Source organism: Arthrobacter sp. 05L421 (assembly GCF_056397785.1).
This window is the reverse complement of the sequence record NZ_JBFTOC010000004.1, coordinates 1-112,574: the sequence shown is the minus strand read 5'-3', so window position 1 is coordinate 112,574 and position 112,574 is coordinate 1. Positions and strand designations below refer to the sequence as shown.

Below are 112,574 nucleotides of genomic sequence, written 5' to 3'. Positions count from 1 at the left end.
ACGACGGCGCCCCGATCGGCGAATTCGAAGACACCCCCGCGGGCTTCGGACGCATCGCGGCCAGCACCGCACGCCAGATCATCCTGCAGCGCCTTCGCGACGCTGAGGACGACAACGTGCTGGGCCAGTTCAAGGGCCGTGAAGGTGAGCTTGTGGCTGGCACCATCCAGCAGGGCAACAACCCGCACATGATCCAAGTGAACCTGGGCGCGGTGGAGGCACTGCTGCCGCCGCCCGAGCAGGTTCCCGGCGAGAAGTACATTCACGGCAACCGGCTGCGCGCCTTCGTGATCGACGTCCACCGCGGCACCAAGGGCCCGTCCATCACGCTGTCCCGCTCCCACCCCGGTCTCGTCCGGAAACTCTTCGAACTCGAAGTTCCCGAGATCGCGGACCGTTCTGTCGAGATCGTCGCGCTGGCCCGCGAGGCCGGCCACCGCACCAAGATCGCCGTCAAGGCCAACACCCCCGGCGTCAATGCCAAGGGTGCCTGCATCGGTGAAATGGGTTCGCGTGTCCGGGCGGTCATGACGGAACTGAACGACGAAAAGATCGACATCGTTGACTACAACGACGATCCTGCGACCTTCATCGCCAGCGCCCTCTCGCCGTCGCGCGTGAATTCGGTCACGATCACTGACGAGGCGACGCGTTCGGCACGGGTGGTGGTTCCCGACTACCAGCTCTCCCTGGCTATCGGTAAGGAGGGCCAGAACGCCCGTCTCGCCGCCAAGCTCACGGGATGGCGAATCGACATCGTCTCCGACGCCGCCGTCAACAGCGGCAAATAGCTCGCAAGCGGGCACGCGCGCAGGCGCACGCACCTCACGCGCACCGGGCCGCCGTCGCGGCTCGGTTCGCGTGCCCGCTCTCACGGGTCAACCGTGATTTCTCAGCTGACCGGCACGTCTGGGTTCGGGACCCGGGCGCCGGAGGGGCTAGAATAGACATGACCGCGCCTAAGGGCCGGTATCCGTGTGTCTTTGGCGCGTCTGGGGTTTTCCCAGATTCGCGGGATGCGATGATTCACCAAGCAGTTGTACTGGCAGGAAGATACTCGAACGTGGCACATGTGCAACACCTCGGGAATCAGCCGCAGCGCACCTGCATCGGATGCCGACAAAAAGGGTCGCGGTCGGAGTTACTCCGGCTCGTCGCCGGCGCCGGTGGTTCGTCCGCCGTCGTGGTGGATGAACGACGCCGGATGGCTGGCCGGGGAGCATGGCTGCACCCCAGCGAAAAGTGCCTGGCACTGGCGGTCAAACGTCGAGCGTTCGGCCGCGCCCTCAACGGCGCAGCCGGTACAGCTGATGTTGAACGCCGGATCACTGCCGGCACGGAAGCCGTGGGCACCCCGGTGGCCGCAGCAACAACCGTCCAACCTGAAAGCGGGTCAGAAAACTGATGGAAACCCGATGAGTTCCCAGCGATGAGTGCGCAACGATGACAACTTTGTTGCGCTCTGCAATGGGCCTTTCAGCTGCACTCGCGGCGGAGGCCCGCAGTAAGAAGTAGACGGTTCGTGCCTGGCTCGGTGCGGACCGAGACAGGAGAAATGTGGCCAAGGTCCGCGTACACGAGCTTGCTAAAGAGCTCGGTATTACTTCCAAAGATGCAGTAACCAAACTGCAGGAATTGGGCGAATTCGTTCGCTCCGCCTCGTCAACAATCGAGGCTCCCGTTGTGCGGAAACTGCGCAACGCTTTCCCCGACGCCCCCGCAGCTTCGAAGTCCGAAGCTCCGGCGTCCGCCCCCCAGGCATCTGCCAGCCCGGCAGCGACCCGTCCGGCGCCTGCGCCTGGCCCCGCTGCGCCCAAGGCTGCGGAACCCAAGGCTGAAGCTCCGGCTCCGGCCGCTGCGGCACCTGCCGCCGCGCCCGCCGCTCCGGCAGCCCCCGCCGCCCAGGCCCCGGCAGCCCCTGCTGCCCAGGCCCCGGCTGCTCCCTCGACGGGCGTCAAGCCCGGCGCGCGTCCGGCCCCCAAGGCTGAAACCCCGGCTGCTCCGGCACGCCAGGGCGGATCGGCACCGCGTCCGGGCGGTCCCCGTCCCGGCAACAACCCGTTCGCCACGTCCCAGGGCATGCCCCGCGGCCGCGGCGGCGACAACGATCGTCCCTCGCGTCCGGGCAATAACCCGTTCGCTCCTTCCCAGGGCATGCCCCGTCCGGGACGCACCGAGGGCGAACGCCCCGGTGGTCCGCGCCCCGCAGCAGGCGCAGGCGGCCCCCGTCCGGGTGGTCCCCGTCCGGCAGCAGGCGCAGGCGGACCCCGCCCCGGTGCCCCGCGTCCGGCCGGCGCTCCCGGTGCTGGTCGTCCGGCAGGAGCCGGCGGCAACCGCCCGACTCCCGGCATGATGCCGAACCGCACCGAACGTCCCGCACCCGCTGGTGCCGGCCGTCCCGGCGGCGGAGGCCGTGGTCCGGGCCGTCCGGGCGGCGCTCCAGGTACCGGTGCTCCCGGTGCCGGTGGCGGCGCTCCGGCCGGTGGTGGCTTTGGTAAGGGCGGCCGCGGTCGCGGCGGCACCCAGGGTGCCTTCGGTAAGGGCGGCGCAGGCCGCGGCAAGCAGCGCAAGTCGAAGCGTGCCAAGCGTCAGGAACTGGAGCAGATGAGTGCTCCGTCGCTGGGTGGCGTGAGCGTACCCCGTGGCGACGGCAACACTGTAGTCCGGCTTCGCCGTGGCTCGTCCATCACGGACTTTGCCGACAAGATCGAGGCGAACCCCGCCGCACTGGTGACGGTCCTCTTCCACCTCGGCGAAATGGCCACGGCCACTCAGTCGCTGGATGAAGAGACCTTCGCCCTGCTGGGCGAGGAGCTTGGTTACAAGCTCCAGGTCGTGTCCCCGGAGGACGAGGAGCGCGAGCTTCTCTCCGGCTTCGACATCGACTTCGAAGCCGAACTGGAAGCCGAAGGCGATGAGGAACTCGAGGCGCGTCCTCCGGTTGTCACCGTCATGGGTCACGTTGACCACGGTAAGACCCGCTTGCTCGATGCCATCCGCAAGTCCGACGTTATGGCGGGCGAGCACGGCGGCATCACGCAGCACATCGGTGCTTACCAGGTCACGCATCAGCACGAAGGTACCGACCGCAAGATCACCTTCATCGATACTCCGGGCCACGAGGCGTTCACCGCCATGCGTGCCCGTGGTGCGAAGGTCACCGACATCGCCATCCTGGTGGTGGCAGCGGACGACGGCGTTATGCCGCAGACGATTGAGGCGCTCAACCACGCGCAGGCGGCCAACGTGCCGATCGTCGTGGCCGTGAACAAGATCGACAAGGAAGGCGCCAACCCGGAAAAGGTCCGCGGCCAGCTGACCGAGTACGGCCTGGTTCCGGAAGAGTACGGTGGCGACACCATGTTCGTGGAGGTCTCTGCCCGCCAGAACCTGCACATCGACGAGCTGCTCGAGGCTGTTCTGCTCACCGCGGACGCTGCCCTGGACATGCGCGCCAACCCGAACAAGGACGCCCGCGGTATCGCGATTGAAGCCAACCTGGACAAGGGCCGCGGCGCGGTTGCTACCGTCCTGGTTCAGTCCGGCACCCTGCACGTCGGCGACACCATCGTGGCAGGCACGGCCCACGGCCGCGTCCGTGCGATGTTCGACGACGACGGCAGCGCGCTGACCGAGGCCGGCCCGTCCCGCCCCGTGCAGGTGCTGGGTCTGTCCAACGTCCCGCGCGCCGGTGACACCTTCTTCGTGACCGCTGACGAGCGCACCGCCCGCCAGATCGCCGAGAAGCGTGAAGCCGCCGACCGCAACGCCGCACTGGCCAAGCGCCGCAAGCGCATCAGCCTGGAAGACTTCGACCAGGCCGTCGCCGATGGCAAGATCGACACCCTCAACCTCATCCTCAAGGGTGACGTGTCCGGTGCCGTGGAAGCCCTCGAAGACGCGCTGCTCAAGATCGACGTCGGCGAGGGTGTCCAGCTCCGCGTCATCCACCGCGGTGTCGGTGCGATCACGCAGAACGACGTCAACCTGGCAACGGTCGACAGCGCCGTCATCATCGGCTTCAACGTCAAGCCCGCCGAGCGTGTTGCCGAACTGGCAGACCGCGAAGGCGTGGACATGCGCTTCTACTCCGTCATCTACGCAGCAATCGATGACATTGAGGCAGCCCTCAAGGGCATGCTCAAGCCGGAGTACGAAGAGGTCCAGCTTGGCACCGCCGAGGTCCGCGAAGTGTTCCGTTCCTCCAAGTTCGGCAACATTGCAGGCTCGATCGTCCGCTCGGGTGTTATCCGACGCAACGCCAAGGCCCGCGTCACCCGCGACGGCAAGATCATCGGTGACAACCTCACCGTTGAGACGCTCAAGCGCTTCAAGGACGACGTCACCGAGGTCCGCACGGACTTCGAGTGTGGTATCGGTCTTGGTTCGTTCAACGACATCACCGAAGGCGACTTCATCGAGACCTTCGAGATGCGCGAAAAGCCGCGCGTCTAAGGTGTTGCTTCGCGGCGGGGCCGTCGGAATTTTTCCGGCGGCCCCGCCCCTACGCTGGGCGGTAATGGATCTGCGATCCATTACCGCCCAGCTTCGGCAGGCCCGATGCCACTCCCAGGCCGCCGGAAAAATTCCAACGGGAGTCCGTCGTTGACTCACCGTAGTGCGTGGCAGAAAACTGAAACGAGCGACCCCGTCTAACAGGCGCCGTCGTACATCCAAATTTTTAGGAGTGGAAATGGCTGATCCCGCACGGGCTGCCAAGTTGGCGCAGCGGATTAAGGTTGTCGTTGCCGAGGCGCTGGGCCGGAGGGTGAAGGATCCCCGTCTGGAGGGCGTCACCGTGACCGACTCGCGGGTGACCAACGACCTGCAGCACGCGACTGTTTACTACACCGTCTTCGGTGATGAAGTGGCACAGGCCGATGCCGCCAAGGGGCTCGAGAAGGCCAAGGGCGTGCTGCGGCAGGAAGTAGGCCGGAACATCACCGTGCGGCTGACCCCGACGCTCGAGTTCGTGGCCGACCAGATCCCCGTCAACGCCTCGAACCTCGAGGAACTGCTCCGCGCCGCCAAGAAGCGCGACGCCGAGGTGGCGGCGCTGGCCGAAAGCGCCACGCACGCCGGGGAAGCCGATCCTTACAAGAGTGACACGCCCCAGGACGTGGAGCTCGACGAGGACGACTTCGACGAAGAGGACATCGACCTCATCGACACCGACGCGATCGACGAGGACCGCAACAAGTAAGTGTGCCTTCCACAGCAGGGGCCGGAACCGGAAACGGATCCGGCCCCTGCTGTTTCCGCATCCGGGGACCTTCGACCCTTGGCCCGTTCATGGGCAGGGGAGTCCCATGGAACCATGACTGCGGGTATGCGCAAGGGCGCCGGAGTGTCGTGGCATCCAGCCTGATCAAATGCCAGAACTGCGGGAAGACCAACCGGATTCCTGCGGCCGCTGCCGGGCACCCGCGTTGCGGCAATTGAGGGAAGGTCCTCCCCTGGATCGTGTCGGCGTCAGACGCCGACTTCCCGGTTGTTGCGGAGCAGTCTTCGGTCCCGGTTCTGGTCGATTTCTGGCCGGCTTGGTGCGGGCCATGCCGCATGGTCAGCCCGGTGCGGACAAGCTGGCGCAGGAACGGGCCGGGAAGTTCAAGCTCGTGAAGGTCGACGTCGACATCTCACCGGGCTTGTCCCGGCGGTTCGATATCCAGGCCATCCCAACGTTGCTTGTCATCAAGAAGGGGACGGTCGCGGCCCGTCAGGCTGGCGCGCCGCCGGCCGCAGCCCTCCGCAGCTGGCTCGACGAGGCATTGGCGGCAAGTCCGGGGTGACCACCGGGCAGATGCCGCCGAGAGGGCAGATCATGGCAGTGTGCGGGAGAAACATTGCCGCGAAATGCCTTCTCGAAATGCCTTCTCGAAATGCGCTAGCGGCGCCGAGAGCGCCCGACGCCCAAGCCGCCCAGCACGGGCGATCCTGCGCCGAGGAGGAAACCGAAGTCGTACCAGTTCCCGGCGCGGGCGGAGTTGTAGAACGGGAACTCGCTCCAGGCCCCGAAGACATGGGCGATCAGGACGATCCACGCCGTCAGCCCATTCCAGAAACCCCACAGCAGGTCTTGCCACCACACGATGTACCCCCTTGGCTGGAATTCCAGGGCGCCCGGACGAGCCAGGACAGCCCGAAGTCAGGATAACCAGGTCGGCTGGGAGCACCGTGTGATTAGGCTATGGGTCCAGAGGTGCCGGCAACAGGGCCGGTCGTCCCGGCGCGGTCAGCTGCCGGCTACGCGGGCCGGGAGACGCAGGAGGCCCTCCACGAGGTCCGCCTGGTTACCGCAGAGCGCAATGCGGATCCAGCCCTCGCCGATGGAGCCAAACGCCGTGCCGGGGGCGAAGGCCACGCCGGAGTCCGCCAGGAAGCGGCGGGTCCAGGCCCGGACATCCCCGCCGCTGGCGTGGGAGACGTCCGCCCAAAGGTAGAAGGCACCTTGGGCCGCGAGGTAGGGGATGCCGTGGGAGCGCAGTACCGCCGAGGCCGCGTCGCGGTTGGCCCGGTAGTGGGCGTGGGCGTTGCTGACATAGTCCTGCGGACCGGTCAACGCCGCCAGCGCGGCATACTGCGACGGCGAGGCCACGCAGGACACGATCGACTCCATCACGTTGTTCATTTTCTGCTCCAGCCCGGGCGGGCAGATCAGCGCGCCGATGCGCAGACCCGTCAGCCCGTACGTCTTGGAGAGCGTGAGTGAGGTGAACACGCGCGCTTCGCCCGAAACGTCGCTGTCGAAGCTGGCCGGGCTGACGTGGGGGACATCGTAGGTGAACGCCTCGTAGCATTCGTCGGAGATAATCCACAGATCGCGCCGCCGCGCCAGCTCCACGAGGCGGCGGGTCAGGTCCTCGCCCAGGACCGCGCCAAGCGGGTTGGATGGAGAATTCAGGATCAACACCTTGGTTCGCGGCGTGATGAGCGCCTCGATGTCCTCAATCCGCGGCTGGAAATCGTGCTCCGGGTACAGCGGATAGCGGACGGGAACGGCATGCAGCAGGCTGCTGGTCATCGCGAAAGTGGGGTAGCCGGGGTTGGGAATGAGGATCTCGTCGCCGGGGGAGAGTAACAGGCTCATGGCGAAGTGCAGGCCCTGCTGGGCGCCGTCGACCACGTAGACGCGCTCGGCGCCGACCGGCGTCGCGTTGTGTTCACTGAAACGGGCTGCGAAGGCCTCCCGCAGTGCCGGGATTCCGGCGTTCGGTGTGTAGTTGGTCTCGTCCCGGTCAAGGCAGGCCATCCCGGCCTCGAGGACGTGGCGGGGTACCGCAAAGCCCGGCTCCCCGATACTGAGCACGATCGCACCCGGCGTTCCCCACGCGGCTTCGGTGATCTCGCGGATCTGGTTGATCGGGACGTCGCGGACATGTGCGGCAAGCTCGGGCATGTGTGCCATCCTAACGCCCGGCGTCCACGCTGGGCTGTGAGGGCCGTGGGCGGTGGGGCAGGGCTGGCCCGCATATACTGGGAGGCGTGCTTTCTGGACTGGTGATAGTGGACAAACCGCAAGGCTGGACCAGCCACGATGTGGTTGGACGGATGCGGCGGATCGCCGGTACCCGAAAGGTCGGCCACGCCGGGACACTAGATCCGATGGCCACCGGCGTTCTTGTGGTGGGCATCAACAAAGCCACCCGGCTGCTGACCTACATCGTCGGCACCTCCAAGACCTACACCGCCACCATCAGGCTCGGCGAATCCACCGTGACGGACGACGCCGAAGGCGAGGTCACCGCCACCCGCAGCGCCGCTGGGGTCACCGAAGACGCCGTCCGCGCCGGCGTCGCCGCACTGACCGGGGAAATCGAACAGGTTCCCAGCAGTGTCAGCGCCATCAAGGTCAACGGCGAACGCGCCTACGCCCGGGTCCGGTCCGGTGAAGAGGTCAAGCTCGCGGCCCGGCCCGTGACGATCCACCGCTTTGAAGTCCACCAGGTCCGCTTCGTGCGCGAGGCCGAGGCAGACAGGGAAGCCCTGGACGTAGATGTCACGGTGGAGTGCTCTTCCGGCACCTATATCCGTGCCCTCGCCCGCGACCTCGGTGACGCTCTCGGCGTCGGCGGGCACCTGACTGCACTGCGCAGGACGCAGGTGGGCCCGTACACCCTGGACCAAGCACACACCCTTGAGCAATTGGCGGAAAAGCTGGACGTCCTGGAGATCTCGGACGCGGCCCGGGCGCTGATGCCGAACCGTGAACTCAGCGAGGCGGAGACCACCGAGATTTCTTTCGGCCGGAGGGTCGCCGCAGGAGCCGCGGCCGGCACGCCGGAGGCAGCGACCGCGGACAAGCCGGCAGCGGCGTTCGCGCCGGACGGGACGCTCGTGGCGCTCCTGGCCGACGCGGGAAGCTACGCCAAGCCTGTCCTGGTGTTCGCGCCCGACAACGAAAAGCGCTCCAGTGAAAAGCAGGCCGACCAGTAGTGGACGCGTATTTCTACATCATTCTTGTGGTGGGCCTGCTCTCCAGCATTATCTGCGCCGCCGCGGGCCTCCTGAAGAAGGCACCCAACGACACGACGATCCTGTCGGTGGCCGCCGTCGAACTTGCCCTCCTGGTGTATCTGGTGGGATCGATTGTCCGGGTGGCCAGCGGGGAGCGCATCGCGGGGGAGTCCTGGGAGTTCTGGGGCTATCTGGCCACGGCGCTGATCCTCCCGATCGGCGCCGTGTACTGGTCCATCCTGGAGCGGACCCGCTGGAGCAACTTCGTCCTGGCCGCCGTCGGCGTCACCGCCCTGGTGATGGCAGCCCGCATGAACCAGATCTGGTATTGAGATGGAAGAGGCAGAAAACGTGAACGCAAAATCCTCGCAGGATGGCACGAACACCCCGGCGGGGCCGGCCTCCGGCATCACCGGGGCAGCGGATGCCCGACAGGCAGCCGCGGGCTCCACGGAAACTGCTCCGGCGGAAACTGGGGCGTCGGCGACTGGAGCCCCGGCTGGAGCGGCTGCGACCGGGGCTGCCCAAACTGCGCCGCCGGCGACCGACACCCGCAATACTGGGCCGGGACGGCTGCTTATTGCTGTCTATGCCGTGTTCGCGATTTCGGCGACGGCCCGGGCCGGCTACCAGATCCTCACCAAGTTTTCCGAAGCGCCGCTGGCGTACCTGCTGTCAGCCTTCGCCGCAGCCGTCTATGTCGTGGCCACCGTTTCCCTCGCGAAACCGGGCCGCACCGCGTTCAAGGTATCCGTGGCAGCAGTCCTGGTGGAGCTTGTGGGCGTCCTCGTGGTGGGGGCACTGAGCGTCTTCGACTCTGTGAACTTCCCGCACGAGACGGTGTGGTCCTTGTTCGGCCGCGGCTACGGATTCATCCCGCTCCTGCTGCCTATTCTCGGGCTCATCTGGCTGTATCGCCGGCGGCCCGCGCCCCGGCAACACTAGGCGGGCTGCGCGTCCGGGGCTCGCACCGAGGCTTCTCCGTCCTGGGGCCCGACCCGGACACGCGGCTGGGTGGACCGTGCCCGTTACGCCGGGCTGGTTACGCCTGGCCGGCGTTACGCCGGGCCTCCGTGAGCCTGCTTCGCAGTCCGGGCCAGGCGGCCGCGAAGCCCGGGTGCAGTTCCTTGCTGCCGACGGCGTCAATCCCCACCCATTGCAGGTCGAGGCTTTCCGGATCACTGATGGCGGCCTCGAAGGGCTCCAGTGCTTCGGCAACCACCGTGGTGTAGGACCAGTAGCCGACGTCGAACACCGACGTGAACAGGACGCGGACGTTTTCCGGGGGGACGGCGGCTTCTTCGCGTGCTTCCCGCAGCGCCCCGTGGATGGCCTCTTCCCCTTGGTGCAGGGCGCCTCCGGGGAGGCCCCAGGTGCCACCTTGATGGCTCCACAAGGCGCGGTGTTGGAGGAGGATCCCCTTTGCGGCGTCGTGGACCAGCAGCCCGGCGGAACCAAACCGACCCCAGAAGCGTCCGCGGTCGCCCTCGACCCAGGCGTCACCGGGATCGCGTGGACCCAAATGGTGGTGCGGATTGCCCGGCAGCGGTGGTGCAAAGGATGGTTCCCCGGCTTGGGGCGCGGCTGTGCTGTCCATCCCTACAGCTTGCCACGCGCCGGTCCGTAGGAGGGCGGGCAGCGTACGCAGTGTTACGCGCGGTGGGTGGCGGCCGGCGCCGTCTACCAAATTCTTGGAGCCCCGCGGCCAAATTCCTCGACCGAACCTCGCGACCCGAAATCCTCGGTACACGGAGTCACTCCGCGACCCAACCCACGTCAAAGCCGCCGTGGCAGCCTGGGCCGGCGTCACGGCCAGGCGTCATGGCCCGGCGGAACCGGGTCCATTATTTCTGTCGTACCCCTCTGGCAGAGTTTAGCTATGGAAGCCATTGGTGAGTTCATACCGGATCAGGCCGTGTGGGCCGATCCGGTGGTTTGCTCCCGGCCGCACCGGCTGGCTGCCGTTGCCGGCGCAGTCGGTGCAGCGGGCGATGCCGTGAATGGCGCGGCGAATGTTGGATCGGTCGGCGCTGTGCCTGGCACGGCGCGTGGCCCAGGAATGGGCAATAACACAGGCACAGCGGACCTCGCTGTCGGCGACGCCGTGGACTCAGCGCTGGCCATGCTGCAATCTGCCAGCCGGACGGTATGCGCTGAAGCGGAGCGGTTTGGCCTGTTGGAGGCCGCGGACTTCGCCGGCAGCGTGGAGGACATGTCCCGCACGCTGGAGTACCTGCAGCTCGTAGCCGCCGGCGCGGTGGACCGAACCCGTAAGCAATCCGCCGGGACCTGGCCGGCCGCCGCGGGCCAGAGTCCGGACGCGGTGGCGCCCGCGGGCTGGCTCACCGGCTGGACACATGAACCAGACACCGGATCCGGTACCAGAACTGGAGACGAAACTGGAGCGGGGACTGCTGCCGGGACTGACGCCGGGACTGACGGCGGTTCCGACGCCTGGGCAGACTCCCGCAGTGGCTTGGCCGGGCCGGGTGCCCTGTCGGCCGCAGACGACGGCTGCCGGAACGCCACCGAGTTCCTGCGGGACCGGCTGCGGATCAGCGCCGCCGAAGCCCGGCGCCGGCTCACGCTGGCCGCCGAGCTGCTGCCCCGCGCAGGTGCTGGCGGCCACATCGAACCGCCGGTGCGGGAGGAGCTCGCCGCTGCCGTCGCGTCGGGTAGCATCGCGTCCCGCGCCGCGACCGTCATCACGCTCGCCCTGGACCGGGTCCGGCACACCTGCCGCCCCGAGGCCGCGGCCACGATGGAACACGCCCTGATCCTGACGGCGATCGATAACGACGCCGACTTCCTGGCGCGGATGGCCCGGCGATGGACCGACGCCCTGGACCAGGACGGCGCCGAACCCTCCGAGGAACTGCTGCGCCGGATCCAGGGCGCGTTCATCCGCAAACCCCGGCACGGATTGCACCACCTGGAAATCTTCGCCACCCCCGACCAGTTCGAACACCTGATCACGGTCATGAACACCGCCACCAACCCCCGCAGCGGACCAGCCACCGGAGAGGGAACCGGTGCGCGGGCGGACACCCGAGACGGCACAGAGCAGGCTGCCAACGCCACCACGGACTCGGACGCCGGCGGGAGCGCGGCGGGGGACACAGGTATGGGAGCGCCCGAGGTCTCGGCTGCGGCCGCCATGAGCGCCGGCGTGGGCGCCGACGCGGGCGCCGCCTTCGGCGACGCCGGTGCAGCTGCCCTGCTCGACCAGCGCTCCCGGCCGCAACTGCTGCTCGACGGCCTGGTCGGCGCCTGCAAGGCCGCACTCGCCACCGGCGGGCTGCCCGCGGCCGGCGGACTCCGGCCCCAGGTCATGGCCACCATCGACTACCGCGACCTCCTCAGCCGGCTCGAGGGCACGGGACCCCGCCACGAGGGCACCGGATCGCTGACGTTCACCGGTCCCATCACCGCCTCCACCGTGCGCAAACTCGCCTGCGACGCCGACATCATCCCGGTCCTCCTCGGCGGCGAGGGGCGGGTCCTCGACATCGGCCGCGCCTCCCGGGTGTTCCCGCCGCATGTCCGCAAGGCCATCACAGCCCGGGACCAAGGCTGCGCCTTCCCGCAATGCACCATCCCCGCGCCGTGGTGCGAGGCCCACCACATCACGTACTGGTCCCGCGGCGGGACCACCGGCACGGACAACGGCACCCTGCTCTGTTCCCATCACCACCACGTGATCCACAAGGAACACTGGACCGTCCGGCTCAAATCCGGCGTCCCCTGGTTCATCCCGCCGCCACACATCGATCCCGCCCGGACGCCCCGCAGGAATATCTACTTCCGCCTCGAGTGACCCTGCGCCGCGTCCGACCGTTCCGCCTCGTCTGCCTGAGCGTCTCGACTAACGCATGCGCTGGCGTCGGGCCCTCCGCCTCGTGGCCCCTACCGGGCAGGAGCCACGGACCTGAGGCGGGCCCGGACCGAATTCCTCTGAACCAAGGGCCCGCTGTGCACGCATGGCCCAATGACTAGGCTGGAGACATGGACCATCGCCGTCTGCTGCTTCGAGTAGTGAAGTCGATTCACACCATTGCCTGGTTCACGATCGAGGCCTGCATGGCCTACGTCCTGTACACCGGAGTCAGGGGCCGCGCCGACCGGAAGACGGGCGTTGCCGCCGTCGTGGTTGCGGGCGAAACCCTGATCTTTGCCGCCAACGGATTCCACTGCCCGCTGACCGCTGTCGCCCAGGACCTCGGCGACAGAAACGGCTCCGTCACGGACATCTACCTGCCGCGATGGTTCGCAAGAAGGCTGCCCGCCATCCACGTCCCGCTTATCCTTGCCGCTGCGCTGCTGAACTGGCGGAATTGGCGCAGTCGCGCTGTCCGGGACAGCCAGCGGAGGCTACTGCTCGGGAGATAGCAGGCTGTTCCCATCATCCGCTACGAACCCAGGGGCGAATCGCCTACTTCTTCCCGAACAGGCCGCCGAGGATATCGCCAAGGCTGCCCAAGCCGCCTTGTGCGTCTTGTCCCCCCGGTCCGCCCTGACCCGCGGCGCCGCCCTGGCCGCCGACCATTCCACCGAGGATCCCGCCTAGTACGCCGCCGAGGTCCATTCCGCCGCCCTGACCGGAATCGGCCGGAGCGCCGGCTTCGGTCTGGGAACCAGCCCCTGCCTGGTTTCCGCCGAGAAATTTCTTCGCCAGATAGGACATGACGATTGGCGCCAGGATGGGCAGCAGTTTGCGGACCAGGTCGCTTCCGGCGCCGCCCAGTTGTCCAGTCCCGGCGAGTTGGCTGGCCACCTGATCCTGCTGGCCGCCAAAGACGTGATTGACGATCTTCTCGCCGTCGGCCGTGTCCACCTGACCGACGTCGACGCCCCCGTCGATCAGTCCATCCTGGTGCTGGCCCAGGGCCGACTCGAGTGACGCAGCACCGTCAGGGGCCTGCGCATTATTATGCATACCGGCGAGGAGCGTGGGCACGGCGGCCTCTACTGCGGCGCGGGCTGTGGGTTCGTCAGTGCCCAGCATGCCGGCAATCTGGTCCATCGGGATCTGGCCGATGATGTCTTGGGGCTCTGTCATGGTCGTACTCCTTCAGCCCTGCGCAGCCGCGGGCATAGCGGGAAACGGCGTCTGCATGGACGCCGCCGAACTAGTGCCATTGAATCGTAGTCCTGCGGATCAGGCCGTGGAAGGCTCGCTCCGGGACCCGAGAACCGTCCGGGGGCGGGCCGGAATGCGGGTAATCTTAGAGAGTTCCGGGGCCGGCACGGTCGCTCCGGGGGAGTTCATGGCAGGCAGCAAAAGGCGAGGTTGATGGTCCACATTTGGAACGATCTGTCCGAAGTCCCGGCGGACTTTGGTCCTTCGGTTGTCACTTTCGGCAATTTCGACGGCGTGCACCGCGGCCACCAGCAGGTGCTGTCGCAACTGATCCGCACGGCCCGATTGAACCACGCCCGCGCCGTCGCGATCACCTTCGATCCGCACCCCGCGCAAGTGCACCGTCCCGAGTCGGCCCCCGAGCTGATCATGGGCCTGGAGGACAAGCTCGTGGCCTTGGGCGAGCTCGGCCTCGATGCCGTGCTGGTGATGAAGTACTCGATGGAACTCGCCAGCCTGACCCCTGAAGAGTTTGTCGCCACGGTTCTGGTGGACGGCCTGAAAGCGAGCCATGTGGTGATCGGCCACGACGCCCGGTTCGGCCGCGGCAATTCCGGGGACCTCTCCACCATGCAGGAACTGGGGCGGAAGCTCGGTTTCGAGGTGCTGGTCATCAGCGAGTTCGGCTCTGAAGGCTTCCCCATCCACGACGACGACGGAATGGACCGCCGCTGCTCGTCCACCTGGGTGCGCGAGGCCCTGCGCGCTGGCGACGTCGCCACCGCCGCTGCGGTGCTCGGCCGGCCGCACCGGATGCGCGGCGAAGTGGTGCACGGCGCCGCACGCGGCCGCGACCTCGGCTTCCCCACTGCAAACCTCGCCTCTACCGCCAGCGGCTACATTCCCGCGGACGGGATCTATGCCGGCTGGCTTGTGGACCAGGAGGGCACCCGCTGGCCCGCCGCCATCTCCGTTGGATCCAACCCCACGTTCGACGGCGTGAGCCGTCAGGTCGAGGCCCATGTGATCGACCGCCCGGAAGAGTCCGCCGACGACTTCGATCTGTACGACCAGACAGTTGTGGTCGAATTTGTCTCCAGGCTCCGCGGCATGGTGGCGTACCGTGGGGCGGAGGCTTTGGTGGACCAGATGCGCCTGGACGTCGTCCAGGCCCACGACATCCTGTTCGCCCGCTGAGAACCCGGCCGGACCGGCGTCGGCCCCCGCGCTGACGGCGTTCTGACTCACTGAACCCGCGCGCTGATTTGCAGCCATGCGGCAAGGAAGGCAAGAGACGTGACCATCGAGAAAAACACGAGGGAACTGGACCAGGACATTGTCCGGGATTTCAGTGCGCGGATGAGCTACGCGTCGTACCTGCAGTTGCCCACGCTGCTCAGCGCCCAGCAGCCGGTCAGCGCTCCGGAACACCACGACGAGATGCTGTTCATCATCCAGCACCAGACCACGGAGCTGTGGTTGAAGCTGGTACTGCATGAACTCCGCAGCGCCGCCGCGTGGCTGCGCTCGGACGATCTGGGGTCCGCCCTGAAGGCGATCGCCCGGGTCAAGCACATCCAGAAGACGCTCACCGAGCAGTGGTCCGTGCTGGCCACCCTGACGCCTACCGAGTACTCCCAGTTCCGCGGCTTCCTGGGCAACTCGTCCGGATTCCAGTCCAGCCAGTACCGTGCGGTCGAGTTCATCCTCGGCAACAAGAACGCCAAGATGCTTCCGGTCTTCGAATCGGACCCCGAGGCCCATGAGATGCTGCGCGAACTGCTCAACGCTCCCAGCATCTATGACGATTTCCTCGCCTATCTCAAGCGCCAGGGCTTTGATGTCCCGGCCTCCCTGCTGGAGCGCGACGTCACCAAGGCGCACGAGTTCTGCCCGGAACTGGTTCCGGTGTTCAAGTACATCTACGAGAACGCCGCCGACAACTGGGGCGCGTATGAAGCATGCGAGGAACTCGTGGACCTCGAGGACAATTTCCAGCTGTGGCGTTTCCGCCACCTTCGCACCGTCCAGCGCACCATCGGGATGAAATCCGGCACTGGCGGATCCAGCGGTGCCGCGTTCCTGCAGAAGGCCCTCGAACTGACCTTCTTCCCCGAGCTCTTCGCCGTGCGGACGGAGATCGGCCAGTGAACATCCCCGCCGCCAACGACGCAACGGACACCCTGCGGCAGCGCGCCCGGGATCTCGACGCCGCCGATCCGCTGGCCGGCTACCGTGACCACTTCGTCGGCACGGACACGGACCTGTCCTACCTGGACGGCAACTCCCTGGGCCGGCCCCTCAAGCGGACCGTCACCGACATCAGCAGCTTTATCCAGGACAGCTGGGGCGGCCGCCTGATCCGGGGCTGGGATGAGGAATGGCTCGAACTGCCCCAGGCCATCGGCGACCAGCTCGGCCGCTCGGTGCTCGGCGCGGCGCCGGGACAGACCATCATTGCCGATTCCACCACCGTGGTGCTCTACAAGCTCATCCGCGCCGCCCTGGCAGCCGTGACGGATCCGGCACGGACGGAAATCGTCCTGGACACGGACAATTTCCCCACCGACCGCTACCTGGTGGAGGGCATCGCCCGCGAAGAAGGCCTGACCCTGCGTTGGATCGACGCCGATCCCGCCTCCGGTGTCACCGTCGAGCAGGTGCGGGCCGCCACGGGCCCGGCCACCGCCGTCGTGGTCCTGAGTCAGATCGCCTACCGCTCCGGCTTCCTCGCGGACCTGCCGGCCATCACCGCGGCAGTCCACGACGCCGGTGCCCTGGTGGTGTGGGACCTGTGCCACTCGGCCGGGTCGGTGGAGATCGCCTTGGACGACGCCGACGTCGACTTCGCGGCCGGCTGCACGTACAAGTACCTGAACGGGGGACCGGGCTCGCCCGCGTTCGCCTACGTCAACAAGAGGCACCTGGCCGAACTGCAGCAGCCGATCTGGGGCTGGATGGGACGCAAGGACGCGTTCGAAATGGGTCCCGGCTACGAGGCCGCTCCCGGCATCCGGGGCTTCCTCAGCGGCACCCCGGCCATCTTCGGGATGCTTGCCATGCGCGGCACCCTGGACCTGATCGAGGAAGCCGGGATGGCCGCCCTCCGGGAGAAGTCACAGCAGCTCACGGCCTTTGCCCTCGAACTCTTCGACGCCTGGCTCGCACCGGCCGGGGTGCAGCTGTCCACCCCGCGTGACCCGGCCCTGCGCGGCAGCCACGTGACGGTGGACCACCCTGCGTTCCGTGCAATGACGGCCACCTTGTGGGATCAGGACGTGATTCCCGATTTCCGCGCCCCGCAGGGCATCAGGATCGGGCTGTCGCCGCTGAGCACCTCCTTTGCGGAGGTGTACCGGGGCGTCGCCGCCATCCGCGAGCTGCTTTCGGGCCGGGAAAGCGGAACACCGGGTCCGCCGCAGATAGACGGTGCAGTAGACGGCGAGGCAGGCGGCGCGGCAACCCGCGCGGCAACCGACGCGGCCGGCGGTTTCGACAAGACCGCGGACGTGCCACTAAACTGAACGTTGGATCCGGCTGCAGTCCGTGGCGGCTGGCTCCTGTTGTGTACGGGAAACCAGGCTTCGGCGAGGGATCCCGGGGCAACACCCCCGGCAGTGCATTACTGATTCGGGCCTCACGGCACATCTCTAGGAGTTATTGTGGCACTTGAAGCCGCTGTAAAGCAGTCCATCATCAAGGATTTCGCAACGTCCGAGGGCGACACCGGTTCGCCGGAGGTCCAGGTTGCAGTCCTGACTCAGCGGATCAAGGATCTCACTGAGCACATGAAGGAGCACAAGCACGATTACCACACCCAGCGCGGTCTGCTGGCCATGGTTGGTCGTCGCAAGCGCATGCTCACCTACCTCAAGAACACTGACATCACCCGCTACCGTAAGCTCATCGAGCGCCTCGGCCTGCGTCGCTAGTCAGCTTTAAGGGGCGGCCCCTTCCGGACCGGAAAGGGCCGCCCTCTTCAGGAAAAAACTAAACAGGAGGATCAACCGCATCACGCATTCGCGGTCCTCGGTAGTGATCCCCGGGAACGGCCTCAAGGAATGAGGCCCGGCCCGTGGGTCTCGATCGATGACCGGGTGCAGTGCAGGCCAGTAGACAGATGCTGGACTGGGTTGATGCGGCTGGGCTCCGTGAACCATGAAACGGAGGTGACTCTCTATGGAGGGTCCCGAAATCCAGTTCTCAGAAGCAGTCATTGACAATGGCCGCTTCGGCAAGCGTGTAATCCGCTTTGAAACCGGCCGCCTCGCCAAGCAGGCAGCCGGCGCAGCGATGGTCTACATCGACGAAGAGACCGCGCTGCTGTCCGCAACCACCGCCGGCAAGCACCCGCGTGAAGGTTTCGACTTCTTCCCGCTGACCGTCGACGTCGAAGAGCGTATGTACGCCGCCGGCCGCATCCCGGGCTCGTTCTTCCGCCGCGAAGGCCGTCCCTCCACGGAAGCCATCCTGGCCTGCCGCCTCATGGACCGCCCGCTGCGCCCCGCGTTCGTCAAGGGCCTGCGCAACGAGGTCCAGATCGTCGTTACCGTGCTGTCCATCAACCCGGACGAGCTCTACGACGTCGTCGCGATCAACGCGTCCTCGATGTCCACCCAGCTTTCCGGCCTGCCCTTCTCCGGCCCGATCGGCGGCGTCCGCGTTGCCCTCGTCGCTGACGAGAACGGCTCGCAGTGGGTTGCGTTCCCGAAGCACTCCCAGCTGGAGAACGCTGTCTTCAACATGGTCGTCGCCGGCCGCATCGCCGGTGACGACGTCGCCATCATGATGGTTGAAGCCGAAGCCACCGACAACTCCTGGAACCTCATCAAGGAACAGGGCGCCACCGCCCCGACCGAAGAGGTTGTCTCCGAAGGCCTCGAGGCTGCCAAGCCGTTCATCAAGGCCCTTTGCGAAGCTCAGTCCGACCTGGCAGCCCGCGCCGCCAAGCCGACCGTCGAGTTCCCTGTCTTCCTGGACTACCAGGACGACGTCTACGCCGCTGTGGAGTCCGCTGCCGCCGAGAAGCTGGCTGCTGTCTTCCAGATCGCCGACAAGCAGGAACGCGACACCGCATCGGACGAGCTCAAGGAAGAGGTCACCTCTTCCCTGGCCGGCCAGTTCGAAGGCCGCGAGAAGGAGCTGTCCGCAGCGTTCCGCTCCGTCACCAAGCAGGTTGTGCGCCAGCGCATCCTCAAGGACCAGATCCGCATCGACGGCCGTGGCTTGACGGACATCCGCCAGCTCACCGCCGAGGTTGAGGTTCTGCCCCGCGTCCATGGCTCGGCCATCTTCGAACGCGGCGAGACCCAGATCATGGGTGTCACCACGCTGAACATGCTCAAGATGGAACAGCAGATCGACTCGCTGTCTCCCGTGACGCGCAAGCGCTACATGCACAACTACAACTTCCCGCCGTACTCCACCGGCGAGACCGGCCGCGTCGGTTCCCCGAAGCGCCGCGAAATCGGCCACGGTGCCCTCGCAGAGCGCGCCATCATGCCGGTGCTGCCGTCACGCGAGGAATTCCCCTACGCCATCCGCCAGGTGTCTGAGGCCCTCAGCTCCAACGGTTCGACGTCGATGGGTTCCGTCTGCGCCTCCACGCTGTCCCTGCTCAACGCTGGCGTGCCGTTGAAGGCTGCCGTTGCCGGTATCGCCATGGGCCTGGTCTCTGACCAGGTCGACGGCCAGACCCGCTACGCCGCCCTGACCGATATCCTCGGCGCCGAAGATGCCTTCGGCGACATGGACTTCAAGGTTGCCGGTACCGCCGAGTTCGTCACGGCCATCCAGCTGGACACGAAGCTCGACGGCATTCCGGCCTCGGTCCTGGCCGCCGCCCTGAAGCAGGCCCGCGAAGCGCGCCTGCACATCCTGGACGTCCTGAACTCCGCGATCGACACCCCGGACGAGCTCTCCGAGTTCGCGCCGCGCGTCATCGCGGTCAAGATCCCGGTAGACAAGATCGGCGAGGTCATCGGCCCGAAGGGCAAGATGATCAACCAGATCCAGGAAGACACCGGAGCCGACATCTCGATCGAGGACGACGGAACTGTCTACATCGGCGCCACCAACGGCCCGTCTGCCGACGCAGCACGGTCCGCGATCAACGCCATCGCCAACCCGCAGATCCCGGAAATCGGTGAGCGCTACCTGGGCACGGTCGTCAAGACCACCACCTTCGGCGCCTTCGTTTCCCTGACCCCGGGCAAGGACGGCCTCCTGCACATCTCCGAGCTGCGCAAGATCGCCGGCGGCAAGCGCGTTGACAACGTCGAGGACGTCGTCGCCGTGGGCCAGAAGATCCAGGTGGAAATCACCAAGATCGATGACCGCGGAAAGCTTTCCCTGTCGCCCGTTGTGGCTGACGAGGCAGGCTCCGAGAACGTAGACAACGCTGAGGTCTCCGCGGACGCCGCAGAGTAGTCTCTCCTGAGTGAAACAGCGGGGCCGGTGGATCATCCACCGGCCCCGCTGCTGTTAAAGGTAGGATTGCAGGCAGATTTGGCACGTGTTCAATGAAAGGCCTCGATGACTGTCGTCCCCCTGCCGCTAGAGCAGAACCAGCACGCTGACACCCTGATCCACGGAGCCGACGGCGGCTCGGAAGTGCGTCGCTCGGTCCTGCCCGGCGGTGTCCGCGTGCTGACCGAAGCGATGCCCGGCCAGCGCTCCGCAACGATCGGTTTCTGGGTCGGGGTCGGCTCCCGCGACGAAGCCCCCGGCCAGCACGGCTCCACGCACTTTTTGGAGCATCTGCTCTTCAAGGGCACCAAGCGCCGCACCGCACTGGAGATCGCCTCGGCCTTCGACGAGGTCGGCGGGGAATCGAACGCAGCCACCGCGAAGGAGAGCACCTGCTACTTCGCCCGCGTGCTGGACTCGGACCTTCCCATGGCGATCGACGTCATCGCGGACATGATCACCGGCGCCGTCCTGGACCCTCAGGAGATGGAGCAGGAGCGGGACGTCATCCTCGAGGAAATCGCCATGGACAGCGACGACCCCACTGACGTCGCGCACGAGAACTTCGTTGCCGCCGTGCTGGGAACGCACCCGCTGGGCCGCCCCATCGGCGGTACCCCCGCAGCGATCCGGGCCGTGGCGCGCGACTCGGTGTGGGACCACTACCGCCGCTACTACCGTCCCGACGAGCTCGTGATCACCGCGGCCGGCGGGCTCGACCACGACGTCGTCTGCCGGCTCGTGGTGGATGCCCTGCACTCCGCGGGCTGGAACCTTGAGGCCGCTGCCGCCCCCGTGCAGCGCCGCTCCACTGAACGTGCGGCCATCACCGGCACGGCCGGCCTGCATGTGGTCAAGCGGCCGGTGGAACAGGCCAACATCATCATGGGTTGCCCCTCGCTGGTCGCCACGGACGACCGCCGGTTTGTCATGAGCGTGCTCAACGCAGTCCTCGGCGGCGGCATGTCCTCCCGGCTCTTCCAGGAAGTCAGGGAAAAGCGCGGCCTCGTGTACTCGACCTACTCCTTCGCCTCCTCCTACGCCGACGCCGGCTATTTCGGCATGTACGCCGGCTGCACACCGTCGAAGGTCCGGCAGGTCATCGACCTGCTCGGCGCCGAACTGGACAAGCTGGCAGCAGACGGCATCTCAGACGAGGAGCTCCGCAAGGCAGTGGGCCAGCTGTGCGGCGGAATCGTGCTGGCGCTTGAGGACACCGGTTCCCGGATGTCCCGGCTGGGCCGGGCGGAACTGGTCTCCGGCGAGTACCAGGACATCGATGAAACCCTCCGCCAGATCAAGGCCGTCACAGCGTCGGAGGTCCAGGAGCTCGCCCGTGAGCTCGCGGCAGCCCCGCGGACCGTCACGGTGGTGGGCCCGTTCGAGGAAACCGAGACGTTTGGGCTGTAGGTAGTTCGCCGGGGCAATTTCTGCACTGGCCAATTTCTTAGCAGGGGCCGTGCTCACGCCGGGCTGGGCACGGCCGGCTGGCGTGCGGCCGGTATTTACACCACAGTAGGCGCGGCGTCATGATGGTGGCGGGGCCACTCGGGAGGAACTCCACATGGGAGAAACTGTGCACCGGCCACTGCCAGGGAATGCATGCGAGGCGCTTGAGGCCTTCCTGGGCCATTGGACGGGGACCACGCATTGGGAGTCAACCGCGTGGGGTCCGGCGCGCAGCGCGGATACCGAGGTCATCTTTTCCCCGGCGGCTGCAGGGCGTGCCGTCACCCAGAGCTACCGGCATACGGATGCGGACGGGACCCGCTCCGAAGGCCATGGTGTTTTCACGACGGACCCCGACCACCCGGAGACCCTCTGGTACCACGTCAACAGCCTGGGACTGCCGCCCGAGGCACCGGCGCGCGCCAGCATGGAAGGGGACACCTTGACCGTGGAGCGGCGCAGCGACCGCGGCACCGCACGGCACACCTTCCGGGTGGACGACGGCGAACTGACGCACACCGCCGGTCTCCGCCTGGGCACGGCGAGTGACTTCACCACCCTCATGACCACCGTGTGCCGGCGGGTCGCCGAGGGCGCTGCCGTACCGGCGTGAGGTTTTAGGGGGCGGCCTGAAGGATCCGGGTCTTCGGAGTTCCCTCAAGGGTGGGGGCGGCCTCGGCGGAGTTCCAGAGCTTCGCCTGAAGATTGGCTAACAAGGCCTCCGCCTGCTCACGCTGCTCGAAATCCAACTCAACAACCACAGAGTGGGGGTCGTCCACGGGTTGGTTGATGCGGTACGCGGTGAGGCCCGACGCCGCGCGGTTCGCCGGATCACGGTCGAACGCCTTCCACGTGGCGAAATCCTTGATCCTATGTTCGATCTGCAAGGTGAACATGCTGCCCTCCTCAGTGGTGTTCGTTGCCCGCTGCGGCGGATACTCCACACTCTAGGACCGGCCAGGTAACTGCGATACGCCAGAACTTCTGGACCCGACACACCGGCTTCACGCCGCCGGCCATGCTGCGGCTAACCGCCGGCGAACGGCGGCAGGACGTCCACGACGTCGGCCGGCTTGAGCGCCGCGGCGTGGTCACGCACGGCAACTTCGTTGAGCAGGAAGCTGGAGCGGGACAGGATGCGGGCCAGCGGCGGCGTCCCGGCCGGCGGTTCGGGGCGCTCGACGGCGAGGACCGCCTCGAGCAGGGAGGCGAGGGTGTCGCCGTCGGCGAGCTCGTAATGTTCCTCATCCACGCCGGCGGCAGCGCGCGCTGCAGCGAAGTAGCGTACGTTCACGAAAAAATCAGCCTCCGATGGCGCTCATGCTGCGGTCCGGCTGGACGAAGTCGGGGGCGTCGAGCCCCACATGGTCCATGCCGTGGGCCTTGGGCTTGATCCACATCGCATCCTGCCAGCGTTCGGCGAGCTGTTCATCGCTGGCGCCCTCGCGCAGCAGCCCCAAAAGGTCCACTTCCTCGCGCGAGAACAGGCAGCTCATGATCTTGCCCTCGGCCGTGATGCGCGTCCGGCGGCAGTCTGAGCAGAACGGCTCCGTGACGGAGGCGATGATGCCCACCGTGCCGAGCACGGGGCCGGTGGCCCGGTCGGTGCCGGGAACCCGGGCACGGACCTCGAACCGTTCGGCAGGGGCGCCGTCGCGGTCCCGCGGGTCGGAACTGAGCACGTAATCGGTGGAGAGCAGTTCGCGGATCTCCGCGGCGGTGACCATGTTCCGTCGGGTCCAGCCGTGGTCAGCGTCCAGCGGCATCTGCTCGATGAAGCGCAGTTCATAGCCGCGGCCCAGTGCCCAGGCCAGCAGGGCCGGCGATTCGGTGTCGTTGATCCCGCGCATGAGAACGGCGTTGAGCTTGACGGGGCCCAGGCCTGCAGCCCAGGCGGCGTCGACGCCGGCGAGGACCTTGTTCAGGAAGGGGCGGCGGGTCAGCTGGGTGAAGGTCTCCTCGTGCAGGGAATCCAGCGAGACGTTGATCCTGGTGAGTCCAGCGGCCTTGAGTCGGGCGGCCTTCTTGTCCAGGCCCACGCCGTTGGTGGTCATCGAGATCGGCAGCCCGGGGTGGGCCTGGCGGAGCGCGGCGATGATCTCCAGCAGGTCCGCGCGCACCAGCGGCTCGCCGCCGGTCAGCCGCAATTCACGCACACCGAGCGTGTCGACGCCGATCCGCACGATCCGGACGATTTCCTCCGCGGACATCACCGCCTGCTTGGACAACCACTCCAGGCCCTCGGCGGGCATGCAATAGGTGCAGCGCAGGTTGCACTTGTCCGTCAGCGAGAGCCGCATGTCCGTGGCACGCCGGCCGTAGCGGTCCACGAGCCCGGCAGGCACGCCGTCCGGGCGCCCGGACAGTGCGGGCGCAGGAGGCATCCCCGTTCGGGGACTGCCTGCCACGCGGGGCTGGGGCATCCCCAGTTGAACTGTCATAGAGTCAGGCTACGCCACCTCGCGGCCCACGTCACAGCCGCATGCCGGCACGGATATTACGTGTTCGGGAAGGATGTCCCGCCGGGATCCGGAGCCCTGCCCGCGGCGCGGCCGCGAACCTATGCTGGAAGCGTGAACAACACCCAGCCGGCCGCGGACGCAACGGAACACCGGCGCATCCTCCTTGTCGAAGACGAGCCGACCATTGCCGGTGTGGTCCGCGACTACCTCGTCCAGGCGGGATTCCAGGTGGTCCTCGCCGCCGATGGCTTCACCGCCCTGCGCCTCGCGGACGAACGCCGCCCGGACCTGGTGCTGCTGGACCGGATGCTGCCGGGCCTGGACGGCGTGGAAGTCTGCCGCCGGCTCCGTGCCGCACACAGTGTCCCGGTCATCATGCTCACAGCCCTCGGGACGGAGGACGACCGCATCCTTGGCCTGGAAGCCGGCGCGGACGACTACGTCACCAAACCCTTCTCGCCGCGTGAGCTGGTACTGCGGGTCCGGTCGGTCCTGCGCCGGAGCGTTCCTGAATTCAGCCCGGAGCCCTCCGTCGAAGTGGGCGGATTCGACCTCAGCCCGGCCGCGCGCACCGTCTCCCGCCATGGCAGGCCCTTGGCACTGACTGCCCGGGAATTTGACCTGCTGGCCTTCATGCTCCGCCGCCCCCGGCAGGTCTTTAGCCGCGAGGAACTCATGAAGGCCGTCTGGGGCTGGGACTACGGGGATCTGTCTACGGTGACGGTGCACGTGCGCAGGCTGCGGGAGAAGATCGAGGACGACCCCACCCGCCCCTCCGTGCTGAAAACGGTTTGGGGCGTGGGCTACCGGCTGGACCCCAGCGACGAGGAAGAGTCCGCCGGTGCAGACCTCTGAGCTCCTGACCATCATCGGCTGGGCCCTGGCGTGGGGAGCCGTGATTGGGGCTGCGTCGCTGCTCATCCTGAAATCGCTGCGCAGGGCATCGTTCGCGGTCCAGATCTGCGTAGTGGTGCTCTCCGCCGTGGCGGTCCTGACGGCCGGAATGGTCAGCGCCTTCAACGCCATGTTCATCTCGGCACGGGATCTCGAGGTCATGTGGTACGTCCTGGCCGTGGCCTCGGCGGTGGCTGTTTCGATCGCCCTCGTGCTCGGATCAAGGGTTTCTCGGAACGCGAAGGCGCTGGCCGACGCCGCCCGGAGCATCGGCCGCGGCGAGAGTCCTGGGATCCAGTCCCCGGTGATGAGCCACGAACTTGCCACCCTCGCCGCCGAGCTCGAATCCAGCAGCCGCATGCTGGAGGCATCCCGGCAGCGTGAGGCCGCCGTCGAGAACGCCCGCCGCGAACTTGTCAGCTGGATCTCGCACGATCTCCGGACGCCGCTGGCCAGCATGCGGGCCATGACCGAAGCCCTGGAGGACGGCATGGCGGCGGACGTCCCCGGCTATTACCGCAAGATCATCGCCCAGACGGACCTCATGGCCGGCATGGTCAACGACCTCCTGGAGCTGTCGAAGATCCACGCCGGAACCATGCGGCTCAAGGCCGAACCGCTGGACCTGTACGACCTCGCCAGCGACGCCATTGCCGATCTCGCCGCGCTGGCGCAGCAGCACGGCGTCACGCTCGACGGCGGCGGACGGCGGGAAAGCCTGGCTCTCGCCGACGGCCCTTCGATGGGACGCGCCATCCGGAACGTTGTGCTCAACGCGATCGTCCATAGCGCGCCCGGTTCCCGCGTCACGGTGGAAGTCGGCAGGGAAGGGGACAGGGCCGTCGTCGCGGTCACCGACGGCTGCGGCGGGATCCCAGAGGCAGATCTCCCACACGTGTTCGAGACCGGCTGGCAAAAGGACCCGGCCCGGAGACGGCCCGGCCGTTGGGCCGCCGGGGACGGCGGGGACGGCGGGACCGGGGTGGACGGCGGCGGCCCGGACGACGGCAACCTGGTGCCCGGGATGGCTGAGACGGCAGGCGCCATGCGCTACAGCGGCGCCGGGCTTGGCCTGAGCATTGTCGCCGGAATAGTCAGCGCCCATCAGGGCACCGTCACCGTGGAAAACGTCGACGGCGGATGCCGGTTCTCGCTACTGCTTCCTGGCCAGGGACCTGGCGGTGAGGCATCACCTGCGGACGCGCTAGGCGCCGAGGTGGCGGCTGCAGAGCGAGCAACTGCAGCAGGATCGGCTGCAGAGCGAGCAACCGCGGAGCGAGCGCAGGACCGGATTGCGCGCGATGCCGCGGACGAACAACTCCGGGCGGGACGGGCACAGTGAGCAGCGGCGTTGGCTTTGACGGGCAGGGGAAGGACATGGACGAGACAATCGCGGGCAAGGACCACGAACAAGGGGGCGCGCAGGGGCAGCGAGGCTGGACCCGGCAACAGCCCACCCAGGAACCGCGCACCCGACAACCGCGCACCCAACAACCGCGCAGTCAACAATCACCCACGCGGCAACGACGTGAGCGGGACTTGTGGGCCGCCGTGGCCGGTCTGGTGGCCGTCGGCACGGCCGTGGTGCTCGGTGAGCTCGCGGCCAGCCTGGTGAGCCCCACGGTTTCTCCAGTGACAGCCGTGGGCGGGGCCGTGATCGACGCCGTCCCGCCGGGGGTCAAAGAGTGGGTTATCTCCGTGTTCGGCACGGCAGACAAGGTGGCCCTCCTGGTCGGCATGGCGCTGGTCATCGCCGCACTCGCGGCCTTGGCCGGTGTCCTCGAGGTGCGGCGCCGCTTCGCCGGCGTGATTCTCATTGCGGTGTTCGGCGCGGTAGGCCTCGTGGCCGTCCTGAGCCGGGCCGACCTGACCGCCAACGCCATCCCCGTCCCGGTGCTCGTGGCACTCGTGGGAATCGCGCTGCTGCGGTGGCTCATCCGGAAACTGTTGGAATGGCAGCCGGTGGCGGCCGACGTGCCCGCGCCGGACACCGACCAGTCAAATGCCCAAGACGCCGTGCAGCCTGTCGTGCAGGAGGCACCCTCCGCCGCACCGCAGCCAGCCGTGCAGCCTGTCGTGCAGGAGGCCCCCTCCGCCGCACCGCAGCCAGCCGTGCCGCAGTCTGTCGTGCAGGAGGCACCCTCCGCCGCGCAGCCTGCTCAACCGACAGCCAATGAAACCGGGCCCGCCCGCCGCCGGTTCCTGCTGGCCCTGGGCGGGACCGCAGCAGTCGCCGCCGTCGCCGGTGTGCTCGCCTCCACGCTCAGGGGAGCAGCCGCCGTCGTCAGTGACGTGCGCAGCAAGCTGGTCCTCCCGAGGCCGGCCGCTCCCGCGCCGCCCATACCGGCGGGAGCTGAAATACAGTTGGCTGGGCTGAGTCCGCTCGTGACGCCGAACAGGCAGTTCTACCGGATCGACACTGCCCTGCGGGTCCCACTGGTGGATCCGGCGGAATGGACCCTGAAGGTCACGGGCCTGGTGGAGCGCGAGATCGAGCTCGACTTCGCCACCCTCCTGGCCAAGCCCCTGACGGAACGGCACGTGACCATCGCCTGCGTCTCCAACGAGGTGGGCGGGGACCTGATCGGCAACGCCCGCTGGCTTGGGTGGCCGGTGCGCGAACTGCTCGCCATGGCCGGCCCCAAGGCCGGGGCGGACATGGTGCTCTCCCGCAGCACGGACGGCTGGACGGCCGGGACGCCGCTCGAGGCCCTCACGGACAGCCGCGACGCCCTGCTGGTGGTGGGAATGAACGGTGAACCGCTCCCGCTGGAACACGGATTTCCTGTCCGGCTGATCGTGCCTGGGCTGTACGGCTACGTCTCGGCCACAAAATGGGTCACCGAGCTGAAAGTGACCCGTTACGCGGACGACGTCGCCTATTGGACGCCGCGCGGCTGGAGCGAGCGCGGGCCCATCAAGACCTCGTCCCGCATCGACGTGCCGCGCGACGGCAGCAGCGTGACGGCCGGGACCGTGGTGTTCGGCGGCGTCGCGTGGGACCAGCACACCGGCATCGGCAAAGTGGAGCTGCGCGTCAACCGCGGCGATTGGCACCAGGCCGAGCTGGCGCCGGGCATCTCCAAGGACACGTGGTACCAGTGGAAGCTGGCGCTGCCCCTGACGCCAGGACAGTACGAGGTCCAGGTCCGGGCCACGGCCCTTGATGCTGTGCCGCAGGTCGAAGAGTCCACACCCGTCGCGCCCAACGGAGCCACCGGTTTCCACACGGTTAGAGTTGACGTGAAATCCTAGCGAGCCGAGCAAAGGTCAGGAAACGCATGCACCGCACCGAGACAAGGCACGTCAGCGTTCAAGCGCACCGGGACAAGGTGCGCGCCCTGCTGGCCCCGCTCCGCACCGAGGAGCGGGTGGAACAGCTTCCATTGTTCGAAGCCTTGAACCGGGGGCTCGCCGCCGACATCCTGGCGCCGCTGGACCTTCCCCCCTTTGCCAACTCGCAGATGGACGGCTTCGCGATCCGCAGCGGCGACGTCCCCGACGGCGGCACCGAACTGCGCGTCGTCGCGCCCGTCCCGGCCGGTGCCGCACCGGCCGCACTGGCCGCCGGCACGGCCGCCCCGATCATGACCGGCGCGATGATGCCGGCCGGCGCCGACGCCGTCGTGCCCATTGAACAGGCCGTGCCCGATTCCTTCCCCCCGCCCGGGGAGCCCGCCACGGTCCACCTGCCGGCCGCGGCTGCGGGAACGTTTGTGCGCGACGCCGGCAGCGACATCCGCTCCGGCGAGCTCGCCCTCGCTGCGGGGACCTTCCTGGGCCCCGGCCAGCTGGGACTGCTGGCGGCCATGGGCTACACGGATGCGCCCGTCCGTTTCCGCCTCCGGGTGCTCCTGGTCACCACCGGCGACGAAGTGGTCGAACCGGGCAACCCGCTGGGACCGGGCAAGATCTTCGACTCCAACGGCACGCTGCTCGAGTCCGCCATGCGCCAGGCCGGGCTCCGGGTCACCCGGACCGGCGTCTCCACGGACCAGCCGGAGGAGCTCGCCGCGTTGCTGCGCCGGCATGGCCCCGGCGTGGACCTGATCGTCACCACCGGCGGGGTCAGCAAGGGTGCCTATGAGGTGGTGCGGCAGGCGATGGCGGGGCACGACGTCGAGTTCGGCGCCGTGGCGATGCAGCCGGGCGGACCGCAGGGGATCGGCAGCTTCGACGGTGTTCCTGTGCTGGGATTCCCCGGCAATCCGGTGAGCTGCCTCGTGTCCTTTGAGATGTTCCTGCGCCCGGTCCTCACGGAGCTGTTCGGCGCTCCGGCGGTCCGGCCGGCCGTGCGCGCGCGCCTCGCCGAGCCGCTGACCTCCCCGCCGGGCAAGCACCAGGTCCGGCGCGGCACGCTGGCTCCGGACGGTACGGTCCGGCTGGAGGGCGGTGCGGGCTCGCACTTGGTCCATGCCCTGGCCCGCTCCAATGCCCTGGTCCACGTTCCCGAGGGGACTGGGGCACTCGCAGCGGGCGACGAAGTGGAAGTATGGATCTTGTGAATGAAGCAGAAACCCCTGAAGCGGATGCCGCACCAGCGGCCAACACCGCGGCGGACCACCCCCGCCTGACCCACCTCCGCCACGACGGCACGGCCCAGATGGTGGATGTGTCCAACAAGGCGCAGTCCACGCGGGAGGCCACAGCCACCGCGACCGTCCGCAGCACGGCCGAGGTCCTTGCCCTCCTCGGCGGCGGCGAGCTCCCGAAGGGCGACGCCCTGGCCGTTGCCCGCATCGCCGGGATCATGGCGGCCAAGAAGACGCCAGACCTCATCCCGCTGTGCCACCCGTTGCCCATCGCCAAGGTCACGATCGATTTTGAGCTCGACGCCGACTCCGTGACGGTCTTTGCCACGGTCAAGACCCGCGGCGTCACCGGGGTCGAAATGGAGGCGCTGACCGCTGCGTCGGTCGCGGCACTGAGCGTGTACGACATGATCAAGGCCGTGGACAAGCACGCAGTCCTGACCGACATCAAAGTGCTCGCCAAAAGCGGCGGCAAGAGCGGGGACTGGATCCTATGAACATGCCCGAACCGCACCGCCACGGCGACGCCACGGGCCGAAAGGCCGGCGTCGTGATCGCCTCCACCCGAGCGGCCGCCGGAATTTATGAAGACCTCACCGGTCCTGTCATCATCGATTGGCTCACCGAACACGGCTTTGAGCCGTTTCCCGCCATGGTGGTGCCGGACGGGGCGCCTGTCGGGGCCGCGCTGAGGGCCCTGCTGAGCCAGCAGCCCGCCGTCATCATCACCAGCGGGGGCACAGGACTGAGCCCCACCGACGCGACGCCTGAGCAGACCCTGCCCCTGCTGGACCGGGAAATCCCGGGCATCATGGAGGGCATCCGGAGCGCTGGGGCAACCAAGACGCCGATGGCCATGCTCAGCCGGGGCCACGCGGGCGCGGCCGGCCAGACCTTCATCGTAAACCTCCCCGGATCCCCGAAAGGCGTGATGGACGGCCTGGGCGTGCTGGACCCCATTCTTGGACATCTTTGCGACCAGCTGGAAGGCAGCCATGGGCACTGAAACCGGATTTGAAATCGTGCACGCCGTGCTGAGCGCCGAACCGATTTCCGTGGAGCAGGCCATCGCGGCGGTCGAGTCGGACACCGCAGGAGCGGTTGTCAGCTTCAGCGGCGTCGTCCGCAACCACGACGGCGGCAAGCAGGTTTCCCGGCTCAGCTACAGCGCCCACCCGACGGCGCACCAGGTGATGGCCGACGTCGTCGCCGGGCTCGTGGCGGAGCACTCGGTCCCGGCCGGCGGCCACGCTTCCGGCGGATCCCCGGATGGCGGCGGCGCCGGTGCCGAGGGCGCCGGGGAACAGCAGCAGCCCGTGCGGATCTGGGCGGCCCACCGGATCGGCATGCTGGAGATCGGCGACCCTGCCCTGGTCTGCGCCGTCTCCGCGGCCCACCGCGGCCAGGCCTTCGAGGTCTGTGCCGAACTCGTGGACCGGATCAAGGCCCAGGTGCCGATCTGGAAGGAACAGTTTTTCGCCGACGGCAGTGTGGAGTGGGTCGGGGCGGGGGAGTAGGCAGCGAGCCGGCGCGCGATCAGGAGTAGCCGGCTCGCGATCAGAAGGAAACGACCCTGCGCCGGACCTCGGCCCGGTCCACCCCCAGTTCGTTGAGGAGCGCGGCCGCCGGATCATGTTCTTCGCGGTCCAGCAGCGACAACAGAAGATTCGCGGTGGTGATCTGTCGTGACTTCTGGTCCATGGCGTACCGGAGCATGCCTTCCATTACCGACCGGGCACCTGAACTGAAGGGCGGCTTTTTCCCCCGCCCGGGCATGGTGACGCGTTCAAAGCCTTGGGTATCTATGCCGATTGACGCGAGTGCTCTGCGGTCTAGCGCCGCTGCCGCTGCCCTTGCCTGATCGAGCGTGACACCAAGAATGCCGGCCGGACCGGGATCGTGAAGCGTCCCTAGCAGCAGATGGTCCGTACCCAGCCGCTTGTCGCCGCTGTAGCGGGCCTCTTCCATCGCAAAGCCAAGGATCTTACGGGTGTCGTCTGAAAATCGTTCGAACATCGCGATCTCACTCTCGGTATTTTGCGTGAACGGACTGCCGCGAGACGCCCAAGGCGTCACCGATCTGCTCCCAGGTCCATCCCTGGTGTCGGGCAGCTCGCACCTGCGCGGCCTCGACCTGTTCTGCCAGGCGATGCAGGGCGCCGACCGCCCGCAGGCCGATAGCGGGGTCAAGTGAATGAATCTGCGCGGACAGGTCGTCGGTCTCCATGCCTGTCAGTCTAGATTGACACGCCCTCTCCGTCAATCCAGCCTGACAGGTGCGGGGCTGCTGTGGTGTCGGGTGGTTCCGTGGCGTCCGTGGCGTCGCGGGACGGTGCGGAGGCTTCCTAGCGATCAGGCTGTCCGGGCGGCGGGCCTGTAACCCAAGGCCGCCGGTTCCGGAACGCAACGCCCCCGGCGGTAGGGTTGATGGCATGATCGAACAACTCTCAGTCGCCGTGTTGGGCGCCAACGGGCGCATGGGCGAAGAGGCCGTAAAGGCCATCGACGCCGCCGCGGACCTGAACCTCGTCGCGGCCCTTGGCCGCAATGACTCCCTCGACACGCTGGTCAGCTCCGGGGCGCAGATCGTGGTGGACCTGACCGTCCCGGAAAGCACCGAGGCGAACGTCCGCTTCGCCGTCGAGCACGGCATGCACGCCGTGGTCGGCACCACCGGCTGGGACGCCGGGCGGCTCGCGGAGCTGCAGGAACTCCTCTCCGGCCGGCCCGGCGTCGGCGTCCTCATCGCCCCCAACTTCGCCCTCGGCTCGGTCCTTGCCTCCGCCTTCGCCGCCAAAGCGTCCAAGTACTTCGAGTCCGTCGAAATCATTGAACTGCACCACCCGGACAAGGTTGATGCCCCCTCCGGCACCGCTGTGCGCACGGCGCAGCTGATCTCAGCCGAGCGCACCGACGCCGGCGTCCCTTCCAGCCCGGACGCCACCACCACGGAGCTCGCGGGCGCCCGCGGCACGGACATCGACGGCATCCGGGTCCACAGTGTCCGGCTCAGCGGTCTCGTCGCGCATCAGGAGGTCCTGCTGGGCGGGCCGGGGGAGCAGCTGACCATTCGCCACGACTCCTTCGACCGCGCCTCCTTCATGCCCGGAGTGCTGCTGGGGATCCGCAACGTCGCCGCGCACCCCGGGCTCACCGTGGGACTCGACGGCTACCTGGACCTGGGGCTCTGAGCCCGATGTCCGCCGCCTTGACAGCACTGAAAGCCAACCGCACGAAGATCTGGGTGGGGGCCGTCACGCTGCTGCTCGTGTTCTACCTGGTGGTGTCCCTTCAACGTTCCGTGCTCCTGATGTCGGACCCCAACCTCGTGGCGAAGGCGATCGGAGCCGCTTACCTGGTGTTGCCGGTCATCGGCGCCTGGGCCATGATCCGGGAGCTGCTGTTTGGGGCCCGGACGGAGCGCTTGGCGAAGATCCTCCAAGCCGAGGGGGGCCTGCCCGAGGACACCCTGCCGCGCACGCCCGCCGGCCGGATCATTCGCGAAGCCGCCGACCTCGAATTTGAGAAGTACCGCGCTGAGGCCGAAGCCGCCCCAGAGGACTGGCGTTCCTGGTTCCGGCTCAGCTGTGCCTACGATGCCGCCGGAGACCGCAAGCGGGCCCGCGCCTCCATGCGCGACGCCGTGCGGATGTTCCGCGCCGGGGAGCAGGAGTCGTAGGTGCAGGAGAGCTAGAAAGCAGGAGCCCTGGAGCGCAGAAACCCCAGCAACTCGTGGCCGGCTGCTGAGCCCCGCCGGGTCCGGCTGTGGCGTCTCTGTGGCGTCTCTGTGGCGTCTCTGTGGCGTGCCTCGCTCAGTGAACGCCGGCGGAGGCTAGCGGAAGCGGGGAGACTGGCGGACGTGAGCCGACTGGTAGCTGCCCGCCTGGTTGGCCGCATGAGTTACCCACTCCAATGGTCCGCGCCATGCCAGTGCCGCGAAAACCGCGCCTGTCACCAGCACTCCGATGAACTGCGCCCAGTACACACCCTCCACAGTCCAGCCGGGCAGCAGTGGCTGGCCGTGCAGGGCCCCCATGATGCACAGATGCGCCGTGTAGAGGCTTAATGTCATGGCCCCGGCTCCGCGCAGCGGGAGCAGCAGGTCAAGTTCCAACCAGTTGCCCAGCCTGCCGAGCAGGAGACACGCGCCGATCACGGCGGACGCCGTCCCCAAGGTGTGCAGCAGATCCAGTGTGGTGCCGGCATGCGGTGCGCTGGAAGCCAGCCACCACGCCGAGCCAGACTGGTTGACGCCGGCAAGGTTGACCTGCAGCAGGCTCGCCAGCGGGTAGGTGGGATCGCCGATCTGCGCTTCCAGCGCCTGCCTGCCGCCCCAGTCCTCCATCATGACTATCCCCAGCCACTTGGAAACGATGGCCACCACCGTTCCGGCGGCCAACAGCAGGAAGGGCGCAGCTGCTTTCGACAGCGCCATCCGGCCGATCGCGAGCCCCACCAGGAGATAGGCGATCCACTGCAGTACGGGGTAGTAACCCGTGAGGAAGAGGTCGCCAAGCAGTCTGTCCGGGGTGGCCAGGTCCTCCCAGCCCGGGTTGTGCCCCAGCCGCAGGGGCGGATCGGCGGACAGCAGCCAGGGCCGCAGCAGGAAGGCCAGGACCGGGGTTGCCAGGATCCAGGCGGCGGCCAGCATCAGCAGGCGTTTCACCCCGAGCCCAACAAAAGGCAGCACGCACAGGAACAGGAGGGCATAGTGGACCAAAATGATGGCGATGTTGACTTTCAGGCCGCCCAGGGAGAGCCCGACGGCGCCGATCACGAGCGCCCGTAGGGCGATACCCCGGCGGGCCGCCCAGAGTTCGGAGCCTTGGAGGGGCTGCTGCTTCCCCGTGGACAGGGCGAGGCCGACGCCGGCCAGCACGGCGAACAGCGCGGCTGCCCGTCCGGAAAACGCAAGCCCGATCCAGGTGGGCGTGAGTTGCGAGTCCGACTCAAAGGTGGCCAGTACGTGGGTGGCCATCATGGCCAGCAGCGCCAGCCCGCGTGCGGCGTCAATGCCGGCCAGCCGGGTGCCGGAGGCGGTGCCCTTGACGGTCCGGGAAGCAGTGGTCGTTCCGCGCGCGGTCATCATGTGATCGTCTCATGTCCGGCCGGGCACGACTGGTACTTGCACCTGCCTAAGGGAACCGCGTCCGTTGATGGGCTGACCGGCGGCCTTAACGCCGCCTTGTCTGAGGGAAGAATCAGTTGCTAGTGGACGACGGTGCCGGTGGAATGCACAACGGTTCCGGTGCTTTGGCTTCGTCCGCTGATCTCGATCTGCAGCCGGCTGCGCTGCAGCGGCGCCTCCAGGGCGGCGGAGAGATCCGGCAGGGTGGATGTTTGGATGCTGTGGATGAGGTCCCGGACGTCGGCCCTATCATTGACCGTCACCTTCAGGGTCAGGTCGGGGGCTCTGGCTGTTCCTCGCAGCATGGCCGCGGAAGTCACGACACCCGGCAGGGTGTTGATCCGGTTTTCGACGACGGCGGCGAGGACGGACGGGTCGCAGACGGTGAATTCCTTACTGCCGTCGTCATGGAGGCGATACACGCCTGCCCTGTTTTTCCTTGGGATCTGGGCGATGATCCACAGCAGCCCCAGCACGCCGATGATGACTCCGATGATCAGTATGATGGCCGCCACCCACGGCGGCGCGAAGAGCGCGGACAGATCACCAGTGACGACGGACTTCCAAGCGGGGGCAGTGTTGAAAAGAGCCTGCAGCGTCCCGTTGGCCTGGAGGAGCATCGCGGTGCCGGCGGCTAGGACAAGGATGCCGAGAACTGACAGCCCGATTCGGTTCAGGGTTCCTGCGGTCTGTCTCATCGGAAACCATCCTTCAAATAGTCGCTGCGGGTGGGCGCGCGAATGGTCTTAATCTCTGGACCGGACCGTGGCGGTAACCTGAGGAACTGGGGAGAGCCCGGTTTCTTCCAGGCGGGCGCGGACAGCGTCGGTGATCCTGGTGTGCAGGTCCCCTGGCTCGTGCAGGTAAGTCTTCACGCTCAGGCGTACGCGCCCGGTGGTGGCTGTCGCTGCGGCCGTGTCTACGCCGTCGATCTGCAGGCACCGGGCTTTCGCCAGGCGGGCTACGGCACGGCGGGTCATCACAGTTTCCTGCTCTTGCACCGGCCGCACCCCATCTCCGGCGCCGGTAGTGCCGGAATCATCGATCGAGAGGGCACTGAACCCTCCGGGAATGACGGCGCACAGTAACAGGATCCCCCCTGCCACGATGGCCGCTATCCCGATCTGCCGTACGGCGGGGTCGTTCCACGCCAGCGCGGCGAGCCAGTCGCGTGGTCCCTGCAGCAGGGCGGGCCACGTGCCGTTGACCAGCCGGCTGATGGCCAGCCAGACCAGGGCGACGCCGACGGCCAGGAGCAGGATACCGGCGATGAGTGCCGGGACGGCGCGGCTGGGACGGTGCCGCAGGTGCGGGGACCCTCGCTCGTGCCTGCTCACAGCAATTTCCTTCGTCCGTTGGTGTCGGCGCCGGTGCTCAGCCACGAGATCCTGATGTCGATCTGTCGGACGTCAACTCCGGTCAACTCCGTCACCCTGGTCCTGATCCGGCGGCGCAGGGCCTCGGTGGCCTGGCGTAACGGCACCGGATACAGCATCCCGACCTCCACACTTAAGGTCGCAATGTTCCCGGAGAGTTCCACGGATGCCTTCGGCCGGGCGGAGAAACCAGCACGGGGTCCGATGCCCGGAAATCCGCCAGCGGATGATTCGTCGCTGACCACCTGGGCGGCGATTTTCTCGATTACCCTGGCCGCCATGACGGTCTGCCCCCGGGCGCCCGTCTCGCCGAAGTCCTCGCCGGCGTCCCCGGCCCCGGGCAAGGGCAGGGCGTGGGCTCCTTGCGGGATCATCGGCTCGATGCTCTACCGAACAGGGCCTGCAAATCGAGTTTTCCTTCCGCGACCCGACCGACCAGCAGGCCGACGAATCCGAGGATCACCGCGGCCAGCAGCGCCAGCCAACCGCCAAAGCCCAGAACGATTCCCAGAACTAGACCTATCGTCAGGCACCAACGCGTAGTAGACATAGCCATCCTTTTCCTCATCGTCCCGTTCCCCTTAGCGGAGGATACTGGGCGGGTGGTTACTGCAGTTGGGTCTTCTGGACCTGCTGGTCGCTGTGGTCGTCGTCGGGCAGGTGGACATCGGTGACATTGATGTTCACTTCGAGCACTTCCAGTCCGGTGGCGCGCTCAACGGACTGAATGATGTTGCGGCGGATGGCCTGGCTGACCTCCACCACGGAGAACCCGTACTCGATGATGATGGACACATCGACGGCCGCCTGGCGTTCGCCCTTTTCGACGCTGACGCCGCCGCTGACATTGGTCTGGGACCCGGGAATGCGTTCGGTCAGGGCGCTGAACGCGCGCCGGCCGGCACTGCCCATGGCGAACACGCCGGGAACCTCGCGGGTGGCCATGCCAGCCAGCTTCTGCACTACGGTTTCCTCGATCGTGGTGTCGCCGCGATCGGTGTGCAGTGCGTCCCTCGCCTTCAGATGTTCCAGCGCGCTGCCTTGCTTCTGCTCCTCGGGTGTGGTCATGACGCCGCTGGAAGCTCCGGGGGTCCTGGGTGTCTCTGTCATGGGAAACATCTCCTCGTGGGACTGGGGAATCGTGCTTACACCGATAAAGACGAAGCCCGACAGGAATCGTCACGTGATGCCGCAGATTATTTTCCTCACGGGGCAACAGAAGCGCGGTTCGGTTCCCGGCGTTGCCCGGCTGTGGCATATTGGGGCCAGGGGCGGGTATGTAACCGGACGGATGGGCAGCGCATGGGTGATCATGGCCCCGGCTTCGAACCGGACCTGGACGAGGGGAGTGTCGTCGCCCGTGCCCAGGACGGCGACCTGGCGGCATTCGAACACCTGGTGCTCACCTATCAGTACAGACTCTTTCGGCTGGCCTATCGGATGCTCAACGACCGCGGTGAAGCCGAAGACATCGTGCAGGAGACCCTGACAACGAGTTGGCGCGGTCTTCCCATGCTCGCTGATGTCGATGCTTTCGGTGGCTGGATCTACCGGCTGGCAACGAACAAATGCCTGGACCTGCTGCGCAAGCGGTCCGCCCATGCCGAGAACATCATGGACTTGGAGGACATGGAGACCATTGCCGAAGCCGGCTGCCGCGCGGTGTGGGCCGCATTGGATCCTGCCCAAGAGGCTGAATGGTCGGCCGAACAGGATGGCCTGATCGCAGTCCTGGACACTCTTCCGCCGGTACAGCGGGCATGCTGGCTGCTGCGGGAAATGCACGGACGCAGTTACGCCGAGATTGGTGTAACACTGAAGATAAGCCCGGCAGCAGTTCGCGGCACACTCGCGCGGGCACGGCACCAGATAGCAGAAGGGATGAGCCAATGGCGCTAGACGACGTCCCCCGGCTCGGCTGCGGCCGTAGCATCGACGGCATCTGGGGCGCGATCGACCGGCCACCCACCGCACACGAAGAACAGTGCGACCAATGCCAAACTGCCAGAACTCGGCTGCAAAGACTCAGCAAAGCAACCCGTTCGCTGCGCGAAAGCGACCTTCACAACCCCACACTGAAACCCCGTCCCGGGATCAAAAACGCCATCATGGACGTGGCCCGCGCCAAAGTCGCGCGCGGCAGCAGAATCCTCCTGCGCAGCGCAGACAACGGCACTACGGAGATCAGCGAACAGGCCCTGAGCTCCCTCATCCGGTCCGCGGCAGCAGCGATCCCCGGTGTCCACTCACGACGCTGCAGCATCGAATTAGGCTCAGCCGTTGCCAGCGCCGCCGATGAAGACCACCCGACCGGTACCTCCACCAATGCCGGTCCTCGCCTCATCATTAATCTTCGGGTTGCCGCCGCCCCGGGCATCGTCATCCCCCGAACAGTGGAGGCGCTGCGCCACGAGATCAGCAACGCGATTCCGGCCAGCGTCGGTATTGGCGCCGGAACCGTCAACATCACCGTCGAGGACCTTTACGATGTCTGACCAATTCCTCCAAGGCTCCGTCATCACCAGTCAGCTCATCGCCTCCATCGCCACCCGCACCACACTGGAAACACCCGGAGTCCTCAGACTTGAACCCACCATCCAAGGCTTCCTGCCCCGGCTCGGTCCCGCCGCCTTCCAAAACCTCCGCCATCCCGGCAGCCAAAACGGCACCTACCAGCACGACGGCGTCACCGCGACAATCAGCGACGGCACCGTACGCGTCCACCTCTATATCGCCACCGACATTGCCTTCACCGCCCTCCACGTCGCCGAAAAAGTGCAACAACGAGTGCGGGAAAGCATCAGCCACACCGGCCTCGTCGCAGGCGCGATCGACATCACCATCCTCGCCATAGAACGCCGCCACGGAACAACAACCATGTAACTCGGGGGCAATCAACGGCGGCACACCACCCAGGCAATGCCGCAGAGCCCTTGCCATGAACGGGCCTTGAATTCGAATATATGTTCGAATACGATGGGCGCATGAACAACGCCCCAGAACCCGCCTTCCTGAATCCGGAATTCACAGGCCACGAAATCACACGTCGGGAACCTGCAGGTCGGCAATTTCCGGGCACAGATCATTCGGACCCTGACCGGGCCAGTACCGCGCCCGGCGGGCGGGCGGGCGATGGCGAATCGGGGGCCGGTGTCCTCAAAGCCATGAGCCCGGGCGTCGTGGACTTCCTCTTCCGGCGCTTGGTCGCCGGTGAGCCGGCCGAGGACGTCCAGTGGGGCAAGGAGGGCACGGCGCTGGCTGTGCAGCCGCCGGGAGCGGAGCTGGCCCGGCGGCTGGCCGAGACCGACCTCGATGCCCTCACTCCGACAGAGCTGTTCCACTACGTGCGGGCGGCCCAGCGCCTGGCCGCCTGGGCGGAGGTCCTTCGCGAAACCGCCGTCGGGCGCTATTGCTCGGCACCATCGGCGCCCTCCGGCGAAAGACGAGGTGCCTAGGATGGCAGAGTGACTACTGGCTCAATCACCGCGCTGACGCTGTCCGCCATCCAATACGAGGCCCTGGACGGCGGCGTTGCCGCCAATGTGCCCGAGCACATACGGCTGATCGAAGACGCCGAGTCACACGGAGCCCGGCTGGTCATCTTTCCTGAGCTGTCCCTGACGGGGTACCGGCTGGACCTGCTGGAGGGGCCGGGGGAGTGGCTGAGTACGGCTGACGGGCGGCTGGACGGCATCCGGGAAATCTGCCGGCGTACCGGAATCACCGCCGTGGTCGGAGCCGCGTTCAAGGAGGAAGACGGCATGCCGCGGCTGGCCGCCCTCGCCGTCCACCCTGCAGGCGTCATCGAGGCCAGCTTCAAGACGCACCTGCACGCTTCGGAGCAGGATCTCTTCGTGGCCGGCAGCCAACCCGTGATCTTGGAGATTGACGGGTGGAAGGTCGCCTTGGCTATCTGCTTCGACGCCGCCCGGCCCGGCCACGCGGAATGGGCCGCGGCAGCCGGCGCGGACATCTATTCTGTCTCGGCTCTCTACACCGCTGGCGAAGACCATCGGCTGGGACTCCATCTTGGCGCCCGCGCCATGGACAACCGGATGTTTTCCGTCCTGGCGAACCTGGCAGGCGCCACGCGGCTCGGCCCCTCTTGCGGGTTGAGCGGCTTCTGGGGTCTTGATGGGCTTCCGCTCCGGCAGTCGGCCGGCACCGGCACCGAGGTATTGACCGTGAGCCTCCAGCACAGCGTTCTGGAGCGGTTTCGGCGGCCCTGAGTCCGGCCGGACCGCGGAAACGTGACGTGCGGCCCGGCGAGTTTGACGTTCGTCACACCATCGCCATTGTCCTAACATGCCGCGGACAAGGTAACGTTTTTCATATGGCTGACTCTGATATTCGCTCTTACACGTTCGGGACCCTCGTGACTGCCATGGTCACGCCTTTCACAACGGACGGTGAGGTCGACTACCAGCAGTCGGCGGAACTGGCGAGCAAGCTCGTCGACGAAGGCAATGACGCCCTCGTCATCTCCGGCACCACGGGTGAGACCTCCACCCTGGAAGACGACGAAAAAGAGAAGCTCTTCCGCGTCATTGTCGAGGCCGTCGGCGACCGCGCCAAGGTCATCGCCGGAACAGGGACCAACCACACTTCGCACTCGATCGAGATGGCCAAGCGCGCCGCTAAGGCGGGAGCCCACGGCCAGCTGATCGTCACGCCGTACTACAACAAGCCGAGCCAGGCCGGCATCCAGGCGCATGTCGAGGCCGTTGCCGACGCCGCCGACCTCCCGGTCATGGTGTACGACATCCCCGGCCGCGCCGGCGTGCCCATCGAGCCAGAGACCATGATTCGGCTCGCCGACCATCCCAACATCGTTGCCTTGAAGGATGCGAAGGCCGATTTCGCGGCCATTACGCGCGTTCTGGCGAACACCGACATAGATGTCTACTCCGGCGACGACGGCCTCACGCTGCCGTGGATGGCTGCCGGCGCCGTCGGGGTGGTCAGCGTTTCCGCGCACGTCGCGTCGCCGCAGTTCCGCGCGCTGATCGATGCCGCACTTGCAGGCGATTTTGCTACCGCCCGCACCATACATTTCGAACTGGACCCCGTGGTCCGCGCAGTGATGACCCACATTCAGGGTGCTGTCGCTGCCAAGCAGGTTCTTAAGTGGCAGGGAGTCCTGCCCAACTCGGTTGTCCGTTTGCCCCTCGTGGAGCCGGGCGAGGCCGAGATCGCAATCATCCGCGAGGATTTGGCGGAAGCGGGGATGGTCTTTTCCTGATCCGGAGTCACTCCTGATCGTTGAGAACCAGCCCGGCCTCCGCCTGGAAAGTAGTGCACTATGACCCAAACCGCCCTTCCCGGCCTTGTCACGCCGCCGCGCCTCCCGAAAAACACCCTGCGGATCGTACCGCTCGGCGGACTCGGGGAAATCGGTCGCAACATGACCGTCTTCGAGATCGATGGCAAGCTCCTCATCGTTGACTGCGGTGTCCTCTTCCCCGAGGAGACCCAGCCAGGTGTCGACCTGATCCTGCCGGATTTCTCCTACATCGAGAACCGTGTCCAGGACATCGTCGCGGTCGTCCTGACCCACGGTCACGAAGACCACATCGGCGCCGTCCCGTACCTCCTGCGCCTGCGCGCCGACATTCCCGTCGTCGGTTCGCAGCTCACGCTGGCCCTCATCGAGGCCAAGCTGCAGGAACACCGGATCAAGCCGAACACGAAAACCGTCGTTGAAGGCGAGGTCGAGAAGTTCGGGCCCTTCGAATGCGAGTTCGTCGCCGTCAACCACTCCATCCCGGACGCCCTGGCCGTGTTCATCCGCACGTCGGGCGGCACCGTCCTGCACACCGGTGACTTCAAGATGGACCAGTTGCCGCTGGATGGCCGCATCACCGATCTCCGGCACTTCGCAAAGCTCGGCGAAGAGGGCGTGGACTTGTTCATGTCTGATTCGACCAATGCCGACGTTCCCGGCTTCACCACCGCCGAGAAAGAAATCGGACCTACCCTGGACCGGCTGTTTGGGCAGGCTTCCAAGCGCATCATCGTCGCCTCCTTCTCCTCGCACGTGCACCGCGTCCAGCAGGTCCTCGACGCCGCCGCCAACCACAACCGCAAGGTTGCCTTTGTGGGCCGCTCCATGGTCCGGAACATGGCCATCGCCGCGAAGCTGGGCTACCTTGAGGTGCCGGCCGGGATCCTGGTCGACATCAAGAACATCGACAACCTGCCGGACAACCGGGTTGTGCTGATGTCCACCGGCTCCCAGGGTGAGCCCATGGCCGCCCTGTCCCGCATGGCCAACGGCGACCACCGAGTCGTCGTCGGCGACGGCGACACCGTCATCCTTGCCTCGAGCCTTATCCCGGGCAACGAAAATGCGGTCTTCCGCATCATCAACGGCCTGTTGAAGCTCGGCGCCGACGTTATCCACAAGGGCAACGCCAAGGTGCACGTCTCCGGCCACGCTGCCGCCGGCGAGCTGCTGTACTGCTACAACATCCTTGAGCCGCTCAACGCCATGCCGGTGCACGGCGAAACCCGCCACCTGATCGCCAACGGCAAGATCGCTCTCGAATCCGGAGTGCCGGAGGAAAGCATCCTGTTGGCGGACAACGGCACCGTGATCGACCTTCGCGATCACCAGGCCGACATCGTGGGCCAGGTCGAGGTCGGATTCGTCTACGTTGACGGCTCCAGCGTCGGCGAAGTCACGGAAGCGGACCTCAAGGACCGCCAGACTCTCGGCGACGAGGGCTTCATCTCCATCATCACCGTTATCCACCGTGCCACCGGCAAGGTGGTGTCCGGGCCGGAGATCCACGCCCGCGGCGTGGCGGAGGATGATTCCGTGTTCGACGAGATCATCCCCAAGATCAACGAGGCCCTCGAAGAGGCCGTGCTGAACCGCACGGACCACACCACGCACCAGCTGCAGCAGGTTGTCCGCCGGGTCGTGGGCACGTGGGTCAACCGCAAACTGCGCCGCAAGCCCATGATCATCCCGGTGGTCCTTGAGGCGTAAGCCTCAGTTGGTTCACCGGGCGTAAGCCCTTCACACGAACCGGGCGCATGCCTGGTAAACGGCCTTCCCGGCCAACCGCAGCCTGAGCACCGCGGTAGGCGGGGGAGGCCGCTTTTCTGTAGGCGCTGGCGGCAACATGATCCCGGACGGCCCGGAAATTCGGGGTTTTCGGCCCGGCATCCGGTACCGTGGCGAGTATGGCGACTCGTACTTCTTCCGCGCCTAGAGGAAACTCAAGCGGCAAATCAGGCAGTTCTCCCGGCCGGGGGTCCAGTCCCGCCGCATCCAAATCCGCCCGGCCGCGCGGAACCGCGGGCGGAACCACCGGAACAGCGCGGACCCGGCAGTTGGCCGTAGTTGAGCCGCACCAGCCCTGGCTGGTGCGGGTGCTGGCCGGTGCATGGCTGGGCATCGCCCACGTCATCGGCGCCGGCATCAGACGGGTCGGCCACGACGTCAGCGACCTCGCTCCGGAGGACCGGCGCGACGGTGCCGCCCTGTTCAACCTGGCGCTGGGCGTCTTTGTCGCCACCTTCGCATGGTGGGGTTTCCGGGGCTGGTTCCCGGACCTCGTCTTCGCGATCGTCAACGGCACCTTTGGCTGGATGTCCCTGCTGCTGCCGCTCATGCTGTTCATTTGTGCGTTCCGCCTGTTCCGCCAGCCCGACGACGGCCGCGGCAACAACCGGATCGGCATCGGCTTCCTCATCATGACGTTCGCCGGTTCCGGCCTGGCCCACGTCATCGGCGGCCAGCCGACGGTCGCCGACGGCTTCGACGGCCTGCGCAGGGCCGGCGGCATGCTCGGGTACCTCGCCGCCGCCCCGCTGGCCGCCCTGCACACTGCAGTTCCCGTGGCGGTGTACGGCCTGTTGGCCTTCACCTCGCTGCTGATCGTCACCGCGACCCCCTTCGGCGCCATCCCCGGCCGCCTGCGGGACGGATACGAGCACCTGATGGGCATCGACCTGCAGGACGACGACGGCGGCGACCGCCACGACCGCAGCTACCTGTACGAGAACGACGCCCCGGCCCCGCCCAAGAAGAAGCGCAAGCGCCTCTTCGGCAAGGACCACGACGACGAGTCCGGCCTGGAAGGCTACGTCGGCGACGAAGCGTTCGAGCGCGCGGTCATCGACGCTGAGGAAGCAGCCGACGAAGCGCCCGCCAAGGGCGCGAAGGGCACCAAGAACCAGGCCGGCGTCGCCCCCGGCGTCCGCCGTCCCACCCAGGCCGAGATCGCCGTCGAAAAGATCAAGGCCGCCCAGGGCCTCGGCACAGGGTCCGCTGGCGAAAACGCCACCGAGGCCATCCCGCTGGTCACCCCGGGGATGGTGGCTGCCGGCTCCCTCAATCCAAGCGCCGTCGCGGCCGCCGCCATGGTCCCCTCCAACCCGGTGGCGCCGGCACCGCTGCCCACCCCGATTCCGCAGCGCACCGAACAGCTCTCCCTGGCCGGCGACGTCACCTACACCCTGCCGGCGTCGGACGTCCTGACGCCCGGTTCCATCCCCAAGGAACGCACCGAGGCCAACGACGCGATTGTCGCCTCGCTCACCGAGACCCTCAACCAGTTCCACGTGGAGGCCCAGGTCACCGGTTTCAGCCGTGGCCCCACAGTGACCCGCTACGAGATCGAACTGTCCCCCGGCACCAAGGTGGAGCGGGTCACCGCCCTGTCCAAGAACATCTCCTATGCGGTCGCCAGCTCGGATGTGCGCATCCTGAGCCCCATCCCGGGCAAGTCCGCCATCGGCATCGAAATCCCCAACACGGACCGCGAAACCGTGTCCCTCGGCGACGTGCTCCGCAGCCAGAACGCCCGCCGCACCGACCACCCCATGGTCATGGGCGTCGGCAAGGACGTCGAGGGCGGGTACGTCGTGGCCAACCTGGCCAAGATGCCGCACTTGCTCGTGGCCGGTGCCACCGGAGCCGGCAAGTCCTCGTTCGTGAACTCCATGATCACCTCGATCCTGATGCGGGCCACCCCGGACGAGGTCCGCATGGTCATGGTGGACCCCAAGCGCGTGGAACTCACGGCCTACGAAGGGGTCCCGCACCTCATCACGCCGATCATCACCAACCCGAAAAAGGCGGCCGAGGCCCTGCAGTGGGTGGTCCGGGAAATGGACGCCCGCTACGATGACCTCGCCAATTACGGCTTCAAGCACATTGACGACTTCAACAAGGCCGTCCGGGCCGGCAAGGTCCACCCGCCGGTCGATTCCAAGCGCGTCATCAAGCCGTATCCGTACCTGCTGGTGATCGTGGACGAACTCGCCGACCTCATGATGGTGGCCCCGCGCGACGTCGAAGACTCGATTGTCCGCATCACCCAACTGGCCCGCGCCGCCGGCATCCACCTGGTCCTGGCCACCCAGCGTCCGTCGGTCGACGTCGTGACCGGCCTGATCAAGGCGAACGTTCCCTCCCGCATGGCCTTCGCCACCTCTTCCGTCACCGACTCCCGGGTGGTCCTGGACCAGCCGGGCGCCGAAAAACTCATCGGCCAGGGCGATGCCCTGTTCCTGCCGATGGGGGCCTCCAAGGCGATGCGTGTCCAGGGTGCCTGGGTCACCGAGTCGGAGATCCACAAGGTGGTCGAGCACGTCAAGGGCCAGCTCAAGGCCGTCTACCGCGACGACGTCGCGCCCGAGGCGCAGAAGAAGCAGATCGACGACGACATCGGGGACGATCTCGAGGTCCTGCTCCAGGCCACGGAGCTCGTGGTCACCACCCAGTTCGGTTCCACCTCGATGCTGCAGCGCAAGCTCCGGGTCGGCTTCGCGAAGGCCGGGCGCCTGATGGACCTGCTCGAGTCCAGGGGAGTGGTGGGGCCCTCCGAGGGATCCAAGGCGCGCGACGTGCTGGTCAAGCCGGACGACCTCGCTGCCGTGCTGGCCGCGATGAAGGGGCAGGATGGGCCGGTGGCCGCTGACTCGCAGACCGCTGCCCTGAGCGATAACGCCAACGCGAACATCGCCCAGGGCGGCTACGCGGAGGACCTCGTGGCGGCCGACCTTGAGAACCGCACCCAGGCGATCGAGTACCACGACGGCGCCGACGGCGGCTCGGACGAGGACGGCTCAGAGGACGCCTGGTCGCTCACCGGACGGTAGCGTGCGAAGCGGGTAGCCTAGGAAGGTGAATAGCGCCAAAGCCAACGCCGGATCCGCCTCGCGGATCTGGAACCTGCCGAATATCCTGACGATGCTGCGGATAGTGCTGGTGCCGTTCTTCATTTGGTTCCTCATCCTCGATGCTCCGGGACTGCAGGCCCAGAACGGCCCTTGGCGCTGGGCGGCCGCCTTCGTTTTCGCGGTAGCCATTTATACTGACAAGCTCGACGGCGACATCGCCCGGTCCCGCGGCCTGGTCACCGACTTTGGCAAGATCGCCGACCCGATCGCCGACAAGCTCCTGATCGGCTCCGCGCTGGTCATGCTCTCGCTGCTCCAGGAACTGCCGTGGTGGGTCACCATCCTGATCCTCGTCCGGGAGTGGGGCATCACCGCGCTGCGGTTCTATGTCATCCGCTACGGCGTTATCCCGGCCTCGCGCGGCGGCAAGCTCAAGACGGTGGTGCAGACAGTAGCCATCTTCCTGTACGTCCTTCCGCTGGCATCCCTTGCCCCGTGGCTGGGCGTTGTGGCGTTCGTCGTGATGATGGCTGCGCTGGCCATCACACTATGGACAGGCGGCGAATACGTCATCGAAGCCCTCAAGCTGCGGGCCGCCGGCATCAGGGCAGAGAAGGAACGGGTAAGGGAGAACAAGCAATGAACCATCCGGACCCCCATCTGCACCCCAACCTGCACCGCCTGGCGGAGCAGGCCGTCACCGGCGCCCTCGGCCGCGGAATGACGGCCGCCACTGCCGAGTCCCTCACCGCCGGGATGGTCACCGCCGTGCTGGCCGACACGCCCGGCGCGTCCGGGATGCTGCAGGGCGGCGTGGTGTCCTACGCCAACAAGGTCAAGGCTGAGGTCCTGGGCGTCCCCGGCGAGCTGCTCGACGCCGTCGGCTCCGTGGACGGCCAAGTCGCCGCTGCCATGGCCGACGGCGCGCGGCGCGTCTGCGGCGCCGACATCGGCGTGTCCACCACCGGCGTGGCCGGGCCCGAACCGCACGACGGCAAAGCCGTGGGCACTGTCTTTATCGGCATCGCCACTGCGGGGGGATCGACGTCGTACCCCTATTCCTTTGAAGGGAGCCGCGCGGAGATCCGCGCACTTGCGTGCGGCGCGGCCCTGGAACGTCTGCTGGAAGCTCTATCTTCCGAAGGCTACCGGGCGTAAAGTTGCCGGGAACAAAAGTTGATTCCGAATAGTTGTTACATTGTGTCGCTTCCAAATAAGGGAGGCGCCTAGGATGAAATCATCAGCAGAGTCCGCCCCCACCGGCGGACTCGACAGTACGAGGAGCAAGGCGATACAGATGGTAAAGCAGCCCGTATCCGTAAACGGCGTTGTCCGCTGGAAGGATGTGGGCCTCGCCGATCAGGCCAAGAGCGAACAGAAGGAGCGCAAGATGGTTGTACTTCGTCACGAAATCGGTGATGTCCTGCGCGATGTCCGCCAGCGCCAAGGCCGTACGCTCCGCGAAGTCTCGCACAGTGCCCGTGTTTCCCTGGGCTACCTGAGCGAAGTGGAACGCGGCCAGAAGGAAGCCTCCTCGGAGTTGCTGTCCTCGATCTGCTCGGCCCTCGATGTTCCGCTTTCGAGCATGCTCCGCGAAGTCAGCGACCGCGTTGCGGTCGCCGAGGGCGTCGCGGTTCCGGACACCGTCCCCCAGGAGTTCGCGCAGCGCTACGGCCGCGACCTCGACCGAGAACTCAACTCCGACCTCAACGACGAGCTGGCGAAGGGCCTCCTTTCCGGAGCTCGCTAGACGCCAACTCACCTAAGACGCAAGAAAGGACCTCCGGCTCAGGCCGGGGGTCCTTTGACGTGTGCCGCGGATGACTTGTGCACCAGGCCGGGGGAGTCAGGCGGGCTCGTCCCGGGGGAACCCGTCACGTTCGTAGGTGGCATTGAGTTTCGCCATGTACATGGCAAGAGCCTGCAGGTCCTCGGCCGGCCACTCTGCCAGGCGTTCCCGAAACACTTCACGCCGGGCGTCCTGGACCTGATGCATCCGTGCCTCGCCTTCGGGGGTCAGCTGGATGGACTGCGCCCGGCCGTCCAGGGGGTCCGCCTCCTTCGATACCAGGCCAAGGCCCTCGAGGAAGGCGATCTGCCGGCTCACCGAGGGCTTGCCGACGCCGATGCAGGACGCGAGCTCGGTCAGCCTGATCGGGCCCTGCTTGCGGATCACACTGAGCAGCCCGTAGGCGGCGGGCTCCATGTCCGGGTGGACCTCGCGCGAGAGCTGATGGGAAATCGACCGGCCCCGGCGCCAGAGCAGGCTCAGCTGGTCCTCGACGGCGTCCAGGGCGGCGTCAGCGCCGGCAGTTTCGGGAGAGGAATCTCCCGCGGACTCAGTTGGGTTGCTCATGGCAACCATTCTAGAGTCCTGGGCCGTGAGAGACTTTACTCGTGCGAATCAGTGACTTTTGGCGGCTTATGGACGACGAGTTCGGGGCGGGGTACTCCCGCGTCCTGAGCAGCTCGCTGGTCCTGGCCGGAGTCGGGGGACGCACCGCTGACCAGGCCCTCAGCGCCGGCGTTCCTCCCCGCCAGGTGTGGCTTGCCCTGTGCGACGTCCAGGACGTCCCGCCGGAGCGCCGCTTGGGCCGGGACGTCAAACCCCGCGACACCACCGGACCCCACTGACGCTGACGCGCGCCTGCATGGGCTGGCGCCTGACGCGCCGCCTGCATGGGCTGGCGCCTGACACGCCGCCTGCTTGTTCGAATACCTGTTCGGATAGCGATATGCTTTTTTCAGAGCGTTTTCCACATACTGTGTTATCCATTCACGTGGTTTCCACATACGCGGCTCCCTCGACAACTTTGTCGGAGGGAGCAAGTAGCGTCAGTGATGACAGACGAAGGGCCTACTGGGCCACTCCACAGCGAGAAAGTATTAGAGGTGTGAATCATGGCCGCAGCCCCGGATCGCCAGAAGGCGCTCGACGCAGCGCTTGCCCAGATTGACAAGCAGTTCGGCAAAGGCTCGGTCATGCGCCTCGGCGATGAAGTCCGTGCGCCCATCGAGGTCATCCCGACCGGCTCCATCGCATTGGACGTCGCCCTGGGAATTGGCGGCCTGCCCCGCGGCCGCGTCGTGGAAATCTACGGTCCGGAGTCATCCGGTAAGACCACGGTCGCGCTGCACGCCGTTGCCAACGCCCAGCGCCTGGGCGGCATCGCCGCCTTCATCGACGCCGAGCACGCCCTCGATCCGGAATACGCCGCGAAGCTGGGCGTCGACACCGACGCGCTCCTGGTCTCGCAGCCGGACACCGGCGAGCAGGCGCTGGAAATCATGGACATGCTCATCGGTTCCGGTTCCCTTGACGTCATTGTCATTGACTCAGTGGCAGCCCTCGTTCCCCGCGCGGAAATCGAAGGCGACATGGGCGACAGCCACGTGGGCCTGCAGGCCCGCCTGATGAGCCAGGCCCTCCGTAAGATCACCGGCCGCCTGAGCCAGACGAAGACCACGGCTATCTTCATCAACCAGCTGCGTGAAAAGATCGGCGTCTTCTTCGGCTCTCCGGAAACCACCACCGGTGGTAAGGCGCTGAAGTTCTACGCCTCCATCCGCATCGACGTCCGCAGGATCCAGACCCTGAAAGAGGGCGCGGATTCCGTCGGCAACCGCACCAAGGCCAAAATCGTCAAGAACAAGATGGCTCCGCCGTTCAAGATCGCCGAGTTCGACATCATTTACGGCCAGGGCATTTCCCGTGAAGGCGGCATTATCGACATGGGCGTCGAGCACGGCCTGATCAAGAAGTCGGGCTCCTGGTTCACCTACGATGGCGACCAGCTGGGCCAGGGCATGGAGAACTCCCGCCGCTTCCTGCGCGACAACCCGGAGTTGGCGTCCGAACTTGAGCGCCTGATCAAGGAAAAGCTCGGCGTCGGCGTGAAGGCTCCGGCCGAAACCGAGGAGTCGCCGAAGCTGAAGGCCGTTGACGGCTTCTAACGCAGGAGCGAGCCGTGGGTCAGGGTTCCGTCAGAGGAACCCTGACTCGGACGGCGCTGGCGACCAGCGTGACGGTTCCGCCGGGTACAGTTCCGGCGGTTCCGGCGGGTACACTTCCCGCGGCTCTGGCGGTTCCCACGGTTCCCGCCGCTCAAAGGCGGCGCCGTCTCTGGAACTGGATCCAGACGCGGATCCGGCAGCAGTTGCTCGCGCCATCGTGTTGCGGCAGCTGACGACTTCGCCCAAGAGCCGGCTGCAGCTGGCGCGCAAGCTGGCCGAACGCAACGTTCCCGAGGACGTCGCCGAGGCCGTACTGGACCGCTTCGAGGAAGTGCGTCTGGTGGACGACGCCGAGTTTGCCGACATGTGGGTCCGCAGCAGGTCCCAAACACGCAAACTCGCCAAGGGTGCCCTGCGGCGCGAACTCGCGGACAAGGGCATCGACCCGGAAACCGCGGCCGGTGCGCTGGAACAGCTCAGCGACGCCGACGAAGAATCGGCGGCCCGTGAGCTCGTGGAGCGCAAGCTGCGGGGATTCACCGGCGGTGAGGACCGTGCGGAGCGCGACAAGGTCACCCGCCGCCTAGCGTCAATGCTGGCCCGCAAGGGATACCAGCCTTCGCTCGCCTTCCGGATCGTGGGCGAGGTCCTCGACGCTGTCATCGGCCGTGCGGAAGCCGGGGACTAAGGCCACCGATCAGGGGTCTTCGCAAGCCCGGCCACTGCCCGTGACCCATACCCGTTACCCTTAACAAGTGAGTTTTACCATTCCCTCCCCAGCAGCCGGCACCACTTCTCCAGCAACGCCTCCGGCAGTGCCGCCGGCAGCGACTCTGGCCATGCCACCAGCAGGGCCTGCGACATTCAGTGCAGACCCGGCTGCCGCAACGGAAACCTCGCGGCCAGCCCAGCCCCGCACCTACCAGGTGCGCACGTTCGGCTGCCAGATGAACGTGCACGATTCCGAGCGGATGGCCGGCATGCTGGAAGCCGCCGGCTATGTTCCGTCCGCCGGTGAGCTGGCTGACGTCGTGGTCTTCAACACCTGCGCGGTCCGGGAGAATGCCGACAACAAGCTGTACGGCAACCTCGGCATCCTCGCCCCGGTCAAGGCAGCCAATCCGGGAATGCAGATCGCCGTTGGCGGATGCCTCGCACAGAAGGACCGGGAGACCATCCTCAAGAAGGCGCCGTGGGTGGACGCCGTGTTCGGCACCCACAACGTCGGTGCCCTGCCGGCGCTGCTGGACCGGGCCCGCCACAACAACGAGGCCCAGCTCGAGATCCTCGAATCTCTGGACGTTTTTCCGTCCACTCTCCCCACCAAGCGGGACTCAGTCTATTCAGGCTGGGTATCGATCTCCGTGGGCTGCAACAACACCTGCACCTTCTGCATCGTCCCGGCCCTCCGGGGCAAGGAAAAGGACCGGCGCCCCGGCGAGATCCTGGCCGAAATCCAGGCACTCGTGGACGACGGCGCCATCGAAGTAACACTGCTGGGCCAAAACGTGAACTCCTACGGCGTCGAATTCGGTGACCGGCAGGCCTTCTCCAAGCTCCTGCGCGCCTGCGGCGACATCCCGGGCCTGGAGCGCGTCCGTTTCACCAGCCCGCACCCGGCCGCCTTCACTGACGACGTCATTGACGCCATGGCAGAGACCCCCAATGTCATGCCGCAGCTGCACATGCCCTTGCAGTCCGGCTCGGACAAAGTCCTCAAGGATATGAAGCGGTCCTACCGCTCCACCAAGTTCCTCGGCATCCTGGACAAGGTCCGCGAGAAGATTCCGCATGCCGCCATCTCCACGGACATCATCGTCGGGTTCCCCGGCGAGACCGAGGAGGACTTCCAGGCCACGCTCGACGTCGTGGAGAAGTCCCGGTTCGCCACTGCCTTCACCTTCCAGTACTCCAAGCGACCGGGCACGCCTGCCGCCGACCTGCCGGACCAGCTGCCCAAGGCCGTGGTCCAGGAACGCTTTGAGCGCCTTACCGCCCTGCAGGACCGGATTGCCGCGGAGGAAAACGCCCGGCAGCTCGGCCGCCGTGTCGAGGTCATGGTGACAGCCCAGTCGGGCCGTAAAGCCCAGGAAACCCACCGCCTCTCCGGCCGGTCCCAGGACCAGCGCCTGGTGCACTTCTCCGTGCCCGCCGGCGCCGAGGTGCCCCGGCCCGGCGACCTGGTGACCGTCACCATCACAGAGGCAGCGGCGTTCCACTTGGTCTCCGACCCTGCAACGGCCGACGACTACAGCCTGCGCCGGTCCCGTGCCGGTGACGCCTGGGACCGTTCCCAGGCAGATTCCTGCGGCGCCCCGGTCCCGGCCAGCGCGGCGGGCACCTCCGGTGTGTCGCTGGGCATGCCCAGCCTCCCGGTCCGTGGCCGCTAGCGCCTTGCCAGGCCCGCAGGGCACCGCCCTAGCCGATGCAGCCGCCACGGCCACGGCACAGCCGACTGAACGGCAGGATGCACTGCCAGGTGCGAGGCCGGCTGCACCGCCGGTGATCGCCGTCGTCGGCCCCACGGGGTCCGGCAAATCAGATCTGGCCGTCTCCCTCGCCCTCGAGCTCGACGGCGAAGTCATCAACGCCGACTCGATGCAGTTCTACCGCGGCATGGACATCGGCACCGCCAAGATCACCGACGCCGAACGCAGGGGCGTTCCCCATCACCTCCTGGACATACTGGACGTGACCGAGGAAGCATCCGTCTCGGACTTCCAGCAACGGGCACGTGCCCTGATCGCCGACATCCACAGCCGGGGGAAACGGGCCATCCTGGCCGGCGGCTCGGGACTCTACGTTCGAGCCGCGCTCGATGTCCTGGAGTTCCCCGGCACGGATCCGGACATCCGCCACCGGCTCGAGACGGAACTGGCCACGGCGGGACCTGCGCCGTTGCGGGAACGGCTGGAAGCAGTGGACCCCGTGTCGGCGGGCAGGCTGGGCGATGACCGCAGGATCATCCGCGCCCTGGAGGTCTTCGAACTCACCGGTCGCCCGTTCAGTTCCTTCATGCCGGCCCGCGAGTACTTCCAGCCCGCCGTCCAGATCGGCCTCGGCGTGGAACGGGAACTGCTGAGGGACCGCCTTGCCCAGCGCGTCCACGCGATGGTGGACCAGGGACTGCTGGACGAAGTGCGCCGGCTGGACGCCGCTGGGCTTCGCACCGGCAGAACCGCGCCACGCGCCCTCGGCTATGCCCAGTTCCTCCGGGTCCTCGACGGCGAATCCAGCCTGGAGCAGGCCGCGGACGAAACAATCATCGCCACCCGGCAGTTCGCGCGCCGCCAGCTGACCTGGTTCCGGGCCGATCCCCGGGTCACCTGGCTGGGCTGGCACGATCCTGACCTGGTGGCAGAGGCCGCCGCACTGTGCCGCACGGCGCCCGTTCCGCCGCCGGCGTAGCGTTCGTAACGGTCAGGGTATCTGTAACCGTCACGGTCACGGTGCCGGAGCGGTCAGGGCGGAACGGTAACCTTGGAGCATGGACGAATCCCAAGCCGTAGCCGCTGACCGCACTGCCGGCGATACCGCACCGCTCAGCGGTCTGAAGTTTTCCAAAGGCCACGGAACGGGCAACGACTTTGTCCTTATCGCAGACCCCAACGGCACACTCTCGCTCAGCCCCGAGCACGTCGCGGCGCTTTGCGACCGGCACCGCGGCATCGGCGGCGATGGACTGATCCGTGCCGTTCCTTCCCGGCTCCTGCCCGAGGGGCAGGAATTGCTGGCCGCGCACCCTGACGCCGAGTGGTTCATGGACTACCGCAACGGCGACGGCTCGCTGTCCGAGATGTGCGGCAACGGAGTCCGCGTCTTTGTGCACTTCCTCATCGCCGAAGGCCTCGTGGACCTTCCGGCAGGCGAGTCCCTCGTCATTGGAACCCGGGGCGGTGCCAAGACGATCGTGCGGACAGCTGCGGGCTACGCCGTGGACATGGGCCCCTGGGAGTTCATCTTCCCGGGCGAGGCCACCGCACGGGCCATGGATTCGCTCGTCAGCGCCGAGGGGCTCGAAGTTGCCCGGCCAGCCCTTTCTGTCAGCATGGGCAACCCGCACACGGTGGTGGCCCTGGCTGAGACCGCCGAACTCGAGGCCACGCAATTGTTCACGGCCCCCCGGGTGGACCCGACGCCGCCGCACGGCACCAACGTCGAATTCGTCGTGCCGTCCGAACCGCTGGTCCACGACGGCACCGGCACCATCACCATGCGGGTTCACGAGCGTGGGGTGGGGGAGACCCAGTCATGCGGTACCGGCGCCTGCGCCGCCGCCGTCGCTATTCGCCACTGGGCCGGCCAGGACGCACCGGACGCGTGGAACGTCCATGTTCCCGGCGGCGTCGTCGGCGTGAACTTCTTCCTGGGCCCGGAGGGGCACGAACACGTCGAACTCAGCGGCCCGGCTGTGATTGTCGCTAGCGGGACGCTTTCCTGACCCGAAGGATCCGGAACGACTTCGACGTGCTCTCCCGGGTCACGCTGAAGCTGGAGTCGAGCTCCGCCGCCAGCCAGCGCTGCAGCGAGTCCGAGCCGAGGTTCTTCTGCACCACGAGCCAGGCGGATCCACCCGGCGCCAGCCTGGGAATCCAAAGCCGCAAGAGCGCATGAAGCTCATCCTTGCCGATCCGGATCGGCGGGTTGGACCAGATAGTGTCAAAGCGCAGTTCGGGGTCCACGGCGTCCGGCGTGCTGGCGGTGACGTTGCTCAGCCCCAACAGCCCGGCGTTTTCGTTGGTGAGGGTCACGCAGCGTTCGTTCACGTCCACCGCGTAGACGTGGGCGTGCGGTGCCCGCAGGGCCATGGTCAGGGCGATCGGTCCCCAGCCGCAGCCGATATCCAGCAGGTTGCCCTGCGGCGCCGGAGCCGGAACGTCGGCGAGAAGTACGGCCGTTCCCTTGTCGATTCCGTCCGGGCTGAAGATCCCTGAGGACGTCTGCAGCCGGCGCGTTTCACCGGCAAGGTCCACGGTGAGCGGCTTGCGGGTAAAGGGCCCGGCCGGCTGGGCGCTGAAATAATGTGCAGACTCCATAATGGGCCAGATTAGTTGGCGGCCCACCCCCTTGGGAAACCGGGCGGGAGCCTTGACGTCTGCTAGGCTAAAAAACATGATCTTCATCTCCAAGTAGCCGGCACGGGCCTAGTCTCTCCCAGCAGCGACATCCCGTCCCCCCGGAGCGACGCAGGTAAACGCCTTCCGCTGAGTGCACCATCGCAAGGGTGAATTTTCTCACCCGCGGGGCACACGCACCACTTGGAATCCAGCCATTTTCCCGGGCACCTTGTTTTGCTGACACCGTGCTCCCTGGGCCGCTCCCGGGCCCGGCCTGGCGGACGGCTCCTACCTCCCTGTGATTTCTACAGGGAGCGTGTTCCACAGGCGCCGATCTCCACAATCTGTGGTTTCCCACAGCCGGGCGCATCTGTCTCTTCTACACTTCACCCAGCCACCGCTCCAGACGGAGCCAGCCCCGCCCCGGCACTGTTGCCGCGGGCATTCCAGGAGGCGTGCATGACCCCCCGCCGTCAGCCCAGCGCGAATACCGCCCCACAGAGCACCAATCGGCACTATTCTGAAAGTGCCGAACCCTTAAAGGAGACCATGACCAGCCACCCCAACACCGGACCCGATTCAGCAGCCCAGGACATGAGTCCTGAGGAGATTCAGGCTGTAATCGACCGGATCCTGTCCAAGGACACCCCGGCCCCGGGCGCAGGCCGTGGCAGCGGCCCCGGAACCGGCGCCAACGGAGGCGCCGGTGCGACCGGCAGCCCGACGTCGGTACTCGGCAAGGCGCAGGCCATCTCCCGCCTGGACGAGGTGTACACGAACTTCGACGGCGACCAGCAGGATCTCGAGGAACGCCACGCGCTGCGCCGCAAGGCGGGCCTGTCCACCGAACTCGAAGACGTCACCGAGGTCGAATACCGGCAGTTGCGCCTTGAGCGCGTCGTCCTGGCCGGCCTCTGGACCGAAGGCACCCTCGCGGATGCCGAGAACTCCCTGCGCGAACTCGCGGCCCTCGCCGAGACCGCCGGCTCCGAGGTCCTCGACGGACTCGTCCAGCGGCGGGCCAAGCCCGATCCCGGAACCTTCCTCGGCTCCGGAAAGGCGCAGGAACTGAAAGCCATCGTGGTGTCCACCGGCGCCGACACCGTAGTGGTCGACGCCGAATTGGCCCCGTCCCAGCGGCGCGGACTGGAAGACATCGTCAAGGTCAAGGTCATCGACCGCACGGCGCTGATCCTGGACATCTTCGCGCAGCATGCCAAGAGCCGCGAAGGCAAGGCGCAGGTGGAACTGGCGCATCTGGAATACCTGCTCCCGCGTCTGCGTGGCTGGGGCGAATCGATGTCCCGCCAGGCCGGTGGCCAGGTGGGCGGCGCCGGCGCCGGCATGGGCTCGCGTGGTCCCGGTGAAACCAAGATCGAACTGGACCGCCGCCGGATCCGCACCCGGATGGCCAAGCTGCGCCGCGAAATCGCCGCCATGAAGCCGGCCCGGGAAACGAAGCGGGCCAACCGCCGTCGTAATGCTGTCCCCTCGGTAGCGATCGCCGGATACACCAACGCCGGGAAGTCCTCGCTGCTGAACCGGCTCACCGACGCCGGGGTGCTGGTGGAAAACGCCCTGTTCGCCACCCTGGACCCCACCGTCCGCAAGGCCGAAACCGCTGACGGTCTGGGGTACACCCTGGCCGACACCGTGGGATTTGTCCGGTCCCTGCCCACCCAGCTCGTGGAGGCATTCCGCTCCACGCTCGAAGAGGTGGCCGACTCGGACCTCATCCTGCACGTCGTCGACGTCTCGCACCCGGATCCGGAAGGCCAGATCGCCGCTGTCCGGACCGTGTTCAGCGAAGTCGACGCGCGCAAGGTTCCGGAAATCATTGTCCTGAACAAGGCTGACGCCGCCGACCCGTTTGTGGTGGAACGGCTCAAGCAGCGCGAACCGCGCCACGTGGTGGTCTCAGCCCGCACCGGTGAAGGTATTCCGGAGCTGCTCAAGGCCATCAGCGACGGCATTCCGCGTCCCAGCGTGAAGCTTGAACTGCTGATCCCGTACAACCGCGGGGACCTGCTCAGCAAGCTCCACGAGACCGACGCCGAGATCCTCAGCCTCGACCACGAGGAAACCGGGACCCGAGCCGTGGTGATGGTGCGTGAAGGACTCGCCGCCGAACTGGATCCCTTCATCAGCAATGACTGAGGCTGCGGTGACCAAGGCCGACGCCGAACCCGCGGACGCCAAAGCGTCTGACGTTGAATTGGACGCCGCCGGACCTGCGGACGCGTCGGAGGACATGGAGCCTGCGGACGCATCGGCCGACTCCGACGGCGGCCCAGATTCAGTTGCTGGCGCGGCCGGCGAGGAGTTTGTGGTTGAACTGCTCGACCGTGCCGTGTCTGGCATGGGCGGCCAGAGCCGCGATGGCCAGCACGAAATGGCCCGGCAGGTGGTGCGCGCGATAGACAGCGGCGACCACCTGCTGGTCCAGGCCGGCACCGGCACCGGCAAATCCCTGGCGTACCTGATTCCGCTGATCGCCCATTCGCTGACCAGCAACAAGCCCACCCTGGTCTCGACCGCAACGCTGGCGCTGCAGACCCAGATCGTGGGCCGGGACCTGCCCAGGCTGCTCAAGACCATCACGCCTGCGCTGGCACGGCCGGTCAAGATCGCCCTGGTGAAGGGCCGGTCCAACTACGTGTGCCGGCACAAGCTCGAGGGCGGGTTCCCGTCCGAGGAACCTTCCGAGGGACAGCTGTTTTCCCTCGGGGAGGACACCAGCGTGCCGCATTTCGCCGCCGCACTTGGCGGGCCGTCCTCGCAAATGGGCAAGGAAGTCGTCCGCCTGCGCGAATGGGCCGAGGGGACCGCAACGGGGGACCGCGACGAGCTCATGCCCGGCGTCACGGACCGGGCCTGGCGCCAGGTCTCGGTCACCTCCATGGAGTGCCTCGGCGCGCAGAAGTGCCCGCTCGCGGCCGAATGTTTCAGCGAGCTTGCCCGGCAGAACGCCGCCGACGCCGACGTCGTGGTCACCAACCACGCCATGCTCGCCGTCAGCGCCTTCGAAGGCCTGGCGGTGCTGCCCGAGTACGACGTCGTGGTGGTAGATGAAGCGCACGAACTGCAGGACCGCGTCACGGGTGCTGTATCCGGTCAGCTCTCGGTGGCGATGGTGCACGCCGCCGCGTCCGGGGCCCGGAAGCACACGGGCATCACGGTGGACGCGCTGAACAATGCCGCCGCCCACCTGGAGCTGGCCATCGACGGCGTCCCGAGCGGGTTGATGCCTAACGGGCTGAACAGCGAGCAACTGGACTGCATCGACCAGCTCCGCGACGCGTGCCGCGCCGCCCTGTCTGATTCGAAGGGGGACAGCTCCGTGTCGGCCGACGGCGGACGCCAGCTGGCCCGGTCACGCCTGATGGTCATCCTGGAACTCTGTGAGCGCCTCTTGGCCGCGCGCGAAAACCGCGAAGTGGTGTGGTTCTCCCGCAACAGCAGCTTCGACCCGGCGCAGGGCTACTCCCAGCCGGACGAGAGCTCGCCGGCCTTGATCAATGTTGCCCCGTTGAGCGTCGCGGGGCGTCTGCGCGAGGGTTTGTTCGCGGACCACACCGTCATCCTGACCTCAGCCACGCTGGCTATCGGCGCTGCCTTCGAACCTGCTGCCGGCGGTCTTGGCCTCGTTGGCAACGGCGCCCCGAGCTGGACCGGCGTCGACGTCGGATCCCCCTTCGACTATCCGAAGCAGGGCATCCTCTACGTCGCCCGGCACCTGCCCAAGCCCGGCCGCGGAACGTCCCCCGAGGCCTTGGACGAACTCGAGAAGCTGATCCGCGCTTCCGGCGGCGGTGCCTTGTGCCTGTTTTCCTCCCGGCGCGCAGCGGAGGAAGCCGCGGAGGCCATGCGGCCCCGACTGGGCCTCAGCATCCTGTGCCAGGGGGAGTCGACCATGACGGCGCTCGTGCGGCAGTTTGCGGACGAGCCGGACACCTGTTTGTTCGGCACGATGTCCCTCTGGCAGGGCGTCGACGTTCCCGGAGTGTCCTGCCGGCTGGTGGTCATTGACCGGATACCGTTCCCGCGGCCGGACGATCCGCTGATGACGGCACGCTCGCGGGCCGTCGCCCAGGCCGGCGGCAACGGCTTCATGTCCGTCTCGGCCACGCACGCCGCCATTCGGCTCGCGCAGGGCGCCGGACGGCTGATCCGCTCGACGTCGGACAAGGGAGTTGTGGCGGTGCTGGATTCGCGGCTATCCACGGAGCGCTACGGCGGATTCCTCCGCGCCGCGCTGCCGCCGTTCTGGCCCACCACCGATTCGTCGATAGCCATGGCGGCCTTGGAGCGCCTGGCGAAGGACTCCGCGAAGGGCTGAGTCCCAAGCTGAACCAGGAGCCGACCATCCTCGATGACGCGGCGACTCTGAGGGCCGGCGACTCTGAGGGCTGGCGACTCTGCCAGGGCGGCCCGACAGGGACGGCTAAAGGGAGCGGAGTACCGAGACGACCTTGCCCATGATGACGGCGTGGTCACCGAGGATTGGCTCGTACTGGGTGTTTTGCGGCAACAGCCAGGTGTGGCCGTCCCGCTGGCGGAAGGTCTTGACCGTGGCTTCGTCGTCCAGCAGTGCGGCAACGATGTCGCCGTTCACGGCATCACCCTGGCGGCGGACAACCACCCAGTCGCCGTCGCAGATGGCGGCATCGATCATCGAGTCGCCCGCCACCTTGAGCATGAAGAGTTCGCCATGGCCCACGAGCTGTCGGGGCAGCGGCATGACATCCTCCACCACCTGGTCCGCGAGGATCGGCCCGCCGGCGGCGATGCGTCCGACAAGCGGCACCATTGCAGTGTCCGTGGCGCTGGCGAGTTCAGTCACTGACAGGCCGCCGACGGCCCGCAGGCCACTGGACTTCTCGACACCCGAAATCGGGGTGGTTCCCTCGTCCAACGTCAGCGGCATGAGCACTTCCATAGCCCGCGGGCGCTTCGGATCGCGCCGCAGGTAGCCGAGCTTTTCAAGCTGGGAGAGCTGATGGGTCACGCTCGACAGGCTGGCCAATCCGACGGTGTCGCCGATCTCGCGCATGGACGGCGGGTAGCCCTTGTCCGTGACGGACCGCTGGATGGTCTCCAGGATTTTCTTTTGCCGGGGGGTGAGGCTCTTGGGCGCCCGGGCGGGCTGCGGGCTCCGTGAGGTGGCCCTGCCGCCGGTGGCTTGTGCTGCCATGTTCGCCAATGCCTTTCCGTTCCACCCGGCTGCCGTGGCTGCTGTCACCGGGAACTTCCGGTCTGAAATGTCAGACCCTGCTGATCAACTACTGATGATGTCCCGCAGGGAGTTCATCAGTGGTTGTCCTGTCCCTCAAAAATAGGCCAGCCGCAAGGCTTTTTCAAACATTTGTTCTAGCGAGTCTCGACATCGTTCGTTAGTAAGTGCTAAAACAGAACAAGCAGAGTTCGAATATGTGTTCGAGTTTCGAGTTTTCACTTCGGATCTGGTGTTCGGTTCTATGTTCGAAGGTTCGGCCGGTTGGCGGCGAGTACGTGGAGTACGCCGGGCGGCACCGTATGGTCCAGGAGGGCTCAGTTCATGTCAGCTTCAAACGCGTTTCAAGGCACGTTCGTTCAGGGTGTCACGAATCACCACCGCAGTGCAGGTGCCAGTGGGGTGGCGGATTTCGGCAGCATCGACCAGGGCAACATCGGCCACGGAGGTGTCGGCCAGGGAGGTGCCGACCGGGGAAGCGTCCGTCACGGCAATGTGTACCCGCTCAACGCCGGCCCCCGCATTTCCCCGACGTCGCCTGCACCGCGAGGGGCGATGGCCGCTGGTTCCGCCGGCCGGCCGAAGCAAGCGCCGCTGCGGCTCACCCGGCGCGGACGCTTCGTCTTCTTCGGCGTCCCGCTGATCCTGCTGACGGCGCTCATTCTGTCATTCAGTGGATTCCTCAACGCGCCTGCGAAGGCGGCGGATTCCGCGGATCAGCTCTCGGTGACGCCGACCATTACCGTCACGGTGCAGCCGGGGGAGTCCCTCTGGGCCATTGCAGGGTCCGTGGCCCCGGACCGGGATCCCCGCGACGTCGTGGCCGATATCGTGCAGCTGAACAACCTGGACGCCGCGCGTGTGCTGCCGGGCCAGCAGCTGTTCGTCCCGTCCAAATAGAGTCTGGCAAGCCAAGTACCTGCCCCCAACTAACCTCCCCCAATTGCCGTCGCAGGCGTCACAGTTTCAGCGCCCGTGCCGCTACCACTTAAACTGGTCGAGTGACTGACCAGCTTGAGCGCCTCAACCGACTGCCCCTCCGAACCAATCTGCGTGGCCTGCGTCCGTATGGCGCACCGCAGCTGGACGTCCCTATCCTGCTCAACGTCAACGAGAACACCCATGGCGTTCCGGCCGATGTCCGCGCGGCAATCACCGAGGCCGTCAGCGCCGCCGCCGCAGGGCTGAACCGGTATCCGGACCGCGAGTTCACCGAATTGCGCGAAGCCCTCGCCGAATACCTTGGCCATGGCCTGGACGCGGAGAATATCTGGGCCGCGAACGGTTCCAACGAAGTCCTTCAGCAGATCCTCCAGGCATTCGGCGGCCCCGGCCGGACGGCCCTTGGGTTTCCTCCCACGTATTCGATGTACCCGCTGCTGGCCTCCGGCACGGACACCGAATACATCGTCGGTGCCCGAGCGGCGGACTACGGGCTCAGCGCGGAATCGGCGGCCCGGCAGGTCCGCGAGCTGCAGCCCAACATCGTTTTCCTCTGCTCCCCGAACAACCCCACCGGCACGGGGCTGGGGCTTGATGTCGTCGAGGCCGTCTATGACGCCGGCGAGGCCAGTCAAACCATCGTGATCGTGGACGAGGCTTACCACGAGTTCGCCCACGACGGCACGCCCAGCGCCCTCACCCTGTTGCCCGGCCGGGAACGGCTCATCGTCTCGCGCACCATGAGCAAGGCCTTCGCCCTCGCCGGCGCGCGGCTCGGCTACATGGCCGCGGCCCCGGAGGTCGCGGACGCCCTGCGCCTGGTCCGTCTCCCGTACCACCTCTCCGCCATCACCCAGGCCGCGGCCCTGGCCGCCCTGCGCCACCGGGGGGCACTCATGGCGGACGTCGAGGACATCAAACGCCAGCGCGACAGGATCGTCTCCGAACTGACGCGGCTGGGGCTGAGGCCGGCCGCCTCCGATTCCAACTACGTGTTCTTCGGCGGTCTGGAGAATCCCCACGAGGTCTGGCAGGGCATGCTGGACGCCGGTGTCCTCATCCGCGACGTCGGCATTCCGGGGCACCTTCGCGTGACCGCCGGCACTGAGACGGAAACCACAGCCTTCCTTGAGGCCCTTGAAAGCATCCTGAACGGCTCCGCAAAGCCGCAGGCCTAGACTTGGTGGGGAGCCCGCGCGCCCCGCCGCACTGCCCAACACCCTGCCTTCTTCCAAAGGACACATCTACATGAGCAACATGGGATCCACCGCCGCCGAGGGCCGGACCGCACGCATGGAACGGACCACCACTGAGTCCTCGGTCCTGGTCGAGATCAACCTGGACGGCACCGGCGTTTCAGACATCAGCACGTCGGTCCCGTTCTATGACCACATGCTGACAGCCCTCAGCAAGCACTCCCTGATTGACATGACCGTCAAGGCCACCGGTGATACCCACATCGATGTGCACCACACTGTCGAGGACGTGGCCATCACGTTCGGCGAGGTGCTGCGGACCGCCCTGGGCAACAAGGCCGGAATCCGCCGGTTCGGCGAGGCCACCGTGCCCCTGGATGAGGCCCTCGCGCAAGCCGTCGTGGACGTCTCCGGCCGTCCCTACCTGGTCCACGCCGGGGAGCCGGCAGGCCAGGAATACCACCTGATCGGCGGCCACTTCACGGGCTCCCTGACCCGTCACGTCTTCGAGGCGATCACACTGCACGCCGGGATCTGCCTGCACATGAACGTCACCGCCGGGCGCGACCCCCACCACATCGTCGAGGCCCAGTTCAAGGCCTTTGCCCGGGCGCTGCGCGCAGCCGTCGAACCGGATCCCCGCGTCGAGGGCATCCCGTCCACAAAGGGTGCCTTGTGAGCGCCCCGCTGCTCCGCGACGGGGCCATCATCGATCCCGCCGCCGCGACCAAGCCGGTGTCCCCGGAGGGAAAGCCCACTGTTACGGTGCTGGACTACGGCTCCGGGAATGTCCGGTCCGCCGTCCGCGCGCTGGAGCGGGCAGGCGCCGAAGTCATCCTCAGTTCCAAGCCCGAAGACGTCCTTAACGCCGACGGCCTCGTCGTCCCCGGTGTCGGCGCCTTCGAAACCGTCATGCGCGAACTCAAAGCTGTTGACGCCATCCGCATGATCGGCCGCCGTGTCGCAGGAGGCCGCCCCGTGCTGGCCATCTGCGTTGGGCTCCAGGTGTTGTTCGAGGCCGGCGTCGAGCACGGCACCGAAGCGGAGGGCATGGGGGAGTGGCCTGGCAAGGTGGAGCTGCTGCCTGCCGACGTCGTGCCGCACATGGGCTGGAACACCGTCTCCGTCCCTGAGGGGTCCAAGCTGTTCGCCGGAGTCGAGGGCGAGCGCTTCTACTTCGTACACTCCTACGGTGTCCAGCAGTGGGACTTCGACGTCATCCAGCCGCGGATGGCCGCGCCGCTGGTCACCTGGTCCGACCACGGTGCCCCGTTCATCGCGGCTGTGGAAAACGGCCCGCTGTGCGCCACCCAGTTCCACCCAGAGAAGTCCGGCGACGCCGGCGCCCGGCTGCTGCGCAACTGGGTCCAGGGCCTCCGCCCCGCATCCCCGGAACAAACCGCATCCCCGGAACAAACCGCCGCCCCGGAACGGACCGCCTAGATGTGGTCCCTGGTACTGATGGGCGTCGCAGGCCTGCTGGTTGGCGGCGCGATCTCCTTCCGGCAGCAGAAAAGTCCGCTCTGGGTGCAGATCGTTTTCTACGTCCTGGCCGGAATGTCGCTGCTGGCCGCCTTCCTCCTGACCCTGCCGGCGTCCTGACGGCCCCGCTCCCACCTACCATCCCCAAGCTGAGGACTCCACGATGACCACCGAAACCCCGCTGCCCGTACTTGAGCTCCTGCCCGCCGTCGATGTCGTCAACGGCCAGGCCGTCCGGCTCGTCCAGGGCGAAGCCGGCAGCGAGACGAGCTACGGCACCCCGCTGGAGGCCGCCCTCAACTGGCAGCAGCAGGGGGCCGAGTGGGTGCACCTGGTCGACCTGGACGCCGCGTTCGGGCGCGGCTCCAACGCCGAACTCCTGCGCGAGGTGGTTGGGCGGCTCGACATTAAGGTGGAGCTCTCCGGCGGACTGCGCGACGACGAATCTCTCGAGAAGGCCCTCAGCCTCGGCGTCGCCCGCGTGAACCTGGGCACCGCGGCACTGGAGAACCCGGACTGGACGGCCCGGGTGATCGAACGCTTCGGCGACAAGATCGCCGTCGGCCTGGATGTCCGCGGCACCACCCTCGCCGGCCGGGGCTGGACCAAGGAAGGCGGGGACCTCTGGGAGGTGCTCGGCCGCCTCGAGGACGCCGGCTGCGCCCGGTACGTCGTGACCGATGTGACCAAGGACGGCACCCTCCAGGGCCCCAACGTCGAGCTCCTTCGCCAGATGGTCGAAAAGACAGGCAAGCCGGTGGTCGCTTCCGGCGGCATTTCCAGCCTTGAGGACCTCCTGGTCCTGCGTTCCCTGGTGCCGCTCGGGGTCGAAGGCGCCATCATCGGCAAAGCCCTCTACAACGGCAACTTCACACTGCCTGAGGCCCTCGACGCCGCCGGCCGCCGCTAGGCTGTCCGTGCCCATGACGCACACCGAGAATCCTCACGGCCCCCACGATGCAGTGCAGACGGGCACCGGGGCGGGGCCCGTCCGGCATCTGCCCGGACACATCGCGGCCGCCCTGGCCGGCTCCGGCGGGGCCACCGACTCCGCCGGCCAGCCCTGGGCAGGCCGCAGCCTGGCCGGCGATGACGCAAAGATCCACAATTTCGAGGACGACGACGGCACCGCCGACGCCGGATACCTTGCCGCCTTGGCCGATCTCGCCGCGGGCACGGGCGACGAGGCGGCCGTGGTGGCCGCGCTTGCCACCGCAAGGGTATTCGTGCCAATCCTCGCCCAGCTCGCCGAAGAGGGCGAAGCCGCCGCCGGGGCGCACGGGGACCAGCTGCACGGTGATAATCTTCGCTCCGACAAACAGGCAGACATGGCCCTCGTGACGCTCAAGGCGCCCGACGGGCGGACGGCCATGCCGGTGTTCACCTCGGCGGCGTCATTGACAGCGTGGCATCCGGAGGCCAGGCCGGTCGCCGTGTACGCGGCCCGGGCGGCCCTGTCCGCGGTCGCGGAAGGCGCCGAGTTGCTGGTGCTCGATCCCGGCTCCGAGCTGACGTTCGTGGTGCGCCGGCCGGCGGTTTGGGCCCTCGCCCAGCAGCAGGCCTGGACGCCGTCGTACGCCGACCCCGACCTCGCCGCGGCCCTCGGGGAGAGCGCAGTTAGCTTTCCTGCGGTCCGCCGTGGTGAAATTCATCCGGGGGGAGGAGTTGCCACGGCCACGGCCGATGGCAAGCGGCTCCCCGGTGGGGGAGCCGGCCCGGAACTCCGGGTGGTCCTCTACCTTGAAGACGGGCTCGACGCCGCCGGCGTGCAGTCCATTGTCGCTGGCCTCAACAACGCCTGGGCCCGGAATGAAATCTTTGCCGAGCGGGTTGATTCGATCGAGGTCAAGCTGCAGCGCGCAGCACCATAGCTTTCGGCCCAACGGGGGGACTTCCCGGTGCTGCCGTGGGCAGTACCAGAAGGAAGTAGTTTCGTGAATTTCGCGCTTTACCGTCAGCTGCTGGCCGTTCGGCCCATCCGGCGACTCCTGCTGGTTGGCATGATCGCCCGCGTACCGCACTCGGCGGCCGGAGTCTTGCTGACCCTGCACATCGTCCTGACCCTCGGCCAGGGCTACGCGGCCGCCGGCGCGGCCGCCGCCGTGATGACGATCGGAATCGCCGTCGGCGCCCCCTGGCGCGGGCGCCGGGTCGACACGGTGGGGCTGCGTAAGGCGCTCATCCCGTCTGTCGTCTCCGAGACCGTGATCTGGTCGATTGTCCCGCACGTCTCCTACGAGGTGCTGCTGCCCCTGGTGTTCGTCGGAGGCCTGCTGACCCTGCCCATCTTCAGCGTGGTGCGGCAGTCCCTCGGCGTGCTCGCCCCCTCGGAACAGCGCCGCACGGCCTTCACCCTGGACGCCATCGCCACCGAACTGGTCTTCATGATCGGCCCCGCTGTCGGAGCCGTCGTCGCCACCAGCGGCCAGTCCGTCCTGGGCCTGACAGTCGTGGGAGTTGCAACATCCGTATCGGGACTCTTCCTCATGTGGTTCAACCCGCCCACCCGGAGTGCTTCTCCCGACGCCGGGCTCGAAGCACAGGAGCTGGAATGCGCGGAAGCCGCCGTCGTTGCCGCCGCCCCGGCCCACCTGCAGGAAGCCGCGGCCGAACTGGCGCCCCTGGCAGCCGCAGCCGAGGAACGGCGCCGGCGGGGCTCCGGCCTGCGACACAGAGTCATCCACAACTTCAGCTGGTTCACCGCCGCCGTGGCCTCCGTATTCGCCGTCGCGGCCGGTGCGGGCATGGTCCTCAGCGGCACCGACGTCGGCATCGTCGCGGCCCTCCAGACCGGCGGCCACCAGGCCGAAATCGGCCTCGTGTTCCTGTTCTGGTGCGCGGCCTCGGTGGTGGGCGGCATCCTCTACGGCGCCATGCACCGGCCCATCTCCCCGATCCTCCTGTTGCTGGGGATGTCAGCGCTGACAGTCCCGATGGCCTTCGCGACCGACGTCTGGACGCTCAGCCTGCTCGCGTTGCTGCCGGGTCTGCTGTGCGCGCCGGTGTTGTCCGCAGCCTCGGAAAAGGTGGCCGAACTGGTCGATGAAAGCCGCCGCGGCGAGGCCATGGGCTGGTACGGTTCATCGCTCACCGGGGGAGTAGCCCTGGGTGCGCCGCTGGCGGGGCTGTTCATCGACCTCATCGGCCCCTCGGCCGGCTTCGTGTCCGTGGGGCTGGCGGGAGTGACTCTCTGCCTGGTGGGACTCGTCCTACAGCGGGTGCGGCGCCGCCGGCTGGCCCACGTATGACTGTCCGCTGTCGCCGTTTGCGGCCCGCGAGCCGGATAGCGCGGGCGTTAACGACGGCGGCGGGCGGACCGAAGTGGTCCGCCCGCCGCCGCTTTATGGCTGATGCCTATCCTTAGTTGGCTGTGCTTAGCTGCCTGTGCTTAGTTGACCGGGCCGGTGTACTTCTCGCCCGGACCCTTGCCCGGAGCATCCGGAATGATCGATTCCTCACGGAAGGCCAGCTGGAGCGAGCGGAGTCCATCGCGCAACGGTCCTGCGTGCTGGGAGCCGATTTCCGGCGCCGCCGCAGTCACCAGCCCGGCAAGGGCGGTGATCAGTTTCCGGGCCTCGTCCAGGTCCTTGAGTTCCTGGGCATTTTCCTCGGCGGCGAGGCCGAGCTTTACCGCGGCGGCGCTCATCAGGTGCACGGCGGCTGTGGTGATGACCTCGATTGCGGGGACTTCTGAGATGTCGCGGATCTGCTGCGAGACGTCGGCCTGGGCGGCTGCGGGCTCGAAGACGTGGGAATTACCTTCTGATGTGCTCATGCTGGTAAGCTTGTCACAGACCGACTAAATGTCGTTATTCTCAGGCTTTTATAGAATGCAGTGCTTCTGGCTGAACTTTGAGCCCGAAATGGCGCCCGGCGACGCACATGTGCGTCGAACGGGTATCTTTCTGTAGAGTTGACTTTTAGTTTGCAAGCGGAGTTCTCTCCCACCCGCGTCAGCCGCGAAACTTCCTTCGGGAAGCCCCTCCCCTCTGGGAGTCAAGGTTGCCGGGTACCTGGTCGGGCACATCCTCGGACTCCGGTCCGGAGGAAAGTGCATGCCGCCTCATTGAGGGCGGCAGCTCCGATCTCGAGGCCTTCGATTGCTCCGGCAATTGGGGGCCTTCTCTTTTTGCCGGTGGAATACCCCTCACGAACACAGGAGCTTTAACATTAGCGAGCCAAGAATCAATGAGCGTATCCGCGTCCCCGAGGTGCGGCTGGTCGGCCCTGCAGGCGAGCAAGTAGGCGTTGTCCGTATTGAGGATGCCCTGCGTTTGGCTGCCGAGTCCGATCTTGATCTCGTTGAAGTTGCACCGCAGGCCAAGCCTCCGGTGTGCAAGCTGATGGACTTCGGCAAGTACAAGTACGAAGCCGCCGTCAAGGCACGCGAGGCCCGGAAGAATCAGACCAACACGGTCCTGAAGGAAATCCGCTTCCGCCTGAAGATCGACACGCATGACTACGAGACGAAGCGCGGCCACGCCCTCCGCTTCCTCGGTGCCGGTGACAAGGTCAAGGCCATGATCCAGTTCCGCGGCCGTGAGCAGCAGCGCCCCGAGATGGGTATCCGTCTGCTCCAGCGTTTCGCGGACGACGTCGCCGAAGTCGGCGTTGTGGAGTCCAGCCCGCGGATCGATGGCCGCAACATGGTCATGGTGGTGGGCCCGCTGAAGAACAAGGCAGAAGCCAAGGCTGAGGCCCGCCGTGCATCGCAGCGGGCGGAAGCCAAGGCGGAGAACGAAGCCAAGGCTTCGGGTGGAGGCCGCGTTGATACGTCCGGCCCCGAAGCGCCCCTGACGCAGTCGCTCGCCGATCTGCTGCCGGAAGGCTACCAGGTCCGGACTGAGGCAACGGCGACCGAGGCTGAGGCTCCGGCAACGGAAGCTCCGGCCAGCGAAGAAGCCAAGGCCGAAGAGACCACGCAGGCCCCGGTCGAGGAGACCAAGGCCGACGAGGCCCCGGTCCAGGAAGCACCCAAGGAAGCTGCCCCCAAGGCGGCCGAGAAGCCGGCGGCAGCCAAGGCTCCGGCGGCTCCGAAGGCTGAAAAGCCCGTGGCCGCCAAGGCAGCCGAGGCTCCGAAGGCGGCCGAGAAGCCGGCAGCAGCCAAGGTTCCCGCGGCTCCGAAGGCCGCTCCGGCCAAGGCTCCCGAGGAAAAGGCAGCCGCTCCGGCCACTCCGGCGGCAGCACCGAAGCCGGTTGCTGCTCCGAAGCCGGTGCCGAGGCCTTCAGCGCCGAAGCCCGCTGCACGGCCGGCCGCCCCCCGGGCTGCCGCCAAGCCTGGCAGCAAGAAGACCAACTAGTTCACGGCTGCCGGACAGCAATGTCCGGCAGTAGGCAACCAGCATGCCGCCCGCAGGGGCGGCTGCACGAAAGAGCTGCAGACTTTTCTGCGGATACGTAAGGAGATCGGTTCCCATGCCGAAGATGAAGACCCACAGCGGTGCTAAGAAGCGCTTCAAGCTGACCGGTAGCGGCAAGCTGCGCCGCCAGCAGGCCAACCGCCGCCACTACCTGGAGCACAAGTCCTCCCGGCTGACCCGTCGCCTTGCCGGCGACAAGATCGTCTTCAAGGGCGACGCCAAGGTCATCCGGAAGATGCTCGGCATCTAAGTTCCAAGTTTTCTGACTGTTCGCCGCCTGGCAGCAGTCAACTACCAAAAAGGCTTCTCAGGCCAGCCGGACCGATCCGGCAGTAGACGCTTGGGATCAGAATTTTCTAAGGAGTACGCACGTGGCACGTGTGAAGAGGGCGGTTAACGCCCACAAGAAGCGCCGGGTTATCCTCGAACGCGCAAAGGGCTACCGCGGACAGCGTTCACGCCTGTACCGCAAGGCAAAAGAGCAGCTGCTGCACTCGTTTGTGTACAGCTACGGTGACCGCAAGAAGAAGAAGGGCGACTTCCGCCGTCTTTGGATCCAGCGCATCAACGCTGCATCCCGCGCCAACGGCCTGACCTACAACCGACTGATCCAGGGCCTGAAGGCCGCTGAGGTTGAGGTTGACCGCCGTATGCTGGCCGAGCTGGCCGTTTCCGACGCCAACGCCTTCGCCGCGCTGGTCCAGGTCGCCAAGGACTCGCTGCCCGCCGACACGTCCGCTCCGGCCGTCCAGGCTGAGGCCGCTCCGGCTCCGAAGGCTGCCAAGAAGGCTCCCGCGAAGAAGCCTGCTGCCAAGAAGGCTGACGCCGAGGCCGCAAAGTAGTACTGCCGTAGTCGAAAGACTGCTTCGTTCAAGAACCGGCTGTGAAAGCAACTAAGGTTCTTATATGAACGAAACCGGGCGCCCGCAAGATTTTCCACTTTCCAATCCTCGAGCTGATCGGGTGAGGAAGGTGGCACAACTTGCCGGGCGCCCGGCGCGTTTAAAGCGCAGAGAGTTCCTGGCAGAGGGCCCGCAGGCCGTCCGGGAGGCCCTGGTCCTGCACCAGAAGAGGATTGCCGCGGGGGAGCCCGGCATCGTCTACGAGGTGTACGCGAGCGAGGCCTGCCTGGACCGGCACCCGGACCTGGAGACACTCGCAGAGGGCACCACCGCATTCCTGGCCACCGACGAAGTGCTGGCCGCTATGGCGGACACGGTCACCCCGCAGGGCATTCTCGCGGTCTGCGGTTTTCTGGACGTGAGTCTTGAACAGGTACTCGACGCCGGCCCGCAGCTGATCGCGGTGCTGTGCCAGGTCCGCGACCCCGGCAACGCCGGAACCGTGCTCCGGGCTGCCGACGCGGCCGGCGCGGACGCCGTTATCCTGACCGCATCCAGCGTTGACATCTACAACCCGAAGGCCGTGCGCTCGACGGCGGGATCCCTCTTCCACCTGCCCGTGGTGCTGGGCGCTGATGTCGAGGACCTGGTGGCCCGCTGCAAGGAACGTGGCATCGGAGTCCTCGCGGCGGACGGCCAAGGCCAGCTGAACCTGGACCGTCTCCAGGACGAGAATGCGGCCCGGCGCCTGGGGGCCCCCGCGGCCGAGTCGGTCTTCGCGCTGGAGAACCCCACGGCCTGGCTCTTCGGCAACGAGGCTCAGGGACTGTCCGAGGACGAGATCGCGCTGGCCGACCACCGGGTGGCCGTGCCGGTTTATGGGGGAGCGGAAAGCCTGAACCTCGGCACCGCAGCCACCGTCTGCCTCTACGCCAGCGCCCGCTCCCAGCAGGCGTCCTAGGGACTCTGCAAGGAGCTTGCACGTCCGGCAGGGAAATCCGGCCAGAAGCCCTTCAAACAACGAACGGCGGGGCCCACCGAATGGTGGGCCCCGCCGTCGTACTGTCACTGCCGCCCCACACACAGTGTGCGGTCAGTGCCTTGCAGAATTATGTGGTCTTGTTGCGCCCTGTGATGGCGCCGTAAATGCCCGCTACGGCGAGGCCGCCGACAATGGCCAGGAGCCAGGAACCGAGATTCCAGAATTCCATCTTGCCGCCGCCGAACAGAAGGTCCCCGATCCAGCCGCCGACAATTGCGCCCACGACGCCGAGCACGAGGCTGGTAACCCAGCCGCCGCCGACCCTGCCGGGCATGACTGCCTTGACGATTGCACCTACTATGAGTCCGAGAATGATCCAGCCGAGAAAGCCCATGTCTCCTCCTACATATTCGTCGGCACCCAAATTGTGGATCCCGAATATGGCTTCAAGCTAACATAGGGCGGATTCGTTGTCAGCAGGGGACTACCCAATCGTTACGTGGACCGGTTGGCCCCCGCCGCGGTTCGGCTGCGGCCCGGAAACGGGTACGGTATTTCTTGTGGGCGCTGGGTTCTTCCGGTGTTCGCGTACACCCTGAAGAACCCCACAAGGAGAAGCTCACGTGGCTGCAAATGGCGGTACTAAGGCGATTCTCGCGGCGCTGGCCGCAAACCTGACCATCGCCGTTTTGAAATTCGTCGCTTACTTTCTGACGTTTTCCTCGTCCATGCTGGCCGAGGCGATTCACTCGCTCGCAGACTCCGGCAACCAGCTGTTGCTCCTGGTCGGCGGCAAGCGCGCGCAGCGGAAAGCCAGCCCCGAGCACCCCTTTGGCTACGGTCGCGAGCGGTACATTTACGCCTTTATCGTCTCGATTGTGCTTTTCAGCGTCGGCGGCCTGTTCGCCCTGTATGAGGCCTGGGGAAAGATCCAGCACCCGCACGCCATCGAAGGGGACTTCTGGTGGGTGCCGCTTGCCGTCCTGATCGGCGCGATCATTGCCGAGTCCTTCTCCTTCCGGACAGCGATCATCGAATCCAATCCCCTCAGGGGAAAGCAAAGCTGGGTCAAGTTCATCCGCAATGCGAAGCAGCCGGAACTCCCCGTGATCCTCCTCGAGGATTTTGGCGCCCTCGTGGGTCTGGTGTTCGCGCTCTTCGGCGTGGGGCTGACGCTCCTGACTGGGAACGGCATCTGGGACGCCCTCGGCACCGCGATGATCGGCCTGCTGCTCGTGGCGATCGCTGTGGTGCTGGCCATGGAGACCAAGTCCCTGCTGCTGGGCGAGTCGGCCACTCGCGATGACGTGGCCAAGATCCGCGGCGCGATCGAAGCCGGCGGCACCACCATCATTCACCTCAAGACCATGCACCTTGGTCCTGAGGAACTGCTGGTGGCGGCCAAGATCAGCATCGGCCGCTCGGACTCGGGCCAGGACATTGCGAAGGCGATTGATGACGCCGAGGTCCGGATCCGCGAGGCCGTCCCGATTGCCCGGGTCATCTACCTGGAACCGGACGTGCAGCGCGTCAACGCCCCCCGAGCCGACCGGGAGCCCTGCGCCCACATAGGACCTCGGCCCTAAAGACAACGTCAGTACCTAAAGAAAACGGCAGTCCTGTCCAGTGCTCCACTGGACAGGACTGCCGTTCTTTTTGAGCATGTCCGCCTTTAGCCCGGCCGCTTTGCCGCGGCTGAGGGGATGGCCAAGGGCGGCTAAGAGGCCAGCGGCCGCCTGCGTTCCACGGCGCCGCTGATGGCAGCAACCCCGAGCCCCAGCACGGCAAGGACCGCGCCTACGAGGGCCGGCGCGACGTAGCCCCAACCCCAGGCAATCACAAGGCCCCCCAGGAAAGCGCCCAGGGCGTTGGCGACATTGAGCGCCGCATGGTTGAGTGAGGAGGCCAGCGACGGTGCGTCGGGAGACGCATCCAGAAGCCTGGTCTGCAGCGCCGGAACCAGCATGGACCCGGCAGCGCCAACCACGAACACCATGACCAGCGCGGACCAGGCCCAATGGACGCCCACGGCGTAGACCACGAGTGCCACCGCAGTACCGGGCAGCACCCAGTAAATCGTGCCCATGACGGACCTATCGGCGATCCTGCCGCCCACGATGTTGCCCGCCACCATGCCCACGCCGTACAGCGCCACAACCAGCGGCAGCCAGGGCGCCGGGACGCCGGCAACGGAGGTCATGGTGTGCGAAATGTACGTGTAGGTCGCGAAGAAACCGCCGAAGCCGACGATGCCGACCAGGATGGCAAGCCACACCTGGAGCCGCTTGAGCGCGCCGAGTTCACGGCGGAAGCTGGCATCTGCGTGCGGCTTCTGGAACGGGACGAACTTCCACAGCATGGCGAGCGTCATGATGCCGATCAGGCCCACCAGCAGGAACAGGAGCCGCCACCCGTAGCTCTGGCCCAGCCAGGTGGCGAAGGGGACGCCAATGACGTTGGACACCGTCAGCCCGGCCATGACCATCGAAATGGCCCAACCCCGCTTGGTCGGTGCCACCAGGGAGGCAGCAATCACGGCCGCGACTCCGAAAAAGGCGCCGTGGGGCAGTCCCGCGGCAAACCGGGACACCAGCATGGAGCCGTAGTCCGGGGCAAGGAAGGAACTGAGATTGGCGATGCTGAAGAAGAACATGAGTCCCAAAGCCAGGTATTTCCGCGGGAGTTTGGCCCCGACGGCGGCCAGCACGGGCGCGCCGATCACGACGCCGAGGGCGTAGGCCGAAATAAGGTGGCCGGCCTCGGGCGTGCTGATGTTCAGGCCCTGTTCGATCTCCTTGAGCAGGCCCATCATGGTGAATTCTGTGGTGCCGATGCCAAATCCGCCCATCGCCAGGGCAATGATGGCCAGGGCAACGTGACGGGTGCCGGTCTTGGACGGCGCCGGGGCGTGTGTGGTGGTTGTCATTCGTCTTTTCGGGGAGATTTTCCGGAAGGGCCGGGAGGATCGGACAGATTAAATATGCTTTAAAGAACTGGGGGGCGGCGCCAAATATTCCGCAACGGGGCGAAACCGGTCTGCGCGGCCGCCTCCACCATTGTCCCCTACCCGGCCGTTCGCGGGTCGCCGGGCCGGGCGCGGGACCCGCTCCCAGCTCCCCGGCCACCGCCCGCGCCCGGCTGCTCGCGGGACAGGGACCGGCCAACCCGGCTGGAGACCTTGCGGCCGCAATAGACTGGTGGGCGTGACTGGACTCGTTGGCGTCGTTGGCGGCGCAGTAGTGGACTCCCTGGCTGAACCGGGCCTGCTCCTTGTGGCGCGGCGCACAGCGCCGCCGCAGTTTGCCGGAATGTGGGAGTTCCCGGGCGGAAAGGTGGAGCCAGGCGAAGCAGCGGAAGACGCCTTGCACCGCGAGCTCCGCGAAGAACTGGGCGTGCTGGTGCGGCTCGGGTCTGAGCTGCCGGCGGAAACCGCCACGGGCTGGCCGCTCAACGAGAAGGCGGCGATGAGGGTCTGGTTCGCCGAACTGGCTGAGGGAGAGCCGCGGCCGCTGGAGGACCACGACGAACTGCGCTGGCTTGACCTCCGCAGTCCGGCGGAGGTCCTGGGCCTGCCATGGATCCCGGCGGACTTCCCCATCGTAGAAGCCCTGCTGGCCGCAGTCCGGGCCACCGGGCCGCGCGGAGTGGGCGCCGGGCTTAGCCACTGACCCGGACGGGCCGGCAGGCTTCGAATGCCCGACGCTCGCCAAACGGTCAGGCATGTGCCTACTCTGAACGCAATCGAGAGGAGTGGCCGTGCAGGTCGGTGTCGGACGAGAGCGGCGAGCCGGAGAACGCCGCGTTGCGGCCACACCGGAGACAGTCCAGCAACTGACAGCCCTCGGGCTCCATCTCCTGGTGGAGAGCGGCGCCGGAACCGAAGCAGGGTTCGTGGACGCCGCCTTCAAGGAGGCGGGCGCCACTGTGATCTCCGAACTCCCGTTGGAGGCCCTGGACGTCCTGCTGCACGTCCGCCCGCTCACCCCGGAGGTCGCAGCCCGGCTCCGTCCCGGCGCTGTCACCATCGGCCTGGCGTCGCCGGCCTCGGACCTGTCGACTGTCCGCGCGCTGGCCGGCGCCGGGATCACCTCGTTCGCCCTCGAACTGCTCCCGCGGATTTCCCGGGCACAGTCCATGGATGCGCTCAGCTCGCAGTCCCTGGTCACCGGCTACCGTGCAGTGCTGGAAGCCGCCATGCGCTACCCGCGGTTCTTCCCGCTTTACATGACCGCAGCGGGGACCATCCCGCCGGCGAGAGTGCTGGTCCTCGGCGCCGGCGTCGCCGGGCTGCAGGCGATCGGCACGGCGAAACGGCTCGGCGCCCGGGTGTCGGCCAACGACATCCGGGCCGCCTCCGCCGACGAGGTCGCCTCGATGGGTGGAACTTTCATCAATCTGGACGTGGACGCCGCGGCCGAAGGAGCCGGAGGCTACGCCCGTGCCCTCGGCGAGGACCGGGCACAACGCCAGCGCAGCCTCCTTGCCCCGCACGTCGCTGCAGCGGACATCCTGATCACCACCGCTGCCATCCCGGGCCGGGCCGCCCCCTTGCTGGTGACCACCGCAATGGTGGCCAGCATGCGGGCCGGGTCGGTCGTGGTGGACCTCGCCGCGGAGTCCGGAGGCAACGTCGAGGGCGTGATCGCCGGCCAGGACGTCCAGGTGCCGGCCGACGGCGGGTCGGTCACCCTCGTGGGCCTGCAGGACGCGGCGTCCGCCGTGCCGTCGGACGCGTCCCGGCTTTTCGCCCGGAACGTCAGCAACTTCCTCGCCCTCCTGACCGACGCCGGTTCCGTGGCCCCGGACTTCGACGACGACGTGGTTGCCGGAACGTGCCTGACCCACGGCGGCGCCGTGCGGCATGAACCCACCGCGGCATTACTGGATACGGAGGCATGATGGGCCCGGTCGCATTGCTGACAGTGGTGGTGCTGGCTGTGTTCGTCGGCTTCGAAGTTGTCTCCAAGGTCACCAGCAAGCTGCACACACCACTGATGTCCGGCGCCAACGCCATCCACGGCATCATCCTGGTCGGCGCCATCATTGTGGCCGGACAAGCCACCGACCCCTGGGTGCTCGGCATCGCGTTGCTGGCCGTGGTCCTGGCAACCGTCAACCTGGTGGGCGGCTTCGTGGTCACGGACCGGATGCTTGAGATGTTCAGCGCCCACAAGCGGGCCCGCGTACGAACCGGGGCCGCCACAGCCGGCGGAGCCGCGGGGGAAGGACGCTCAGGTAACGGAGGCTCCGGCGGCGGGGCGGGGGAGGACCGATGAGTCTCCTGAGCCCCGAATGGACAGCCCTGCTCTACCTTGCGGCCGCCGTCTGCTTCATTCTGGCGCTCAAGGGTCTCAGCTCGCCACGGACCGCGCGCCGCGGCAACGCCATCGGTGCCGCCGGGGCGCTTCTCGCCGTCGTCACCGTGTTCTTCTCCGCGCGGCTGGAAAATATTCCGCTCATCCTGGCAGCCATTGCCGTGGGCTCCGCGATTGCCGTCCCCGTGGCCCGGCGGGTGCAAATGACCCAGATGCCCCAACTGGTGGCGCTGTTCAACGGTGTAGGAGGCGGGGCCGCCGCCCTCGTCGCCGTACTGGAACTTGGCCACAACGAGGATCCATGGGTCCGCCTGGCCGTGGTCTTCACCATGCTGGTGGGTGCGGTGTCCTTCGCCGGCTCTGCCGTGACTGTGGGCAAGCTGCAGGAGCTCATCAGTACCCGTCCGCTCCTGTTTCCCGGCATGCCCTGGGTCATGGGGGCGGTGCTGCTGGGGGCGGTCATCTCGGGAGCGCTGGTGGTCCTGACCGGGTCGCTCGGCTGGTCGCTCGCGCTGCTAGGCTTTGGGCTCGCCGCCGGGCTGCTCCTGGTGTTGCCCGTCGGCGGGGCGGACGTGCCGATCGTGATCTCCCTGCTGAACGCGTTCACTGGCCTGGCGGTGGCAGCGTCCGGCGTGGTCCTGGGCAATGTCCTGCTGCTCGTCGCCGGGACGCTTGTCGGCGCGAGCGGCACAATCCTGACCAAGGCAATGGCCTCGGCCATGGGACGCGGAGTGGCCGGGATCCTGTTCGGGGCGTTCAAGGGCGGCTCGACGGCGGGTTCCACCGCCGTGAGCGACCGGCCTGTGCGTTGTGCGTCGCCGGAGGACGTTGCCGTTCAGCTTGGCTATGCCCAGCGGGTGGTCATTGTTCCGGGGTACGGACTCGCGGTGGCGCAGGGCCAACACACCGTGGCGGAACTCGCCACGGCCCTGGCTGCCCGCGGCGTGGAGGTGGTCTTCGCCATTCACCCCGTGGCGGGACGCATGCCGGGGCACATGAACGTGCTGCTGGCCGAGGCCGACGTGCCCTACGAGTCACTGCGGGAGCTGGCCGAAATCAATCCCGAGTTCGCGAACACGGATATCGCGCTGGTGGTCGGCGCCAACGACGTCGTCAACCCGGCGGCCAAGACGTCCCCCGGCTCGCCGATCTACGGGATGCCGATCCTGGAAGTGGTCCAGGCCCAGCAGGTCGTGTTCCTGAAGCGGTCGATGCGCCCGGGGTTTGCCGGCATTGAGAACGAGCTTCTGCACGATCCCAAGACCACGCTCCTGTTCGGGGATGCCAAGGATTCGCTGTCGAGGGTGCTCGGCGCGGTCAAGGCGCTCTAGGTTTATGGCAGTCCGGGTTCACGGCGCTTCTAGGTTCACGGCGCTTTAGGTTCACTGCGCTCTAGGTCCACGGCGTAAACCGTTCACGCCGCGCGGCGCCCAAGGTTCAGGGCGCCTCGTGGTAGGAACGGGCGTCAAAACAGTGTGGGCTGGGCTGAGCTGGGAAGGGCTCTGCCGGAAGAGGCTGCACCGGAGTGGGCTGTGCCCGCGTGGCCGGCGAGCCGGCCGTCTGCGCGCCGGGCGCTCGCGTGCCCGGCAGTGTCCGGGATGCTGCCGGCCGGGTACTGGGCTTCTTCCTCGCGGGCATCGTGGTGGTCGGTGCCGCCGTCGAGATCCCTGTGGCTGAATCCCTGCGAGCCGGAAAAGCCGTGCAGGTCCTTGAAATGGCGGATGCGGCCGGCCAGCCATTCCCGGTATTCCTTGGACGCATAGGACCCGCTGCCGTACAGCCGGCGGTACTTGCCGGCCAGCTGCGGATGTTCGCGGGCGATCCACTGCATGAACCATTCACGGGTGCCCGGTTTCAGGTACAGCGCGCCGGCCGTGACCCCTGTGGCGCCGGCCGCCGCCAAGGCTCCGAAGAGGGAGTCCAGGGCCTCGTCGCTGTCCGAGAGCCACGGCAGGATGGGCATGGCCATGACACCGCAGGGCAGGCCCGCCTCCCGCAGCCGGGCGATGAGCTTCAGCCGCGCGCGCGGGCCCGGCGTGCCCGGTTCCACGGCTTCGGACAGTTCTTCATTGGTCATGGCCAGCGATATGCCTACCCCCACCGGCACCTGGGCGGCGGCATGCTTCAGGAGCGGGATGTCCCGGGCAAGGAGCGTGCCCTTGGTGAGGATGGACAGGGGAGTGCCGGAGTCGGCCAGGGCGCCGATGATGCCGGGCATGAGCTGATAGCGGCCCTCGGCGCGCTGGTACGGGTCCGTGTTGGTGCCAAGGGCCACGTGCTCGTGCTGCCAGGAGGGCTTGGCCAGCTCCTTGCGCAGGATCTCGGCGGCGTTGATTTTGACCACCACCTGGCTGTCAAAGTCCAGGCCGGCGTCGAAGTCCAGATAGGTGTGGCTCTTGCGCGCGAAGCAGTAGACGCAGGCATGGCTGCAGCCGCGGTACGGGTTGATGGTCCACTCGAACGGCATGCGCGAACCGGCGACCACCTTGTTGAGCACCGATTTGGCGGTGACCTCATGGAAGGTGATCCCGGCAAAGTCCGGGGTAGTGACGGACCGCACCAGCCCGGCCAGCGGCAGCAGGGCCGGTGCGGCCGGCGAATCGGCAGAAAGGGCGGCCGGGGAATCGCCGCGCTCAAGTGCTTGTGCGTCCCATCTCATGCCTATATTCGAATATATGTTCGACTAAAAGTCAAGGGTGCCGTCAGGCCGGCGGGGCGCCATGTCTCCAGGTGGGCGTGCCGGATCGCAGGGCCGGCGAAGCCAGAAGGCAGCGTGAGGGCATTGCTAGGCTGGGGCGATGATTCTCCTGACCGGGTTCGAGCCGTTCGGCGGCGATACCGCCAATCCGTCCTGGGCCGCGGCCCGTTCGGCGGCCCGTTTGCTCCAAACCGAGGGGCTGGATGTCCAGGCGGTGGAATTGCCCTGCGTCTTTGGGGACTCGGCCAAGGTATTGGCGGAGGCCCTCGAGCGGTTCCGGCCCGAGCTTGTGCTGTGCGCCGGCCAGGCCGGCGGGAGGGCGCGCATTTCGCTGGAACGGGTGGCCATCAATTGTGACGACGCCCGGATCCCGGACAACGCCGGCAACCAGCCCGTGGACGAACCCGTGGTCCAGGGCGGACCGGCGGCCTATTTCACGTCGCTGCCTGTCAAAGCGGCGCTCGCGGCGCTGACGGCCGAGCAGATTCCAGCTGTTGTGTCCCAGAGTGCCGGGACCTACGTCTGCAACCACGTCTTCTATGCGCTCATGCACGCCCTGCGGCGCCGTCCCGGCACCCGGGGAGGGTTTGTCCACATTCCGTACGCGGACACCCAGCTTCCGGCCGGGAGCAGCACCCCGTCGCTGCCGGCGCACCAGATGGCGGCGGCGCTCGCCGTCGTCGTCCGCACCACGTTAGCGACGACGGCGGATCTCAGGCTCGCTGCCGGCGCAATGCACTAGCGGCCGGCGGGCCGTTAGTTGGGCTCTTGCCGGTTGCGGCCGCCGTCGGTGATTCGAGGACAACCCGAACAATTACCCGAGCAACTACTCCAAATTAGTTGAGCAGTTCCCACACGACGCCGACCGTGGCGGTGACGCTCGACTCGCCGGCCTCAACGGTGAGCGCGTCCGCCGCTACCGCGCGCTGCATCTTCGCCACCGGGATCGGCGCCTGGAACCCGGTGTGCTGGGTGAGGGAAAGGACCCTGCCCAGGCTGGCTCCGGAGAGCGCGGCATAGTGCGCGGCGGTGGTGCGGGCGTCCTGCCAGGCGGCCTCCCGCGCGCGTGCCTCGACGGCGGCGGGGTCCGCGAAGCCGAGGCTCAGCCCGTTCAAGCGGACGGAGTCGCCGCCGGCAGCAACGGCGCCGGCAAGAATCTGTGAGGACGCGGACAGCGCGCGGATCCTGACGGTGAGCGTGTTGGAGGCCAGATAGCCGGTCACGGTCTGGCCGCGGCCCTCCTGCCAGTTCAGCTCGGCCCGGACATTCAGCCCGGAGGTGGACATGTCAGTGCTGTCCACCCCGTGGTGCCGGAGCTCCGCCGTGATGGCGGCCGACCGTGTTCCTGCCTCGCTGTAGGCCTCGGCCACGGTGTCGCGGCGGCATTCAACGCCGATCGACAAGGTCAGCAGGTCCGGTACCGCCTCGGCGCTGCCGGTTCCCGTGACCGAGATACTTCTGGGGGTCTCTGTCATCTCAGGCCTCATAACGGTTGGGGGCAGCCGTGCCCATTCTTCGGTGCGTCCCAGGAGTGGCCCCGGGCCTGGCGGTCCCGGGCGCGCCCGTCCCGGGAACGCCGGGGCGGGGGTATCCGCCTGCCTCGAGTCCGGCATGCCGCTCGAAGAAGTTGGCGCTGCCCGGGTTGCCGGTCCGCCAGAGGGACCAGCCCGCGGCGATGAAGTACAGCGGAAGGAAGGGCCAGCCAAGGCACCACGCGTACTGGGTGCTGTGCCGCTCCTCGTGTCCCAGCAGTGCCGGGTTGGCGCCGGCGGATTCGGGGCCGGCGCGGAACAGGATGACGTTGCCCACCGTGAAGGCCGCGGCAAACGGAAGCCGCCAGCGGTAGTGGCTCGCAATCAGCAGTCCCCGCGGGCCGGAGCTGACGTTCGCCCGGGCGCACGCTGCCAGCAGCAGGCCCAGGAGCGTGGACCCGTTCAGCAGGTTGGCAATCTGGCGCAGCCGTTGTCCGGACGTCATGAGGCCATGGTAGCCGGGGGCGTGCCCGGCGGTCAGGGTCCCGGCAGGACGCCCCAGTGCCCGCGGGCCATGTTCGCGGGTTCAGCGCTCGTGTCCAACGTCCGGGTTCAGCGTCCTTGGGGAGGCTGCGGGGGCGAAGTGTCACGAACGCCTGATGTTCGCCTGACGATTGACTGGCGGCCGACGGCCGTCTACTAGACTGGGGACAGTGACCATAAGCCTTGCCGAGAACCCGCGCCGTGCCCTGTGCCCGTACCGTGTGCTGTCGGCATGATCCGACTCGTAGCTAAGAACAGTAGATGACTGAAACTTTGCCGGGCGCCGCCGTCCCGAACCCTCTGGATGAAGCCGCCATTACCGCCGCCGTAGACCAGGCCGTTGCCGCCATCGCCGCTGCAGCGACCCTCGATGAACTCAAGGCCGTGCGCCTCGCGCACACGGGAGAAAAGTCCGCGCTGAGCCTCGCCAACCGTGAGATCGGCGCGCTCCCCAAGGACCAGAAGGCCGCCGCCGGCAAGCTCATGGGCGCCTCCAGGGGACGCGTCAACAAGGCGCTCGCGGACCGCACGGTGGCGCTCGAGGCCGAGAACGACGCGCGGATCCTCGTCGAAGAGACCGTGGATGTCACGGCGGCCCCGCGTAGGCGCCGGGCCGGAGCACGCCACCCGCTGTCCACGCTGCAGGACCGCGTGGCGGACATCTTCGTCGGCATGGGTTGGGAAATCGCCGAGGGGCCCGAGGTCGAGTCCGAATGGTTCAACTTCGATGCCCTGAACTTCAAGCCGGACCACCCCGCCCGCGACATGCAGGACACGTTCTTCGTTGAGCCGCCCGAGGCCCACCTGCTCATGCGCACGCACACTTCGCCGGTGCAGGTCCGCTCCATGCTGGAACGGGAGCTGCCCATCTACGTGCTGTGCCCGGGAAAGGTGTTCCGCACGGACGAACTCGACGCGACCCACACCCCGGTGTTCCACCAGTTCGAGGGCCTGGCCATCGACAAGAAGCTGAGCATGGCGGATCTCCGAGGCACGCTGGAGCACTTCGCACGCCAGATGTTCGGCGCGGAAGCCCAGATCCGGCTGCGCCCCAACTATTTCCCGTTCACCGAGCCGTCCGCGGAGCTCGATATCTGGCACCCGGGCGCCAAGGGCGGCCCCAGCTGGATCGAGTGGGGAGGCTGCGGCATGGTCAACCCCAACGTTCTGCGCGCCGCCGGCATCGACCCGGAGGTCTATTCAGGTTTTGCCTTCGGCATGGGCATCGAGCGCACCCTCATGTTCCGTAATGAGGTTGGCGACATGCGCGACATGATCGAAGGCGACGTACGTTTCAGCGAGCACTTCGGGATGGAGATCTAACAGTGCGTATCCCACTTTCCTGGCTGCGTGAATTCGCGCAGGTACCGGCCGGAGCATCGGCCGAAGACGTCATGGCCGAGCTCGTCAAGGTCGGCTTTGAAGAAGAAGCAGTCCACCGCCCCACGGACACCCTCCGGGGGCCCATCGTGGTGGGCCAGGTGCTCAGCATCGTCAAGGAGCCCCAGACCAACGGCAAGACCATCAACTGGTGCCAGGTCCGGGTTGTCCCCGAGGGCCAGCCGCAGTCCCTGACCGGCGACGGCATCGATCCCTCAGGCGTCCAGGGCATCATCTGCGGCGCCCACAACTTCGTCGAGGGCGACAAAGTGGTGGTGACGCTCCCGGGCGCGGTGCTGCCGGGCGACTTCCACATTTCCGCGCGGAAGACCTACGGTCACCTCTCGGCCGGCATGATCGCCTCCGTGCGCGAACTGGGCATCGGTGAGGACCACGACGGCATCCTGGTGCTGTCTCGGATCGGGCTGGATCCGGAACTGGGCACCGACGCCATGGAGCTGCTGGGCCTCTACGACCAGGCGGCTGAGATCAATGTGACGCCTGACCGCGGGTATGCGTTCTCCATCCGCGGTGTGGCCCGGGAATACGCGCACGCCACCGGCACCGTGTTCACGGACCCGGTGTCCAAGGTCAAGGCCCCGGCGCCGCTGTCCGGCGGCTACGGCGTCAAGCTCAACGACGACGCCCCCATTTACGGCAAGCCCGGCTGTGACCGCTTTGTGGCCCGCACCGTGCGCGGCGTGGATGCCACCCGGCCCACCCCGCCGTGGATGGCCTCCCGTCTCCGGCTCGCCGGCATCCGGTCCATCTCCTTGCCGGTGGATATCTCCAACTACGTCATGCTCGAACTCGGGCAGCCGAACCACTGCTACGACCTGGACAAGCTGGCCGGCGACATTGTGGTCCGGCGCGCCACGGCAGGGGAGAAGATCACCACCCTTGACGACAAGGAGCGCACGCTCGACGCCGAGGATCTGCTGATCACGGACGCATCCGGCCCCATCGGGATCGCCGGCGTCATGGGCGGTGCCCACACCGAGGTCTCGGACGCCACTACAAACATCCTGGTCGAGGCCGCACACTTCGACGAGGTCTCGATCGCCCGCGCCCGCCGCCGCCACAAGCTGCCCTCCGAGGCGTCCAAGCGCTTCGAACGCGGCGTGGACTGGCAGGTGGCCGATGTTGCCGCCCAGCGGGTGGTCGACCTGCTGGTCGAATTTGCCGGAGGCACGGCGGATGAGGCCGGGACCGACGTCGGGACCGCGCCGGACGCGGTCACCATCGAACTGCCGGCAGGGTACGCCGCAGCCCGGATTGGGATCGACTTCACCGAGGAACACATCGTGACCTCGCTGGAAGACCTCGGCGCCGTCGTCGAGCACAACGGCAACGGCCACACGGTGACCGCGCCGAGCTGGCGCAGCGACCTCGAAACCAAGGACGACCTCACCGAGGAAATCGCCCGCCTGGTCGGCTACGACCAGATCCCGGCGACCCTGCCGGTGGCGCCGCCGGGCCGTGGCCTGACCCGCGTCCAGCAGCAGCGCCGCCGCCTGATCCAGGCCCTCGCCGACGCCGGACTCACCGAGGTATTGAGCTACCCGTTCGTCTCCCAGGCGGCCAATGACACCTTCGGCGTCCCGGCCGAGGGCGCGGAGCGCAAGGCCCTCAGGCTGGCCAACCCGATCAGCGAGGAGCACGGCTTCCTGCGGACTTCCGTCCTGCCGGGCCTCATCGAGGTAGCCAAGCGCAACCACTCCCGCGGCTTCCGCGACCTCGCCCTCTTCGAGGCCGGGCTCGTGTTCCTGCCCGGCGACCAGCTTGGCACCGCCACGATCCCGCCGCTCGGCGTCAAGCCCAGCGACGAGATACTGGACGGCCTGTACGACGGCGTCCCGGACCAGCCGCTGCACCTCGCCGCCGTGCTCACGGGGCACGACTCTCCCGTCGCCCCGGGCCACACCCCGCGTGCTTGGGACTGGGCGGACGCGCTGGACATCGCCCGGATCGCCGGCGACGTGCTCGGCGTCGAACTCCTGGTCACCCAGGGCCGGCACCAGGCCTTCCACCCGGGCCGGGCAGCACAGCTTGAACTGCGCACCGGCGAAGTAGTGGGCTACGCCGGCGAGCTGCACCCAAAGCTGCTGGCGGCACAGGACATGCCGGCCCGTTCCGTGGCGCTGGAACTGAACGCCGACGCCCTCTTCGAGGCTGCTGCCGACGTGATCGTGGCCCGCCACATCTCGACGTACCCCGTGGCCACCCAGGACGTGGCCCTCGTGGTGCCGCAGGACGTCCCGGCGCAAGAGGTGCTCGCCGCCCTGCGTGAAGGCGCAGGCGAGCTGCTCGAAGACGTCGCCCTGTTCGACGTTTATGCGGGCAAGGGCATCGAGGAGGGCAAGAAGTCGCTGGCGTTTAGCTTGCGTTTCCGCGCCAACGACCGCACCCTGACGGCCGACGAGGCCTCGGCGGCGCGTGAAGGTGCCGTTGCCGCTGCCCACGAACGCTTCGGAGCGGTGCAGCGCTGAGAACTGCGCTGGCGACAGCGCTGATGAGCTGAAAGGGGGCGGGTCATGGCATCACACCTTGTTGTGCGTGCCTGCCCGCCCCTTGGCGTTTCCGGGGTCCCGGGTGTGCCGGAAACCGCGGCAACCGCTGCTGCGTCCGAGCTGGAACGCGAGGCGCGTTCCCTGCTGGCTGGGGCCGAGCTCGAGCGCGCCCGGGCCATGACCCCGCGAACCCGGCGGGAGTTCCTCGCCGGCCGGCTCGCGCAGCGGCGGTTCGCCGCCGGCCTGCTCGGCGTCCCGGCGTCCGACCTCACCGCCTGGTACAGCTGTCCACGCTGCGGCACCGGCGCGGACATCTCACACGGCAAGCCAGGCTACCGGCTCCGCGGCGAGGCCGTGCCGTTGTTGCTGAGCCTGTCCCGCGCTGCCGGCTGGACACTTCTGGCCGGGCTCGTGGACCCGGAACCGGGCCAGCGCCTGGGCGTCGACGTCGAGGACCCCGCCCGGGCGGACTTCGATGGGTTCGACGACGTCGTGTTGACTACGGCGGAACAACTCCACCTCGCCGGGCTGGACGGCATCTCCTTGCTGCGGGGCCGGGCCCGGTTGTGGGCGCGCAAAGAGGCATGGCTCAAGATGCTGGGCACGGGGCTGCAGACGGCCCCGGACACCCTGGACGTGCTGGGCACGAACGTGGACGGCCGTGCCGGGCTCCGGGACCTGGCGCCGGCAGAGACCGGACTGCCCGCGGACCTCGTGGCCGCCGTCGCCGTCGCTGTCCTGCCCTAGCCCTGCCGGAAGGGCAGTCCTTCCCTCAGGGCCGGGACGGTGCTGGCTGCGGGAGCGGCGGGAGGGCGTGTTCGAACAGCCACGGGTGCAGCAGCGCCTCTGCGTCGAGGCCGGTGGTGTGGGCGGCCGCGACGATGAAGTCGGCAGTGGTCACCGTGCCGTGGCGGAAGCGGTCCGTCCAGTCGTGCAGCAGGGCGAAGAACGCGAGGTCGCCGGAGCGTACCCGCAGCGCGTGCAGGGCCAGGGCTCCGCGTTTGTAGACGCGATCGTCGAACATCAGCTCCGGGCCGGGATCGCCCACCATCAGGTCCTGCGGAGCGGCGGAGAGCTTGCGCCAGGCGGCGCGGGCGCGCCCCGCCACCGACATGACGCCGGCCTCCTCAGACCAGAGCCATTCCGCGTAACAGGCAAAGCCCTCGTGCAGCCAGATGTTCTTCCACGTCGCCGTGGTGAGCGAGTTCCCGAACCATTGGTGGGCGAGTTCGTGGGCGATCATCCGCTGCGAATCCCAGTCCTGCCGCAAATGATTTGGGCCCAGGATGGACAGCGTCTGCGCTTCCAGCGGGATTTCCAGCACGTCGGAAGTGACCACCACGGTGTACTCCGGGAACGGATACGGCCCAAAGCAGTTGGTGAATTTCCGCATCATCTCGGGCTGCCGGGCCAAGGCGGCCCGGGCCGCCGCCGCCAGCGCCGCTGGAACGGCCACATATTGCGGAACGTGTCCTGACGGCCGCTCGGCATTGAGCGTCAGGAGCTCATAACGGCCGATCTGGACCGTTGCCAGGTAGGTGGCCATGGGTTCGGCCTGCTCGTACACCCAGGTCTCGCGGCTCGCCCCGCTGGTGCGGGAGAGCAGCACGCCGTTGCACACCGCCCGGTAGTTCGCGTCGGTGGTCACCGTGATGAGGTAGCTCGCCTTGTCCCGGGGGTGGTCATTGCACGGGAACCAGGAAGCGGCGCCGTTGGGCTGGCCGGCCACCAGCACACCATCGGAGAGCTCCTCCCAGCCGACCTCGCCCCACAGGCCGCGGCGCGGCGCGGGGTAGCCCTCGTAGCGGATGTCCAGGGTGAAGGCCTCGTTGGCCAGCAGGGGAACGTCGGGATAGACCACGAGCTGCTCGGCCCGCTGGGTGAACCTGCGCACCCGCCGTCCGTCGAGCTGGATCTTCGTGGCCCGCAGTCCGGCCAAGTCCAGGACGATCGCCGCCGTCGGGAACTTCGTGACGGCGTGCAGGACGGCGTGCCCGGCAAGGCGGTTGCTGCTGACGCGGTAGTCCAGATTCAGTTCGTACCGGGTGACCCGGTAGGCATTCGTTCCATGGCCCGGCATATAGGGGTCCGGGGCGCCCGTTTCCGGGGCGGTTGCCCTGCTGATCTCGCGGCTGATTTCCCGGCTGATTTCGCCGCCTGTGGCGGCGCCGCTGCTTGGTGCGCTGGTGCTCAATGGACGGACCTTCGGGTTGTTGTCGTGCTGGTGGACGTGCGCAGGCCGGGCCTACCGGGGCTTGGCGGGCGGTGCCGGCCCGTCCCACGGGCTGACCGGATTGCCCATCCAGTACGTCCCGGCGGGGACGGTTTCGCCCCGCATGACGAGGGATGCCGGCCCCACCGTGCCGCCGCTGCCGATCCTGGCCTGCGGCAGGATGACGCCGTGCGGCCCCATGGTGGCTCCGTCATCGAGCGTAACAGTGTCGATGCTCATGACCCGGTCATGGAACAGATGGGTCTGGACGACGCAGCCGCGGTTGACGGTCGAGTTCCTGCCCAGGGTGACAAGGTCCGCCTCGGGCAGCCAGTAGCTTTCGCACCAGGTCCCCGCACCGATTTTCGCGCCGAGTGCCCGCAGCCACCACACCAGTGCCGGTGTTCCGGTGGCGGCGCGCGCGAACCACGGGGCGCTGACCATCTCGATAAAGGTGTCCACCACCTCGTTCCGCCAAATGAACGAGCTCCACAGCGGGTGCTCGCCGGGGCGGATGCGGCCCACCAGCAGCCACTTGGCCACCACGGCACTGCCCGCGGCCGTGGCCCCGGCCAGCAGGACCACCACCCCGCTCAGGACGGCTGCGATTCCGTAGTTGAAAATTGTCGCCATCGCGTCGAAGGCGAGCATCACACCGGCGGCGATCGCGACCGTCAGCATGACGGGGACGAACCTGCACAGCTCCCACAGGGCGCGCGCCACCTTCAGCTTCCGGGGTGGCTGGTACGTCCGCGTGTCGTCCGAGGCGATGGCGGTGCGTCGCAGCCGCACGGGCGGGCTGCCCAGCCACGATGTCCCGGCCTTCGCCTTGGCCGGCGTCGCGGAGAGGACCGCCACAAGGGAGTTCTTGGGTACGTTGCGCCCGGCCGCCGTCATGCCCGAGTTGCCCAGGAAGGACCGTTTGCCGATCTTGGCCGGGGCAATCCGCATCCAGCCGCCGTCGAGTTCGTAGGACGCCACCATGGTGTCATCGGCCAGGAACGCGCCCTCGCCCACGGTGGTCATGCTGGGGATCAGCAACACTGTCGAGGCTTCCACGTTGCGGCCCACCTTCGCGCCGAGAAGCCGAAGCCAGACCGGCGTAAAGAGGCTGGCGTAGACCGGGAACAGCAGGTCCCGGGCCAGATCCAGTACCCGCTCGGTTGCCCAAACCTGCCATCCGATCCGGCTCCGGACCCGGTAGTAGCCCTCTGCGAGGCCCACGCTGAGGAGTCTCGTCGTCGCCAGGATCAGCAGCAGGTTGGTCAGGAACCACGCCAGCGCCGCCAGGGGGATCGAGAGCACAATGCCGGGCAGGGCTGCGGGCAGGGACGGGCTGCCCTGGATGAACGCGAAAATCACGAAGGCCGCGACGGCGGCGGAGACATAGGGGATGAGCGCCAGCACGGCAGATGCCGCGGCGAAGCCGGCGAACCACAGCCGGCCCATCAGCCGGTGCTCGGACGGGGAGTCCGGCCATGAGTGCCGCGCCTTGCCGCGGCGCTCGGCCGGCGACCCGGCCACCAGCTGCCCTGCCTTAACCTTCCCGATCACCGCCGAGCCCGGCTCCACCTGCGCCCCCGCACCCACGGTGGCACCAGGCATGAGCGTGCTGCGGGCGCCGACGCTTGCGCCGGCGCCTATCCGGATGGCGCCGATGTGCACACGGTCGCCGTCAATCCACCAGCCGGACAGATCGACTTCAGGCTCGATGTTGGAACCGGCGCCCAAGGACAGCAGCCCGGTGACCGGCGGGAGCGAATGCAGCTGGACGTTCTCGCCGATCTTCGCACCGAGCGCCTTTGCGTAGTAAGGCACCCAGGGCGCGCTGGCCAGGCTGATGGCGCCGGCCAGGTCCTGGATCTGTTCCGCGAGCCAGAGACGGAGGTGCACCCGGCCGGAGCGTGGATATGTGCCGGGCACGACGTTGCGGAGCAGGATGCGGGCGGCGGCAACGGAGATCAGCATCCGCCCGGCCGGGCTGACAAAGACCAGCCAGGACGCGCCCACCCACCACCACGAGACAGTTGGTGCGGCGCTGAATCCGGCGAAGGCGGCCAGGAGATTGTTGGCGGCCATCAGGTAGGTCAGCCAGCGCATGCCGACCAGGATGTGCAGCGGAACGCCCATGAGGGTCTGGAAGGCCTGGGACTTGCGCGCGGTGGGCCGGACGGTGCGCTCCGGGGTGGCGACTGTTCCGCCTTCGGGGAGTGACTGGCGCGCCTCGTCCACCAGCGCGCCCACCCGGGGTGTTGCATAGATGTCGGCCACGGTAATGGTGGGGTAGCGGACGCGCAAGGCGGATACCAGCTGCGCGGCAGCCAGCGAGCCGCCGCCGTAGGCGAAGAAATCGGCGTCGAGGCTGGTGACCGGGCTTCCGAGCACGGCGCTCCACTGTTCAACGATCCACTGCGCGTCGTCGGGCAGGTTCAGCGGGGCACCTTCGGCCTCGGCAGCTCCTGTTCCGCTAAGCGGCCAGGGCAGGGCATGGCGGTCCACTTTGCCGCTGGTTTTGGTCGGCAGGGAATCGACGAGCGTCAGCAGCGGGATGAGGGGCGCGGGCAGGCTCTCGCCGAGCAGTTCGCGCGCGGCCGCGAGGTCGATGTCCTTGCCCGTTTCTGCGGCCAGGTAGCCGACCAGTATCTGGTTGCCGGCGGCGGTGGTCTGGACGGCGGCGGCGGCGCCTGCGACGTCCGGCAGCGACTGCAGGGCGGCGTCGATTTCTCCGAGCTCGATCCGGCGGCCGCCGAGCTTGACCTGTTCATCGGCGCGGCCCTGGAAGATGAGTCCGGCTGCTTCGTACTTGACGAGGTCGCCGGAGCGGTAGGCGCGCGGCCAACCCAGGGACGGCATGGGGGCGTATTTTTCCTCGTCCTTGACCGGGTCAAGGTACCGGGCCAGTCCCACACCGCCGATGATCAGCTCGCCCACCTCACCTTCGGCAACGGGCAGCGAATCGGCGTCGACGACGGCGAGGTCCCAGCCGTCCAGCGGCAGGCCGATCCGGACGGGGCCGGGCGCGCCGAGCCGCGCGGCACACGCAACCACGGTGGCCTCGGTGGGACCGTAGGTATTCCAAACTTCGCGTCCTTCGACGGCGAGCCGCTCGGCAAGGTCCGGCGGACATGCCTCCCCGCCGAAGATGAGCAGCCGGACGCTTTCCAGCGATTCCACGGGCCAGAGCGCGGCGAGTGTGGGGACGGTGGAGACAACAGTGATGCCGTGGCTGATGAGCCAGGGGCCCAGGTCCATCCCGGTCCGGACCAGCGCCCGCGGTGCCGGCACAAGGCAGGCGCCGTGGCGCCACGCGAGCCACATCTCCTCGCAGGAGGCATCGAAGGCAACGGACAGGCCGGCCAGCACCCGGTCCTGCGGGCCCACCGGATCGCCCTGCAGGAAGATGCGGGCCTCGGCGTCCACGAACGCGGCGGCCGAGCGGTGCTGGACAGCGACGCCCTTGGGTGTGCCGGTGGAGCCGGAGGTGAAGATGACCCACGCGTCGTCGTCGGGGCCGGGCGGCCTGGCGTCGGGGAACGGCCTGGGGTGGTTGCTGTCCGTGACGATCTTCCCGCCGGCGCGGAGGATGCCGGCCACCCTGGCCTCGCCGAAGACCAGTTTGGCCCGCTCATCCGGATCGTCCGCGTCTACCGGGACATAGGCCGCACCGACCAGCAGTACCGCCAGGATCGAGACGTAGAGTTCGTTGGTGCCGGACGGGATCCGGACGCCGATCTTGTCGCCGGCGCCCAGCCCGGCGAGGTGCAGTTTCCTCGCGGTTGCCCGGACTTCGTCCATGAGCTGGGCGTAGCTGAGCGAGCGGTGGCCGTCGTCGAGGGCGGAGGCATCCGGGAACCGGGCGGCACTATCGCGGAGGATATCGATGAGCGTCCGCTCCGCCGGAGCGGAGAGCGCCCCCGGCAGTTGGGGCGCATAGACGGTGGCACGGGGTGCCGGAAGACTCTGCACCGTAGCGGCGTCGGGGGCTTCACTCGGAGTCAGTCGTTGCTCGGTCACTGGCGCATTGTCCCTGCGAGAGATGAACGGATGGTGTTGCCGCGGCTTGGGGGACCGTGTGGCTTAGGGGACCAGGATGACTTTGCCGGTGGTGCGGCGCTGTTCCAGGTCATCGTGGGCGCGGGCTGCCTCGGCGAGGGAGTAGCGGGCGCCGATCCGGACCTTGAGGCTGCCGTCGGCGGCGGCGGCAAAGACTTCGTCGGAGCGCCAGCGGCGTTCCCGGGCGTCGCGAAGGTAGTGGCCCATGGTCGGCCGGGTAAGGTACAGCGAGCCGCCGGCGTTGAGCCGCTGCGGGTCGAACGGCGGGACCGGGCCGGACGCTGCGCCGAAGAGCACCAGCATGCCCCGGATGCGCAGCGACGCCAGGGAGGCGTCGAAGGTGTCTTTTCCGACGCCGTCGTACACCACGTCCGCGCCGGTGCCGTTGGTCAGATCCCGGACCCGCTCAGCGAAACCGTCGTAGCGCAGCACGTGGTCGGCCCCGGCGTCGCGGGCCAGCTGCTCTTTCTCGTCCGTCGAAACAGTGGTGATGACATGGGCGCCCTTGGCCTTGAGCAGCTGGATCATCAGGAGCCCGACGCCACCGGCGCCGGCGTGGACCAGGACCGTGTGGCCGGACTCGACCTTGAAGGTGGAGTTGATCAGGTAATGGGCCGTCACGCCCTGCAACGGCAGGGCCGCGGCAGTGAAATCGTCCAGGCCGTCCGGAACAGGGAGGGCCTTGTCCTCATCGACGAGGGCATAGCCGGCGTAGCAGCCAGCGCCCTCGGCCGTGGCCACCCGGTCGCCGGGAGCGAACCCGGTGACGGCGTCGCCGACCTCCTCCACGGTGCCTGCGGCCTCGGAACCGGGCGTGAAGGGGTAGCTGACCTTGTAGACGCCGCTGCGCTTGTAGGTGTCGATGAAGTTCACGCCGGCGGCGGCGACCCTGACGAGCAGCTGGCCGGGCCCGGGAACGGGGCGGGCTGCTTTCTCGAGCTCCAGGACCTCGGGGCCCCCGGCCTGGCGGGCGACGATTGCGTGCATCATGTGGCTCCTTTTCCGGGCGGGAAAGTCTGTCCCGGTCCCTGGGTCCATCCTAGGGACACTGGCGGTAACCATGAAGGGGCGTTCCGTAACCATCCGTCACGAGATGCTTCACCTGACGCCGTCCGGACGCGGCGGGTCCTGCGCGGCCGCCGGGTGATGCGTCCTTAGCAGCGGCGGCAGACTAGTAGCGGCGGGTGACCGTTGCCATCGGGCATTCGAAGTGGCGGCCCGCGGCGAGCCCGACGTCGTTGAGGTAGCGGACGATGATGGCGTACGACTGCATCAGCGTGGTTTCCGTGTAGGGGACCTGGTGCTTGGCGCAGTACTCGCGGACGATCTTGGCGGCCTTGTCCAGCTGGGGGCGGGCCATGTCCGGGAAGAGGTGGTGTTCTGCCTGGCGGTTGAGGCCGCCGAGGAGGATGTCCATGAAGCGGCCGCCCGAGATGTTCCGGGAGGTGAGGACCTGGCGGCTGAAGAAGTCGACCCGGCTGTCCGCCGGCAGGACCGGCATGCCCTTGTGGTTCGGCGCGAAGGACGCGCCCATGTAGAAGCCGAACACGGCCAGCTGGACGCCGATGAAGGCGAACGCCATGCCCAGCGGCAGGAAGGAGAAGGCGAGAACCGGCAGCAGGCTGAGCCGGACGGCGAGGATCGGGATTTCAACCCAGCGGTGCGTGACCTTGGCGCGGCGGACGATGAATTTCACGGAATCGATCTGGAGGCCCAGGCCCACCAGGAACAGGAGCGGGAAGAAGAACCAGCCCTGCTTGCGGGTCAGGAATGCGAGGCGGCCCTGGCGGTCGGCTACGGCTTCGGCGTGGAAGGCGATGGGCCCGGGCGCGATGTCCGGGTCCTTGGAAATGACGTTCGGGTGATTGTGGTGCGCACCGTGCTTCTGCTCCCACCAGGAGTAGCTGATGCCCGCCACGGACGTGGCGAGCAGCCGTGCGGCCCAGTCGTTGGCGCGGCGGGACGCGAAGATCTGCCGGTGCCCGGCCTCGTGGGCCAGGAAGCTCAGTTGCGTGCAAATGATGCCCAAGGCGGCGGCGATCAGGAGCTGGAACCAGCTGTCACCGATCAGCGCAAAGCCGAACCAGGTCGCGGCCATGAGGAGGGCAAGCACCGAAAACACGGTGATGTAGAAGCCGACACGGCGTTCCAGGAGACCGGCTGCCTTCACGGTCTTGAGCAGTTCCGAATAGCTGAGAACGACGGCGTTGGGTTGCCTGACTCGCGATTTAGGGCGCTCTGGGGTGGTGAGCGTAGTGGTCATAGGGGTTGCCTCGTTGCTGTTTGCGGGCAACGCTGCAGCTGGCATTTGCAGCGGCACGGTCTGGATCACCCTTTACCAAGCATACGCCCCAGGGGTTCTGCGGGCCGCCGATCGGGCTCCACACGCGGGTGGATTCAGGCACAGACGGGTGCATTTAGGCACAAGTGCATTCATGCATAAATATCGGCACCTATGCATACTCTTGCTGTATAGTCGTGCTTATGACTATTTCTGTTGCCGTTTCCGGGGCGAGCGGCTATGCCGGCGGCGAGGTCCTGCGGCTCCTCGCCGGCCATCCCGACGTCACCATCGGTGCCATCACGGCCCACAGCAACGCCGGTTCCAGACTAGGGGAATTACAGCCGCATCTCCATGGCCTGGCGGACCGGATCCTTGAAGACACCACCGTGGATAACCTGGCCGGCCACGACGTCGTGTTCCTGGCGCTTCCGCACGGGGCATCCGCCGAGATCGCGGCGCAGCTGCCCGCCGGAACCGTGGTGATCGACGCCGGGGCGGACCACCGCCTCGAGGACCCCCAGGCCTGGGAGAAGTTCTACGGCTCCGCGCACGCCGGGACCTGGCCCTACGGCCTTCCGGAACTGCCCGGCCAGCGTGACGCCCTCCGCGGCGCCACCCGGATCGCCGTCCCCGGCTGCTACCCGACGTCGGCCCTGCTGGCCCTCACGCCCGGCTTCAGCAGCCAGCTGCTGGACGGCGACGACGTCGTGATCGTCTCAGCATCCGGCACCTCGGGGGCCGGCAAGGCCGCCAAGGTCAACCTGATCGGCGCCGAAGTCATGGGCTCCATGAGCCCCTACGGGGTAGGCGGGGGACACCGGCACACCCCGGAGATCGAGCAAGGACTCTCCAAGGCGCTTGGCGCTCCGGTCACCGTCTCCTTCACGCCCACGCTGGCACCGATGAGCCGGGGCATCCTCACGACGGCGACAGCCAAGGTCCGGCAGCAGCCAGGACGCAGCGTCACCGCCGAGGAGCTCCGCCGTGCCTGGGCCGAGGCCTACGACGACGAACCGTTCGTGCACTTGCTCCCGGAGGGCCAGTGGCCGTCCACCAAGTCGGTCCAGGGATCGAACCACACGGTCATGCAGCTTGCCTTCGATGAGCACACCGGCCGCGTGATCGTGTGCTGCGCCATCGACAACCTGACCAAGGGGACCGCCGGCGGGGCCGTGCAGTCCATGAATATTGCCCTCGGCCTGGCGGAATCCGCCGGCCTCAACCTCCAGGGAGTCGCACCGTGAGCATCACCGCACCGCAGGGATTCCGCGCCGCCGGCGTGACGGCCGGCCTCAAGGTTTCCGGCAAGCCGGACGTTGCCCTCGTGGTCAACGACGGCCCGTCCAAGGCCGCCGCGGCGGTCTTCACGTCCAACCGCGTCGCCGCGGCCCCCGTGCACTGGTCCCGCGAGGTGGTCAAGGACGGCCGCGTGGACGCCGTTTTCCTCAACTCCGGCGGGGCGAACGCCTGCACCGGGCCCCAGGGCTTCCAGAACACCCACATCACCGCGGAGAAGACCGCGGAGGCCCTCGGCGTCTCGGCTACCGACGTCGTGGTCTGCTCCACCGGACTGATCGGCGAACAGCTGCCCATGGAGAAGATCCTGGCCGGGATCGGTTCCGCCTCCGCGGCCCTGGCGGCGGACGGCGGTCCCGCGGCGGCCACCGCGATCATGACCACGGACTCCGTGTCCAAGCAGGCCGTCTTCACCGGCGCGGACTCCAAGGGCACCGAGTTCACCATCGGCGGCATGGCCAAGGGTGCCGGCATGCTGGCCCCTGGCCTGGCCACCATGCTGGTGGTCCTCACCACGGACGCCGACGTCCCGCCGGACATGCTCGACGCCGAACTCCGCAACGCCACCCGGGTCACCTTTGACCGGGCGGACTCTGACGGCTGCATGTCCACCAATGACACCGTGGTGCTGCTGGCATCCGGGGCCTCCGCTGCCGTGCCGACCGCCGCCGACTTCGGCGCGGGCCTGACCCAGGTCTGCGCCGAGCTGGCCCGCAAGCTGATCGGCGACGCCGAGGGCGCCAGCCACGACATCGCGATCCGGACGTTCAACGCCGCGAGCGAGCGGGACGCCGAAATCGTCAGCCGCGCCGTCGCCCGTTCCAACCTCTTCAAGACCGCGATTTTCGGCAAGGACCCCAACTGGGGCCGCGTGCTGTCCGCCGTCGGCACCACCGACGCGGCCTTCGATCCTGACCAGCTGAACGTGTCCATGAACGGCGTGCAGATCTGCCGCAACGGCAGCATCGGCGATGACCGGAACCTCGTGGACCTCGAACCGCGTGAGGTCCTCGTCGAAATCGACCTGCAGGCGGGCGGGGCCGAGGCCACGATCCTCACGAACGACCTCACCCACGACTACGTCCACGAAAACAGCGCCTACTCCAGCTAGGCGGTTCCGGGAAGGACGAACAGCATGAACACCCAGACACGCGAGACCACCTCCCAGTCGGACGCCCGGGACAAAGCCGCCACGTTGATCGAGGCGTTGCCCTGGATCCAGCGCTTTGCCGGCAGCACCATGGTGATCAAGTACGGCGGCAACGCCATGGTCAACGACGAGCTCCGCCGCGCCTTCGCCGAAGACGTCGTGTTCCTGCACCACGTCGGCATCCACCCCGTGGTGGTGCACGGCGGAGGCCCGCAGATCAACGCCATGCTCAGCCGGCTCGGGATCGAATCCGAGTTCAAGGGCGGCTTGCGCGTCACCACGCCCGAGGCCATGGACGTGGTCCGGATGGTCCTCACCGGGCAGGTGGGGCGCGAGCTCGTGGGCCTGATCAACTCCCACGGCCCTTACGCCGTCGGCATGTCCGGCGAGGACGGGGGACTGCTCCGCGCGGTCCGCACCGGCACCGTAGTGGACGGTGAGGAAGTGGACTTGGGCCTGGTCGGGGAAGTGGTTGGCGTCAACCCGGAAGGCATCGTCGACATCCTCGCGGCCGGCCGGATCCCGGTGGTCTCCACCGTTGCCCCGGAAATCTCCGCAGACGGTTCCACCACCGGACAGGTACTGAATGTCAACGCGGACACGGCGGCGGCGGCGGTCGCGTCGGCGCTGGGTGCATCCAAGCTGGTCATCCTGACCGATGTCGAAGGCCTCTACGCCAACTGGCCGGACAGGTCATCGCTGATCTCGTCGCTGACGGCTTCGGAGTTGCGCGAGATGCTGCCGCGCCTTGAGTCCGGCATGATCCCGAAGATGGCGGCCTGCCTGAAAGCGATTGACGACGGCGTCGAGCGCGCCCACATCGTGGACGGCCGCCTGCCGCACTCGATGCTGCTGGAAACCTTTACGACCGCCGGCATCGGCACCCAGGTCGTCCCCGACGAGGAAAGCAAATGAACCAGATCGAAACCGCACCTTCCACGGATCTTGAACATTCTCCGGTAGGGGAGTTGGTTCACTCGCGCGCCACCGGCGCACAGTGGCTCTCCCGCTACTCGTCCTCCTTACTGGGTGTCTTCGGCACGCCGCAGCGGGTCCTGGTCCGCGGCGCCGGCTGCCTCGTATGGGACGCCGATGGCAAGGAGTACCTGGACCTGCTCGGCGGCATCGCCGTGAACGCGCTCGGGCACGCCCACCCGTTCGTCACCTCGGTGATCTCCAGCCAGCTGGCCACTCTGGGCCACGTCTCGAACTTCTTCACGAGCCCCACCCAGATCGCCTTGGCCGAGAAGCTGCTGGAACTGTCCAAGGCGCCGGCCGGCTCCAAGGTGTTCTTCGCCAACTCCGGCACCGAGGCCGTTGAGGCGGCCTTCAAGCTGGCGCGCCGGAACACAGGCGCCAGCACAAAGAGCGCAGGCGGGGACAGTGCAGAGAAGCCGCGCACCAAGATCATCGCGCTCGAAGGCGCGTTCCACGGGCGCACCATGGGTGCCCTCGCGCTGACGGCGAAGGAGGCGTACCGGGCGCCGTTCGCACCGCTGCCCGGCGGCGTCGTGCATGTGCCGTTTGGTGACATCGAGGCCCTCCGCGCGGCCGTGGACGAGACAACCGCAGCCGTCTTCCTCGAACCGATCCAAGGCGAGGCCGGCGTCCGGCCGTTGCCCGCCGGCTACCTCAAGGCCGCCCGGGAGGCCACGAGCGCGTCCGGCGCCCTGCTGATCCTTGACGAGGTCCAGACCGGCATCGGCCGCACCGGCAAATGGCTGGCCAGCGAGGACGCCGGAATCGTGCCCGACGCCGTGACCCTCGCGAAGGGCCTCGGCGGCGGCTTCCCGGTGGGCGCGCTCGTGACATTCGGACCGGAAACGTCCGCCCTGCTGACCGCCGGCCAGCACGGGACCACCTTTGGTGGCAACCCGGTGGCCACCGCGGCCGCCCTCGCAACCCTGCACGTCCTCGAAAACCAGGACATCCTGGCCCACGTCCGGAGCCTGGGGGAGCACCTGCGCGCCGGCCTCGCCGGAATCCCCGGCGTCACCGAGGTCCGCGGCGAGGGGCTGCTGATCGGCTTCGACCTCGACGGCGACGTCGCCCCCGGCGTCGTCACCGCCGGCCTCGACGCCGGGTTCATCGTCAACAGCCCGGGCCCGCGCACCATCCGACTCGCGCCGCCGCTGATCCTGACCACCGAACAGGCCGACCGCTTCCTGGCGGCGCTGCCGGCCTTGCTCGAAACCGCCAAGGCCACTGCCGAAAACACCGCAGAAAAAACTGCCGAACAGACTGCCGATCAGGTCCAGGCCGAACAGCCCGCCACTTCAAGTAACAACGCCGCAAAGGACGCCAAGTGACCGCCGCCGTGACCACATCAGTGCCCACCCGCCACTTCCTCAAGGACACGGACCTCAGCCCGGCCGAACAGGCCGAAGTCCTCGAGCTCGCCGTCCGGATGAAGGCCGCGCCTTACAGCGTGCAGCCCTTCGCCGCGGCGGGCAGCGGCCGCCAGACCGTGGCCGTCATCTTCGACAAGACCTCCACCCGGACCAGGGTCTCCTTCGCCACCGGAATCGCGGATATGGGCGGCAACGCGCTCATCATCAACCCCGGAGAGGCGCAGATCGGGCACAAGGAATCGGTCGAGGACACCGCCAAGGTGCTCGAACGCATGGTGTCCACCATCGTGTGGCGCACCGGCGCGCATGCCGGACTCGTCGCCATGGCCGCGAACTCACGCGTTCCGGTCATCAACGCCCTGTGCGATGACTACCACCCCTGCCAGCTCCTCGCCGATCTCTTGACCGTCAAAGAGCACAAGGGCTCGCTCCAGGGCCTGACCATGGCGTACCTGGGCGACTCGGCCAACAACATGGCCAATTCCTACCTGCTGGCCGGCGTCACGGCGGGCATGAACGTCCGGATCGCCGGACCCGTTGGCTTCCTGCCGTCCGCGGAGATCATCGCCGCCGCCGAGGACCGCGCCGCGGAGACCGGCGGCTCGGTGCTGGTGACGGTTGACGCCGCCGAGGCGCTCCTTGGCGCCGACGTCGTGGCTACCGACACGTGGGTGTCCATGGGCCAGGAGGCGGAGAAAGGAGCGCGGATGAAGTTGTTCCGCAACTATGCCGTGGACAGCGCGGCGATGAAGCTCGCGGCGCCGGACGCCGTCGTGCTGCACTGCCTGCCGGCCTACCGGGGCTACGAGATCGCCGCGGACGTCATTGACGGCCCGCAGTCGGTGGTCTGGGACGAGGCCGAAAACCGGCTCCATGCCCAGAAGGCGCTCATGGCCTGGCTCATGCACCGCTCCGGCCTGGCTGTTGTCGATGGGCTGGCGCCGGCGGACGGCTTGGCCTGATGACCGTCCAGCCAGCCTCTCCGGGGGCCAGCCCGGCCACCAAGACAGCCCGGCAGGCACGGATCACGGCGATTCTGACAGGCGAATCGGTCCGTTCCCAGGCCGAGCTCGCGGCGCTGCTCGCGGACGACGGCGTCCAGGTCACCCAGGCCACGCTCTCCCGCGACCTCGTGGAACTCGGCGCCGTCCGGGTCCGCGGCAAGGACGGCGTGTTGATCTACGCCGTCCCGGGCGAGGGCGGCGAACGGGCGGCCAAGAGCGGCGTCACGCAGGAAATCCTCGATGCCCGGCTGACCCGGCTGTGCGGGGAACTGCTCGTCACCGCCGAAGCTTCGGCCAACCTTGTGGTACTCCGGACCCCGCCGGGCGCCGCGAACTTCCTTGCCCTCGCCATCGACCACTCCGTGATGCCCTCGATCCTGGGCACCATCGCTGGGGACGACACCGTCCTGCTTGTCACCCGCGACCCCCTGGGCGGCGCGGACATCGCCGCACGCTTCCTGCAGTTCGCCGAGGAAGCCGGCCAATAAGCCGCACCACGAGCCTTTCAAGGGACCGGGCGCACCGGGCTTGTGACAGGCTTGCAACAGAGATTTTTCCCAGACTTACAGCATCACCAAACAACTAAGGAGCATTTCCGTGACTGAGCGTATTGTTCTGGCCTACTCCGGTGGCCTGGATACTTCCGTAGCCATCGGCTGGATCGGTGAAGCCACCGGCGCCGAGGTCATCGCCGTGGCGGTCGACGTCGGACAGGGCGGCGAATCGCTGGAGACCATCCGCCAGCGCGCGCTGGGCTGCGGCGCCGTTGAAGCCTACGTCGCCGACGCCAGCGACGAGTTCGCCAACGAGTACTGCGTGCCCACGCTGAAGGCCAACGCCCTCTACCAGGGCCACTACCCGCTGGTCTCGGCCATCTCCCGCCCGGTGATCGTCAAGCACCTGGTCAAGGCCGCCCGCGAATTCGGGGCCACCACGGTGGCCCACGGCTGCACCGGCAAAGGCAACGACCAGGTCCGCTTCGAAGTCGGCATCCAGACCCTCGGCCCGGACCTGAAGTGCATCGCCCCGGTCCGCGACCTCGCCCTGACCCGCGACAAGGCCATCGCCTTCGCCGAGGAAAAGGGCCTGCCCATCGAGACCACCAAGAAGAACCCGTACTCGATCGACCAGAACGTCTGGGGCCGCGCCGTCGAAACCGGCTACCTCGAAGACATCTGGAACGCCCCCACCAAGGACATCTACGACTACACCGCCACCCCGGAATTCCCGCCGGCGCCGGATGAGGTCACCATCTCCTTCGAAGCCGGCGTGCCGGTGGCGATCGACGGCGTCAAGGTCACCCCGCTGCAGGCCATTAAGGAACTCAACCGCCGTGCCGGCGCCCAGGGCGTCGGCCGGATCGACGTCGTCGAGGACCGCCTCGTGGGCATCAAGTCCCGCGAAATCTACGAGGCACCGGGCGCCATGGCGCTCATCACCGCACACAAGCACCTCGAGGACATCACCATCGAGCGCGAGCAGGCCCGCTTCAAGGCGACCGTCGGCCAGCGCTGGGCCGAGCTGGTCTACGACGGGCAGTGGTTTTCACCGCTCAAGCGCTCCCTCGACGCCTTCATCGAGGACACCCAGCGCTACGTCACCGGCGACATCCGCATGGTGCTGCACGGCGGCCAGGCGATCGTCAACGGACGCCGCTCCGAGACCTCGCTCTACGACTTCGACCTCGCCACGTACGACACCGGCGACACGTTCGACCAGTCGATGGCGCGCGGCTTCATCGAGCTGTGGGGCATGTCCGCCAAGGTTGCCGCCCGCCGCGACATCCGCGTCACAGGACAGTAGCCCCTGTGGCTGAGCATAAGTCCGAAGCTACAAATACGGGAGCGCTGTGGGGCGGCCGGTTCGCCGGCGGCCCCGCCGACGCCCTCGCAGCCCTGAGTAAGTCCACGCACTTTGACTGGCGGCTGGCCCGCTACGACATCGCCGGGTCCAAGGCGCACGCCCGCGTGCTGCACAAGGCCGGGCTGCTGGACGACGCCGAACTCGAGGGCATGCTGGCCGCGCTGACCCAGCTGGATGAGGACGTCGCCTCCGGCGCCTACCTGCCGGCGGAGTCCGATGAGGACGTGCACGGTTCGCTGGAGCGCGGCCTGATCGAGCGCGCCGGCACCCAGCTCGGCGGCAAGCTCCGCGCCGGCCGGTCCCGCAACGACCAGGTGGCCACGCTGGGACGGATGTTCCTGCGCGACCACGCCCGGATCATCGCCCGCGGCGTGCTCGCCACGATCGACGCCCTGGTGGACCAGGCCAAGGCGCACCAGGGGGTGGCCATGCCCGGCCGCACCCACCTGCAGCATGCCCAGCCGGTCCTGCTTAGCCACCACCTGCTGGCCCACGCCTGGGCACTGCTGCGCGACGTGCAGCGGCTGGCGGACTGGGACAAGCGCGCCGGCGTTTCGCCCTACGGCTCGGGCGCCCTGGCTGGCTCGTCGCTGGGACTGGACCCGGAGGCCGTCGCAGCCGATCTCGGCTTCTTCTCAGCGACGCACAACTCGATCGACGGCACCGCCTCCCGCGACGTCTTCGCCGAGTTCGCCTGGATCACGGCCATGATCGGCGTGGACCTCTCCCGGGTCTCGGAGGAAGTGATCCTGTGGGCCACGAAGGAGTTCTCCTTCGTCACCCTGCACGATTCCTACTCCACCGGCTCCTCGATCATGCCGCAGAAGAAGAACCCGGACGTGGCGGAATTGGCGCGAGGAAAGGCGGGCCGGCTGATCGGCAACCTGACAGGGCTGCTGGCCACCCTGAAGGGCCTGCCGCTCGCGTATAACCGCGACCTGCAGGAGGACAAGGAACCGGTCTTCGACGCCGCCGACACGCTGGAGGTCCTGCTCCCGGCAGTGTCCGGCATGATCGCGACGCTGACGTTCAACACCGAACGGATGGAAGCGCTGGCACCGCAGGGCTTCGCGCTGGCGACCGACATCGCCGAATGGCTGGTCCGCCAGGGCGTTCCCTTCCGCGAGGCCCACGAGCTTTCCGGCGCCGCGGTGAAGCAGGCCGAAAGCCGAGGCGTCGAGCTTTGGGACCTGACGGACGGGGAATACGCGGCCATCTCGGAGCACCTGACGCCGGAGGTCCGCACGGTCCTGTCCACTGAGGGTTCGCTCAACAGCCGGAACTCCCAGGGCGGCACCGCGCCGGCCGCCGTCGAACGCCAGTTGCTGGTCCTCGCCGGCGAGCTCGCCGGCGTGCGGGAGTACGCGGGGTAGCACCCTTTGGTCTGTGCGCGAGGGGGCACTTCACGGCAATGTTTTTCGTAAACACTGCCGTGAAGTGCCCCCATCCGCACCCTAACCTCGCAAGCTCGGCCAGGGAACCCTGCGGGCCTGGGCCCCGTCTCGCGGCGTTTAAGGTGGGTGCATGAGCGAAACGTTCCGGCAAATGCTCCGTGCCCTGCCCGATTTCCCCGAAGTGCTCCCGGACTTCGATCCGGCCTCAGCGCCCGAAGACCCGGTGGAGCTGTTCCGGCTATGGCTGGACGAGGCCCTGGCCGCCGGGGTGCCGCAGCCGAACGCCTGCAGCCTGGCCACCTCCGACGCACAGGGCCGGCCGTCGTCGCGGATGCTGATCCTGAAGGACATCGACGCCGACGGCTGGCACTTCGCGACCTCCCGGGGATCCCGGAAGGGGCTGGAGCTCGCGGCCAACCCGAACGCGGCGCTGAACTTCTTTTGGCAACAGCAAGGCCGCCAGGTGCGGGTAGCCGGGGACGTCGTAGAGCTGTCCGCCGAGGCGTCGGCCGCTGACTGGCAGGCCCGGCCGGGAGCAGACGGTGGCGAGAATCCGGACTGGCAGCTGTACGCCATCCGGCCCCGCGAAATCGAATTCTGGCAGGCCCGGCACGACCGCCGGCACATCCGGCACCGCTACGCGCCCCGCTGATCGGGTTCCGCTCAGTTAATCCGAGCTAATTGGGTGGCTCGGTTTAGGATGGGCGCCATGACCTCAATCACACCAGAGAACCTTCGGGCCGAACTGCACCGCGCCGCCGACGTCGTGACCGGAATCGCCGCGAAACTGACGGAACAGGACATCAAAGCGCCCTCGGAACTGCCCGGCTGGAGCCGCGGGCACGTGCTGGCCCACATCTGCGGGATCGCCAACGCGATGGGCCGCCAACTGGAATACGCCGCCCGCGGTGAGAGCGTGGAACTCTACGACGGCGGCTCCGCGGGGCGAAACCGCGCCATCGACATGGCGGCCGGCCACAGCCTGGCTGAGCACCGGGCCGACCTCGACGCAGCGCTGGGCAGGGCCCTGCGCGCCTTCGACTCGCTTGACGCCGCTGGCTGGCGCGAGCCCATCACCTACCGCGGGGGAGTCGTGTTCGACGGCGGCCTGGCACTGTGGCGCGAACTCGTCATCCATGCGGCCGATCTCGGCACCGGCCACAGACCGGAAACCTGGAGCCGGCCCTTCTGCGGGCACCTCTTCGATTTCCTCTCCGCCCGGGTGCCCGAGGGCCAGCGCTTCATACTGCAGCCGCTCGGCCTGCCCGCGGTGGCCATCGGGAGCGGCGGGACATCTACGGTGATCAACGGGATGCTCACGGATATCGCCGCGTGGCTCGCCGGGCGCACCCCCACGCTCGGCAGCCTTCGCGCCACCGCCGCGGCCGACGGCGTCGACCTCCCGGAACTTCTGCCCTGGCCCGCCGGAGTGCCCGTCAACAACTAGGTTTCGGACCTTTGCGGCCAGCTCTCGGCCGGCGGGGTGCCCGGCGCCCCTGCCCGCTGCCCCTTGCCCGGGCCCCTCTAGGCCTAGGGCCTTACCGTTGCGAGGGCGAGTTCGTGCTCCCGGTCCAGCAGGCTGCCCTTGACGGCCAGTCCCCAGCGGAACCCGCCCAGGGTCCCGTCGGTGCGGATGACGCGGTGGCAGGGAACAAACAGGGCCGCCGCGTTAAAGGCGCAGGCACTGGCCGCGGCCCGGACGGCCTTGGCGTTGCCGGACAGCTCCGCGTACTCCGTGTAGGTCACCGGGCGCCCGGGAGCGACCGTGCGCAGCACGTCCCAGGCGTGGCTGCGGAAGGGACCTGACTTCTGCAGCACCGGCACCGCCATAGCCGGCACCGGATCGCCGGCGTAGAACGCCTCCACTGCCTCAGAGATGGGGCCCAGCCCGGAAACGGTTTCGAATTCACCCGGCAGCAGGTCCGCGTGGATCTGCCCGGTCAGTTCGCCGGGAACAGCGGTCCAGCCCGAGGAAAGGACGGCGCCGTCGCGGGCAATGATGGTGAAAGGACCGTCCGGGGTGGACATGGTCAACAGCTGGGCTTTCATGGTTTCGCTTTCTTCGGAGCCTGTTTTTGAGTCTGCTTTTGAGTTAAAGACAGCGCACGCGCCGCGGCCTGGGCAGCCGCTGCTGCACGCCAAAGATGCATGGTGGCGTAGGAGCGCCACGGGCTGACCTCACGGAAATCGGGGGTCAGTGTGGCCCCGGTGGGGGTCCGGGCGAGTGACCGGATGCCGTTGCGGACCGCGGCATCGTTGGCCAGGAACACGTCCGGCGCCCCGATGACCCGCATCGCGACATATCCCACGGTCCACGGCCCGACGCCGGCCAGTGGCAGGAGCTTGGCCTCCAGCCCGTGGACGTCGTCGCCATAGCCGAAGTCCAGGTCGCCCGAGGCCATAGCCGCGGCTGCGCCGCGGACGGCATCGATCCGCCGTTGGGGGCCGCGGAGCAGTTCGAAGCCGGTCTCCGCAATCTGGGTGGCCGTCGGGAACAGCCGGTGGAGGCCGTCGTCGGGCACCAGGCTCGCGCTCCCGACAGCGGAAAGTTGGACCAGGGCGGTCCGCGCGGCGGCCACCGTGATCTGCTGGCCAATCATGGCCCGGATCAGCAGTTCCTGCGGATCAACGGCGCCGGGCATTCGCATGCCGGGCGTGCGCGCCACCGCGGCGGCCAGCCGGGGATCGGCCGTGAGGGCGGCATCGATGGCGACCGGATCGGCGTCCAGGTCCAGCAGGCGGCGGACCCTGCTCAGCAGGGCGGCCAGGTCGCGGAGATCGACGGCGCCGATGGTCAGCACGAGCGGGCGCCCGGGCGCCCCGGCGTCGTAGTCCACCCGGAAGCGGGCATCGCCGTGCGTCAGCCGCAGGGTCCGGGCGTAGGAACTGGACGTACCTTCCTCGACCCCGGGGATGGCGCGGACGGCGAGGAAGTCGAAGACGCCTGGGTCGAACGGTTCGCGGTACGGAAGGTTCAGCGTGAGCGCGGTGGTCGCCGCGGGGGAGCGGTGATGCCGGGCTGTGGCCCGGAGCGCGGAAGGCGTCATCGCAAAGACCTCGCCGATGGTCTCGTTGAACTGGCGCACGCTGCTGAATCCGGCGGCGAAGGCGATGTCCGAGACCTTCATGGCGGTGGAGACCAGCAGGGTGCGGGCGGTCTGCGCGCGGCTCGCCCGCGCCAGGGACAGCGGACCGGCGCCGAGTTCGTGGCTGAGGATCCGGTTGAGTTGGCGCGAGGAGTAGCCGAGCCGGGCCGCCAGCCCCTCGACACCGTCGCGGTTGATCACGCCGTCGTTGATGAGCCGCATGGCCCGCCCGGCGATATCGGAGCGCACGTTCCACGCCGGCGTGCCGGGCACGGCCTCGGGCAGGCAGCGTTTGCAAGCCCGGTAGCCGGCGTCGTGCGCGGCAGCGGACGTCTCATAGAACGTGACGTTGTCCGCCTTGGGCGTCCGCGCGGGGCACGAGGGCCGGCAGTAGATGCCGGTGGTCCGGACAGCGGTGTAGAACTGCCCGTCGAAACGGGTGTCGCGGGCGTCGATTGCCCGGTAGCGCTGCCAGAAGTCCATGACCCCATCCTGCCAGCTTCGCTGGACAGCTGCTAGCGGAATTCGGACACGGCCGTGTGGGCCTCCGGCGGCGTTTGTTAAAGTCTGAGCATGACTTCGAGCCCGCTTCCTGCCCAGCCCGGCACGTTCACTGGCGTACAGACCGGCACGGAAAAAGATGTCCAGCCTGGCACGGTTACAGGCACGGCTGCGTCGCTCCGGGAGCTGCTCTCGGCCGATGCGCGGCACGTGGCGCCACTGATCCTCGGCGCCGTGTTGACGCATGACGGGCGCGAGGGCTCCGTCTCCGTCCGGATAACCGAAGTGGAGGCGTACCTCGGCCCGCATGATTCGCGCCACCCTGATCCCGGCTCCCATACCTTCCGGGGCCAAACGGCCCGCAACACGCCGATGTTCGGCCCGGCCGGCCACCTGTACGTGTATTTCACGTACGGGATGCACCATTGCGCCAATATCGTGTGCGGGCCCGAGGGCGTTGCGTCCGCGCTGCTGCTGAGGGCCGGCGAGGTGGTGGCGGGTCATGAGCTGGCCGGGGCCAGGCGCCCGACGTCGAAATCGGACACCGACCTCGCCAGCGGCCCGGCCCGGCTTGCCACCGCGCTGGGATTGACGACGGCGGACAGCGGGCGGGACGCGCTGGCGCCGCCGTTCCGGCTGGAGCTGCCCGCGAACCCGCCGGAAGGGGTCGCTGTTGGCATCAGCTCTGGTCCCCGTGTCGGTGTCTCCGGCGCCGGCGGCAGCCACGACTACCCCTGGCGGTTCTGGCTCAGCGGCGACCCTACCGTCTCCCGCTACAAGGCGGCCAAGGCGCGCAACGCCGGCGGCGTGTAGCGCGCCAGACACTGTGCTGGCACACTCTGATGCCGGCGGGCGCGGTGCGGGATGATGGACCATTATGGGCGAGGGGAAACGCGGAAAACCGGGCAGTGAGCTGGAACGGCTTCAGATCTTTGCGCAGCTGGCCACCGAGTACTTCCGCATGGTCGAGCTGTTCTCGCCCGACGGCGGGCAAGTCGCCGTGGACTCCCTCGAGGCAGAGCGAAGGCACTGGGTTGAGCTCTTCCGGGCCGCCCTGCTGCGCAAATTCATCGTTCCGGAAGAACACGTTTCACTGAAACTCGTCGTCAGGGCCCTACGCCTGTGCAACTACTCGGCGGACGTCCGGATAGCCGGGGGCGCGGCAGAAGCGGCCAGTTTGTTCACGAACGGGATGATCCGGGACCGCCAGGCGCTGATGGCCGAAATCGCATTGGATGACCACGACCTGTTTGAGGACGTCCTCTACGGGCGGCTCCTCCATGGTGACGCCGACAGGTTCCGCCGGTCCGGGTGGGCCGGGGACTACGCCCGGCTGAGCCGCGTGGCGGCCGGACGGTTCGATGCCGAGCGCGCGCTGAGGAAGGCGCTGGGCGTGGTCTCCTATGGCCTTGCCAACGCCCTCCTGCGCCCGCCGGAACCGGGCGGCGGCGCCGAGCCTCCGCCGCCAGAGGCATAGGGATTTCTGGGAGGTCGCGAAACTGGCCCATCCGGTGCGGCTCCGGACGCCGCCGCCCGGGAAACGTCCAGCGGCCAGCCAGTAGGGTGGATGGGTGAATCACAGCGAACCGAACCAGACGAAGAGTGCAATGCCGGTGGATGAACTGATTAAAGGCCTATGCGCCACCATCCCGGACTATCCCAAACCAGGCATCAGCTTCAAGGACCTGACCCCGGTGTTCGCCGACGGCGCCGCCTTCGGGGCCGTCGTCGATGCCCTGGTGGGACCGTTCCAGGGCCAGTTCGACGCCGTGGCCGGAGTGGAAGCCCGCGGCTTCCTGCTCGCGGCAGCCGCCGCCTACGCCACTGGGACCGGAGTCATCACGGTGCGCAAGGCCGGCAAGCTGCCTCGCGAAGTGTTCTCCGAGGATTACGCGTTGGAATACGGCACGGCCACCCTTGAGCTGCACACCACCGACCTGGCGCCCGGGAGCAGGGTGCTGATCCTCGACGACGTGCTCGCCACCGGCGGTACGCTCGGCGCCGCGGCACGACTGTTCGAGCGGTGCGGGATCCACGTGGCCGGCATTGGTGTGGTCATGGAACTGGACGAACTTGCCGGCCGCACGGCGCTGACCGGCCACAACGTCCGCTCCCTGCTGCGGATATAGCGGGGCTGGCGAGGCTGGACCATCCGGGACGTGTCGGTAGAATTCCCTGACGAAGACTGCCTTGGCATTGTTTGGCGACATGCAACAGCCGTGCCCGCCGAAATGGCTGTAGAATGGTGGGTCCGTCTTTTTCGATAGGGGAACGTTCGATGCACGACGCTGATTTGGCCCATGAACGCGACTATGTGGCCGGACTTTACGCCCGGCTCGATGAGTTGCGGGTGGAGAAGCGCACCCAGCTGGCCCAGGTGCGCCGTGCCGGTGCCGTGGGCACCATGCAGAACGTTTCCGAACGCGATGCCTTCGCTGCCCTCTACGAGGACCGCCTCGCCCAGCTCGACGCAGTCGATGACCGGCTGGTTTTCGGCCGCCTGGACCTGGATTCCGGGGAGGCCCAGTACATCGGCCGCATCGGCCTGACCACCGAGGACCTGCAGCGGCTCATGGTGGACTGGCGTGCGCCCGAGGCCGGCCACTTCTACCAGGCCACGGCATTCGACCGGCAAGGCGTCCGCCGCCGCCGTCACCTGATCCTGCAGGGGCGCGAGGTCAAGGCAATCGAGGATGACGTGCTCGACGCCGACATGCTCGCGGACAATGATTCGCTCCAGGGCGAAGGCGCCCTGCTGGCTGCCCTGAACTCCAAGCGGACGGGCCGGATGTCAGACATCGTCGGCACCATCCAGTCCGAGCAGGACCGGATCATCCGTTCCTCCATCTCCGGCGCGCTCGTGGTCCAGGGTGGTCCAGGCACAGGCAAGACCGCCGTCGCCCTGCACCGCGCCGCGTACCTGCTGTACACGCACCGGGACAGGCTCAAGAGCGCCGGCGTCCTGCTGGTGGGGCCGACGTCGTCCTTCATGAAGTACATCGAACGCGTGCTGCCCTCGCTCGGCGAGACCGGCGTCGTGATGGCGAGCCTGGGTCGGCTCATGCCGGGCATCACCGCCGTTGCCGAGCCGGACTCCGCCGTCGCCGCCATCAAGGGCCGGCTGGACATGGCCGAGGTGATTGCCAACGCCGTGGCCAACCGGCAGCGCATTCCGGCCGGAAACCGGATCCTTGAGGTCGACGGCCGCAAGCTGGTTCTCACGCCGCGGCAGGTCCGTCGCGCCAAGGAAAGGGCGCGCGCCACTGGCAAGCCGCACAACGAGGCCCGCGTCTCCTTCGTCAAGATCCTGCTCCGCGAACTGACCGAGCAGCTGACGGAACTGGTGGAGGCCGGCAATATCGGCAACAACGCCGACCGCTCGTACCTGGCGGAGGATGTCCGCTCCGCCCGGGATGTCCGGATCGCCCTGAACCTGTGCTGGATGCCGATGACTCCCGAGAAGCTCGTGGGGGAGCTGCTGAGCAAGCCGGCCATCCTCGAGGCCTGCACCCCGAACCTCACCCCGGAGGAACGCGCGCTGCTGCTGCGCCCTGCCGGTTCGCCCTGGACCGAGTCCGACGTTCCGCTGCTCGACGAGGCCGCCGAACTGCTCGGCGAGCTTGATGCCGCCGCAGGACGGGGCCTGGCCCAGCAGGAACAGGACCGTGCCCGCGACCTCGCCAACGCCAAGCAGACCCTGGTCAACATGGAAACCGCCGGCGTGGACGTCCTCGTCACGGCCGAAGACCTGGTGGACCAGAACCAGGAGCGCGAGACGAGGCTGACCGCCGCAGAGCGCGCCACCACGGACCGTTCGTGGGCCTTCGGGCACATCGTGGTGGACGAGGCCCAGGAGTTGTCACCCATGCAGTGGCGGCTGCTGGTCCGCCGCTGCCCGCTGAAGTCGTTCACGATCGTGGGCGACATCGCCCAGACAAGTTCCGTGGCCGGCGCCAACTCCTGGCACAGCGCCCTGGGCCCCATGTTCGGCGACCGTTGGCAGCTCGAGGAACTGACCGTCAACTACCGCACACCGTCCCAGATCGCCGAGGCCGCGGCCCGCATGGCCACCGCGGCCGGACTGGTGGTCTCGGCGCCCAAGGCCGTCAGGGAAGGGCGCTGGTCCCCGGTCATCGACAACGTCGGCAAGGGCCAGATCGTCAACAAGCTCGTCGAAGTGCTTCCCGAGGAACTGGACGCCATCGAGGGCGGCCTGATGGCGGTCATCGCCGACGGCGATCTTCTCCCGGAGGCCAGCGCAGCACTGCGGGCCGTGTACGGTCACCGCGTCGGGACCGGAGCGGGAAGTTACGCGCAGGACATCGTAGTGATCAGTCCCCGCGAGGCAAAAGGACTGGAATTTGACGGAGTCGTGGTCCTGGAGCCGATGGACATGCTCAACCACGAGCACGGCCGGGTGGGCGACCTGTATGTGGCCATGACCCGGCCTACTCAGCGCCTGCGGCTCATCGCCGCCGCCGGAATCCCGGCAGGCATCGAGGAGTAGGCCGGCGGCCGGGCGACATTGGCTGTCCGCCTGCCGGGCTGTCCGCCTGCCGGGCAGCAACACGGCTGCCCGGCGGTATTGGCCGTCCGCCCGCTGGGCGTACGGCGTCAACTGCGATGCGGGTCCCTTGATCCTGCTAACTTAGATTCCGTGTCCCAGCTAAATATTCTCGATGCCCAGCAGAACGACCCCAGCTTTGCCAATATCTGGCAGGAGCTGAAATGGCGCGGCCTTGTCCACGTCTCCACGGATGAGGCGGAGCTCGAGAAGCTCCTCGCCGGCGAGCCCGTGACGTATTACTGCGGCTTCGATCCGACCGCGCCGAGCCTGCACCTGGGCAACCTGGTCCAGCTGCTGCTCATGCGCCGGATCCAGCTGGCCGGCCACAAGCCCCTCGGACTGGTGGGCGGATCCACAGGCCTGATCGGGGATCCGCGTCCGACGGCGGAACGCACCCTCAACACCAAGGACACCGTGTCCGAATGGGTGGGCTACCTGCAGGCCCAGGTCCGTCGCTTCCTCAGCTTCGAGGGCGACAACGCCGCCCAGATGGTCAACAACCTGGACTGGACGGCGCCGCTGAGCGCCATCGACTTCCTGCGCGAGATCGGCAAGCATTACCGTGTCGGCACCATGCTCCGCAAGGACGCCGTCGCATCCCGCCTCAGCTCTGAGGAAGGCATCAGCTACACGGAGTTCAGCTACCAGATCCTGCAGGGCATGGACTACCTGCAGCTGTTCCGCGACTACGGTTGCATGCTGCAGACCGGTGGCTCGGATCAGTGGGGCAACCTCACAAGCGGCACCGAACTCATCCGCAAGGTTGAGGGCAAGCACGTCCACGCCCTGGGTACGCCGCTGATCACCAACTCTGACGGCACTAAGTTTGGCAAGAGCGAAGGCAACGCGATTTGGCTGGATCCGGCCATGTGCAGCCCGTACGCCTTCTACCAGTTCTGGCTTAACACGGCCGACGCCGACGTCGCGGACCGCCTCAAAGTGTTCACCTTCCTGAGCCGGGCCGAGATCGAGGCTCTGGAACTGGCGATCGCCGAACGTCCGTTTGCCCGGGAGGGCCAGCGGAAACTGGCATACGAAGTGACCTCGCTGGTCCATGGCGTGGACGCCACGGAGAAGGTCATTGCGGCGTCGGCCGCGGTGTTCGGCAACGGCGATCTCTCCGTGCTGGATGAAGCGACCTTGCAGGCGGCGACCTCCGAGCTGCCGTCCGCCACTGTCGACGCCGGCGCCCTGGGCATCATCGAGCTGCTGGTCGCCTCCGGTCTGTCAGAGAGCAAGTCCGCCGCACGCCGAACTGTGGGGGAGGGCGGGGCCTACGTCAACAATGCGAAAGTGACCGACCCCGACGCCGTTATTGACTCCAGCCAGTTGCTGCATGGCCGCTACCTGCTCCTGCGCCGGGGCAAGAAGAACCTGGCGACGGTGGAAGTCGCCGCGTCCTGATTAGCCTCGAAACGCACCCTGCACGCTCCTCCCCGGCCGATTTGCACGGCCGGGGAGGAGCGTGTATTGTTTTCTGAGTCGCCGCCGTTGAGTGGTGACAAACCCCCACAAATGAGAAGCAATTTTTCATGCGCTAGGCGCACATAATGGAAATTGCTTCAATTCTGCTGGGCGGATTCACTCCACAACGTGAAATTCGGATGAAAATCCCGAATTTGCAAAGTGGAAATGAATGAAATAAGCTGTAAACATCGCAGCGAAGAAAAGCGAAATAAAGAATTCATGGAAATGAATTGTTTCGACAAGTATTCGAATGTGTCTGTTGTTTGAGAACTCAATAGTGTGCCAAGTTTGTTGATACCAATTTATTGTATTGAATTGGTTGAATTGACCAGRTYGCGCCATCCCGTGGTGTGGTCTGGTTTTTACAGCTGGTTTCAAATTTTGTGCATTGTGTGCATCC

The 112,574-nt window shown here is 67.4% G+C and carries 111 protein-coding genes and 1 pseudogene (1 of these 112 running past the window's edge); 81 read left to right on the top strand and 31 right to left on the bottom strand.

Translation table 11 applies throughout. From position 1 onward, the window contains the following. From nusA to trxA, 5 genes and pseudogenes are all read left to right on the top strand, one after another. Positions 1-791, top strand: partial view of a transcription termination factor NusA gene (nusA, locus tag AC1DKQ_RS07100; protein ID WP_476883944.1) — the 3' portion only. Its footprint begins 190 nt before the window's first position; the window shows 791 of its 981 coding nt (coding positions 191-981); its start codon lies beyond the left edge, outside the window; it ends in the stop codon at positions 789-791. Then, positions 743-1,405 carry a YlxR family protein gene (locus AC1DKQ_RS07095; RefSeq protein ID WP_476918518.1) on the top strand — a complete coding sequence of 221 codons (663 nt, stop codon included), beginning with the start codon at positions 743-745 and terminating at the stop codon, positions 1,403-1,405. The genes nusA and AC1DKQ_RS07095 overlap by 49 nt, the downstream gene beginning before the upstream one ends. A 152-nt stretch (positions 1,406-1,557) precedes the next feature. Beyond that, positions 1,558-4,455 (top strand): translation initiation factor IF-2, encoded by a 2,898-nt coding sequence (gene infB / locus AC1DKQ_RS07090; RefSeq protein WP_476883942.1) that lies wholly within the window; start codon positions 1,558-1,560, stop codon positions 4,453-4,455. A 238-nt stretch (positions 4,456-4,693) separates the two neighbouring features. After that, on the top strand, positions 4,694-5,203 hold the full coding sequence (gene rbfA, locus AC1DKQ_RS07085; protein WP_476883941.1) for a 30S ribosome-binding factor RbfA: 510 nt from the start codon (positions 4,694-4,696) through the stop codon (positions 5,201-5,203). 149 nt (positions 5,204-5,352) lie between these two features. Further along, positions 5,353-5,789: pseudogene (gene trxA / locus AC1DKQ_RS07080) on the top strand (thioredoxin). Between the two features lie 95 nt (positions 5,790-5,884). Here trxA and AC1DKQ_RS07075 read toward each other — a convergent pair. Together AC1DKQ_RS07075 and AC1DKQ_RS07070 are read right to left on the bottom strand one after the other, a co-directional pair. Further along, a complete protein-coding gene (locus AC1DKQ_RS07075; protein ID WP_377988345.1) occupies positions 5,885-6,088 on the bottom strand; it encodes a hypothetical protein in 204 nt (67 codons plus the stop codon). A 144-nt stretch (positions 6,089-6,232) separates the two neighbouring features. Further along, a complete protein-coding gene (locus AC1DKQ_RS07070; RefSeq protein ID WP_476918517.1) occupies positions 6,233-7,396 on the bottom strand; it encodes a pyridoxal phosphate-dependent aminotransferase in 1,164 nt (387 codons plus the stop codon). 86 nt (positions 7,397-7,482) lie between these two features. On the opposite strand from AC1DKQ_RS07070, the gene truB reads away from it, so the two are divergent. From truB to AC1DKQ_RS07055, 3 genes are all read left to right on the top strand, one after another. Then, positions 7,483-8,433: a tRNA pseudouridine(55) synthase TruB gene (gene truB, locus AC1DKQ_RS07065; RefSeq protein WP_476883939.1), complete on the top strand. Its 951-nt coding sequence runs from the start codon at positions 7,483-7,485 to the stop codon at positions 8,431-8,433. Beyond that, positions 8,433-8,786: a hypothetical protein gene (locus AC1DKQ_RS07060; RefSeq protein WP_476883938.1), complete on the top strand. Its 354-nt coding sequence runs from the start codon at positions 8,433-8,435 to the stop codon at positions 8,784-8,786. The genes truB and AC1DKQ_RS07060 overlap by 1 nt, the downstream gene beginning before the upstream one ends. Before the next feature lie 76 nt (positions 8,787-8,862). Continuing rightward, the gene (locus AC1DKQ_RS07055) at positions 8,863-9,399 is read left to right on the top strand and encodes a hypothetical protein (RefSeq protein WP_476884030.1); all 537 of its coding nucleotides are present in this window, start codon (positions 8,863-8,865) and stop codon (positions 9,397-9,399) included. Between the two features lie 97 nt (positions 9,400-9,496). On the opposite strand, the gene AC1DKQ_RS07050 is transcribed toward AC1DKQ_RS07055, so the two are convergent. Further along, a complete protein-coding gene (locus AC1DKQ_RS07050; RefSeq protein WP_476883937.1) occupies positions 9,497-10,051 on the bottom strand; it encodes an NUDIX domain-containing protein in 555 nt (184 codons plus the stop codon). A 462-nt stretch (positions 10,052-10,513) separates the two neighbouring features. Between AC1DKQ_RS07050 and AC1DKQ_RS07045 the strand changes: the two genes are divergently transcribed. Together AC1DKQ_RS07045 and AC1DKQ_RS07040 are read left to right on the top strand one after the other, a co-directional pair. Beyond that, positions 10,514-12,271 (top strand): DUF222 domain-containing protein, encoded by a 1,758-nt coding sequence (locus AC1DKQ_RS07045; protein ID WP_476918516.1) that lies wholly within the window; start codon positions 10,514-10,516, stop codon positions 12,269-12,271. 188 nt (positions 12,272-12,459) lie between these two features. Continuing rightward, on the top strand, positions 12,460-12,843 hold the full coding sequence (locus AC1DKQ_RS07040; RefSeq protein WP_476883935.1) for a hypothetical protein: 384 nt from the start codon (positions 12,460-12,462) through the stop codon (positions 12,841-12,843). Between the two features lie 43 nt (positions 12,844-12,886). Here the strand turns inward: AC1DKQ_RS07040 and AC1DKQ_RS07035 are convergent, their stop codons facing one another. Continuing rightward, on the bottom strand, positions 12,887-13,513 hold the full coding sequence (locus AC1DKQ_RS07035) for a DUF937 domain-containing protein (RefSeq protein ID WP_476883934.1): 627 nt from the start codon (positions 13,511-13,513) through the stop codon (positions 12,887-12,889). Between the two features lie 234 nt (positions 13,514-13,747). Here AC1DKQ_RS07035 and AC1DKQ_RS07030 point away from each other — a divergent pair, with 234 nt between their 5' ends. The 7 genes from AC1DKQ_RS07030 (at position 13,748) to AC1DKQ_RS07000 (ending at position 22,064) form a co-directional block, all read left to right on the top strand. Next, positions 13,748-14,731, top strand: coding sequence for a bifunctional riboflavin kinase/FAD synthetase (locus tag AC1DKQ_RS07030; RefSeq protein ID WP_476883933.1), 984 nt, complete (start codon positions 13,748-13,750; stop codon positions 14,729-14,731). Between the two features lie 99 nt (positions 14,732-14,830). After that, positions 14,831-15,685: a tryptophan 2,3-dioxygenase gene (gene kynA / locus AC1DKQ_RS07025; protein ID WP_476918515.1), complete on the top strand. Its 855-nt coding sequence runs from the start codon at positions 14,831-14,833 to the stop codon at positions 15,683-15,685. Beyond that, the gene (gene kynU, locus AC1DKQ_RS07020) at positions 15,682-17,058 is read left to right on the top strand and encodes a kynureninase (protein ID WP_476883931.1); all 1,377 of its coding nucleotides are present in this window, start codon (positions 15,682-15,684) and stop codon (positions 17,056-17,058) included. Before kynA ends, kynU begins: the two co-directional genes overlap by 4 nt. 138 nt (positions 17,059-17,196) lie before the next feature. Further along, positions 17,197-17,466: a 30S ribosomal protein S15 gene (gene rpsO, locus AC1DKQ_RS07015; protein WP_018774485.1), complete on the top strand. Its 270-nt coding sequence runs from the start codon at positions 17,197-17,199 to the stop codon at positions 17,464-17,466. Positions 17,467-17,713: 247 nt separating this feature from the next. Then, entirely contained in the window at positions 17,714-19,963 is a 2,250-nt protein-coding gene (locus AC1DKQ_RS07010; RefSeq protein WP_476883930.1) for a polyribonucleotide nucleotidyltransferase, read from the top strand. 105 nt (positions 19,964-20,068) lie between these two features. Beyond that, the gene (locus AC1DKQ_RS07005) at positions 20,069-21,412 is read left to right on the top strand and encodes a M16 family metallopeptidase (RefSeq protein WP_476883929.1); all 1,344 of its coding nucleotides are present in this window, start codon (positions 20,069-20,071) and stop codon (positions 21,410-21,412) included. Positions 21,413-21,566: 154 nt separating this feature from the next. Beyond that, complete coding sequence (locus AC1DKQ_RS07000) at positions 21,567-22,064, top strand: DUF1579 domain-containing protein (RefSeq protein WP_476883928.1); 498 nt, start codon at positions 21,567-21,569, stop codon at positions 22,062-22,064. A gap of 4 nt (positions 22,065-22,068) precedes the next feature. Here AC1DKQ_RS07000 and AC1DKQ_RS06995 read toward each other — a convergent pair whose 3' ends face one another. The 3 genes from AC1DKQ_RS06995 to moaA form a co-directional block, all read right to left on the bottom strand. Continuing rightward, positions 22,069-22,347 carry a hypothetical protein gene (locus tag AC1DKQ_RS06995; protein ID WP_476883927.1) on the bottom strand — a complete coding sequence of 93 codons (279 nt, stop codon included), beginning with the start codon at positions 22,345-22,347 and terminating at the stop codon, positions 22,069-22,071. 131 nt (positions 22,348-22,478) lie between these two features. Next, complete coding sequence (locus AC1DKQ_RS06990; RefSeq protein ID WP_476883926.1) at positions 22,479-22,745, bottom strand: MoaD/ThiS family protein; 267 nt, start codon at positions 22,743-22,745, stop codon at positions 22,479-22,481. A gap of 7 nt (positions 22,746-22,752) precedes the next feature. After that, on the bottom strand, positions 22,753-23,892 hold the full coding sequence (moaA, locus tag AC1DKQ_RS06985; protein ID WP_476883925.1) for a GTP 3',8-cyclase MoaA: 1,140 nt from the start codon (positions 23,890-23,892) through the stop codon (positions 22,753-22,755). A 132-nt stretch (positions 23,893-24,024) separates the two neighbouring features. Here moaA and AC1DKQ_RS06980 point away from each other — a divergent pair, with 132 nt between their 5' ends. Genes AC1DKQ_RS06980 through AC1DKQ_RS06950 form a run of 7 tightly spaced genes read left to right on the top strand, consistent with a single transcriptional unit; the run spans position 24,025 to position 30,856 of the window. Continuing rightward, a complete protein-coding gene (locus AC1DKQ_RS06980) occupies positions 24,025-24,768 on the top strand; it encodes a response regulator transcription factor (protein ID WP_476883924.1) in 744 nt (247 codons plus the stop codon). After that, positions 24,755-26,149, top strand: coding sequence for a sensor histidine kinase (locus AC1DKQ_RS06975; protein WP_476883923.1), 1,395 nt, complete (start codon positions 24,755-24,757; stop codon positions 26,147-26,149). The genes AC1DKQ_RS06980 and AC1DKQ_RS06975 overlap by 14 nt, the downstream gene beginning before the upstream one ends. 35 nt (positions 26,150-26,184) lie before the next feature. After that, the gene (locus tag AC1DKQ_RS06970; protein ID WP_476883922.1) at positions 26,185-28,062 is read left to right on the top strand and encodes a molybdopterin-dependent oxidoreductase; all 1,878 of its coding nucleotides are present in this window, start codon (positions 26,185-26,187) and stop codon (positions 28,060-28,062) included. 26 nt (positions 28,063-28,088) lie between these two features. Next, entirely contained in the window at positions 28,089-29,312 is a 1,224-nt protein-coding gene (locus AC1DKQ_RS06965) for a molybdopterin molybdotransferase MoeA (RefSeq protein ID WP_476918514.1), read from the top strand. Further along, positions 29,300-29,836, top strand: coding sequence for a cyclic pyranopterin monophosphate synthase MoaC (gene moaC / locus AC1DKQ_RS06960; RefSeq protein ID WP_476918513.1), 537 nt, complete (start codon positions 29,300-29,302; stop codon positions 29,834-29,836). The genes AC1DKQ_RS06965 and moaC overlap by 13 nt, the downstream gene beginning before the upstream one ends. Then, the gene (locus AC1DKQ_RS06955; RefSeq protein WP_377988368.1) at positions 29,833-30,345 is read left to right on the top strand and encodes a MogA/MoaB family molybdenum cofactor biosynthesis protein; all 513 of its coding nucleotides are present in this window, start codon (positions 29,833-29,835) and stop codon (positions 30,343-30,345) included. Before moaC ends, AC1DKQ_RS06955 begins: the two co-directional genes overlap by 4 nt. After that, positions 30,335-30,856 (top strand): molybdenum cofactor biosynthesis protein MoaE, encoded by a 522-nt coding sequence (locus AC1DKQ_RS06950; RefSeq protein ID WP_476918512.1) that lies wholly within the window; start codon positions 30,335-30,337, stop codon positions 30,854-30,856. Before AC1DKQ_RS06955 ends, AC1DKQ_RS06950 begins: the two co-directional genes overlap by 11 nt. Before the next feature lie 40 nt (positions 30,857-30,896). Here AC1DKQ_RS06950 and AC1DKQ_RS06945 read toward each other — a convergent pair whose 3' ends face one another. Both AC1DKQ_RS06945 and AC1DKQ_RS06940 read right to left on the bottom strand, forming a co-directional pair. Continuing rightward, positions 30,897-31,355 carry a Clp protease N-terminal domain-containing protein gene (locus AC1DKQ_RS06945; RefSeq protein ID WP_476918511.1) on the bottom strand — a complete coding sequence of 153 codons (459 nt, stop codon included), beginning with the start codon at positions 31,353-31,355 and terminating at the stop codon, positions 30,897-30,899. 7 nt (positions 31,356-31,362) lie between these two features. Beyond that, on the bottom strand, positions 31,363-31,566 hold the full coding sequence (locus tag AC1DKQ_RS06940; protein ID WP_476918510.1) for a hypothetical protein: 204 nt from the start codon (positions 31,564-31,566) through the stop codon (positions 31,363-31,365). Between the two features lie 205 nt (positions 31,567-31,771). On the opposite strand from AC1DKQ_RS06940, the gene dapB reads away from it, so the two are divergent. After that, entirely contained in the window at positions 31,772-32,530 is a 759-nt protein-coding gene (dapB, locus tag AC1DKQ_RS06935) for a 4-hydroxy-tetrahydrodipicolinate reductase (RefSeq protein WP_476918509.1), read from the top strand. Positions 32,531-32,535: 5 nt separating this feature from the next. Further along, positions 32,536-33,018, top strand: a complete 483-nt coding sequence (locus tag AC1DKQ_RS06930) for a hypothetical protein (protein WP_476918508.1) — start codon at positions 32,536-32,538, stop codon at positions 33,016-33,018. 153 nt (positions 33,019-33,171) lie between these two features. On the opposite strand, the gene AC1DKQ_RS06925 is transcribed toward AC1DKQ_RS06930, so the two are convergent. The 6 genes from AC1DKQ_RS06925 to AC1DKQ_RS06900 all read right to left on the bottom strand — a co-directional run bounded on the left by AC1DKQ_RS06925 (position 33,172) and on the right by AC1DKQ_RS06900 (position 36,911). Continuing rightward, positions 33,172-34,425, bottom strand: a complete 1,254-nt coding sequence (locus AC1DKQ_RS06925) for a heparan-alpha-glucosaminide N-acetyltransferase domain-containing protein (protein ID WP_476918647.1) — start codon at positions 34,423-34,425, stop codon at positions 33,172-33,174. A 122-nt stretch (positions 34,426-34,547) separates the two neighbouring features. Further along, positions 34,548-35,165, bottom strand: a complete 618-nt coding sequence (locus AC1DKQ_RS06920) for a hypothetical protein (protein ID WP_476918507.1) — start codon at positions 35,163-35,165, stop codon at positions 34,548-34,550. Between the two features lie 48 nt (positions 35,166-35,213). Continuing rightward, positions 35,214-35,804: a DUF6286 domain-containing protein gene (locus tag AC1DKQ_RS06915; RefSeq protein WP_476918506.1), complete on the bottom strand. Its 591-nt coding sequence runs from the start codon at positions 35,802-35,804 to the stop codon at positions 35,214-35,216. After that, complete coding sequence (locus AC1DKQ_RS06910) at positions 35,801-36,217, bottom strand: Asp23/Gls24 family envelope stress response protein (protein WP_476918505.1); 417 nt, start codon at positions 36,215-36,217, stop codon at positions 35,801-35,803. The genes AC1DKQ_RS06915 and AC1DKQ_RS06910 overlap by 4 nt, the downstream gene beginning before the upstream one ends. Then, positions 36,214-36,393 (bottom strand): hypothetical protein, encoded by a 180-nt coding sequence (locus AC1DKQ_RS06905; protein ID WP_091558811.1) that lies wholly within the window; start codon positions 36,391-36,393, stop codon positions 36,214-36,216. The genes AC1DKQ_RS06910 and AC1DKQ_RS06905 overlap by 4 nt, the downstream gene beginning before the upstream one ends. A 56-nt stretch (positions 36,394-36,449) precedes the next feature. Beyond that, positions 36,450-36,911 (bottom strand): Asp23/Gls24 family envelope stress response protein, encoded by a 462-nt coding sequence (locus tag AC1DKQ_RS06900; RefSeq protein WP_476884028.1) that lies wholly within the window; start codon positions 36,909-36,911, stop codon positions 36,450-36,452. 234 nt (positions 36,912-37,145) lie between these two features. Between AC1DKQ_RS06900 and AC1DKQ_RS06895 the strand changes: the two genes are divergently transcribed. The 11 genes from AC1DKQ_RS06895 (at position 37,146) to AC1DKQ_RS06845 (ending at position 47,730) form a co-directional block, all read left to right on the top strand. After that, entirely contained in the window at positions 37,146-37,742 is a 597-nt protein-coding gene (locus AC1DKQ_RS06895; protein WP_476918504.1) for an RNA polymerase sigma factor, read from the top strand. After that, a complete protein-coding gene (locus AC1DKQ_RS06890) occupies positions 37,733-38,338 on the top strand; it encodes an Asp23/Gls24 family envelope stress response protein (RefSeq protein ID WP_476883910.1) in 606 nt (201 codons plus the stop codon). Before AC1DKQ_RS06895 ends, AC1DKQ_RS06890 begins: the two co-directional genes overlap by 10 nt. Next, positions 38,331-38,726, top strand: a complete 396-nt coding sequence (locus AC1DKQ_RS06885) for an Asp23/Gls24 family envelope stress response protein (protein WP_476918503.1) — start codon at positions 38,331-38,333, stop codon at positions 38,724-38,726. Before AC1DKQ_RS06890 ends, AC1DKQ_RS06885 begins: the two co-directional genes overlap by 8 nt. A gap of 101 nt (positions 38,727-38,827) precedes the next feature. Beyond that, complete coding sequence (locus tag AC1DKQ_RS06880) at positions 38,828-39,298, top strand: hypothetical protein (protein ID WP_476918502.1); 471 nt, start codon at positions 38,828-38,830, stop codon at positions 39,296-39,298. Between the two features lie 9 nt (positions 39,299-39,307). Then, positions 39,308-40,072 (top strand): carbon-nitrogen hydrolase family protein, encoded by a 765-nt coding sequence (locus AC1DKQ_RS06875; protein WP_476918501.1) that lies wholly within the window; start codon positions 39,308-39,310, stop codon positions 40,070-40,072. A 104-nt stretch (positions 40,073-40,176) separates the two neighbouring features. Next, the gene (gene dapA, locus AC1DKQ_RS06870) at positions 40,177-41,085 is read left to right on the top strand and encodes a 4-hydroxy-tetrahydrodipicolinate synthase (RefSeq protein ID WP_476883906.1); all 909 of its coding nucleotides are present in this window, start codon (positions 40,177-40,179) and stop codon (positions 41,083-41,085) included. A gap of 60 nt (positions 41,086-41,145) precedes the next feature. Next, on the top strand, positions 41,146-42,837 hold the full coding sequence (locus tag AC1DKQ_RS06865; protein WP_476918500.1) for a ribonuclease J: 1,692 nt from the start codon (positions 41,146-41,148) through the stop codon (positions 42,835-42,837). A 197-nt stretch (positions 42,838-43,034) separates the two neighbouring features. After that, a complete protein-coding gene (locus AC1DKQ_RS06860; protein WP_476918499.1) occupies positions 43,035-45,959 on the top strand; it encodes an FtsK/SpoIIIE family DNA translocase in 2,925 nt (974 codons plus the stop codon). A 25-nt stretch (positions 45,960-45,984) separates the two neighbouring features. Further along, positions 45,985-46,623, top strand: a complete 639-nt coding sequence (gene pgsA, locus AC1DKQ_RS06855) for a CDP-diacylglycerol--glycerol-3-phosphate 3-phosphatidyltransferase (protein ID WP_476883903.1) — start codon at positions 45,985-45,987, stop codon at positions 46,621-46,623. Continuing rightward, the gene (locus AC1DKQ_RS06850; RefSeq protein WP_476883902.1) at positions 46,620-47,138 is read left to right on the top strand and encodes a CinA family protein; all 519 of its coding nucleotides are present in this window, start codon (positions 46,620-46,622) and stop codon (positions 47,136-47,138) included. Before pgsA ends, AC1DKQ_RS06850 begins: the two co-directional genes overlap by 4 nt. A gap of 139 nt (positions 47,139-47,277) precedes the next feature. Further along, the gene (locus AC1DKQ_RS06845; protein WP_066434909.1) at positions 47,278-47,730 is read left to right on the top strand and encodes a helix-turn-helix domain-containing protein; all 453 of its coding nucleotides are present in this window, start codon (positions 47,278-47,280) and stop codon (positions 47,728-47,730) included. Positions 47,731-47,826: 96 nt separating this feature from the next. Here the strand turns inward: AC1DKQ_RS06845 and AC1DKQ_RS06840 are convergent, their stop codons facing one another. Continuing rightward, positions 47,827-48,336 carry a MarR family winged helix-turn-helix transcriptional regulator gene (locus tag AC1DKQ_RS06840; RefSeq protein ID WP_476883901.1) on the bottom strand — a complete coding sequence of 170 codons (510 nt, stop codon included), beginning with the start codon at positions 48,334-48,336 and terminating at the stop codon, positions 47,827-47,829. Positions 48,337-48,377: 41 nt separating this feature from the next. Between AC1DKQ_RS06840 and AC1DKQ_RS06835 the strand changes: the two genes are divergently transcribed. The 6 genes from AC1DKQ_RS06835 to dapF all read left to right on the top strand — a co-directional run bounded on the left by AC1DKQ_RS06835 (position 48,378) and on the right by dapF (position 54,375). Beyond that, positions 48,378-48,614: a DUF3046 domain-containing protein gene (locus AC1DKQ_RS06835; RefSeq protein WP_277526000.1), complete on the top strand. Its 237-nt coding sequence runs from the start codon at positions 48,378-48,380 to the stop codon at positions 48,612-48,614. Positions 48,615-48,881: 267 nt separating this feature from the next. After that, a complete protein-coding gene (gene recA / locus AC1DKQ_RS06830) occupies positions 48,882-49,934 on the top strand; it encodes a recombinase RecA (protein WP_277525999.1) in 1,053 nt (350 codons plus the stop codon). A gap of 217 nt (positions 49,935-50,151) precedes the next feature. Next, positions 50,152-50,622: a regulatory protein RecX gene (locus AC1DKQ_RS06825; RefSeq protein ID WP_476883900.1), complete on the top strand. Its 471-nt coding sequence runs from the start codon at positions 50,152-50,154 to the stop codon at positions 50,620-50,622. A gap of 67 nt (positions 50,623-50,689) precedes the next feature. Beyond that, the gene (miaB, locus tag AC1DKQ_RS06820; protein ID WP_476883899.1) at positions 50,690-52,324 is read left to right on the top strand and encodes a tRNA (N6-isopentenyl adenosine(37)-C2)-methylthiotransferase MiaB; all 1,635 of its coding nucleotides are present in this window, start codon (positions 50,690-50,692) and stop codon (positions 52,322-52,324) included. Positions 52,325-52,406: 82 nt separating this feature from the next. Then, positions 52,407-53,342 carry a tRNA (adenosine(37)-N6)-dimethylallyltransferase MiaA gene (gene miaA / locus AC1DKQ_RS06815; protein WP_476918646.1) on the top strand — a complete coding sequence of 312 codons (936 nt, stop codon included), beginning with the start codon at positions 52,407-52,409 and terminating at the stop codon, positions 53,340-53,342. Positions 53,343-53,421: 79 nt separating this feature from the next. Next, positions 53,422-54,375, top strand: a complete 954-nt coding sequence (dapF, locus tag AC1DKQ_RS06810; RefSeq protein WP_476918498.1) for a diaminopimelate epimerase — start codon at positions 53,422-53,424, stop codon at positions 54,373-54,375. On the opposite strand, the gene AC1DKQ_RS06805 is transcribed toward dapF, so the two are convergent. Then, positions 54,356-54,970: a class I SAM-dependent methyltransferase gene (locus tag AC1DKQ_RS06805; protein WP_277525996.1), complete on the bottom strand. Its 615-nt coding sequence runs from the start codon at positions 54,968-54,970 to the stop codon at positions 54,356-54,358. The two genes, dapF and AC1DKQ_RS06805, sit on opposite strands and share 20 nt — an antisense overlap. A gap of 570 nt (positions 54,971-55,540) precedes the next feature. On the opposite strand from AC1DKQ_RS06805, the gene hflX reads away from it, so the two are divergent. Beyond that, a complete protein-coding gene (gene hflX / locus AC1DKQ_RS06800) occupies positions 55,541-57,148 on the top strand; it encodes a GTPase HflX (protein WP_476918497.1) in 1,608 nt (535 codons plus the stop codon). Positions 57,149-57,242: 94 nt separating this feature from the next. Continuing rightward, a complete protein-coding gene (locus tag AC1DKQ_RS06795) occupies positions 57,243-59,330 on the top strand; it encodes an ATP-dependent DNA helicase (RefSeq protein WP_476884026.1) in 2,088 nt (695 codons plus the stop codon). 105 nt (positions 59,331-59,435) lie between these two features. On the opposite strand, the gene lexA is transcribed toward AC1DKQ_RS06795, so the two are convergent. Continuing rightward, positions 59,436-60,185, bottom strand: a complete 750-nt coding sequence (gene lexA / locus AC1DKQ_RS06790) for a transcriptional repressor LexA (RefSeq protein WP_476883896.1) — start codon at positions 60,183-60,185, stop codon at positions 59,436-59,438. A 594-nt stretch (positions 60,186-60,779) separates the two neighbouring features. Here lexA and AC1DKQ_RS06785 point away from each other — a divergent pair. From AC1DKQ_RS06785 to AC1DKQ_RS06750, 8 genes are all read left to right on the top strand, one after another. Further along, a complete protein-coding gene (locus tag AC1DKQ_RS06785; protein WP_476884025.1) occupies positions 60,780-61,124 on the top strand; it encodes a LysM peptidoglycan-binding domain-containing protein in 345 nt (114 codons plus the stop codon). Positions 61,125-61,225: 101 nt separating this feature from the next. Beyond that, complete coding sequence (locus tag AC1DKQ_RS06780; protein WP_476883895.1) at positions 61,226-62,344, top strand: histidinol-phosphate transaminase; 1,119 nt, start codon at positions 61,226-61,228, stop codon at positions 62,342-62,344. A gap of 70 nt (positions 62,345-62,414) precedes the next feature. Next, the gene (hisB, locus tag AC1DKQ_RS06775; RefSeq protein ID WP_476883894.1) at positions 62,415-63,041 is read left to right on the top strand and encodes an imidazoleglycerol-phosphate dehydratase HisB; all 627 of its coding nucleotides are present in this window, start codon (positions 62,415-62,417) and stop codon (positions 63,039-63,041) included. After that, positions 63,038-63,805 carry an imidazole glycerol phosphate synthase subunit HisH gene (gene hisH, locus AC1DKQ_RS06770; protein ID WP_476883893.1) on the top strand — a complete coding sequence of 256 codons (768 nt, stop codon included), beginning with the start codon at positions 63,038-63,040 and terminating at the stop codon, positions 63,803-63,805. The genes hisB and hisH overlap by 4 nt, the downstream gene beginning before the upstream one ends. Continuing rightward, entirely contained in the window at positions 63,806-63,964 is a 159-nt protein-coding gene (locus AC1DKQ_RS06765) for a hypothetical protein (RefSeq protein ID WP_476883892.1), read from the top strand. A 43-nt stretch (positions 63,965-64,007) separates the two neighbouring features. After that, a complete protein-coding gene (gene priA / locus AC1DKQ_RS06760) occupies positions 64,008-64,754 on the top strand; it encodes a bifunctional 1-(5-phosphoribosyl)-5-((5-phosphoribosylamino)methylideneamino)imidazole-4-carboxamide isomerase/phosphoribosylanthranilate isomerase PriA (RefSeq protein ID WP_476883891.1) in 747 nt (248 codons plus the stop codon). A gap of 13 nt (positions 64,755-64,767) precedes the next feature. Then, complete coding sequence (locus tag AC1DKQ_RS06755) at positions 64,768-65,715, top strand: SseB family protein (RefSeq protein WP_476883890.1); 948 nt, start codon at positions 64,768-64,770, stop codon at positions 65,713-65,715. A gap of 63 nt (positions 65,716-65,778) precedes the next feature. Beyond that, the gene (locus AC1DKQ_RS06750) at positions 65,779-67,092 is read left to right on the top strand and encodes an MFS transporter (RefSeq protein ID WP_476883889.1); all 1,314 of its coding nucleotides are present in this window, start codon (positions 65,779-65,781) and stop codon (positions 67,090-67,092) included. Between the two features lie 140 nt (positions 67,093-67,232). Here AC1DKQ_RS06750 and AC1DKQ_RS06745 read toward each other — a convergent pair whose 3' ends face one another. After that, positions 67,233-67,619 carry a DUF1844 domain-containing protein gene (locus tag AC1DKQ_RS06745; RefSeq protein WP_476883888.1) on the bottom strand — a complete coding sequence of 129 codons (387 nt, stop codon included), beginning with the start codon at positions 67,617-67,619 and terminating at the stop codon, positions 67,233-67,235. A gap of 436 nt (positions 67,620-68,055) precedes the next feature. On the opposite strand from AC1DKQ_RS06745, the gene infC reads away from it, so the two are divergent. From infC to AC1DKQ_RS06725, 4 genes are all read left to right on the top strand, one after another. Continuing rightward, positions 68,056-69,144, top strand: coding sequence for a translation initiation factor IF-3 (gene infC, locus AC1DKQ_RS06740; protein WP_476883887.1), 1,089 nt, complete (start codon positions 68,056-68,058; stop codon positions 69,142-69,144). A 115-nt stretch (positions 69,145-69,259) separates the two neighbouring features. Then, positions 69,260-69,454 (top strand): 50S ribosomal protein L35, encoded by a 195-nt coding sequence (rpmI, locus tag AC1DKQ_RS06735; RefSeq protein WP_009358635.1) that lies wholly within the window; start codon positions 69,260-69,262, stop codon positions 69,452-69,454. Positions 69,455-69,575: 121 nt separating this feature from the next. Further along, positions 69,576-70,046: a 50S ribosomal protein L20 gene (gene rplT, locus AC1DKQ_RS06730; RefSeq protein WP_476883886.1), complete on the top strand. Its 471-nt coding sequence runs from the start codon at positions 69,576-69,578 to the stop codon at positions 70,044-70,046. A 64-nt stretch (positions 70,047-70,110) separates the two neighbouring features. Further along, positions 70,111-71,007: a TrmH family RNA methyltransferase gene (locus AC1DKQ_RS06725; RefSeq protein WP_476883885.1), complete on the top strand. Its 897-nt coding sequence runs from the start codon at positions 70,111-70,113 to the stop codon at positions 71,005-71,007. A 148-nt stretch (positions 71,008-71,155) separates the two neighbouring features. Here the strand turns inward: AC1DKQ_RS06725 and AC1DKQ_RS06720 are convergent, their stop codons facing one another. Beyond that, positions 71,156-71,422: a GlsB/YeaQ/YmgE family stress response membrane protein gene (locus tag AC1DKQ_RS06720; protein WP_090956472.1), complete on the bottom strand. Its 267-nt coding sequence runs from the start codon at positions 71,420-71,422 to the stop codon at positions 71,156-71,158. A 229-nt stretch (positions 71,423-71,651) separates the two neighbouring features. On the opposite strand from AC1DKQ_RS06720, the gene AC1DKQ_RS06715 reads away from it, so the two are divergent. Further along, positions 71,652-72,614: a cation diffusion facilitator family transporter gene (locus AC1DKQ_RS06715; RefSeq protein ID WP_476918496.1), complete on the top strand. Its 963-nt coding sequence runs from the start codon at positions 71,652-71,654 to the stop codon at positions 72,612-72,614. A gap of 131 nt (positions 72,615-72,745) precedes the next feature. Here the strand turns inward: AC1DKQ_RS06715 and AC1DKQ_RS06710 are convergent, their stop codons facing one another. Continuing rightward, a complete protein-coding gene (locus AC1DKQ_RS06710; RefSeq protein WP_476883883.1) occupies positions 72,746-73,954 on the bottom strand; it encodes an MFS transporter in 1,209 nt (402 codons plus the stop codon). 277 nt (positions 73,955-74,231) lie between these two features. Here AC1DKQ_RS06710 and AC1DKQ_RS06705 point away from each other — a divergent pair, with 277 nt between their 5' ends. From AC1DKQ_RS06705 to AC1DKQ_RS06690, 4 genes are all read left to right on the top strand, one after another. Beyond that, complete coding sequence (locus AC1DKQ_RS06705; RefSeq protein WP_476883882.1) at positions 74,232-74,696, top strand: (deoxy)nucleoside triphosphate pyrophosphohydrolase; 465 nt, start codon at positions 74,232-74,234, stop codon at positions 74,694-74,696. 88 nt (positions 74,697-74,784) lie between these two features. Next, the gene (locus AC1DKQ_RS06700) at positions 74,785-75,927 is read left to right on the top strand and encodes a Re/Si-specific NAD(P)(+) transhydrogenase subunit alpha (RefSeq protein ID WP_476883881.1); all 1,143 of its coding nucleotides are present in this window, start codon (positions 74,785-74,787) and stop codon (positions 75,925-75,927) included. Then, positions 75,927-76,304: an NAD(P) transhydrogenase subunit alpha part 2 gene (locus AC1DKQ_RS06695; protein ID WP_476884024.1), complete on the top strand. Its 378-nt coding sequence runs from the start codon at positions 75,927-75,929 to the stop codon at positions 76,302-76,304. Before AC1DKQ_RS06700 ends, AC1DKQ_RS06695 begins: the two co-directional genes overlap by 1 nt. Next, the gene (locus tag AC1DKQ_RS06690; RefSeq protein ID WP_476883880.1) at positions 76,301-77,674 is read left to right on the top strand and encodes an NAD(P)(+) transhydrogenase (Re/Si-specific) subunit beta; all 1,374 of its coding nucleotides are present in this window, start codon (positions 76,301-76,303) and stop codon (positions 77,672-77,674) included. The genes AC1DKQ_RS06695 and AC1DKQ_RS06690 overlap by 4 nt, the downstream gene beginning before the upstream one ends. A gap of 134 nt (positions 77,675-77,808) precedes the next feature. Here AC1DKQ_RS06690 and AC1DKQ_RS06685 read toward each other — a convergent pair whose 3' ends face one another. Continuing rightward, positions 77,809-79,002, bottom strand: a complete 1,194-nt coding sequence (locus AC1DKQ_RS06685; protein WP_476918495.1) for an Rv2578c family radical SAM protein — start codon at positions 79,000-79,002, stop codon at positions 77,809-77,811. 139 nt (positions 79,003-79,141) lie between these two features. On the opposite strand from AC1DKQ_RS06685, the gene pcp reads away from it, so the two are divergent. Then, the gene (pcp, locus tag AC1DKQ_RS06680) at positions 79,142-79,783 is read left to right on the top strand and encodes a pyroglutamyl-peptidase I (protein ID WP_476883878.1); all 642 of its coding nucleotides are present in this window, start codon (positions 79,142-79,144) and stop codon (positions 79,781-79,783) included. Between the two features lie 94 nt (positions 79,784-79,877). Here pcp and AC1DKQ_RS06675 read toward each other — a convergent pair whose 3' ends face one another. Then, positions 79,878-80,516, bottom strand: a complete 639-nt coding sequence (locus AC1DKQ_RS06675; protein WP_476883877.1) for an SIMPL domain-containing protein — start codon at positions 80,514-80,516, stop codon at positions 79,878-79,880. Between the two features lies 1 nt (position 80,517). Further along, positions 80,518-81,018 (bottom strand): hypothetical protein, encoded by a 501-nt coding sequence (locus tag AC1DKQ_RS06670; RefSeq protein WP_476883876.1) that lies wholly within the window; start codon positions 81,016-81,018, stop codon positions 80,518-80,520. Positions 81,019-81,317: 299 nt separating this feature from the next. Between AC1DKQ_RS06670 and pheS the strand changes: the two genes are divergently transcribed. The 3 genes from pheS to AC1DKQ_RS06655 are packed head-to-tail and all read left to right on the top strand — an operon-like array spanning position 81,318 to position 85,693. Then, positions 81,318-82,379, top strand: a complete 1,062-nt coding sequence (pheS, locus tag AC1DKQ_RS06665; protein WP_476883875.1) for a phenylalanine--tRNA ligase subunit alpha — start codon at positions 81,318-81,320, stop codon at positions 82,377-82,379. A gap of 2 nt (positions 82,380-82,381) precedes the next feature. Further along, positions 82,382-84,925: a phenylalanine--tRNA ligase subunit beta gene (pheT, locus tag AC1DKQ_RS06660; protein WP_476883874.1), complete on the top strand. Its 2,544-nt coding sequence runs from the start codon at positions 82,382-82,384 to the stop codon at positions 84,923-84,925. A gap of 45 nt (positions 84,926-84,970) precedes the next feature. Continuing rightward, positions 84,971-85,693 carry a 4'-phosphopantetheinyl transferase family protein gene (locus AC1DKQ_RS06655; protein WP_476883873.1) on the top strand — a complete coding sequence of 241 codons (723 nt, stop codon included), beginning with the start codon at positions 84,971-84,973 and terminating at the stop codon, positions 85,691-85,693. 25 nt (positions 85,694-85,718) lie between these two features. On the opposite strand, the gene AC1DKQ_RS06650 is transcribed toward AC1DKQ_RS06655, so the two are convergent. From AC1DKQ_RS06650 to AC1DKQ_RS06635, 4 genes are all read right to left on the bottom strand, one after another. Next, positions 85,719-87,140 carry a M1 family metallopeptidase gene (locus AC1DKQ_RS06650; protein WP_476883872.1) on the bottom strand — a complete coding sequence of 474 codons (1,422 nt, stop codon included), beginning with the start codon at positions 87,138-87,140 and terminating at the stop codon, positions 85,719-85,721. A gap of 51 nt (positions 87,141-87,191) precedes the next feature. After that, positions 87,192-91,124 carry a Pls/PosA family non-ribosomal peptide synthetase gene (locus tag AC1DKQ_RS06645; protein ID WP_476884023.1) on the bottom strand — a complete coding sequence of 1,311 codons (3,933 nt, stop codon included), beginning with the start codon at positions 91,122-91,124 and terminating at the stop codon, positions 87,192-87,194. A gap of 111 nt (positions 91,125-91,235) precedes the next feature. Beyond that, the gene (locus AC1DKQ_RS06640; protein WP_476883871.1) at positions 91,236-92,201 is read right to left on the bottom strand and encodes a quinone oxidoreductase family protein; all 966 of its coding nucleotides are present in this window, start codon (positions 92,199-92,201) and stop codon (positions 91,236-91,238) included. 181 nt (positions 92,202-92,382) lie between these two features. Continuing rightward, positions 92,383-93,474, bottom strand: coding sequence for a fatty acid desaturase family protein (locus AC1DKQ_RS06635; RefSeq protein ID WP_277525968.1), 1,092 nt, complete (start codon positions 93,472-93,474; stop codon positions 92,383-92,385). A gap of 221 nt (positions 93,475-93,695) precedes the next feature. On the opposite strand from AC1DKQ_RS06635, the gene argC reads away from it, so the two are divergent. The 10 genes from argC (at position 93,696) to AC1DKQ_RS06585 (ending at position 104,000) form a co-directional block, all read left to right on the top strand. After that, on the top strand, positions 93,696-94,739 hold the full coding sequence (gene argC / locus AC1DKQ_RS06630) for an N-acetyl-gamma-glutamyl-phosphate reductase (protein WP_476883869.1): 1,044 nt from the start codon (positions 93,696-93,698) through the stop codon (positions 94,737-94,739). Further along, complete coding sequence (gene argJ / locus AC1DKQ_RS06625) at positions 94,736-95,902, top strand: bifunctional glutamate N-acetyltransferase/amino-acid acetyltransferase ArgJ (RefSeq protein WP_476883868.1); 1,167 nt, start codon at positions 94,736-94,738, stop codon at positions 95,900-95,902. Before argC ends, argJ begins: the two co-directional genes overlap by 4 nt. Before the next feature lie 24 nt (positions 95,903-95,926). Continuing rightward, positions 95,927-96,856 (top strand): acetylglutamate kinase, encoded by a 930-nt coding sequence (gene argB / locus AC1DKQ_RS06620; protein ID WP_229993930.1) that lies wholly within the window; start codon positions 95,927-95,929, stop codon positions 96,854-96,856. After that, positions 96,853-98,250, top strand: coding sequence for an acetylornithine transaminase (locus AC1DKQ_RS06615; protein ID WP_476883867.1), 1,398 nt, complete (start codon positions 96,853-96,855; stop codon positions 98,248-98,250). Before argB ends, AC1DKQ_RS06615 begins: the two co-directional genes overlap by 4 nt. 8 nt (positions 98,251-98,258) lie before the next feature. Then, positions 98,259-99,254 carry an ornithine carbamoyltransferase gene (gene argF / locus AC1DKQ_RS06610; RefSeq protein WP_476884022.1) on the top strand — a complete coding sequence of 332 codons (996 nt, stop codon included), beginning with the start codon at positions 98,259-98,261 and terminating at the stop codon, positions 99,252-99,254. Beyond that, positions 99,254-99,784, top strand: a complete 531-nt coding sequence (locus AC1DKQ_RS06605) for an arginine repressor (protein WP_476918494.1) — start codon at positions 99,254-99,256, stop codon at positions 99,782-99,784. The genes argF and AC1DKQ_RS06605 overlap by 1 nt, the downstream gene beginning before the upstream one ends. Before the next feature lie 109 nt (positions 99,785-99,893). Next, complete coding sequence (locus AC1DKQ_RS06600) at positions 99,894-101,099, top strand: argininosuccinate synthase (RefSeq protein ID WP_476883865.1); 1,206 nt, start codon at positions 99,894-99,896, stop codon at positions 101,097-101,099. Between the two features lie 5 nt (positions 101,100-101,104). Beyond that, complete coding sequence (argH, locus tag AC1DKQ_RS06595; protein WP_476883864.1) at positions 101,105-102,532, top strand: argininosuccinate lyase; 1,428 nt, start codon at positions 101,105-101,107, stop codon at positions 102,530-102,532. 151 nt (positions 102,533-102,683) lie between these two features. After that, entirely contained in the window at positions 102,684-103,205 is a 522-nt protein-coding gene (locus AC1DKQ_RS06590; RefSeq protein WP_476883863.1) for a pyridoxine/pyridoxamine 5'-phosphate oxidase, read from the top strand. Positions 103,206-103,262: 57 nt separating this feature from the next. Beyond that, complete coding sequence (locus AC1DKQ_RS06585) at positions 103,263-104,000, top strand: maleylpyruvate isomerase family mycothiol-dependent enzyme (protein WP_476918493.1); 738 nt, start codon at positions 103,263-103,265, stop codon at positions 103,998-104,000. 83 nt (positions 104,001-104,083) lie between these two features. Here AC1DKQ_RS06585 and AC1DKQ_RS06580 read toward each other — a convergent pair whose 3' ends face one another. Both AC1DKQ_RS06580 and AC1DKQ_RS06575 read right to left on the bottom strand, forming a co-directional pair. After that, positions 104,084-104,602, bottom strand: a complete 519-nt coding sequence (locus AC1DKQ_RS06580; RefSeq protein ID WP_476883861.1) for a methylated-DNA--[protein]-cysteine S-methyltransferase — start codon at positions 104,600-104,602, stop codon at positions 104,084-104,086. Continuing rightward, complete coding sequence (locus tag AC1DKQ_RS06575; protein ID WP_476883860.1) at positions 104,599-106,122, bottom strand: AlkA N-terminal domain-containing protein; 1,524 nt, start codon at positions 106,120-106,122, stop codon at positions 104,599-104,601. Before AC1DKQ_RS06575 ends, AC1DKQ_RS06580 begins: the two co-directional genes overlap by 4 nt. Positions 106,123-106,212: 90 nt before the next feature. On the opposite strand from AC1DKQ_RS06575, the gene AC1DKQ_RS06570 reads away from it, so the two are divergent. The 5 genes from AC1DKQ_RS06570 to tyrS all read left to right on the top strand — a co-directional run bounded on the left by AC1DKQ_RS06570 (position 106,213) and on the right by tyrS (position 112,111). Then, positions 106,213-106,953 (top strand): DNA-3-methyladenine glycosylase, encoded by a 741-nt coding sequence (locus tag AC1DKQ_RS06570; protein ID WP_476918492.1) that lies wholly within the window; start codon positions 106,213-106,215, stop codon positions 106,951-106,953. Between the two features lie 64 nt (positions 106,954-107,017). After that, positions 107,018-107,617, top strand: a complete 600-nt coding sequence (locus tag AC1DKQ_RS06565) for a hypothetical protein (protein ID WP_476883858.1) — start codon at positions 107,018-107,020, stop codon at positions 107,615-107,617. A 130-nt stretch (positions 107,618-107,747) separates the two neighbouring features. Then, entirely contained in the window at positions 107,748-108,269 is a 522-nt protein-coding gene (locus AC1DKQ_RS06560) for an adenine phosphoribosyltransferase (protein ID WP_476884021.1), read from the top strand. A 149-nt stretch (positions 108,270-108,418) separates the two neighbouring features. After that, a complete protein-coding gene (locus tag AC1DKQ_RS06555; protein WP_476883857.1) occupies positions 108,419-110,647 on the top strand; it encodes a HelD family protein in 2,229 nt (742 codons plus the stop codon). 150 nt (positions 110,648-110,797) lie between these two features. After that, entirely contained in the window at positions 110,798-112,111 is a 1,314-nt protein-coding gene (gene tyrS / locus AC1DKQ_RS06550; RefSeq protein ID WP_476883856.1) for a tyrosine--tRNA ligase, read from the top strand. Positions 112,112-112,288: 177 nt separating this feature from the next. On the opposite strand, the gene AC1DKQ_RS06545 is transcribed toward tyrS, so the two are convergent. Further along, a partial coding sequence (locus AC1DKQ_RS06545) for a hypothetical protein (RefSeq protein WP_476918491.1) occupies positions 112,289-112,574 on the bottom strand: 286 nt, incomplete at its 5' end.

Coding starts and splice junctions, on each gene's coding strand:
- AC1DKQ_RS07095 (WP_476918518.1), top strand. CDS start 743: ATGGCGAATCGACATCGTCTCCGACGCCGCCGTCAACAGCGGCAAATA.
- rbfA (WP_476883941.1), top strand. CDS start 4,694: ATGGCTGATCCCGCACGGGCTGCCAAGTTGGCGCAGCGGATTAAGGTT.
- AC1DKQ_RS07070 (WP_476918517.1), bottom strand. CDS start 7,396: ATGCCCGAGCTTGCCGCACATGTCCGCGACGTCCCGATCAACCAGATC.
- AC1DKQ_RS07050 (WP_476883937.1), bottom strand. CDS start 10,051: ATGGACAGCACAGCCGCGCCCCAAGCCGGGGAACCATCCTTTGCACCA.
- AC1DKQ_RS07045 (WP_476918516.1), top strand. CDS start 10,514: ATGGGCAATAACACAGGCACAGCGGACCTCGCTGTCGGCGACGCCGTG.
- AC1DKQ_RS07040 (WP_476883935.1), top strand. CDS start 12,460: ATGGACCATCGCCGTCTGCTGCTTCGAGTAGTGAAGTCGATTCACACC.
- AC1DKQ_RS07035 (WP_476883934.1), bottom strand. CDS start 13,513: ATGACAGAGCCCCAAGACATCATCGGCCAGATCCCGATGGACCAGATT.
- AC1DKQ_RS07030 (WP_476883933.1), top strand. CDS start 13,748: ATGGTCCACATTTGGAACGATCTGTCCGAAGTCCCGGCGGACTTTGGT.
- AC1DKQ_RS07010 (WP_476883930.1), top strand. CDS start 17,714: ATGGAGGGTCCCGAAATCCAGTTCTCAGAAGCAGTCATTGACAATGGC.
- AC1DKQ_RS07005 (WP_476883929.1), top strand. CDS start 20,069: ATGACTGTCGTCCCCCTGCCGCTAGAGCAGAACCAGCACGCTGACACC.
- AC1DKQ_RS07000 (WP_476883928.1), top strand. CDS start 21,567: ATGGGAGAAACTGTGCACCGGCCACTGCCAGGGAATGCATGCGAGGCG.
- AC1DKQ_RS06995 (WP_476883927.1), bottom strand. CDS start 22,347: ATGTTCACCTTGCAGATCGAACATAGGATCAAGGATTTCGCCACGTGG.
- moaA (WP_476883925.1), bottom strand. CDS start 23,892: ATGACAGTTCAACTGGGGATGCCCCAGCCCCGCGTGGCAGGCAGTCCC.
- AC1DKQ_RS06970 (WP_476883922.1), top strand. CDS start 26,185: ATGGACGAGACAATCGCGGGCAAGGACCACGAACAAGGGGGCGCGCAG.
- AC1DKQ_RS06965 (WP_476918514.1), top strand. CDS start 28,089: ATGCACCGCACCGAGACAAGGCACGTCAGCGTTCAAGCGCACCGGGAC.
- moaC (WP_476918513.1), top strand. CDS start 29,300: ATGGATCTTGTGAATGAAGCAGAAACCCCTGAAGCGGATGCCGCACCA.
- AC1DKQ_RS06955 (WP_377988368.1), top strand. CDS start 29,833: ATGAACATGCCCGAACCGCACCGCCACGGCGACGCCACGGGCCGAAAG.
- AC1DKQ_RS06950 (WP_476918512.1), top strand. CDS start 30,335: ATGGGCACTGAAACCGGATTTGAAATCGTGCACGCCGTGCTGAGCGCC.
- AC1DKQ_RS06945 (WP_476918511.1), bottom strand. CDS start 31,355: ATGTTCGAACGATTTTCAGACGACACCCGTAAGATCCTTGGCTTTGCG.
- AC1DKQ_RS06940 (WP_476918510.1), bottom strand. CDS start 31,566: ATGGAGACCGACGACCTGTCCGCGCAGATTCATTCACTTGACCCCGCT.
- dapB (WP_476918509.1), top strand. CDS start 31,772: ATGATCGAACAACTCTCAGTCGCCGTGTTGGGCGCCAACGGGCGCATG.
- AC1DKQ_RS06930 (WP_476918508.1), top strand. CDS start 32,536: ATGTCCGCCGCCTTGACAGCACTGAAAGCCAACCGCACGAAGATCTGG.
- AC1DKQ_RS06925 (WP_476918647.1), bottom strand. CDS start 34,425: ATGACCGCGCGCGGAACGACCACTGCTTCCCGGACCGTCAAGGGCACC.
- AC1DKQ_RS06920 (WP_476918507.1), bottom strand. CDS start 35,165: ATGAGACAGACCGCAGGAACCCTGAACCGAATCGGGCTGTCAGTTCTC.
- AC1DKQ_RS06910 (WP_476918505.1), bottom strand. CDS start 36,217: ATGATCCCGCAAGGAGCCCACGCCCTGCCCTTGCCCGGGGCCGGGGAC.
- AC1DKQ_RS06905 (WP_091558811.1), bottom strand. CDS start 36,393: ATGTCTACTACGCGTTGGTGCCTGACGATAGGTCTAGTTCTGGGAATC.
- AC1DKQ_RS06900 (WP_476884028.1), bottom strand. CDS start 36,911: ATGACCACACCCGAGGAGCAGAAGCAAGGCAGCGCGCTGGAACATCTG.
- AC1DKQ_RS06895 (WP_476918504.1), top strand. CDS start 37,146: ATGGGTGATCATGGCCCCGGCTTCGAACCGGACCTGGACGAGGGGAGT.
- AC1DKQ_RS06890 (WP_476883910.1), top strand. CDS start 37,733: ATGGCGCTAGACGACGTCCCCCGGCTCGGCTGCGGCCGTAGCATCGAC.
- AC1DKQ_RS06885 (WP_476918503.1), top strand. CDS start 38,331: ATGTCTGACCAATTCCTCCAAGGCTCCGTCATCACCAGTCAGCTCATC.
- AC1DKQ_RS06880 (WP_476918502.1), top strand. CDS start 38,828: ATGAACAACGCCCCAGAACCCGCCTTCCTGAATCCGGAATTCACAGGC.
- dapA (WP_476883906.1), top strand. CDS start 40,177: ATGGCTGACTCTGATATTCGCTCTTACACGTTCGGGACCCTCGTGACT.
- AC1DKQ_RS06865 (WP_476918500.1), top strand. CDS start 41,146: ATGACCCAAACCGCCCTTCCCGGCCTTGTCACGCCGCCGCGCCTCCCG.
- AC1DKQ_RS06860 (WP_476918499.1), top strand. CDS start 43,035: ATGGCGACTCGTACTTCTTCCGCGCCTAGAGGAAACTCAAGCGGCAAA.
- AC1DKQ_RS06850 (WP_476883902.1), top strand. CDS start 46,620: ATGAACCATCCGGACCCCCATCTGCACCCCAACCTGCACCGCCTGGCG.
- AC1DKQ_RS06845 (WP_066434909.1), top strand. CDS start 47,278: ATGGTAAAGCAGCCCGTATCCGTAAACGGCGTTGTCCGCTGGAAGGAT.
- AC1DKQ_RS06840 (WP_476883901.1), bottom strand. CDS start 48,336: ATGAGCAACCCAACTGAGTCCGCGGGAGATTCCTCTCCCGAAACTGCC.
- recA (WP_277525999.1), top strand. CDS start 48,882: ATGGCCGCAGCCCCGGATCGCCAGAAGGCGCTCGACGCAGCGCTTGCC.
- dapF (WP_476918498.1), top strand. CDS start 53,422: ATGGACGAATCCCAAGCCGTAGCCGCTGACCGCACTGCCGGCGATACC.
- AC1DKQ_RS06805 (WP_277525996.1), bottom strand. CDS start 54,970: ATGGAGTCTGCACATTATTTCAGCGCCCAGCCGGCCGGGCCCTTTACC.
- hflX (WP_476918497.1), top strand. CDS start 55,541: ATGACCAGCCACCCCAACACCGGACCCGATTCAGCAGCCCAGGACATG.
- AC1DKQ_RS06795 (WP_476884026.1), top strand. CDS start 57,243: ATGGAGCCTGCGGACGCATCGGCCGACTCCGACGGCGGCCCAGATTCA.
- lexA (WP_476883896.1), bottom strand. CDS start 60,185: ATGGCAGCACAAGCCACCGGCGGCAGGGCCACCTCACGGAGCCCGCAG.
- AC1DKQ_RS06785 (WP_476884025.1), top strand. CDS start 60,780: ATGGCCGCTGGTTCCGCCGGCCGGCCGAAGCAAGCGCCGCTGCGGCTC.
- hisB (WP_476883894.1), top strand. CDS start 62,415: ATGAGCAACATGGGATCCACCGCCGCCGAGGGCCGGACCGCACGCATG.
- AC1DKQ_RS06765 (WP_476883892.1), top strand. CDS start 63,806: ATGTGGTCCCTGGTACTGATGGGCGTCGCAGGCCTGCTGGTTGGCGGC.
- priA (WP_476883891.1), top strand. CDS start 64,008: ATGACCACCGAAACCCCGCTGCCCGTACTTGAGCTCCTGCCCGCCGTC.
- AC1DKQ_RS06755 (WP_476883890.1), top strand. CDS start 64,768: ATGACGCACACCGAGAATCCTCACGGCCCCCACGATGCAGTGCAGACG.
- AC1DKQ_RS06745 (WP_476883888.1), bottom strand. CDS start 67,619: ATGAGCACATCAGAAGGTAATTCCCACGTCTTCGAGCCCGCAGCCGCC.
- rpmI (WP_009358635.1), top strand. CDS start 69,260: ATGCCGAAGATGAAGACCCACAGCGGTGCTAAGAAGCGCTTCAAGCTG.
- AC1DKQ_RS06725 (WP_476883885.1), top strand. CDS start 70,111: ATGAACGAAACCGGGCGCCCGCAAGATTTTCCACTTTCCAATCCTCGA.
- AC1DKQ_RS06720 (WP_090956472.1), bottom strand. CDS start 71,422: ATGGGCTTTCTCGGCTGGATCATTCTCGGACTCATAGTAGGTGCAATC.
- AC1DKQ_RS06710 (WP_476883883.1), bottom strand. CDS start 73,954: ATGACAACCACCACACACGCCCCGGCGCCGTCCAAGACCGGCACCCGT.
- AC1DKQ_RS06695 (WP_476884024.1), top strand. CDS start 75,927: ATGGGCCCGGTCGCATTGCTGACAGTGGTGGTGCTGGCTGTGTTCGTC.
- AC1DKQ_RS06690 (WP_476883880.1), top strand. CDS start 76,301: ATGAGTCTCCTGAGCCCCGAATGGACAGCCCTGCTCTACCTTGCGGCC.
- AC1DKQ_RS06685 (WP_476918495.1), bottom strand. CDS start 79,002: ATGAGATGGGACGCACAAGCACTTGAGCGCGGCGATTCCCCGGCCGCC.
- pcp (WP_476883878.1), top strand. CDS start 79,142: ATGATTCTCCTGACCGGGTTCGAGCCGTTCGGCGGCGATACCGCCAAT.
- AC1DKQ_RS06675 (WP_476883877.1), bottom strand. CDS start 80,516: ATGACAGAGACCCCCAGAAGTATCTCGGTCACGGGAACCGGCAGCGCC.
- AC1DKQ_RS06670 (WP_476883876.1), bottom strand. CDS start 81,018: ATGACGTCCGGACAACGGCTGCGCCAGATTGCCAACCTGCTGAACGGG.
- pheS (WP_476883875.1), top strand. CDS start 81,318: ATGACTGAAACTTTGCCGGGCGCCGCCGTCCCGAACCCTCTGGATGAA.
- AC1DKQ_RS06655 (WP_476883873.1), top strand. CDS start 84,971: ATGGCATCACACCTTGTTGTGCGTGCCTGCCCGCCCCTTGGCGTTTCC.
- AC1DKQ_RS06640 (WP_476883871.1), bottom strand. CDS start 92,201: ATGATGCACGCAATCGTCGCCCGCCAGGCCGGGGGCCCCGAGGTCCTG.
- AC1DKQ_RS06635 (WP_277525968.1), bottom strand. CDS start 93,474: ATGACCACTACGCTCACCACCCCAGAGCGCCCTAAATCGCGAGTCAGG.
- argC (WP_476883869.1), top strand. CDS start 93,696: ATGACTATTTCTGTTGCCGTTTCCGGGGCGAGCGGCTATGCCGGCGGC.
- argB (WP_229993930.1), top strand. CDS start 95,927: ATGAACACCCAGACACGCGAGACCACCTCCCAGTCGGACGCCCGGGAC.
- AC1DKQ_RS06615 (WP_476883867.1), top strand. CDS start 96,853: ATGAACCAGATCGAAACCGCACCTTCCACGGATCTTGAACATTCTCCG.
- AC1DKQ_RS06605 (WP_476918494.1), top strand. CDS start 99,254: ATGACCGTCCAGCCAGCCTCTCCGGGGGCCAGCCCGGCCACCAAGACA.
- AC1DKQ_RS06590 (WP_476883863.1), top strand. CDS start 102,684: ATGAGCGAAACGTTCCGGCAAATGCTCCGTGCCCTGCCCGATTTCCCC.
- AC1DKQ_RS06585 (WP_476918493.1), top strand. CDS start 103,263: ATGACCTCAATCACACCAGAGAACCTTCGGGCCGAACTGCACCGCGCC.
- AC1DKQ_RS06580 (WP_476883861.1), bottom strand. CDS start 104,602: ATGAAAGCCCAGCTGTTGACCATGTCCACCCCGGACGGTCCTTTCACC.
- AC1DKQ_RS06575 (WP_476883860.1), bottom strand. CDS start 106,122: ATGGACTTCTGGCAGCGCTACCGGGCAATCGACGCCCGCGACACCCGT.
- AC1DKQ_RS06570 (WP_476918492.1), top strand. CDS start 106,213: ATGACTTCGAGCCCGCTTCCTGCCCAGCCCGGCACGTTCACTGGCGTA.
- AC1DKQ_RS06565 (WP_476883858.1), top strand. CDS start 107,018: ATGGGCGAGGGGAAACGCGGAAAACCGGGCAGTGAGCTGGAACGGCTT.
- AC1DKQ_RS06560 (WP_476884021.1), top strand. CDS start 107,748: ATGCCGGTGGATGAACTGATTAAAGGCCTATGCGCCACCATCCCGGAC.
- AC1DKQ_RS06555 (WP_476883857.1), top strand. CDS start 108,419: ATGCACGACGCTGATTTGGCCCATGAACGCGACTATGTGGCCGGACTT.